General features: G+C 67.4%; 113 protein-coding genes and 1 riboswitch (2 of these 114 only partly in view). Of the genes, 60 read left to right on the top strand and 53 right to left on the bottom strand.

Annotation, left to right across the window (positions count from 1 at the left end):
• The 3 genes in view from G020_RS0103020 to G020_RS0103030 are tightly spaced (at most 22 nt apart) and all read right to left on the bottom strand, a layout consistent with a single transcriptional unit that may run on beyond the window.
• Positions 1-44 carry the start of a TonB-dependent siderophore receptor gene (locus G020_RS0103020; protein WP_231363036.1) on the bottom strand. Its footprint begins 2,041 nt before the window's first position, so 44 of the gene's 2,085 nt are visible here — the first part of the coding sequence; its start codon is at positions 42-44; its stop codon lies off the left edge, out of view.
• An 11-nt stretch (positions 45-55) separates the two neighbouring features.
• The gene (locus tag G020_RS0103025) at positions 56-619 is read right to left on the bottom strand and encodes a hypothetical protein (RefSeq protein WP_231363037.1); all 564 of its coding nucleotides are present in this window, start codon (positions 617-619) and stop codon (positions 56-58) included.
• A 22-nt stretch (positions 620-641) separates the two neighbouring features.
• Positions 642-3,635, bottom strand: coding sequence for a response regulator (locus G020_RS0103030; protein WP_024328607.1), 2,994 nt, complete (start codon positions 3,633-3,635; stop codon positions 642-644).
• Positions 3,636-3,866: 231 nt separating this feature from the next.
• Here G020_RS0103030 and G020_RS0103035 point away from each other — a divergent pair, with 231 nt between their 5' ends.
• Positions 3,867-4,553, top strand: coding sequence for a hypothetical protein (locus G020_RS0103035; protein WP_024328608.1), 687 nt, complete (start codon positions 3,867-3,869; stop codon positions 4,551-4,553).
• 11 nt (positions 4,554-4,564) lie between these two features.
• On the opposite strand, the gene G020_RS0103040 is transcribed toward G020_RS0103035, so the two are convergent.
• The 4 genes from G020_RS0103040 to thiC all read right to left on the bottom strand — a co-directional run bounded on the left by G020_RS0103040 (position 4,565) and on the right by thiC (position 10,201).
• Positions 4,565-6,682: a CHASE2 domain-containing protein gene (locus G020_RS0103040; protein ID WP_024328609.1), complete on the bottom strand. Its 2,118-nt coding sequence runs from the start codon at positions 6,680-6,682 to the stop codon at positions 4,565-4,567.
• Between the two features lie 57 nt (positions 6,683-6,739).
• Positions 6,740-7,645 carry a M48 family metalloprotease gene (locus G020_RS0103045; protein WP_018947297.1) on the bottom strand — a complete coding sequence of 302 codons (906 nt, stop codon included), beginning with the start codon at positions 7,643-7,645 and terminating at the stop codon, positions 6,740-6,742.
• Positions 7,645-8,142 carry an SH3 domain-containing protein gene (locus tag G020_RS0103050; protein ID WP_029681193.1) on the bottom strand — a complete coding sequence of 166 codons (498 nt, stop codon included), beginning with the start codon at positions 8,140-8,142 and terminating at the stop codon, positions 7,645-7,647. Before G020_RS0103050 ends, G020_RS0103045 begins: the two co-directional genes overlap by 1 nt.
• 169 nt (positions 8,143-8,311) lie before the next feature.
• Positions 8,312-10,201, bottom strand: coding sequence for a phosphomethylpyrimidine synthase ThiC (thiC, locus tag G020_RS0103055; protein ID WP_024328611.1), 1,890 nt, complete (start codon positions 10,199-10,201; stop codon positions 8,312-8,314).
• Positions 10,202-10,281: 80 nt separating this feature from the next.
• Positions 10,282-10,388: riboswitch (TPP riboswitch) on the bottom strand.
• Positions 10,389-10,470: 82 nt separating this feature from the next.
• Between thiC and G020_RS0103060 the strand changes: the two genes are divergently transcribed.
• Together G020_RS0103060 and G020_RS0103065 are read left to right on the top strand one after the other, a co-directional pair.
• Positions 10,471-11,151, top strand: coding sequence for a TIGR00153 family protein (locus tag G020_RS0103060; protein WP_019022583.1), 681 nt, complete (start codon positions 10,471-10,473; stop codon positions 11,149-11,151).
• Positions 11,152-11,184: 33 nt separating this feature from the next.
• Complete coding sequence (locus G020_RS0103065) at positions 11,185-12,441, top strand: inorganic phosphate transporter (RefSeq protein WP_024328612.1); 1,257 nt, start codon at positions 11,185-11,187, stop codon at positions 12,439-12,441.
• Between the two features lie 29 nt (positions 12,442-12,470).
• Here G020_RS0103065 and ubiB read toward each other — a convergent pair whose 3' ends face one another.
• From ubiB to G020_RS14870, 12 genes are all read right to left on the bottom strand, one after another.
• A complete protein-coding gene (gene ubiB, locus G020_RS0103070; RefSeq protein ID WP_018868849.1) occupies positions 12,471-14,147 on the bottom strand; it encodes a ubiquinone biosynthesis regulatory protein kinase UbiB in 1,677 nt (558 codons plus the stop codon).
• A gap of 5 nt (positions 14,148-14,152) precedes the next feature.
• Positions 14,153-14,752 (bottom strand): SCP2 domain-containing protein, encoded by a 600-nt coding sequence (locus tag G020_RS0103075; protein WP_024328613.1) that lies wholly within the window; start codon positions 14,750-14,752, stop codon positions 14,153-14,155.
• Between the two features lie 18 nt (positions 14,753-14,770).
• Positions 14,771-15,523: a bifunctional demethylmenaquinone methyltransferase/2-methoxy-6-polyprenyl-1,4-benzoquinol methylase UbiE gene (gene ubiE / locus G020_RS0103080; RefSeq protein WP_024328614.1), complete on the bottom strand. Its 753-nt coding sequence runs from the start codon at positions 15,521-15,523 to the stop codon at positions 14,771-14,773.
• Between the two features lie 13 nt (positions 15,524-15,536).
• Positions 15,537-15,902 carry a gamma-butyrobetaine hydroxylase-like domain-containing protein gene (locus G020_RS0103085; protein WP_018868852.1) on the bottom strand — a complete coding sequence of 122 codons (366 nt, stop codon included), beginning with the start codon at positions 15,900-15,902 and terminating at the stop codon, positions 15,537-15,539.
• Between the two features lie 149 nt (positions 15,903-16,051).
• Complete coding sequence (gene hslU / locus G020_RS0103090) at positions 16,052-17,383, bottom strand: ATP-dependent protease ATPase subunit HslU (protein ID WP_024328615.1); 1,332 nt, start codon at positions 17,381-17,383, stop codon at positions 16,052-16,054.
• A 55-nt stretch (positions 17,384-17,438) separates the two neighbouring features.
• Entirely contained in the window at positions 17,439-17,981 is a 543-nt protein-coding gene (gene hslV, locus G020_RS0103095) for an ATP-dependent protease subunit HslV (RefSeq protein ID WP_024328616.1), read from the bottom strand.
• Positions 17,982-18,040: 59 nt separating this feature from the next.
• Positions 18,041-19,018, bottom strand: a complete 978-nt coding sequence (locus G020_RS0103100) for a tyrosine recombinase XerC (RefSeq protein WP_024328617.1) — start codon at positions 19,016-19,018, stop codon at positions 18,041-18,043.
• Entirely contained in the window at positions 18,993-19,700 is a 708-nt protein-coding gene (locus G020_RS0103105; RefSeq protein ID WP_024328618.1) for a DUF484 family protein, read from the bottom strand. The genes G020_RS0103100 and G020_RS0103105 overlap by 26 nt, the downstream gene beginning before the upstream one ends.
• On the bottom strand, positions 19,697-20,536 hold the full coding sequence (gene dapF, locus G020_RS0103110; protein WP_024328619.1) for a diaminopimelate epimerase: 840 nt from the start codon (positions 20,534-20,536) through the stop codon (positions 19,697-19,699). The genes G020_RS0103105 and dapF overlap by 4 nt, the downstream gene beginning before the upstream one ends.
• Entirely contained in the window at positions 20,533-21,210 is a 678-nt protein-coding gene (locus tag G020_RS0103115; RefSeq protein WP_024328620.1) for a trans-aconitate 2-methyltransferase, read from the bottom strand. Before G020_RS0103115 ends, dapF begins: the two co-directional genes overlap by 4 nt.
• Positions 21,207-22,496 (bottom strand): diaminopimelate decarboxylase, encoded by a 1,290-nt coding sequence (lysA, locus tag G020_RS0103120; RefSeq protein ID WP_024328621.1) that lies wholly within the window; start codon positions 22,494-22,496, stop codon positions 21,207-21,209. Before lysA ends, G020_RS0103115 begins: the two co-directional genes overlap by 4 nt.
• A complete protein-coding gene (locus G020_RS14870) occupies positions 22,497-22,628 on the bottom strand; it encodes a lipoprotein (RefSeq protein ID WP_018947280.1) in 132 nt (43 codons plus the stop codon).
• Between the two features lie 314 nt (positions 22,629-22,942).
• Between G020_RS14870 and soxY the strand changes: the two genes are divergently transcribed.
• From soxY to gpmI, 11 genes are all read left to right on the top strand, one after another.
• Positions 22,943-23,416 (top strand): thiosulfate oxidation carrier protein SoxY, encoded by a 474-nt coding sequence (gene soxY / locus G020_RS0103130; RefSeq protein WP_018868861.1) that lies wholly within the window; start codon positions 22,943-22,945, stop codon positions 23,414-23,416.
• Positions 23,417-23,462: 46 nt separating this feature from the next.
• Positions 23,463-23,765, top strand: coding sequence for a thiosulfate oxidation carrier complex protein SoxZ (gene soxZ, locus G020_RS0103135; RefSeq protein ID WP_018947279.1), 303 nt, complete (start codon positions 23,463-23,465; stop codon positions 23,763-23,765).
• 183 nt (positions 23,766-23,948) lie between these two features.
• The gene (gene hisB / locus G020_RS0103140; protein WP_024328622.1) at positions 23,949-24,542 is read left to right on the top strand and encodes an imidazoleglycerol-phosphate dehydratase HisB; all 594 of its coding nucleotides are present in this window, start codon (positions 23,949-23,951) and stop codon (positions 24,540-24,542) included.
• A 24-nt stretch (positions 24,543-24,566) separates the two neighbouring features.
• Positions 24,567-25,232 (top strand): imidazole glycerol phosphate synthase subunit HisH, encoded by a 666-nt coding sequence (gene hisH, locus G020_RS0103145; protein WP_024328623.1) that lies wholly within the window; start codon positions 24,567-24,569, stop codon positions 25,230-25,232.
• Between the two features lie 15 nt (positions 25,233-25,247).
• The gene (hisA, locus tag G020_RS0103150) at positions 25,248-25,985 is read left to right on the top strand and encodes a 1-(5-phosphoribosyl)-5-[(5-phosphoribosylamino)methylideneamino]imidazole-4-carboxamide isomerase (protein WP_024328624.1); all 738 of its coding nucleotides are present in this window, start codon (positions 25,248-25,250) and stop codon (positions 25,983-25,985) included.
• Position 25,986: 1 nt separating this feature from the next.
• Positions 25,987-26,775 (top strand): imidazole glycerol phosphate synthase subunit HisF, encoded by a 789-nt coding sequence (hisF, locus tag G020_RS0103155; protein WP_024328625.1) that lies wholly within the window; start codon positions 25,987-25,989, stop codon positions 26,773-26,775.
• Positions 26,772-27,134, top strand: coding sequence for a phosphoribosyl-ATP diphosphatase (locus G020_RS0103160; protein WP_018947276.1), 363 nt, complete (start codon positions 26,772-26,774; stop codon positions 27,132-27,134). The genes hisF and G020_RS0103160 overlap by 4 nt, the downstream gene beginning before the upstream one ends.
• Positions 27,135-27,204: 70 nt before the next feature.
• The gene (tatA, locus tag G020_RS0103165; protein WP_024328626.1) at positions 27,205-27,510 is read left to right on the top strand and encodes a twin-arginine translocase TatA/TatE family subunit; all 306 of its coding nucleotides are present in this window, start codon (positions 27,205-27,207) and stop codon (positions 27,508-27,510) included.
• Positions 27,511-27,554: 44 nt separating this feature from the next.
• On the top strand, positions 27,555-28,322 hold the full coding sequence (tatB, locus tag G020_RS0103170; protein ID WP_024328627.1) for a Sec-independent protein translocase protein TatB: 768 nt from the start codon (positions 27,555-27,557) through the stop codon (positions 28,320-28,322).
• A complete protein-coding gene (tatC, locus tag G020_RS0103175; RefSeq protein WP_024328628.1) occupies positions 28,319-29,446 on the top strand; it encodes a twin-arginine translocase subunit TatC in 1,128 nt (375 codons plus the stop codon). Before tatB ends, tatC begins: the two co-directional genes overlap by 4 nt.
• 100 nt (positions 29,447-29,546) lie before the next feature.
• Complete coding sequence (gene gpmI / locus G020_RS0103180; protein ID WP_018947272.1) at positions 29,547-31,097, top strand: 2,3-bisphosphoglycerate-independent phosphoglycerate mutase; 1,551 nt, start codon at positions 29,547-29,549, stop codon at positions 31,095-31,097.
• 19 nt (positions 31,098-31,116) lie between these two features.
• On the opposite strand, the gene G020_RS0103185 is transcribed toward gpmI, so the two are convergent.
• Positions 31,117-32,640: a YdiU family protein gene (locus G020_RS0103185; RefSeq protein ID WP_024328629.1), complete on the bottom strand. Its 1,524-nt coding sequence runs from the start codon at positions 32,638-32,640 to the stop codon at positions 31,117-31,119.
• Between the two features lie 118 nt (positions 32,641-32,758).
• Here G020_RS0103185 and G020_RS0103190 point away from each other — a divergent pair, with 118 nt between their 5' ends.
• The gene (locus tag G020_RS0103190) at positions 32,759-33,283 is read left to right on the top strand and encodes a hypothetical protein (protein WP_024328630.1); all 525 of its coding nucleotides are present in this window, start codon (positions 32,759-32,761) and stop codon (positions 33,281-33,283) included.
• Here the strand turns inward: G020_RS0103190 and argH are convergent.
• Positions 33,268-34,701: an argininosuccinate lyase gene (gene argH, locus G020_RS0103195; RefSeq protein ID WP_024328631.1), complete on the bottom strand. Its 1,434-nt coding sequence runs from the start codon at positions 34,699-34,701 to the stop codon at positions 33,268-33,270. The genes G020_RS0103190 and argH overlap by 16 nt on opposite strands.
• A 57-nt stretch (positions 34,702-34,758) precedes the next feature.
• On the opposite strand from argH, the gene G020_RS0103200 reads away from it, so the two are divergent.
• The gene (locus G020_RS0103200; protein ID WP_024328632.1) at positions 34,759-35,844 is read left to right on the top strand and encodes a sensor histidine kinase; all 1,086 of its coding nucleotides are present in this window, start codon (positions 34,759-34,761) and stop codon (positions 35,842-35,844) included.
• Positions 35,845-35,847: 3 nt separating this feature from the next.
• Positions 35,848-36,564, top strand: coding sequence for a LytTR family DNA-binding domain-containing protein (locus tag G020_RS0103205; RefSeq protein WP_024328633.1), 717 nt, complete (start codon positions 35,848-35,850; stop codon positions 36,562-36,564).
• Between the two features lie 51 nt (positions 36,565-36,615).
• Here G020_RS0103205 and G020_RS0103210 read toward each other — a convergent pair whose 3' ends face one another.
• The gene (locus G020_RS0103210; protein WP_024328634.1) at positions 36,616-37,086 is read right to left on the bottom strand and encodes a thioredoxin fold domain-containing protein; all 471 of its coding nucleotides are present in this window, start codon (positions 37,084-37,086) and stop codon (positions 36,616-36,618) included.
• A gap of 90 nt (positions 37,087-37,176) precedes the next feature.
• Here G020_RS0103210 and hemC point away from each other — a divergent pair, with 90 nt between their 5' ends.
• Entirely contained in the window at positions 37,177-38,106 is a 930-nt protein-coding gene (gene hemC, locus G020_RS0103215; protein WP_081647380.1) for a hydroxymethylbilane synthase, read from the top strand.
• Positions 38,107-38,116: 10 nt separating this feature from the next.
• Entirely contained in the window at positions 38,117-38,938 is an 822-nt protein-coding gene (locus G020_RS0103220; protein ID WP_024328636.1) for a uroporphyrinogen-III synthase, read from the top strand.
• A gap of 71 nt (positions 38,939-39,009) precedes the next feature.
• On the opposite strand, the gene G020_RS0103225 is transcribed toward G020_RS0103220, so the two are convergent.
• Complete coding sequence (locus G020_RS0103225) at positions 39,010-40,035, bottom strand: CDP-6-deoxy-delta-3,4-glucoseen reductase (RefSeq protein WP_024328637.1); 1,026 nt, start codon at positions 40,033-40,035, stop codon at positions 39,010-39,012.
• 182 nt (positions 40,036-40,217) lie between these two features.
• Here G020_RS0103225 and G020_RS0103230 point away from each other — a divergent pair, with 182 nt between their 5' ends.
• Positions 40,218-40,784: a hypothetical protein gene (locus tag G020_RS0103230; protein ID WP_024328638.1), complete on the top strand. Its 567-nt coding sequence runs from the start codon at positions 40,218-40,220 to the stop codon at positions 40,782-40,784.
• A 107-nt stretch (positions 40,785-40,891) separates the two neighbouring features.
• On the opposite strand, the gene ubiD is transcribed toward G020_RS0103230, so the two are convergent.
• The 8 genes from ubiD to dnaA form a co-directional block, all read right to left on the bottom strand.
• A complete protein-coding gene (gene ubiD / locus G020_RS0103235) occupies positions 40,892-42,355 on the bottom strand; it encodes a 4-hydroxy-3-polyprenylbenzoate decarboxylase (RefSeq protein WP_024328639.1) in 1,464 nt (487 codons plus the stop codon).
• Positions 42,356-42,402: 47 nt separating this feature from the next.
• Positions 42,403-43,173: an exodeoxyribonuclease III gene (gene xth, locus G020_RS0103240; RefSeq protein ID WP_024328640.1), complete on the bottom strand. Its 771-nt coding sequence runs from the start codon at positions 43,171-43,173 to the stop codon at positions 42,403-42,405.
• Complete coding sequence (locus G020_RS0103245) at positions 43,170-45,224, bottom strand: M3 family metallopeptidase (protein ID WP_024328641.1); 2,055 nt, start codon at positions 45,222-45,224, stop codon at positions 43,170-43,172. Before G020_RS0103245 ends, xth begins: the two co-directional genes overlap by 4 nt.
• A 59-nt stretch (positions 45,225-45,283) precedes the next feature.
• Positions 45,284-45,799: a hypothetical protein gene (locus G020_RS0103250; RefSeq protein ID WP_018947258.1), complete on the bottom strand. Its 516-nt coding sequence runs from the start codon at positions 45,797-45,799 to the stop codon at positions 45,284-45,286.
• Between the two features lie 16 nt (positions 45,800-45,815).
• Complete coding sequence (gyrB, locus tag G020_RS0103255; RefSeq protein ID WP_024328642.1) at positions 45,816-48,248, bottom strand: DNA topoisomerase (ATP-hydrolyzing) subunit B; 2,433 nt, start codon at positions 48,246-48,248, stop codon at positions 45,816-45,818.
• Positions 48,249-48,360: 112 nt separating this feature from the next.
• A complete protein-coding gene (locus G020_RS0103260; protein WP_024328643.1) occupies positions 48,361-49,437 on the bottom strand; it encodes a DNA replication/repair protein RecF in 1,077 nt (358 codons plus the stop codon).
• Positions 49,438-49,451: 14 nt separating this feature from the next.
• Entirely contained in the window at positions 49,452-50,555 is a 1,104-nt protein-coding gene (gene dnaN / locus G020_RS0103265; RefSeq protein ID WP_024328644.1) for a DNA polymerase III subunit beta, read from the bottom strand.
• Positions 50,556-50,815: 260 nt separating this feature from the next.
• Positions 50,816-52,186, bottom strand: a complete 1,371-nt coding sequence (dnaA, locus tag G020_RS0103270) for a chromosomal replication initiator protein DnaA (protein WP_024328645.1) — start codon at positions 52,184-52,186, stop codon at positions 50,816-50,818.
• A gap of 150 nt (positions 52,187-52,336) precedes the next feature.
• On the opposite strand from dnaA, the gene rpmH reads away from it, so the two are divergent.
• The 22 genes from rpmH (at position 52,337) to G020_RS0103380 (ending at position 72,364) form a co-directional block, all read left to right on the top strand.
• A complete protein-coding gene (gene rpmH, locus G020_RS0103275; protein ID WP_018868890.1) occupies positions 52,337-52,471 on the top strand; it encodes a 50S ribosomal protein L34 in 135 nt (44 codons plus the stop codon).
• Between the two features lie 18 nt (positions 52,472-52,489).
• The gene (gene rnpA, locus G020_RS0103280) at positions 52,490-52,846 is read left to right on the top strand and encodes a ribonuclease P protein component (RefSeq protein WP_018947253.1); all 357 of its coding nucleotides are present in this window, start codon (positions 52,490-52,492) and stop codon (positions 52,844-52,846) included.
• Positions 52,843-53,100, top strand: coding sequence for a membrane protein insertion efficiency factor YidD (gene yidD / locus G020_RS0103285; protein ID WP_018868892.1), 258 nt, complete (start codon positions 52,843-52,845; stop codon positions 53,098-53,100). Before rnpA ends, yidD begins: the two co-directional genes overlap by 4 nt.
• Positions 53,101-53,108: 8 nt before the next feature.
• Positions 53,109-54,812, top strand: coding sequence for a membrane protein insertase YidC (gene yidC, locus G020_RS0103290; protein ID WP_018947252.1), 1,704 nt, complete (start codon positions 53,109-53,111; stop codon positions 54,810-54,812).
• A gap of 6 nt (positions 54,813-54,818) precedes the next feature.
• Positions 54,819-56,135, top strand: a complete 1,317-nt coding sequence (gene mnmE / locus G020_RS0103295) for a tRNA uridine-5-carboxymethylaminomethyl(34) synthesis GTPase MnmE (RefSeq protein WP_024328646.1) — start codon at positions 54,819-54,821, stop codon at positions 56,133-56,135.
• Between the two features lie 79 nt (positions 56,136-56,214).
• On the top strand, positions 56,215-57,375 hold the full coding sequence (locus tag G020_RS0103300) for a diguanylate cyclase (RefSeq protein ID WP_024328647.1): 1,161 nt from the start codon (positions 56,215-56,217) through the stop codon (positions 57,373-57,375).
• A gap of 110 nt (positions 57,376-57,485) precedes the next feature.
• Entirely contained in the window at positions 57,486-59,360 is a 1,875-nt protein-coding gene (gene mnmG / locus G020_RS0103305; RefSeq protein WP_024328648.1) for a tRNA uridine-5-carboxymethylaminomethyl(34) synthesis enzyme MnmG, read from the top strand.
• Positions 59,350-60,009 (top strand): 16S rRNA (guanine(527)-N(7))-methyltransferase RsmG, encoded by a 660-nt coding sequence (rsmG, locus tag G020_RS0103310; RefSeq protein WP_024328649.1) that lies wholly within the window; start codon positions 59,350-59,352, stop codon positions 60,007-60,009. Before mnmG ends, rsmG begins: the two co-directional genes overlap by 11 nt.
• Positions 60,006-60,761, top strand: coding sequence for a ParA family protein (locus G020_RS0103315; protein ID WP_018947247.1), 756 nt, complete (start codon positions 60,006-60,008; stop codon positions 60,759-60,761). Before rsmG ends, G020_RS0103315 begins: the two co-directional genes overlap by 4 nt.
• A 26-nt stretch (positions 60,762-60,787) precedes the next feature.
• A complete protein-coding gene (locus G020_RS0103320; RefSeq protein ID WP_018868899.1) occupies positions 60,788-61,639 on the top strand; it encodes a ParB/RepB/Spo0J family partition protein in 852 nt (283 codons plus the stop codon).
• An 82-nt stretch (positions 61,640-61,721) separates the two neighbouring features.
• Positions 61,722-62,123: an ATP synthase subunit I gene (locus G020_RS0103325; protein WP_081647381.1), complete on the top strand. Its 402-nt coding sequence runs from the start codon at positions 61,722-61,724 to the stop codon at positions 62,121-62,123.
• A 16-nt stretch (positions 62,124-62,139) separates the two neighbouring features.
• Positions 62,140-62,982: a F0F1 ATP synthase subunit A gene (gene atpB / locus G020_RS0103330; protein WP_019022541.1), complete on the top strand. Its 843-nt coding sequence runs from the start codon at positions 62,140-62,142 to the stop codon at positions 62,980-62,982.
• A 48-nt stretch (positions 62,983-63,030) separates the two neighbouring features.
• A complete protein-coding gene (atpE, locus tag G020_RS0103335; protein WP_018868902.1) occupies positions 63,031-63,267 on the top strand; it encodes a F0F1 ATP synthase subunit C in 237 nt (78 codons plus the stop codon).
• A 53-nt stretch (positions 63,268-63,320) separates the two neighbouring features.
• A complete protein-coding gene (locus G020_RS0103340; RefSeq protein WP_018947243.1) occupies positions 63,321-63,791 on the top strand; it encodes a F0F1 ATP synthase subunit B in 471 nt (156 codons plus the stop codon).
• A 9-nt stretch (positions 63,792-63,800) separates the two neighbouring features.
• Positions 63,801-64,337 carry a F0F1 ATP synthase subunit delta gene (locus tag G020_RS0103345; RefSeq protein ID WP_024328651.1) on the top strand — a complete coding sequence of 179 codons (537 nt, stop codon included), beginning with the start codon at positions 63,801-63,803 and terminating at the stop codon, positions 64,335-64,337.
• 12 nt (positions 64,338-64,349) lie between these two features.
• The gene (atpA, locus tag G020_RS0103350) at positions 64,350-65,891 is read left to right on the top strand and encodes a F0F1 ATP synthase subunit alpha (RefSeq protein ID WP_018947241.1); all 1,542 of its coding nucleotides are present in this window, start codon (positions 64,350-64,352) and stop codon (positions 65,889-65,891) included.
• Between the two features lie 12 nt (positions 65,892-65,903).
• Complete coding sequence (gene atpG, locus G020_RS0103355) at positions 65,904-66,764, top strand: F0F1 ATP synthase subunit gamma (protein WP_018947240.1); 861 nt, start codon at positions 65,904-65,906, stop codon at positions 66,762-66,764.
• 56 nt (positions 66,765-66,820) lie between these two features.
• Positions 66,821-68,197, top strand: coding sequence for a F0F1 ATP synthase subunit beta (gene atpD / locus G020_RS0103360; protein ID WP_018947239.1), 1,377 nt, complete (start codon positions 66,821-66,823; stop codon positions 68,195-68,197).
• Between the two features lie 12 nt (positions 68,198-68,209).
• Positions 68,210-68,632: a F0F1 ATP synthase subunit epsilon gene (locus G020_RS0103365; RefSeq protein WP_024328652.1), complete on the top strand. Its 423-nt coding sequence runs from the start codon at positions 68,210-68,212 to the stop codon at positions 68,630-68,632.
• Between the two features lie 97 nt (positions 68,633-68,729).
• Positions 68,730-70,139 carry a bifunctional UDP-N-acetylglucosamine diphosphorylase/glucosamine-1-phosphate N-acetyltransferase GlmU gene (gene glmU / locus G020_RS0103370; RefSeq protein ID WP_024328653.1) on the top strand — a complete coding sequence of 470 codons (1,410 nt, stop codon included), beginning with the start codon at positions 68,730-68,732 and terminating at the stop codon, positions 70,137-70,139.
• A gap of 3 nt (positions 70,140-70,142) precedes the next feature.
• Entirely contained in the window at positions 70,143-71,993 is a 1,851-nt protein-coding gene (gene glmS / locus G020_RS0103375; protein ID WP_024328654.1) for a glutamine--fructose-6-phosphate transaminase (isomerizing), read from the top strand.
• Between the two features lie 74 nt (positions 71,994-72,067).
• Positions 72,068-72,364 (top strand): hypothetical protein, encoded by a 297-nt coding sequence (locus G020_RS0103380; protein ID WP_018947236.1) that lies wholly within the window; start codon positions 72,068-72,070, stop codon positions 72,362-72,364.
• Positions 72,365-72,663: 299 nt separating this feature from the next.
• Here G020_RS0103380 and G020_RS0103385 read toward each other — a convergent pair whose 3' ends face one another.
• Genes G020_RS0103385 through G020_RS0103395 form a run of 3 tightly spaced genes read right to left on the bottom strand, consistent with a single transcriptional unit; the run spans position 72,664 to position 75,734 of the window.
• Positions 72,664-73,206, bottom strand: coding sequence for a DJ-1 family glyoxalase III (locus G020_RS0103385; protein WP_024328655.1), 543 nt, complete (start codon positions 73,204-73,206; stop codon positions 72,664-72,666).
• Between the two features lie 14 nt (positions 73,207-73,220).
• A complete protein-coding gene (locus tag G020_RS0103390) occupies positions 73,221-74,483 on the bottom strand; it encodes a S41 family peptidase (RefSeq protein WP_024328656.1) in 1,263 nt (420 codons plus the stop codon).
• A gap of 60 nt (positions 74,484-74,543) precedes the next feature.
• Positions 74,544-75,734: a murein hydrolase activator EnvC gene (locus G020_RS0103395; protein WP_024328657.1), complete on the bottom strand. Its 1,191-nt coding sequence runs from the start codon at positions 75,732-75,734 to the stop codon at positions 74,544-74,546.
• Between the two features lie 105 nt (positions 75,735-75,839).
• Here G020_RS0103395 and G020_RS0103400 point away from each other — a divergent pair, with 105 nt between their 5' ends.
• Genes G020_RS0103400 through G020_RS0103420 form a run of 5 tightly spaced genes read left to right on the top strand, consistent with a single transcriptional unit; the run spans position 75,840 to position 78,430 of the window.
• Complete coding sequence (locus G020_RS0103400; RefSeq protein WP_051073636.1) at positions 75,840-76,127, top strand: helix-turn-helix transcriptional regulator; 288 nt, start codon at positions 75,840-75,842, stop codon at positions 76,125-76,127.
• 19 nt (positions 76,128-76,146) lie between these two features.
• Positions 76,147-76,575 carry a rhodanese-like domain-containing protein gene (locus tag G020_RS0103405; RefSeq protein WP_018868916.1) on the top strand — a complete coding sequence of 143 codons (429 nt, stop codon included), beginning with the start codon at positions 76,147-76,149 and terminating at the stop codon, positions 76,573-76,575.
• Between the two features lies 1 nt (position 76,576).
• Positions 76,577-76,867 (top strand): glutaredoxin 3, encoded by a 291-nt coding sequence (gene grxC, locus G020_RS0103410; protein ID WP_018868917.1) that lies wholly within the window; start codon positions 76,577-76,579, stop codon positions 76,865-76,867.
• 17 nt (positions 76,868-76,884) lie between these two features.
• On the top strand, positions 76,885-77,421 hold the full coding sequence (gene secB, locus G020_RS0103415) for a protein-export chaperone SecB (protein ID WP_018868918.1): 537 nt from the start codon (positions 76,885-76,887) through the stop codon (positions 77,419-77,421).
• Positions 77,422-77,437: 16 nt separating this feature from the next.
• The gene (locus G020_RS0103420; protein WP_018947232.1) at positions 77,438-78,430 is read left to right on the top strand and encodes an NAD(P)H-dependent glycerol-3-phosphate dehydrogenase; all 993 of its coding nucleotides are present in this window, start codon (positions 77,438-77,440) and stop codon (positions 78,428-78,430) included.
• 9 nt (positions 78,431-78,439) lie between these two features.
• On the opposite strand, the gene G020_RS0103425 is transcribed toward G020_RS0103420, so the two are convergent.
• Entirely contained in the window at positions 78,440-78,904 is a 465-nt protein-coding gene (locus G020_RS0103425; protein WP_018947231.1) for a tRNA (cytidine(34)-2'-O)-methyltransferase, read from the bottom strand.
• Between G020_RS0103425 and G020_RS0103430 the strand changes: the two genes are divergently transcribed.
• Positions 78,903-79,871 (top strand): dihydroorotate dehydrogenase, encoded by a 969-nt coding sequence (locus tag G020_RS0103430; RefSeq protein WP_018947230.1) that lies wholly within the window; start codon positions 78,903-78,905, stop codon positions 79,869-79,871. The genes G020_RS0103425 and G020_RS0103430 overlap by 2 nt on opposite strands.
• 27 nt (positions 79,872-79,898) lie before the next feature.
• On the opposite strand, the gene ntrC is transcribed toward G020_RS0103430, so the two are convergent.
• From ntrC to G020_RS0103460, 6 genes are all read right to left on the bottom strand, one after another.
• A complete protein-coding gene (gene ntrC / locus G020_RS0103435; protein ID WP_024328659.1) occupies positions 79,899-81,353 on the bottom strand; it encodes a nitrogen regulation protein NR(I) in 1,455 nt (484 codons plus the stop codon).
• The gene (gene glnL / locus G020_RS0103440; RefSeq protein ID WP_024328660.1) at positions 81,350-82,456 is read right to left on the bottom strand and encodes a nitrogen regulation protein NR(II); all 1,107 of its coding nucleotides are present in this window, start codon (positions 82,454-82,456) and stop codon (positions 81,350-81,352) included. Before glnL ends, ntrC begins: the two co-directional genes overlap by 4 nt.
• A gap of 155 nt (positions 82,457-82,611) precedes the next feature.
• On the bottom strand, positions 82,612-82,989 hold the full coding sequence (locus tag G020_RS0103445) for a DUF4124 domain-containing protein (RefSeq protein ID WP_018947227.1): 378 nt from the start codon (positions 82,987-82,989) through the stop codon (positions 82,612-82,614).
• On the bottom strand, positions 82,968-83,756 hold the full coding sequence (locus tag G020_RS0103450; RefSeq protein ID WP_018947226.1) for a hypothetical protein: 789 nt from the start codon (positions 83,754-83,756) through the stop codon (positions 82,968-82,970). Before G020_RS0103450 ends, G020_RS0103445 begins: the two co-directional genes overlap by 22 nt.
• Positions 83,750-84,130 (bottom strand): DUF2782 domain-containing protein, encoded by a 381-nt coding sequence (locus tag G020_RS0103455; protein WP_018947225.1) that lies wholly within the window; start codon positions 84,128-84,130, stop codon positions 83,750-83,752. The genes G020_RS0103450 and G020_RS0103455 overlap by 7 nt, the downstream gene beginning before the upstream one ends.
• Entirely contained in the window at positions 84,130-84,855 is a 726-nt protein-coding gene (locus G020_RS0103460; RefSeq protein ID WP_024328661.1) for a TIGR00730 family Rossman fold protein, read from the bottom strand. Before G020_RS0103460 ends, G020_RS0103455 begins: the two co-directional genes overlap by 1 nt.
• A 137-nt stretch (positions 84,856-84,992) precedes the next feature.
• Between G020_RS0103460 and polA the strand changes: the two genes are divergently transcribed.
• Genes polA through G020_RS0103475 form a run of 3 tightly spaced genes read left to right on the top strand, consistent with a single transcriptional unit; the run spans position 84,993 to position 88,898 of the window.
• On the top strand, positions 84,993-87,704 hold the full coding sequence (gene polA / locus G020_RS0103465) for a DNA polymerase I (RefSeq protein ID WP_024328662.1): 2,712 nt from the start codon (positions 84,993-84,995) through the stop codon (positions 87,702-87,704).
• A gap of 21 nt (positions 87,705-87,725) precedes the next feature.
• Complete coding sequence (locus G020_RS0103470; RefSeq protein WP_024328663.1) at positions 87,726-88,232, top strand: hypothetical protein; 507 nt, start codon at positions 87,726-87,728, stop codon at positions 88,230-88,232.
• Between the two features lie 30 nt (positions 88,233-88,262).
• Positions 88,263-88,898 carry an SCO family protein gene (locus tag G020_RS0103475; protein ID WP_024328664.1) on the top strand — a complete coding sequence of 212 codons (636 nt, stop codon included), beginning with the start codon at positions 88,263-88,265 and terminating at the stop codon, positions 88,896-88,898.
• Between the two features lie 208 nt (positions 88,899-89,106).
• On the opposite strand, the gene yihA is transcribed toward G020_RS0103475, so the two are convergent.
• A complete protein-coding gene (yihA, locus tag G020_RS0103480) occupies positions 89,107-89,757 on the bottom strand; it encodes a ribosome biogenesis GTP-binding protein YihA/YsxC (RefSeq protein ID WP_024328665.1) in 651 nt (216 codons plus the stop codon).
• 160 nt (positions 89,758-89,917) lie between these two features.
• On the opposite strand from yihA, the gene G020_RS0103485 reads away from it, so the two are divergent.
• The 8 genes from G020_RS0103485 (at position 89,918) to G020_RS0103520 (ending at position 99,558) form a co-directional block, all read left to right on the top strand.
• Entirely contained in the window at positions 89,918-90,541 is a 624-nt protein-coding gene (locus tag G020_RS0103485; RefSeq protein ID WP_024328666.1) for a cytochrome c, read from the top strand.
• A gap of 264 nt (positions 90,542-90,805) precedes the next feature.
• On the top strand, positions 90,806-92,896 hold the full coding sequence (locus G020_RS0103490; RefSeq protein WP_024328667.1) for a cytochrome c biogenesis protein ResB: 2,091 nt from the start codon (positions 90,806-90,808) through the stop codon (positions 92,894-92,896).
• Between the two features lie 28 nt (positions 92,897-92,924).
• On the top strand, positions 92,925-94,097 hold the full coding sequence (ccsB, locus tag G020_RS0103495) for a c-type cytochrome biogenesis protein CcsB (RefSeq protein WP_024328668.1): 1,173 nt from the start codon (positions 92,925-92,927) through the stop codon (positions 94,095-94,097).
• Entirely contained in the window at positions 94,097-94,726 is a 630-nt protein-coding gene (locus G020_RS0103500; RefSeq protein ID WP_024328669.1) for a thiol:disulfide interchange protein DsbA/DsbL, read from the top strand. The genes ccsB and G020_RS0103500 overlap by 1 nt, the downstream gene beginning before the upstream one ends.
• Positions 94,727-94,755: 29 nt before the next feature.
• On the top strand, positions 94,756-96,402 hold the full coding sequence (locus tag G020_RS0103505; RefSeq protein ID WP_024328670.1) for an acetolactate synthase large subunit: 1,647 nt from the start codon (positions 94,756-94,758) through the stop codon (positions 96,400-96,402).
• Between the two features lie 41 nt (positions 96,403-96,443).
• Positions 96,444-97,292 carry an endonuclease/exonuclease/phosphatase family protein gene (locus G020_RS0103510; RefSeq protein WP_024328671.1) on the top strand — a complete coding sequence of 283 codons (849 nt, stop codon included), beginning with the start codon at positions 96,444-96,446 and terminating at the stop codon, positions 97,290-97,292.
• 77 nt (positions 97,293-97,369) lie between these two features.
• A complete protein-coding gene (locus G020_RS0103515) occupies positions 97,370-98,650 on the top strand; it encodes a GGDEF domain-containing protein (protein ID WP_024328672.1) in 1,281 nt (426 codons plus the stop codon).
• Between the two features lie 29 nt (positions 98,651-98,679).
• Entirely contained in the window at positions 98,680-99,558 is an 879-nt protein-coding gene (locus G020_RS0103520; protein ID WP_024328673.1) for a PfkB family carbohydrate kinase, read from the top strand.
• Positions 99,559-99,653: 95 nt separating this feature from the next.
• Here G020_RS0103520 and asnB read toward each other — a convergent pair whose 3' ends face one another.
• The 8 genes from asnB to G020_RS0103560 all read right to left on the bottom strand — a co-directional run bounded on the left by asnB (position 99,654) and on the right by G020_RS0103560 (position 107,438).
• A complete protein-coding gene (gene asnB, locus G020_RS0103525; RefSeq protein ID WP_024328674.1) occupies positions 99,654-101,675 on the bottom strand; it encodes an asparagine synthase (glutamine-hydrolyzing) in 2,022 nt (673 codons plus the stop codon).
• Between the two features lie 89 nt (positions 101,676-101,764).
• Positions 101,765-102,844: an aspartate carbamoyltransferase gene (locus G020_RS0103530; protein ID WP_024328675.1), complete on the bottom strand. Its 1,080-nt coding sequence runs from the start codon at positions 102,842-102,844 to the stop codon at positions 101,765-101,767.
• On the bottom strand, positions 102,832-102,954 hold the full coding sequence (locus tag G020_RS15585) for a hypothetical protein (RefSeq protein ID WP_018868948.1): 123 nt from the start codon (positions 102,952-102,954) through the stop codon (positions 102,832-102,834). Before G020_RS15585 ends, G020_RS0103530 begins: the two co-directional genes overlap by 13 nt.
• Positions 102,951-104,435: a sodium:solute symporter family protein gene (locus G020_RS0103540; protein ID WP_024328676.1), complete on the bottom strand. Its 1,485-nt coding sequence runs from the start codon at positions 104,433-104,435 to the stop codon at positions 102,951-102,953. Before G020_RS0103540 ends, G020_RS15585 begins: the two co-directional genes overlap by 4 nt.
• Entirely contained in the window at positions 104,432-105,172 is a 741-nt protein-coding gene (locus tag G020_RS0103545; protein WP_024328677.1) for a cysteine hydrolase family protein, read from the bottom strand. The genes G020_RS0103540 and G020_RS0103545 overlap by 4 nt, the downstream gene beginning before the upstream one ends.
• 31 nt (positions 105,173-105,203) lie before the next feature.
• Positions 105,204-106,445, bottom strand: a complete 1,242-nt coding sequence (locus G020_RS0103550) for a Zn-dependent hydrolase (protein WP_018947207.1) — start codon at positions 106,443-106,445, stop codon at positions 105,204-105,206.
• A 43-nt stretch (positions 106,446-106,488) separates the two neighbouring features.
• On the bottom strand, positions 106,489-106,917 hold the full coding sequence (locus G020_RS0103555; protein ID WP_018947206.1) for a hypothetical protein: 429 nt from the start codon (positions 106,915-106,917) through the stop codon (positions 106,489-106,491).
• Positions 106,918-106,922: 5 nt separating this feature from the next.
• Complete coding sequence (locus G020_RS0103560) at positions 106,923-107,438, bottom strand: MarR family winged helix-turn-helix transcriptional regulator (RefSeq protein ID WP_024328678.1); 516 nt, start codon at positions 107,436-107,438, stop codon at positions 106,923-106,925.
• Positions 107,439-107,808: 370 nt separating this feature from the next.
• On the opposite strand from G020_RS0103560, the gene G020_RS0103570 reads away from it, so the two are divergent.
• Entirely contained in the window at positions 107,809-108,846 is a 1,038-nt protein-coding gene (locus tag G020_RS0103570; RefSeq protein WP_024328679.1) for a porin, read from the top strand.
• A 114-nt stretch (positions 108,847-108,960) separates the two neighbouring features.
• On the opposite strand, the gene G020_RS0103575 is transcribed toward G020_RS0103570, so the two are convergent.
• From G020_RS0103575 to G020_RS0103585, 3 genes are all read right to left on the bottom strand, one after another.
• Complete coding sequence (locus tag G020_RS0103575; RefSeq protein WP_024328680.1) at positions 108,961-110,931, bottom strand: M48 family metalloprotease; 1,971 nt, start codon at positions 110,929-110,931, stop codon at positions 108,961-108,963.
• Positions 110,932-111,037: 106 nt separating this feature from the next.
• A complete protein-coding gene (locus G020_RS0103580) occupies positions 111,038-112,444 on the bottom strand; it encodes an AmpG family muropeptide MFS transporter (protein WP_024328681.1) in 1,407 nt (468 codons plus the stop codon).
• A gap of 39 nt (positions 112,445-112,483) precedes the next feature.
• Positions 112,484-112,669, bottom strand: partial view of an exodeoxyribonuclease III gene (locus G020_RS0103585; protein ID WP_255349428.1) — the end only. Its footprint extends 588 nt past the window's final position; 186 of the gene's 774 nt are visible here — the last part of the coding sequence; the start codon falls outside the window, past its right edge; the stop codon is at positions 112,484-112,486.

Here is a 112,669-nt window from a genome sequence, read left to right on the forward strand (position 1 = left end):
CGAACGCGAAAGTCGAAACCGGAAGGCAGGGGATTAAGGTTCATAACGGCGGCCATCATCGTTCGGTGATCATCATGCGGAAGGAGGATGCAAAGCCCACATCGCTTTCCCGGGCCGCCTCGCGGCTGACGACGATCTGGACCCGCGGCTGGCTCGCCACCGCCATCACGCAATGGCCCGCATCCACGCATGCCATGTCCGAAGCGATGGTGATCAGGCCGCGACGGCTCGCCGCACTGTAAACATCCGTGGCCTGGTCTCCGGCGAGTCCGTCGGCCAGCAGGACGGCTTCCTGGCGGTCCAGGGCCCCCAGCTCGTCGGCCGCCATCAGGGTCGGCACGAGACGGATCCGTCCCTGCGGACCACCGCCGCCCATGGCATCGGCCATGCGACGCGCATGAGCCTCGGAAGCGGAATCGCCGGCGGCGTAAACCACGGCTACGGGCATGTCACCCCTGGGTCGATGGTCCAGGAAGCTCAGGGCTCGGGTGGCCACGCGCAGGTCCCGTTCGGGATCGGCGACAGCAAGGGACGGATATCCGAGTGCCAGTATCACGCCGCAGCAACAGGCGGCGGCCGTCAGTGTCAGGCGCCTGGTGCGCGCGTCTCTTGCTGCCACGTGACCTCCCGAGAGCGAGTCTTCATTCGTCGATGCCGGCGGTTTCGGTTTCGGCGACGGCCGCACCCGCAGCGGCCTGCTCGCGGACCAGCCGGTTCTTGATCATCTCCAGCAGGGTCCGCCGGTCGTACTGCCCCTTGCGCAGGACCCGGAGCGTTCGTTCCTGAAGCTGACGCGCCTCGTCCGGCTCCAGGTCCTTGGCGGTGATGACGACCACCGGCACATCACGCAGCTCGGGGTCCCCCTGCATGGCCTCGAGGACGCCGAAGCCGTCCAGGTTCGGCATCATCAGATCCAGCAGGAGCATCGAGGGGCGTTTTTTCCCCATGGACTCCAGCGCCTCGATGCCATCCCCCGCCGGTGCGGTGGCGATTCCCTCGCGGTCCAGGAGCCGTTCCAGGACGGCCCGGGCGTCGGGGTCGTCATCCACAACCAGAACGTGGTCACCATCGCCCGGTTTGCCATGACGGTTGATGATCTGCATCAAGTGACGCGTATCCACCGGCTTTGTGACCACGTTGCCCAGGGGCAGTGCATGGGCGGAGTCGCCGTCCTCGCGCTGACCCACCATGATCAGCGGGATCTCCGAAGCCCCGGGCATCTGCTTGAGCGTGGTCACCAGTGTCCAGCCGTTGCCCTGCTCCATCTGGCAGCCCACCGCAATGAGGTCCGGGTGCACCTCCTCGACCTTTTTCAGCGCCTCGTCCACGGTGCTGGCGAACACCACCGAGTAGCCTTCCTCCTCCAGCCCGCCACCGATCATGCGGTAGAGGTTCTCGTCCTGATCGAACAGCAGGAGGGTACCGGTGCCCTCGCTCGGCTCCGGCGTCGACTCGCTGGAAACACGCGGCAGTTCCACGGTGAAGGTGGATCCCGCACCCAGCTCGCTGCTGACGGTGACGTCTCCGCCCATCATGCGGGCGAAGTGACGGGTGATGGCGAGCCCCAGACCGGTCCCCCCGTACTTGCGGGTAGTGGAGGCATCGGCCTGGGAAAACGAACGGAACAGCCGGGCCATCTGATCCTCGCTGAGGCCGATCCCGGTGTCGCTCACGTGAAAACACAACCGATCGGCCTCGGGGTCCGAGGCGTCCGGGTACGTCTCGATCTCCAGGCGAATCTCCCCGTTCTCGGTAAACTTGGCGGCGTTGGAGAGCAGGTTGAACAGGCACTGCCGCAACTTGGTGACATCGGTATGCATGGTGCCGGCACCCTCGGCGCCCTCGACAACCAGCCGGTTCCCGTTCTTGCCCACCAGCGGCGTGACCATCGCCTCGACCTCGGAGGCGATCTGGCTGACTTCCTGATCCTCCAGGTACAGCTGCATGCGGCCCGCCTCGATCTTGGAGATATCGAGGATGTCGTTGATGAGCATCAGCAGGTGGCGCCCCGCGGAGCGGATCTTCTCGAGGTCGTCATCGAAATCGCTGAAGCCCATGTCCTCGGCTTCCTCGAGCAGCATGTCGCTGTAGCCGATGATGGCGTTCAGCGGGGTGCGCAGTTCGTGGCTCATGTTGGCCAGGAATTCGGACTTCGCCCGCGTGGCATCTTCGGCGCGTTCCTTGGCCTCGCGCATCGCGGCTTCGGCCTGCTTGCGGGCCGAGATGTCCAGCGCACTGAGCAGCAGGAGTTCACGCTCGCCCAGGGTGATCCGGCGTGCGGAGATCAGGGCCCAGAACGGGCTGCCGTCGGCCCGCCGCAGCTGCAGCTCGTGATGATCCACGAAGGCCCCGCCGGCCAGGTTCTCCCGCAGCTCCTCCCAGTCCCGAGCGTTTTCGAACAGCATCCCGACATTCTCGATGTCGGGCCCGAACAGATCGGTCAGACGCCGATTGTGGCGCTCGATGACCCCCATGGCCGGTTCGCACAGCACCAGCGGGAGGGGTGTGGCATCGAACAGCTTCTCCAGCATCTCCTCGCGTCGGCGCACCGAATCGATGAAGTAGTTCGCGGCCCGTCCAATGTCGCCGATCTCGTCGTTGCCCTCGACCGGAACCGAGGTGTTTTCGCCCCCGACACATCCGTTCATGCCGTGGTGCAGGGACTGCAGCCGGCGGACGACCCGACGGTTAACGTAATGGATGATCATCCCTGCCAGCAGCAGGCCGACGGCCATGGTGGTGGCGAGGACCGTCATGCGCTGATCCGAGAGCTCCTGCACCTCCTCCTGCCGCGTGATCACGCTGGTTTCCAGCTCGAAGGTGAGCATCGACAGCTCGCTGACCAGACGGCCGGCGCGGGCTCGCACCGTACCGAGCTCGGCCTGCACCGCCTCCGCCTGACGCAGTTGGCCTTCGCGCGTGGCCAGCAGTCCCGTGTCGCCGTGGACCAGCCGGCGCAGATCCGCGGTCAGCTGCCGGGCCTGCGGGCGCAGTGCCGGCGGCAGGTCTTCCGTCGCGCGGACGAGGATCTCGACGCGGTCCCTGGCCTGTTCGCGCAGCGGGGCCAGGTCTTCACGCGAGTCCACCGTCGCGGCCATGGCCAGACTCATGATCACCATGCCGGCGCGCCCCAGCCAGCTCGCCGGATAATCCGGGTCATCGCGCAGACGGCCAAGCCCGGTGCGCGCCTCGCGCAGATCGGCCAGCACCGACCGCGTGCGCTCCTCGTGGGCGGCATGTTCGTCCATTACCGCCTCCAGGGCACGCACCGAGCCCATCATGTCTTCGCGCAGGAAATCGAGTTCCTCGAGGGTTGCCGGGTCCACCTGGTTGCGCGGCATCTCTTCCAGAAGGGCACCGATATCGGCGTTGTAACGCTCGATTTCGGCAAAACCGGAAGCCCGCTCGGCCGGGTCTCCGGCCGTGAGCAGGCCAACCGACGTGGAGACGATCGCCTCGCTGCGCTGGACCAAATTCCCGGTCCCCATGAGCACCGGCACCTGTTCCGCCGCCAGCTCGTCAAAACTGCTCGCGAAGCGTTCGAAGGAAACGAGGGAAACGATACTCGCAACGACCGTGACGAGAGCGAGCCCGATCAGGCCGCCACGCAGGCGACTGGCAACTCCGAAGCGCATTGAAGCATCCCTCTGGATATCCATATGGCCCGTCCGGAACCATTCCCTGATCCGGACCGGGTGCTAATGCTGGCATGCTCCGTGCGGGATTACACCCCCGAAGCGTGAGCCAGGCGTTAGCCAGGATCAGAAACTCCGTGAAAAAGAAACCGCGGAAGCCGGGAGCGGCAGGCCCGGCGCGGCGTGATAGGCTTCACAAAAACACGATGAAAGCGGCGGGAAGAGAAAGCGATGAGCGAAATCATCTATCGCCTGGAACGCAGTGACGGCAGCGAGTGGTGCTATCGGGTGGATATCCACCGCTCGCGGGACCCGGCGCGCCACAACGACGAGGCCCATCCGGACTGGACCCGCCTGGAATGCCGACAGTGCGAAAACTGTCCGCTGGACGCGCGCACCGTGGAATACTGCCCGGCGGCCATCGAGTTCGCCGATATCGCGCGGCATTTCGCCGACAGCCCGTCGGTGGAACGCATCCGGGGCCGCGTGGACGCCCCCGCACGCAGCTATCTGAAGGAATGCGACGTACAGGAATTCCTGCGCTCGCTGTTCGGGCTGATCATGGCCTCGGGCGCCTGCCCGATCCTGTCGCGGCTGCGCCCTCTGGCGGAATTCCACCTGCCGTTCGCCACCCTCGAAGAAACGCTGTACCGCATGGCGGGGACGTATCTGGTCCGTCAGTACCTCGACCGCCGGGAGGGCGAGGCACCGCCCGACTGGGACATGGAAGGCCTGCAGGAACTGCACCGGGAGCTGAACACGGTCAACCGTGCCCTGATGGAGCGGGTACGCCTGGCGTCGCGGCGCGACGCCAACATCAATGCCATGCAGAACTTTGTATCCATCACCACGATCGTCGAGATGGACATCGACGCGAGCCTGAACCAGCTCCTGGGTACCCTGCGCCAGGGGCTCTGAACGCGGCGCAGCTACTTCGCGTCGAGTTCCCAGACGCCGTCGCCGGCCTCGCCCCGTTCCAGCAATCGCGTGCAGCGTTCGACGTAGCGTGCCGCGGGCGGGTCCCGGTCGGCAATGCTCGCGAACAGCGCTCGCGCCTCCTCCACCCGACCCTCGCGCAGCGTCTGCAGCGCCCGGGCGAAGACCTGGTAGCGTTCGGGAGCCGCATCCAGGGCCAGCCGCGCGACCGGTTCGTAGACCCGCACCGGGCGCGCCCGTCCGACCACGCGGATCTCGCCCAGCTCGCGGCAATACAGCGTTTCGGGGAGCTTCCGTACGGTGCTTTCCGCTATCAGGGTGTACGTACCGAAGACCTTGTTTGCCCCCTCCAGCCGCGCGGCCAGATTCACCGCGTCACCGAGCATGGTGTAGTCGAAACGGGTACGCGACCCCATGTTGCCGACCACCGCCTCGCCGGTGTTCACGCCGATACGCATCGCGAGATCGCGTCCGGCCCGCCCGCGCAGGCGCGGCGCCATGGCCGCCAGCCGGCGCTGACATTCGAGCGCCGCCTCCACCGCCCGGCGCGGATGGTCGGGGACATCCACCGGCGCGTTCCAGAAGGCGATGATCGCATCGCCCTCGTACTTGTCGATGGTGGCTCCACAGGCCGTGAGGATGTCGGTCATCTCCGTCAGGTACTCGTTGAGCAGCCGCGTGAGATCATCCGGTGACAGCCGCTCGCTGAGGCTGGTGAAGCCCTCCAGATCACTGAAGAAGATGGTGAGTTCGCGGCGCTCGCCCCCCAGTTTCAGGCGGTCGGGCTCCTCCAGCAGGCGTTCGATCACCTGCGGGCTGAGATACTGCGCGAAGGCCGCCTTGATGAAGCGGCGTTCACGGCCCTCGCGGGCATAGTTGTAGACCGCGGCCCCCACGGTCCCCGTCAGCCCGGCCACCAGCGGCACGGCCAGCGGCAGCCAGACCCCGCCGGCATGCGCAAAGCCGGACAGCAGCACCGGCGCCACCAGGGCAAATGCAATGGCCAGGGCCGTACTCGCACTGCTGCGCCCCAGCCCGGCGAGGAACGCCGGCAGAAAGGCCAGCAGACCGACCAGCACCAGCGCCCGGGTGGCGTCGACCTCGCGCATGAAATTCCCCGTGGTCAGATTCTCCAGCATGGTCGCGTGGAACTCCACGCCGGGCGCACGCGGATCCAGCGGCAGCGGTCGCAGGTCGAACAGCCCGGCCGCCGACAGCCCCACCATCACATGCCGCCCTTCGAGTTCTGCAGGGTCGACCGGCGTGTCGGTGCCGGGGTCGGCCTCGGGGTCGGCCGCCAGCCGCAGTTCGCTCTGGATGACCGCGGCCGCCCGCAGCCGGGTACGTTCCGCGCCCGGCCGCTCGAAGCGCAGGATCAGGCGGCCATCCGGGTCCAGCGGCACATGCCGTTCACCCACCCGCAGCGCCCGGCCGTCGTCCTCCAGCCGCAAACCGGGCGGCTCCTCCGATCCCGCGAGAAAGGCCGCCAGCCCCAGCCCGGGTACCAGCTCCCCGTCGAAGCGAGTCACCGGCGGGAGCCGGCGGTAGACCCCGTCGGGATCCGGGGTAATGTGCACGTTGCCCATGCGCGCCGCCGACTGCGCAAGCTCGGTCACCGGGAAGGTCGCGCGGGAAAACGCGGGGAAGGGGTCGCCCCCGGTCCCTTCCACTTCCACCGTCGCGGACGACACGGGCGCGTCCTGCGGGAACCGGTCGTGGCGGGCAGCCTCCTCGCCGTACAGCGCGGCGAACACCGTCGGACCAAAATCCGCGGCGGCCCGCGCAAAGCGGCGATCGTCATGCACGCCGAAGCCGGAGTCGTCGGTATACAGCACATCAAAGGTCAGCGAGGCGGCCCCCGCCCGGCGGGCGAAATCAGCGATCACCGCCGGGTATTCACGCGGCCACGGCCAGCCCTGGCCCTGCGTGTCCAGCGCCCACTCGAGGCTCTGCTCGTCGACCAGGATCAGCACGACCTCGTCATCACCGCCCGGAGCCAGCAGGCCGGCCAGCAGACGCGCCTGCAGGTCGTAGGCCGCCCGCTCCGGCCCGTCCAGCCATCCCGACTGCTGCGCCACCAGGGCCAGCAGGACCGCCAGCAGCCCGGTCATCAGGGCCCGCCGGAAACGGCCTCCGGAGCGGGAGTTTGCGGACATCCGGGGGAGCGGTCAGAGGGCCGTGCGGAATCGCGAGAACCGCTTGGCCCGGGCTGTGCTGCGCGACTCCGCCGGCTCCAGCCCCAGCTCCGCGATGCGACTGGAGGGCGATGGATGGGTACGGGCGAATCCGGGGCCCTGCGGATTCCATTCGTCATCCATGCGCTCCAGCACGCGGCTCAGCGCCTCGGGGCGATAGCCGGTGCGCTCGAGGATGGCCACCGCCCCGTCGTCCGCCTCGCGCTCGAACTCGCGTGAATAGCCGTTCACGAACAGGGTCCGGGTGATGTCGTCGATGGAGTCCTCGAAGATGTCCGTCAGCTCGCGCAGATCATCGTCCCCCGCCAGCTGCGCCCCGGTCAGCGCCGCACTGGTGAGCGCCGCGGTCACGCGCGAGCTGCGGATCGCCTGCAGGCCGTGGCGCTCCTGCACGTGGGCGATCTCGTGCGCGAGTATGGCCGCCAGTTCGTCCTCGGTCTGCGCCAGCCGGGCCATGCCGCGAGTGATGAAGATATGCCCGCCCGGGGTGGCAAAGGCATTGAGCTCGTCGGAATCCAGCAGGCGGAAGGAATAGCCCTGGTAGAGAGTCGGGCGCTCCGAGTGCAGGGCCAGGACCCCGCCCAGGTTGTTCAGGTACGCCTGTGCGGCGGGGTCATCGAGGACCGCGTAGTCCTCCAGCACCCGGGCCGCCACGGCGCGGCCGATGAAATATTCCTGCTCCGGGGTGAAATCCTCCATGCTGCGCTCCGCCAGCTCGCCGGTCTGGCGCAGGCTTTCGGCCTGCCGCGCATCCAGCACGCCGGTCCGGGTCCCCAGCTCCGCACCCACCGAAGCGACCGTTCGGCAACCCGCCAGCAGCGCCAGCGACAGCACCAGGAACACCGGCAGCAGCAGGCAGGATCCATTGCGTACTCGCATCACTCACCCCCCGGCAGATGCAGCTCGCCCTGCTCGAGGAACGCCCTCAGATCCTCGGGATCCGCTCCCCCGGCTTCCATCCGGTCGACCGGGGCAAAGGACAGGCCGCGCTCACTGCGATAGCGCTCCTCCACCTCCTCGTTGAATCCGCGCCCGGCCAGCGCGATCTCGTCGCGGTCCGCGTCGCGTTCAACGTCGTCCCCGTCCTCCGTCAGGATCACCGGATCCCGGCTCAGCGCGGACAGGTGCAGCCAGCCCTCCTCGCCGGCCTCGCTGCGCACCCGCAGGAATCCCTCGCGGCGGTCACGCACCTCGACCCGGGTCCCGTAATCAAGATGCCCGCGTATCGCGGTCAGATGTCCGGGCGCCTCGCGCAGCTCGGCCGAGCGCACGGCCACGTCCCCGGGATCGCCGCGCTCAAAGGCCAGCGCGACGGAGCCGGCACCGGCAACGGCCAGGACGAGAAACAGCACCGGGAGGTTTCGGATACGCAGCATGGTGAGGACCTCGGCCGTGAGTGATCGCCCGCACCGGGAAAAGCCGACGGACAATGGACCCTCTTCCTACCGAAGCGGCCCCGCGGCGTCAAGCCGCCAGTACACGCCGGCAGGGGCGCCCGACGATGCCCCGGTACGGCGGTGCGGACGCGGTGGGGGGATCGGTGGCTCACACCTCGCGGTAGATCTTCGCGCCTTTGTCGACAAACTCGACGGCCTTCTCCTGCATGCCCTTTTCCAGCGCCTCCTGCTCCGACAGACCCTGGGCCGCGGCATAGTCGCGCACGTCCTGGGTGATCTTCATCGAGCAGAAGTTCGGGCCGCACATGGAGCAGAAGTGGGCGACCTTGTGCGCGTCCTTGGGCAGGGTCTCGTCGTGGAATTCGCGCGCGCGCTCCGGATCCAGCGCCAGGTTGAACTGGTCCTCCCAGCGGAACTCGAAGCGCGCCTTGGACAGCGCGTTGTCCTGCAGCTGCACGCCGGGAAAGCCCTTGGCGAGATCGGCCGCGTGGGCGGCGATCTTGTAGGTGATGATGCCGTCGCGCACGTCCTGCTTGTTGGGCAGGCCCAGATGCTCCTTGGGCGTCACGTAGCAGAGCATCGCGGTGCCGTACCAGCCGATATTGGCCGCGCCGATGCCGGAGGTGATGTGGTCGTAGGCCGGGGCGATGTCGGTGACCAGCGGGCCGAGGGTATAGAACGGCGCCTCGAAGCAGTCCTCCAGCTCCTTGTCGACGTTCTCCTTCACCTTCTGCAGCGGGACGTGGCCGGGGCCCTCGATCATCACCTGCACGTCGTGTTCCCAGGCCTTCTGGGTCAGCTCGCCCAGGGTCTCCAGCTCGCCGAACTGGGCGGCGTCGTTGGCATCGGCCAGGCAGCCGGGGCGCAGGCCGTCGCCCAGCGAGAACGAGACGTCGAAGGCCTGCATGATCTCGCAGATCTCGTCGAAACGGGTGTAGAGGAAGTTTTCCTGGTGATGCGCCAGGCACCACTTGGCCATGATCGAGCCACCGCGCGAGACGATGCCGGTCACGCGGTCGGCGGTTAGCGGCACGTACTGCAGACGTACGCCCGCATGGATGGTGAAGTAGTCCACGCCCTGTTCGGCCTGCTCGATCAGGGTGTCGCGGAACAGCTCCCAGGTCAGGTCCTCGGGCTTGCCGTCGACCTTCTCCAGCGCCTGGTAGATCGGCACGGTGCCGATCGGCACCGGCGAGTTGCGCAGGATCCACTCGCGGGTCTCGTGGATGTTCTTGCCGGTAGACAGGTCCATCAGGGTGTCGCCACCCCAGCGCGCGGACCATACGAGCTTCTCGACCTCCTCCTCGATCGAGGAGGAGACCGCGGAGTTGCCGATGTTGGTGTTGACCTTCACGCGGAAGTTGCGGCCGATGATCATCGGCTCCAGTTCCGGGTGGTTGATGTTCGCCGGGATGATCGCGCGGCCGCGGGCGATCTCGTCGCGCACGAACTCGGGGGTGATTTCTTCCGGAATCGAGGCACCAAAGGACTCGCCGGCGTGCTGCCGCAGCAGCTTCGTGTAGCGCGGGTCGGCGCGCATCTCCTGCAGGCGGTTGTTCTCGCGGATGGCGACGAACTCCATCTCCGGGGTGATGATCCCCTGGCGGGCGTAGTGCATCTGCGAGACGTTCGCCCCGGACTTCGCGCGGCGCGGCGGGCGGATGTGCTCGAAGCGCAGGCTGGCCAGTTCCGGATCGGCGGCGCGGGCGCGGCCGTACTCCGAGCTCGGGCCGTCCAGCCACTCGGTGTCCGCGCGCTCGTCGATCCACGCACCGCGCAGGTCCGCCAGCCCGCGGGTCAGGTCGATGCTCGCCTCGGGGTCGGTATAGGGGCCGGAGGTGTCGTAGACCGGGATCGGCGGGTTCTCCTCGGGCGTGCCGGAGGTCATCGTCGGCGTCTGCGCGACCTCGCGATACGGCACGCGGAGATCCGCGCGCGAACCCTGGACGTAACGTTTCTCGGAGTTCGGGAACGGACGGGTAACCTCGGCGGAGACCTCGGCGGTCTTGCGGGCAAACGACTCGGGGATGGCGCTCATGATCGGACCTCTGCTGCTGTCGCACGGGGCAGAGGGAGCGCGGGCAGGGCGATCGCGGGGACGGAACCCCCGGGTACAGCAGATCGTTGACCGAGCTTCCCTCCGCCGGTATCAACCGGTTCAGGTTCAAGGGGACTCTCTCAGCCCCCTCGTCGCTCGCGACAACGGGGCACCCCCAGCTCACATCCGAGTGTAACGCAGAGCCGCCCGGTAAGCACGGCGGGGCCGTTTGCGCTAGATTAAAGGTCTGTGACACTCTTCGCGCCGCCATGAGCCCCAAGAACTTTGTCTTCGAGCTGTTCGGCCGGTCCCCGGTGCGCCCGCTGCAGGCGCACATGGACAAGGTCCGTTCCTGTATCGCGGAACTGCCGCTGTTCATTCAGGCGGTGGATCGCGAAGACTGGGATGCGGCCCGCACCCATCAGGAGCGCATTGTCGAGCTCGAACACGATGCCGACCGCCTGAAGAAGGATCTGCGTCTGCACCTTCCCAAGGGGCTGATGCTCGCCATGTCGCGCCGCGACGTCCTCGACACCCTCCTCATCCAGGACCAGATCGCCAACAAGGCCAAGGACATCGCCGGGCTGATGCTGGGCCGCCAGATGCGTTTCCCCGACGACATGCAGGAGCCCGTGCAGCGGTTCCTGCAGCGCAGCGTGGACACCGTCGACCAGGCGGGGCGTGCGGTCAACGAACTGGACGAACTGGTGGAAGCGGGTTTCCGTGGCCACGAGGTCGAGGTCGTCAACCGCATCCTGCAGAAGCTCGACAGCCTCGAGCACGAGGCCGATGACGCCCAGCGCGAGGTCCGCGAAATGCTGTTTGCCCGGGAGACGGAGCTGCCGCCGGTGAACGTGATGTTCATGTATCGCGTGATCGACTCCATTGGCGATCTCGCCGACCTGGCACAGCGCGTGGGCAGCCGCCTGCAGCTGATGCTGGCCAAGTAACCACCCGACACAAAACGAGGCTCGGGAGACGGCATGGAATACGGCATTGTGCTGCTCGCCCTCGCGGTCATCTTCGGTCTGTTCATGGCCTGGGGCATCGGCGCCAACGACGTGGCCAATGCCATGGGCACCTCGGTGGGCTCGCGCGCCCTGACCATCCGCCAGGCGGTGGTGGTGGCCGGGATCTTCGTGTTCGCCGGTGCCTGGCTGGCCGGGGGCGAGGTGACCCAGACCATCCGCAGCGGAATGGTCGATTCCGAGCTGCTCGCGGACAGTCCGGACTTGCTGGTATTCGGGATGCTGGCGGCCCTGGCGGCCGCCGGAACCTGGCTGATGGTTGCGTCGTATTTCGGCTGGCCGGTTTCGACCACGCATTCCATCATCGGCGCCATCATCGGTTTTGCCGTGGTCGGCCTGGGCTTCGAGGTAGTGCGCTGGGAACGGGTGGGCACGATCGCGATGTCCTGGGTGCTGTCGCCGATGATCGGCGGCGCGATCGCCTTTGCCCTGTTTCGCAGCATCCAGCTGCTGATCCTGGATACCGCCAAGCCGCTGAAAAACGCCCGACGCTGGGCACCGCTGTACATCTTCCTGACGGCCTTCGTCACCGCCCTGGTGACCATGTTCAAGGGCCTCACCCATGTCGGCCTGAACCTGACCACGGTACAGAGCTACAGCCTGGCGATCCTGATCAGCCTGGGCGTGGTGGCGGCCGGCATGCTGGCCATCCGCCGGCTGCGCTTCGAAGAGACCCCGCCGGATGAAAACGGCTCGCACTTCAGTGACGTCGAGAAGGTCTTCGGCGTGCTGATGGTGGTCACCGGCTGCGCCATGGCCTTTGCCCTGGGCTCCAATGACGTCGCCAATGCGGTGGGGCCGCTGGCCGCGGTGGTCGACGTGATCCAGACCGGCGAGGTGGATCCGGAGACGCTGGTGCCGATGTGGGTGCTGCTGCTGGGCGGCTTCGGGATCGTGTTCGGCCTGTTCACCTACGGCCACAAGGTGATCGCCACGGTGGGCACCGGGATCACCCAGCTGACCCCCAGCCGCGGTTATGCCGCGACGGCGGCCGCGGCCGCCACCGTGGTGCTGGCCTCGGGCACCGGCCTGCCGATCTCCACCACCCATACCCTGGTGGGCGCGATCCTCGGCGTGGGCCTGGCCCGCGGGATCGCGGCGATCGACCTGCGCCTGGTACGCATGATCTTCATGTCGTGGATCGTGACCCTGCCGGCCGGCGCAATCCTGGCGATCCTGTTCTTCTACGTGCTGCGCGGCCTGCTGGGCTGAAATCCGGGCCAGGAACGGAGCCGGCCGGGTCAGTGCTGCGGCCGCGGCGGCAGCGGCCGCAGGCTGAACAGCAAGAGCCCCAGCCCCAGGATCCCCGCGGGCCAGGCCGGCCAGGCCAGCCCCAGCCACTCGGGCACGTCCAGCTGCAGGCTCAGGCCCGCCACCACCAGCAGCCCCAGCGCGGCCAGGCCCTCGCGCCGGCGCCGGTCCTGCTGACCGAGACCGTCCTCCAGCTCGCGGATCTGCTGGCGCAGCGCGGCATCGCGTTCGGCCCGCTGCTCCTCCACCGTCAGCGCCTTCTCCACATGCAGCGGCAGCTCCGGCAGATGGGCCAGCAGCCGCGGCAGGTGTTCGCGCGCGCTGCGGAAGAAGGCGCGCGTCCCCATGCGCTCGTGCATCCACTGCTCGATGAACGGCTTGGCGGTGGTCCACAGGTCCAGCTGCGGGTACAGCTGGCGCCCCAGGCCCTCGATGTTCAGCAGGGTCTTCTGCAACAGCACCAGCTGCGGCTGGACCTCCATGTCGAAGCGCCGCGCGGTCTGGAAGAGCCGCATCAGCACCTGGCCAAAGGAGATCTCGTCCAGCGGCTTCTGGAAGATCGGCTCGCACACCGACCGGATCGCCGCCTCGAACTCGTCGACCCGGGTGTCCTTCGGGACCCAGCCGGATTCCACGTGCAGCTCGGCCACGCGCCGGTAGTCACGGTTGAAGAAGGCGTAGAAGTTCTCCGCGAGGTAACGCTGGTCGGAGTCCAGCAGCGAGCCGACGATGCCGAAATCGACCGCGCGGTACGTCGGGTCGTCGGGATGGGTGGCATCGACGAAGATATTGCCCGGGTGCATGTCGGCGTGGAAGAAGTTGTGCTTGAACACCTGGGTGAAGAAGATCTCCACGCCGCGCTCCGCCAGCAGCCGCAGATCCACCCCGCGTTCACGCAGGGCGGCCACGTCGGCCACCGGAATGCCCTCGATGCGTTCCATCACCAGCACGCTCTGGCGGGTATAGTCCCAGATGATTTCCGGGATGTAGAGCAGGTGGCTGTCGGCGAAATTGCGATGGATGGCCGCCGCGTTGGCGCCCTCGCGGATCAGGTCCAGCTCGTCGGTGACGGTCTTCTCGTACTCGTCCACCACCTCGCGCGGGCGCAGCCGCCGAGCCTCGCTCCAGTAGCGATCCGCCAGCGCGGCGATGGTGTGCATCACCTCGAGGTCCGCGCGGATGGTCTTCAGGATGCCGGGCCGCACGACCTTCACCACCACCTCGCGGCCGTCCTGCAGCCGCGCCTCGTGGACCTGGGCGATGGAGGCCGAGGCCAGCGGGGTATCGGAAAACTCGGCAAAGGCGATGTCCACCGGGCGTTCCAGCTCGGCCTCGATCACCGCGCGCGCTCGGTCGGCGGGGAACGGCGGGACACGATCCTGCAGGCGCGCCAGCTCCACCGCGATGTCGTCCGGCAGGAGGTCGCGGCGGGTCGACAGCATCTGCCCGAACTTGATGAAGATCGGCCCGAGGTCCTCCAGCGCGCGGCGGATGCGTTCGCCCCGCGTGCCCCGGGTGCGGCGGAACCAGTTCCACGGCGCGAGATAGAGCAGGAAACTCAGCGGACGCAGCGGCTTGAGGGTGAACAGGATGACGTCCAGCCGGTAGCGCACCAGGACCCGGGCGATGGTCCACAGCCGCAGACCCTGGTAGAAGCTGCGTCGCATGGGTGTCAGGCGTCTCCGGATTCGAGACGCCGCAGGCGCGCCTCCAGCCGGGCGGTATCGTCGCGCAGGCGGGCCACGTCCTCGCTGAAGGCCTCGAAGGCCCCGGACGGCGGCAGCCAGCCCGCCTCGTCGCGGGCATAATCGGCCACATCCTCGGCGGAGCGGGTGGCCGCATGGCGCAGGCCGCCGGTCACACGCCGGAACAGGTCCTGCAGCGGACCGGCCGAACCGGCGCCGGCAACCCGCTCGAACAGCGCCGCCCAGTCATGCTCGGCCTCGCCCAGCGCGCGCTGCAGATCCGACAGTGCGGTGGCATCCCCGGTGATTTCCAGGCCGCTGCGGTCGTCGCGGGTCATGGCCGCCCCCAGCGACAATGGCGAGCCGGCCACGCGGGCATCCACGGGTTCGTCCACCCCGCCGATCACCTGCAGGCGGTCAGCGGCACCCACCAGACTGAACGCGACCCCCGGCGGCTCGACCACGATGGCCACCGCGCGTCCGGCCAGGCGTTCGCGCGCGTGGGGCGGGGCGGCCTCCAGGAGCTCGTTCAGCAGGGTCTCGACCAGAGCGGTGACGGGGCTCGGCAGGGCGGCGGGCTCGGACATCGGTGGCGGCTCCCGGGGTTACAGGCGGGTGGCACGGTGCAGCGCGACGATCCCGCCAGTGAGGTTGTCGTATTCGACGCGTTCCAGGCCGGCATCGCGCATCAGCCCGGCCAGGGTCTCCTGATCCGGGTGCATGCGGATGGATTCGGCCAGATAGCGATAGGAATCCGCATCATTGGCGACCAGACGCCCCATCAGCGGCAGGAGCCTGAAGGAATAGACATCGTAGGCCGGCCGCAGCGGCGCCACCGGCTGCGAAAACTCCAGGATCAGCACCCGACCGCCGGGCTTGAGCACCCGGCGCATCTCCGCCAGGGCGTTTTCCTTGCGGGTCACGTTGCGCAGGCCGAAGGCCATGGTGATGCGGTCGAAGGACTCGTCGGGATACGGCAGGACTTCGGCATCCGCCTGCACGTAGTCGATGTTGCCGACCCGGCCCTCGTCGATCAGCCGGTCGCGCCCGGCCTCCAGCATGGAGGCGTTGATGTCGCAGACCACGACCTGGCCCTTCGGTCCGACCCGCGGCGCGAACGCACTGGCGAGATCGCCGGTCCCGCCGGCCAGGTCGAGGATGCGCATGCCGGGCCGCACCCCGGCGCGTTCCACGGTGTAGCGCTTCCACACGCGGTGGATGCCCATGGACATCAGGTCGTTCATCACGTCGTAGCGGGAAGCCACGGAGTGGAACACCTGTCCGACCCGCTCGGTCTTCTCGGATTCGGAAACGGTCTGGTAGCCGAAGTGGGTCTTGCCGGGGTCGTCGTCGTTCATGAGTCTTCTTGCGTCAGTGGGTGCGGCGTTCGTGACCGGCCTGATGCAGCCGTTCCAAGTAATCCTGCCACAGACGCTCCTGTTCCGTACCCAGCTTGTAGAGGTAATCCCAGTCGTAGATGCCCGTATCGTGGCCGTCGGAGAACACCAGCTTGACTGCGTAATTGCCGACCGGCTCGATCGCGGTGATGTTCACGTCCTCCTTGCCGACCTGCAGCACCTCCTGTCCGGGGCCGTGCCCGCGCACCTCGGCCGACGGCGAATACACCCGCAGGAACTCGCAGGGCAGCTCGAAATGCGAGCCGTCGGCATAGCGCAGCTCGAGGATGCGCGACTTCTGGTGCAGCTGGATGTCCGTGGGTCGTTGCGTACTGCTCATGCGGCCTCCGACGTGCGGCGCCCGGATTGCCCGGGACGATGGGAACGCCCGGGACCGCCAGGGCGGCCCCGGAATCACTGCCGCCGGCGAGGATACCAGCCCGCGCACCCCGACGGGCATACCCCGGCACGGGCTCCGGGGTTGGGGCGCTACAGGATGTAGCGCGACAGGTCCTCGTCCTCGGCCAGGTCGCTCAGGCGTTCGTCGACGAACGCGCGGTCGATCACGACCGGTTCCGGGATGTCGGGGGCGCGGAACGCCACATCCTGCAGCAGGCGTTCGAGCACGGTGTGCAGCCGCCGGGCGCCAATGTTCTCGGTGCGCGCGTTGACGTCGTGGGCGATCTCGGCGAGACGCTGCACGCCCTCGTCGCGGAATTCCACGCTGACGCCTTCGGTCTTCATCAGCTCCACGTACTGCTCGGTCAGCGAGGCCGTGGGCTCGGTCAGGATGCGCACGAAGGCCTCCACCGACAGCGGCTCCAGTTCCACCCGGATCGGCAGCCGGCCCTGGAGCTCGGGGACCATGTCCGACGGCTTGCTCAGGTGGAACGCGCCGGAGGCAATGAACAGGATGTGGTCGGTGTGCACCATGCCCAGCTTGGTCGACACGGTAGTGCCCTCGATCAGCGGCAGCAGGTCGCGCTGCACGCCCTCGCGGGAGACATCCGAGCCGCTCTTTTCGCTGCCCTTGGCGACCTTGTCGATCTCGTCGAGGAACACGATGCCGCTCTGCTCGACCCGCTCGATCGCCTTGACCTTGAGTTCCTCCTCGTTGACCAGGCGCGCGGCTTCCTCGTCCACCAGCAGGCGCCGGGCATCGGCGATCTTAAGGCGCCGCTGCTGACTTTTCTGCCCGCCCATGTTCTGGAACATCGACTGCAGCTGACTGGCCATCTCTTCCATGCCGGGCGGTGTCATCAGTTCGACGTTCTGCCCCTGCTGCTGGAGCTCGATGTCGATCTCGCGCTCGTCCAGACTGCCCTCGCGCAGACGCTTGCGCAGCTTCTGCCGGGTCTCGTTGTTGGCCGCGTCGTCGCCGGACTCGGTGAAACCGGCGTTGCGCGGCCGCGGCAGCAGGGCATCGAGGATGCGCTCCTCGGCGGCGTCCTCGGCCTGACCACGATGCTGCTGCATCTCTTCCTCGCGCAGCTGCTTGATCGCATTTTCGGCCAGATCCCGGATGATCGATTCCACATCGCGCCCGACATAGCCCACCTCGGTGAACTTGGTCGCCTCGACCTTGATGAACGGCGCCTTCGCCAGCTTTGCCAGACGGCGGGCGATCTCGGTCTTGCCGACGCCGGTAGGGCCAATCATCAGGATGTTCTTGGGCGTGACCTCGGGCTGCAGGGCCTCGGGCAGCTGGCGCCGGCGCCAGCGGTTGCGCAGGGCGACGGCCACGGAACGCTTGGCGTCGTCCTGGCCGATGATATAGCGATCCAGTTCCTGGACGATCTCGCGGGGGGTCATGTCGCTCATGGCTTGCGGTCCTGAAGGGTCGCGGCCGGGGAGCCTTGCGGGCGACGCCGGGGCGTCACTCGGCGTCGAGGCTCTCCAGCGTAATGTTGTGATTGGTGTAGACGCAGATGTCGGCGGCGGTATGGAGGCTCTTCTCCACCACGTCGCGCGCCGGCAGGTCGGTGTTCTGCAGCAGGGCCTGGGCCGAGGCCTGGGCGTAGGGGCCGCCGGAGCCGATCGCGATCAGCGCGTTCTCGGGCTCGATCACGTCGCCATTGCCCGAGATCACGAACGAGTTCTCGCGATCGGACACCGCCAGCAGGGCCTCCAGCTTGCGCAGCGCGCGGTCGGTGCGCCAGTCCTTGGCCAGCTCGACCGCCGCACGGGTGACGTTGCCGGAGTGCTTCTCCAGCATGCCCTCGAAGCGCTCGAACAGGGTGAAAGCGTCGGCGGTACCGCCGGCGAATCCGGCGAGGATGCGGTCATGATAGACGCGGCGCACCTTGCGCGCGTTGCCCTTCATCACGGTGTTGCCCAGCGATACCTGGCCGTCGCCGCCCAGGGTCACGGCGCCATTGCGGCGCACACAGACGATGGTGGTGCCACGAAACTGCTCCACGGTGGTCTCCTGCAATCGGTGGTCGGATCCGGACCGGGATTGTACGCGGTTGCGGCCGCCTACGAACCCGTCTCGTCGGCCGGATCGTGACGCCGCGCGCGGGGATGGGCGGCATCGTAGACCTCGGCCAGGTGCTGATAGTCCAGATGGGTGTAGATCTGGGTAGTCGACAGATCGGCATGCCCCAGCAGTTCCTGCACCGCGCGCAGGTCGCCGCTGGATTCCAGCAGGTGGCTGGCGAAGGCGTGGCGCAGGCGATGCGGGTGCAGATGCACGTCGAGCCCGCCCCGGCGCCCCGCCTCGGCGACCCGTCGCTGGACCGAACGGTTGCTGATGCGCTGCCCGCGCCGGGTCACGAACAGCGCGGGTTCGTCGACATCCGCCCACTGGCCGCGCACCGCCAGCCAGTCGCGCAGGGCGGCCAGCGCCATGCGTCCGGCGGGCACCCGGCGCTCGCGGCGGCCCTTGCCGAGTACTCGCACCATGCCGGCGTCCCGGTCCACGTCCGGCAGATCCAGCCCGGTGAGTTCCGCCAGCCGCAGTCCGGAGCCGTACAGCAGCTCCAGCATCGCGCGGTCGCGGCGCGCCAGGGGCGAATCGGGATCGGCCGCTTCCCCGTCCGGCGCGGAGGCGGTGGCGGGCGGGGCATCCAGCGCCTGCTGCGCCTGATCGACATCCAGCCCGCGGGGCAGCGGACGGTCGGTCTTCGGGCCGCGCAGCCCGGCGGCCGGGTTGGCGGCGCGCTCGCCGCGCTCCACCTGAAAATCGAGGAAACCGCGCACTGCAGCGAGGAACCGGCGGACCGAGCGCGGATGCCGCCCGCCCCGGGCCAGGCCGGCCACGATGCGGCGCAGCGCGGCGGCATCCAGCTCCGTCCAGGGCGCGCCCCAGGCCCGGCGCAGTTCGCGCAGATCGCGACCGTACGCGGCCACGGTGTGCAACGACAGGCCGCGCACATCACGCAGATGGGCGAGATAGGCCTCGATGGCGGGATCGGGTTGCGACTCGGACTCAGGCGGCCTGTTTGCGGTCGGCATGGCAGCGGATGGACTCGGCCAGGAGCTCGCCGATATGGGTGACGAAGTAGGTCCCCATGTCCGGCTGGAAGCGATCCGGCGAGGCGCTGGCCAGACCCAGCACGCCTACGCGTTCGTCGTCGGCCAGAAGCGGCATCAGGATCGCCGAACCCACCGTGTGGTCCGCATCGTCGAACAGCACCTTCAGCATGTCAGGCGGCACGCGGCCGCACTGCGCCCGGCCGCGGGCGAACAGCGGTTCCAGCACGGCCAGCTGGGCGGTATCCAGGGCGTGCAGGTCCTGCACCTCGCGCTCCGCCAGACGGATGCTCACCCGCTCGGCGCCCAGTTCATCGCGCAGGGCATCCTGGGTCAGCGCCAGCACCGCATCCAGGTTCTCCGCACGCATCAGGGTTCGGGCCAGATCGTGCAGCTGGCGGCCGACCCGTTCGTTGTCGCGGGCGCGCTCCACCAGCTCGTGCATGCGCTGCTCCAGCTGGCGGTTCTGCTCGCGCAGGCGCTTGAGCTGGCGTTCGACCAGGGACTCGGCTCCACCGGCCGGATGCGGGATGCGCAGCACGTCCAGCAGGGCCTGGTGGTCGAGGAAGAAATCCGGGTGCTCGCGCAGCCAGGCCTCGACCTCGGCCGCCGAGAGTTCGGCGCCATCCCCCGCCGGGGAGACACTGGAGGGGTCTGTACTCATAGATCGATCCTGCCGTTGAATACCGTGGTTGCGGGGCCGGTCAGCCGCACCGGCGACTCCGCGCTGCCGTCCCAGCTTAGCACAAGGACCCCGCCCGGCAGCGAAACCCGTACACGCGCGTCGACCCGTCCCTGAAGGCGGGCCACGACCATGGCCGCGGCCGCGCCGGAGCCACAGGCGAGCGTCTCGCCGGCGCCGCGCTCGTACACCCGCAGATCCAGATGCCCGCGATCGCGCACCGCGGCAAAACCGGCGTTCACGCGGCGCGGAAAGCGGGGGTGTGCCTCGATCGCGGGCCCCAGGGTCTCCACCGGTGCGTGCGCCACGTCGTCGACAAAGGTCACGGCATGCGGGTTGCCCATGGACACCGCGCCGATCGTCAGGGCCGTGTCGCCGACCTCCAGGCGGTACTCCGGTGCCTCAAAGTCGGCCTCGAACGGGATGCGCGCCGGCTCCAGTACCGGGCGGCCCATGTCGACGGTCACCTGTTCGTCCGCCTCCACCCGCAGCACCAGCGGACCGCCCAGGGTCTCCACCGGGATCTCGCGGGCATCGGTCAGGCCCTGCTCGCGCACGAACCGGGCGAAACAGCGCGCGCCATTGCCGCACTGCTCCACCTCGCCACCGTCGGCGTTGAAGATGCGATAGCGAAACAGCGCGCTCGCCGGATCGGCGGGCGGCTCCACCAGCAGGATCTGGTCGCAGCCCACGCCGAAATGGCGATCGGCCAGCAGGCGCAGCTGATCCGTGCTCAGCGCGACCGCCTGACGCACGCCGTCGAACACCACGAAGTCGTTGCCCAGGCCATGCATCTTGGTGAAAGCCAGCTCGCTCATTCCGCGCGCTCCGGCAATCGCCCGTGGATGACCATGTGGCGGTCGCTGGTCACCCGCACGCGGAAACCTTCGAGACCGACGGCGGCCAGCTGGCCCTGGACCTCCTCGGGGGTAAACGCCGCATGCAGGGAATGTTCGAAGTCGCGCCGCAGGACCTCCGGGGCGTCGGCCGCGTGCTCCGCCACCAGGCGTTTCACTTCGGCCTCCGAGTCGGGACGGCGCAGGTCCATCACGAACACCCGCGCTCCCGGGGCGCCGTCACGACGGATCACCTGCCACAGCACTCCCGGATCATGCAGGTGATGCAGCAGCGAGTTGCAGATGATGGTGGCGTAGGGCGCGCGCGGACCCCGCGCATCGGGCAGGCAACCCTCGGCCAGATGGACACGCGCGGCGGCCGGATGGCCGACCCGCAGCGCATCCCCGGCCGCCAGCATGGCGGGGGCACCGTCCAGCCCGTCCACTTCGCATTCGGGATGGCGCGCGGCAAAGCGCAGGCTGACATCCCCCGGGCCGCAGCCCGGATCCAGCACGGGGCCGCGCACCGGCTCCGGGAACACCTCGGTGAAGGCGTCGACGAAACCCTCGTGGGGCTGCGCGAAATCCGCCTCGGCATAGGCCCGGGCCTGCCCGGGCTCCAGCATCAACTCGGGCTCGGGCCGCCGCGGGATCACGGATCGACCCTCCCGGGCGGATCCTCGTCGTCGGGATCGCGCGGCAGCATGCTCTCGCGCATCATCAGGTGATCGACCTGCTCGCGGCGGTTGACGATCTGATAATGATCACCGTCCACCATGACCTCGGGCGGGCGCGGGCGGCTGTTGTAATTGCCCGCCATCACGTAACCGTAGGCACCGGCGGAGCGCACCGCCAGCACGTCACCGGGGGCCAGCGCGAGATCGCGTTCGCGCCCGAGGAAATCCCCGGTCTCGCATACGGGTCCGACCACGTCGTAACTGCGGGTCTCGGTGTCCTCGCGCGGCACGATCGGGTCGATCGCCTGCCAGGCGCCATACAGCGCCGGACGCAGCAGGTCGTTCATTGCCCCGTCGACGATCGCGAAATCGCGGTGCTCCGAATGCTTGAGGTATTCCACCCGGGTCAGGAACACCCCGGCGTTAGCGGCGATCGCCCGACCCGGCTCCAGCAGCACCTTCAGCGGCCGCTCGCCCAGGGTTTCGCGCAGGGCGGCCGCCCAGACGTCCGGCTCCGGCGGGGTCTCGTCGCGGTAGCGCACGCCCAGCCCGCCGCCGACATCGATGTGCGACAGCTCGATGCCGTCTTCCGCCAGCCGGTCCACCAGCGCCAGCACCCGTTCCAGCGCGTCGACGAACGGCTCGGTGCTGGTCAGCTGGGAGCCGATGTGGAAATCCACGCCGATCGCGTCCAGGTGCCCGGACTCATGGATGCGGCGATACAGCGCCGGCGCGTCCTCGATCGCCACGCCGAACTTGTTGTCGCGCAGCCCGGTGGCAATGTAGGGATGGGTCTCGGCGTCGACGTCCGGGTTCACCCGCAGCGACACCGGGGCGACCTCCCCCCGCTCGGCCGCGACTGCTTCCAGGCGTTCCAGCTCGCCCTCCGATTCGAGGTTGAAGCAGTGGATGCCGACGTCCAGCGCGCGCCGCATCTCCGCCGCGGTCTTGCCGACCCCGGAGAACACCACCCGCGCGGGATCGCCGCCGGCACGCAGCACCCGCTCCAGCTCGCCGCCGGAGACGATGTCGAACCCGGAGCCCATGCGCGCCAGTACGTTCAGTACTGCCAGGCTGGAGTTGGCCTTGACCGCGAAGCAGACCTGATGCGGCATCCCGATCAGGGCCTCGGCGAACGCGCGATAGTGGCGCTCCAGGGTGGCGCGGGAGTAGACGTAGGCCGGGGTCCCCACCCGGCGGGCCAGGGCGTCGAGGTCCACGCTCTCGCAATGCAGCGTGCCCCCGCGGTAATCGAAATAGTCCATCTAGCGGGATTCCTCCTGCTCGTCCTCGGGGAGGTAGAGATCGCCCTTCTGCCCGCAACTGGCCAGCATCTGCGCGCCTCCGAGGACGATGACCACGATCAGCAGCAGCAGGTGGGCCTTGCAGAAGGACATGGGTGCGGTATCCGGAAATGATTGCATCGGGAGGGCATAGTGTGCCATTGATACGGGGCTGGCTTCACTCGGATCAGGGGCGATGCGGCCCGGAGCCGCTCGATAACGGATCCGTTCATGAAGCGTTCAGCCACATTCTGGGACTCTGGAGTTGCAGGATCAGCAAAGGGCCCGACACCAAAGGGGGCTGATCCGGGGACGGGGAATAGAACCGAACGGTACCTCGTCACAACGCACAGGCGCCTGCATCCACATGGATCGCTCGCGCCCCGGGAATGTCCGGATTTGATCCAAAAAGATGAGAGGAGATCTCCATGATTAGCACCAAGCGTCGTGTCTTCCTGAAAGGCACTCTCGCCGCCGGTACCGTGGGCGCCGCCGTGGGCGCCGGCCTGCTGGCCCCGAGCAAGCTGCTCGCCGCCTGGTCCGCCGACATGTTCGATACCGAGAGCATGGAAGATGCAATGAATGCGGTCGCCGGCACCACCGACATGCAGCAGTCCGACGACATCGACCTGAGCGCCCCGGAAATCGCCGAGAACGGTGCCGTGGTGCCGATCTCGGTCGAGGCCCACATGGACAACGTCGAGGAGATCGCGGTCTTCGCCGAAGCCAACAACCGCTCCCTGACCGGCCGTTATGTCTTCGCCTCCGGCGCGAAGCCCAAGGCGTCCATGCGCATCCGCCTGGGTGACACCTCGGACGTGATCGCCGCCGTCAAGGCCGACGGCAACTGGTACATGACGTCCCGCAACGTCGAAGTGACGGTGGGTGGCTGCGGCGGCTAAGCCGGCACCCTCACCGATCCGATCAACAGTCTGGAGGTAAAGAACTATGTCCATCCGTATTCGCGCCCAGGAACAGGACGGCATGATCAACGTCCGCGCCCTGCTGTCCCACCCGATGCACACGGGTGAGGAAGAGGATGATGCCGGCGAAATCATCCCCGAGCATTTCATTCAGACCGTCGAAGCCAAGCGCAACGGCGAAACCATGGTCACCGCCTACTGGAACGTGACCATCTCGCAGAACCCCTTCCTCGAGCTGGAATTCGAAGGTTCGTCCGGCGACACCGTCGAGGTCAGCTGGGAAGACAATCAGGGCGACACCGCTTCCGAGTCGGTTACCGTCCGGTAAATCCATCTCCCTTGATGGATGGGGAAAGGCCGGGGTTCGCCCCGGCCTTTTTTGTGGGCACCCGTATCCGGCGCACCGATGGGTGGAAAGACGTCGCGCTGCATGTCCCGGGCCGCGAGTACGGCATACCGGCCGGGCGCCAGCCTTGCTACACTGGAGCTTTCTGCGTCGAAGCCAGCCAAGATGAACCAGCGTACCGCCTCCGTCCGCCGCGACACCCTCGAGACCCGGATCGCCGTCGAACTGAACCTCGACGGCACCGGCCAGTGCCACACCGAGACCGGCATCCCGTTCCTCGACCACATGCTCGACCAGATCGCGCGTCACGGGATGGTCGATCTGGACGTGCGCGCCGAAGGCGACCTGCACATCGACGACCACCACACGGTGGAAGACATCGGCATCACCCTGGGCCAGGCACTGGCGCGGGCCATCGGCGACAAGAAGGGCATCCGCCGCTATGGCCATGCCTATGTTCCGCTGGACGAGGCCCTGTCACGGGTGGTGATCGACTTCTCCGGCCGCCCGGGCCTGGAGATGCACGCCGATTTCCGCCGTTCGCACATCGGCCAGTTCGATGTCGACCTGTTCCACGAATTCTTCCAGGGCCTGGTCAACCACGCGTGGATCACCCTGCACGTTGACTGCCTGCGCGGGGACAATGCCCATCACGTGGCGGAGACCATCTTCAAGGCCTTCGGCCGCGCACTGCGCGAAGCCGCGGAGGAAGACCCCCGCGGCGCCGGCATCACGCCCTCCACCAAGGGCAGCCTGTAAGGCCCGCCGCAACAGGGAAGCCACATGGAAACCGTCGCCGTCATCGATTACGGCATGGGCAACCTCCACTCGGTGGAGCGTGCCCTGACACACGAGGCCGCACCCGGCCAGCGCATCCTGCGTACCGACGACCCGGAGATCCTGCGCGAGGCCGATCGGCTGGTGTTTCCCGGCCAGGGAGCGGCCGGGGACGCGATGCAGGCCCTGGCCCGGCGCGGTCTGAACCGCATGCTCCCGGAACTGGCCGCCTCGCGCCCGTTCCTCGGGCTGTGCCTGGGGCAGCAGATCCTGATGGAGCACTCGGACGAAAGCGGCGGCGTTGACCTTCTGGGGGTGATCCCCGGCGGGGTCGCGCGCTTTCCGGAACGCAGCGATGCGCAGGGGCGCCGCCTCAAGGTGCCGCACATGGGCTGGAACCGCGTGCAGGCCACCGGCGAACACCCGCTGTGGCACGGCCTGCCGGAGACGCCGTGGTTCTATTTCGTCCACAGCTACCGGGTGCAGCCGCGCGACGCGGCCAGCGTGGCCGCGTACACCGATTATGGCGAAACCTTTGCCTCGGCCCTCGCCCGGGGCTCGCTGTTCACCATGCAGTGTCACCCGGAAAAGAGCGCGGCCTGCGGGTTGCGCCTGCTGCACAACTTTCTGCGCTGGGACGGCGACGCCCCGGACGCCCCGCAAACGCCGTAACTGGAGGCGGAGAAGATGCTGGTCATTCCCGCGATCGACCTGAAGGAAGGCAAGTGCGTGCGCCTGCGCCAGGGGCGCATGGAGGATTCGACGGTATTCGGCGAAGAACCGGTGGAAATGGCCCGACGCTGGGTCGAGGCCGGGGCCGAACGCCTGCACATCGTGGACCTTGACGGCGCGTTCGCCGGCCGCCCGCGCAACGCCGAGGCGATCCACGCGATCGTCGAGGCCTTCCCCGACCTGACCATCCAGATCGGCGGCGGCATCCGCGACGATGACACCGTGCAGGCCTATCTCGATGCCGGCGTGCAGTACGTGATCATCGGCACGCGGGCGGTCAGCGCGCCGCATTTCGTCAACGACCTGTGCCTGGAATTCCCGGGTCACATCATCGTCGGCCTGGACGCCCGCGATGGCAAGATCGCGGTGGACGGCTGGTCCAAGCTCTCGCGTCACGACGTAATCGACCTCGCCCAGCACTTCGAGTCCGACGGCGTCGCCGCGATCATCTATACCGACATCGCGCGCGACGGGATGATGGAAGGCCCCAACGTGGAGGCCACCGCGAAGCTCGCAGAGAACGTTCGCATACCGGTGATCGCCTCCGGCGGCGTCAGCTCGCTGGACGACATCCGCAGCCTCGCCCGCGGGGCCGACGCCGGCATCGACGGCGTGATCGTCGGCCGCGCCCTGTACGAGGACGCCTTCACCCTGGAGCAGGCGCGCGCGGCCGCCCGGGGCGAGGACACCTGAGATGCTGGCACGCCGCATCATCCCCTGCCTGGACGTGGACGCCGGCCGCGTGGTCAAGGGCGTGAACTTCGTCGGCATCCGCGACGCCGGTGACCCGGTGGAGATCGCGCGGCGCTACGACGCCCAGGGTGCCGACGAGCTGACGTTCCTCGACATCACCGCCTCCTCCGACGACCGCAGCACCATCCTGCACGTGGTCGAAGAAGTCGCCTCGCAGGTCTTCATCCCGCTGACCGTGGGCGGCGGCGTGCGCGCCGTGGACGACATCCGGCGCCTGCTGAACGCCGGGGCGGACAAGGTGTCCATCAACACTGCGGCGGTTCACCGGCCCGAACTGGTACGCGAAGCCGCGGACTGGGTCGGCTCGCAATGCATCGTGGTGGCCATCGACGCGCGCCGCACCAGCGCCGAGGGCGAACCCCCACGCTGGGAGATCTTCACCCACGGCGGGCGCCGCGAGACCGGCCTGGATGCGATCGAATGGGCGCAATACATGGCCGAACTGGGTGCCGGGGAGATCCTGCTGACCAGCATGGACCGCGACGGCACCCGCAGCGGCTTCGACCTGGAACTGACGCGTGCGGTGAGCGACGCGGTGAACATCCCGGTGATCGCCTCGGGCGGCGTGGGCACCCTCGAACACCTGGTCGAGGGCGTGACCACCGGGCACGCGGATGCCGTGCTGGCGGCCAGCATCTTCCATTTTGGCGAGCACACGGTGGGCGAGGCCAAGGCCGCGATGGAAGCCGCGGGGGTGCCCGTGCGTCCTCTGCAGGAGGTGACGGCGTGAACGATCCCTCCGCAACCCCGCGCGAGCACCTGCTGGCGGCGCTGGCCGAGGTCATCGACGAGCGACGCTCCGCGGACCCCGAACGCTCCTACGTCGCGAAGCTGCAGGCACGCGGCCTGGATGCCATGCTCAAGAAGGTGGGCGAAGAAGCCACCGAGGCGGTGCTGGCGGCCAAGGACGACGACGCCGATGCGCTGGTGTCGGAAATGGCCGACCTGTGGTTTCATACCCTCATTGTCCTGCGGGCGCGCGACCGGCACCCCGACGACGTCCTCGACGAACTGGCCCGGCGTTTCGGCCTGTCCGGCGTGGAGGAAAAGGCCGGCCGCGAAGTCGCAGGACAGCGTTCGGACAAATAGGCGGCCTGGTTGATTCGGGAACCCTCCCCGGTCAGGCTGTCCGGCAAGGAACTTATTTCGGAGACACTCCATGGGTATTGGTGGTATCAGCATCTGGCAGCTCCTGATCATCCTTCTGATCGTGGTCCTGCTGTTCGGCACGAAGAAACTGCGCAACATGGGCGGTGACGTCGGCTCCGCGCTGAAGAACTTCCGGCAGGCGGTCAAGGACCCCGACGGCGAGAACCAGAAGAAGGAAGGCGAAGAAGGCGCGGAAGGCGAAAAGCCGGGCGTCGAGAACCAGAGCGAGGACGACGAAGGTCGCGTGGTCGACGCCGAGGTGAAAAAGCGCAGCGAGAAGTCCGGCGACAACGACTCGTCGGACAAGAACGCCTGATCCGGTTCCGGTCCGCAACGACCGGCCGGCAGCGGCGCTAAACCATGTTCGACATCGGCTTCTGGGAAATCCTGATCATCGTCGTGGTGGCTCTCCTGGTCGTGGGACCGGAGCGCCTGCCCGGCCTTGCGCGCGAGATCGGCCGGTTCGTCGGCAAGACCCGACGTTTCGTCCAGAGCGTGCGCTCGGACGTGGAGCGGGAATTCCAGACCGAGGAGCTGCGCGAGATGGTCAAGAGCCAGGACCGCGAGATCCGCGAGCTCAAGCACATGGTCGAGGATACCGAGACCAGCCTGCGCGAGGATCTGGAGCAGACCGAGCGCGAGATCAACCGCGAGCTGCGCGACACCGACAACTCCCGGGCGGATGCGGATGCCGGCGAGTCGGGCGACGGGGACACGGAACCGGCGAAGCCGGCGCGCCCCGCGGTTCGCGAACGCCGCAGCCCTCCGGAACCGGCCGGACGCGAAACCGCCGCCTCCCGCACCGATTCGGTGGAAGATGCCGGCACGCAGGACGCCGAGGCGGGACCCGCGCCGGAGGGACCGGCCTGGGACGCGGACGGCGGCGACCTCGAACGCGTACCCGTCAGCCACGACATGGGCCCGGACCTGGCCACCGAAGATCCCGCACTGGCGGCCGAACGCGAACAGCGCAGCACGCGGGAAGAACGGCCCCGGCGGCGCACCGCCGGGCGCCGGCCGCAGCGCCCCGCCGGGCAGGCGCCGGAATCCCCGGAAGAACAGGGCGGCGACGGGCCGCAGGAAACCGACACCGATCACTCACCCCGCACGCCTGACGAACGCCCATGAGCAAGACCAGCCCGGGGGTCGAACCCACGGAAGAGGCCACCGAGACCCTGCTCTCCCACCTGATCGAGCTGCGTGACCGGGTCCTGCGGATGTTCATCGCCGTGCTGGTGGTGTTCCTGATCCTGTTCCCGTTCGCCAACCAGCTCTATACCTTCCTGGCCGATCCGCTGATGGCGCATCTGCCGGAAGGCACCAGCATGATCGCGATCGAGGTGGCCGCGCCGTTTCTGATCCCGTTCAAGCTCACCCTGCTGCTGGCGGTGGCGATCAGCATCCCGTACCTGCTCTATCAGCTGTGGGCGTTCATCGCGCCGGGGCTTTATCAGCACGAGAAGAGCCTGGCCGGGCCGCTGGTCGCGTCATCGACGATCCTGTTCTACCTCGGGATGGCGTTCGCCTATTTCGTGGTCTTTCCGCTGATCTTCGCGTTCTTCACCGCGGCCGCGCCCGAAGGCGTGGACGTGATGACGGACATCTCGCGCTACCTGGATTTCGTCATCCTGCTGTTCATCGCCTTCGGCATCGCCTTCGAGATGCCGGTGGCGACCATCCTCCTGGTGACCATGGGGGCCACTACCACCGAGAAGCTGGCCGCCAAGCGCCCGTACGTGATCGTCGGGGTGTTCCTGGTGGGCATGGTCCTGACCCCGCCGGACATTATTTCGCAGACCCTGCTGGCCCTGCCGATGTGGCTGCTGTTCGAGGTCGGTCTGATCCTTGCGCGCATCATGGAACGGCGCAAGGCCGAACGGGAGACCACGGCCGATGACGACCCGGACGGGCCCGATGACCCCGAGGGCGGACCGGGGGGCGGCCCGGGCGCGGGGCCGCAGAGCGGACCGGATTCCGGCCCCGCACCGCGATCCGGCACCGGCACCACCCGGCCCGAACCCGCGGGCAGGGCGCCGGCCGACACCTCCGGCGAAACGCGTCCGTCTCCCGCGGCCCGTACCGGCTACACCCCGCTTTCCGAGGCGGAGATGGATGCCGAACTCGATCGCATCGAGGCCGAAGACGCCCGACGCGGAACCGCATCCGCGGGCAACCGCACAGATGGGCCGGACGATGCGGCGGACGACGCGGTGGACGAATCCGGGGACCGCCCCGAGCGCGATCCCCGCTGATTCGCGACGGTCGCGGACCTCCAAACCGCGTGCGGAGCTGGTAAAATTCAGCCTTCACTGATGATTCGTCCCACCCACGCACCCAGGTACCGAGACCGCGATGGCTGATCCACGCACCACTCCTCGCCGCCCCGTCCTCCTCATCGTCATGGATGGGGTGGGCGTGAACCCCAGCAAGCTCAACAACGCCTACGCCGAGGCGGACACCCCCAACCTCGACCGTTATCTGTCGACCCGCACGCACACCACCCTGGATGCCTGCGGACGCGCGGTTGGCCTGCCCGACGGGCAGATGGGCAACTCGGAGGTCGGCCACCTGACGCTGGGAGCGGGGACGGTGGTCAATCAGGATCTCGTGCGCATCGACGATGCCATCGCCGATGGGAGTTTCTTCGAGAACGATGCCCTGGTGAGCGCGGCGCGGGCCGCGGCCTCCAAGGACCAGCCCCTGCACCTGATCGGACTGGTGTCCGACGGCGGCGTGCATTCGCATATCCGGCACCTGGTGGCCCTGATCGGCATCTGCCGCCAGGAAGGCGCCCGGCCGATCGTGCACATGATCACCGACGGCCGTGATACCGCGCCTCGCTCGGCGCTGAACTATCTCGAGGTCCTGGAACAGGAGCTGAAACAGGCCGGCGGATTTATCGCCACGGTCTGCGGCCGCTACTACGCCATGGACCGTGACAAGCGCTGGAACCGCACGGAGAAGGCCTTCCGCGCGATGGCCTATGCCGAGGGCGAGCCGGTTGGCAGCGCGCGCGAGGCGATCGAGGGTGCCTGGGCTGCGGGCGAGGATGACGAATTCATCAAGCCCCGCATCATCAATGGCGGGGCGCCGATGGGCACCGAGGCGGAATGCGTGCTGTTCAACTTCCGCAACGACCGCCCGCGCCAGCTCACCGCTGCCCTGGGCATGGATGATTTCGACGGGTTCGATCGCGGGGATTTCCACCCGGTCTCGGAGACCTGCCTGACCGAATACGACCCGCGCTTTCTGTCGCCGATCGCGTTTCCCCCGGAACGCCCGTCCACCACCCTGGGTTCCACCATCGCCTCCGCCGGGATCCCGCAGTTCCACTGCGCGGAGACCGAGAAGTACGCCCACGTGACCTTCTTCTTCAACGGCGGCAAGGAGGAACCCTATGCGGGCGAGAAGCGGGTGATGGTGCCCTCGCCCGCGGTGGACACCTATGACGAGCAGCCGGAGATGAGCGCGCGCGAGGTGGCCGACGAGACCATCAAGGCGATGGAAAGCGGGCGTTACGGCTTCATCCTGGTGAATTTCGCCAACGGCGACATGGTGGGCCATACCGCCCGTCGCGAGGCCCTGATCGAAGCCGTTCACACCCTCGACCGCGAGGTCGGGCGGGTGCTGGATGCGGCCGAGGCCCAGGAGTACTCGGTGATCGTCACCGCCGACCACGGCAACTGCGACGAATACGTCGACCCGGTCACCGGGGCACCGCACACCCAGCACACCATCTACCCGGTGATGTGCATGATCCTCGACAGCCAGCGCTGGCGCCTGCGTACCGGCGGCGGACTCGCCGACGTCGCCCCCACGGTGCTCGAACTGATGGGCGTGCCCAAGCCGAGTGCGATGGGCGGACGCAGCCTGCTGCTGGAAGAGGTCCCCGACTCGGCCTGAAGCCGGGCAGCGCCTCCCCTCAGGACGAGCAGCTGAGCTGGATGCCGCTGGCCCAGGCCGGCGGCAGCCCGGCGAGGTCCTCGTCCTCCGGCTGTTCGTCGAATGGCCGGCTCAGCACGCGCTGCAGTCGCTCGACCTCCGACAGGTCACCCTCCTCGGCGCGTTCGATGGCAGCCTGCGCCAGGTGGTTGCGCAGGATGTATTTCGGGTTGACCGCCCGCATCGCCACATGGCGCTCCGCGGTCGGGCGCGTCTCGTGGCCCAGACGGGCACGCCAGCGATCCTCCCAGGCCGCCCAGGCACGCGGGTCTTCCAGCTCCTCGATGAACCCCTGACGCGTCTCTCCGTCTTCCAGTTCCGGCAACTGACGGAAGAACCGGGTGTAGTCGACGCCTTCGGCCGCCATCCGGGCGAGCAGATCCTGGATCAGGGCCTCGTCCTCGTCGCGTTCGAGCTGCAGGCCCAGCTTGGCGCGCATGCGCCGCAACCAGGCCGCGCGGAACTGCTCCTGGTACGCCTCGAGAACGGGCTTCGCCTGCTCCACCGCGGTGTCGATGTCGGGGGCGCGGAACTGCCCCACCAGGGTCTCCGCCAGACGGATCAGGTTCCACTGAGCCACGCCCGGCTGGCGGCCGAAGGCGTAACGACCCCCCTGGTCGGTGTGGTTGCAGATGTAATCGGGGTCGTAGGCGTCCATGAACGCAAACGGGCCGTAATCGATGGTGAGTCCGGTCAGGCTCATGTTGTCGGTGTTCATCACCCCGTGGCTGAAGCCCACCGCCTGCCAGTCCGCCATCAGCTCGGCGGTGCGCGCGGTCACGGTCTCCAGCATCGCCCTCACCGGGTCCTCCGCGTCCCGGTGCTCGGGAAAGTCGTGATCCAGCGCGTACTCGATCAGCTGGCGCAGCCGCTCCGGATAACCGGCATAGTGGAAGTATTCGAAATGCCCGAAACGCAGGAAGCTGGGCGCCGCGCGCAGTACCACCGCGCCACTCTCGATGCGCTCACGGAACACCCGCAGCGAGGACCCGTAGAGGGCCACCGCGCGCGTGCTGGGGATGCCCAGCGCCGCCATGTGCTCGGAAACCAGGTATTCGCGGATCGACGAGCGCAGCACCGCGCGTCCATCGGCATGACGCGAGAACGCGGTCGGACCGGAGCCCTTGCTCTGCAGTTCCCAGTGCTCGCCGGCGGGCGTGCGCACCTCGCCCAGCAACTTGGCCCGGCCGTCGCCCAGCTGCGGCACGTAGACCCCGAACTGGTGACCCGCATACACGCTGGCGACCTGCGGCGTGCCCGCCACCGGCTCGCCGCGGGTAATCATGCCGAGCCACGGTTCCGCGGCGAGATCCTCGGGCGTCAGACCCAGACGCTCGCGCATCGCCGGACTGCTGGCGAGCAGCCGGGCCCCGGGGAACGGGGCCGGCTCCGGGCGGTGATGGAAGGCGTCCGGCAGCGCGGCGAAACGGTTGATCCATTCCAGCCCGGCGCCCGACGGCGGTGTCTCCGGAGGACGTTCGCGGTTCGGCTCGGCGGCGGACATGGGGCGGCACCTCGGCAGCGGGAACATTGCGGGTTATCATGCGCCACATGTCGAGGGTACGTCCCATGGGCCCACTCGGCCCGGGACTACCGCCCGCCCGCAACCGAGGAGAACCGCCGTGTCCCACGATGATGAAAACCGCAACCCCGAGACCGACAACGAGGATCCGGGTCGCCTGCGTACCCGTGAACGCCTGATGTGGCTGGGGCTGATGGCGTTCTTCGTCATCATCCTGGCGATCTATATCGCGCGCGCCGAAGGCCTGGAGCACGACGTCACCGAGGCCAACCGCGAGCTGCTGGAGGCCCAGATGCAGCTGGCCGAATACACCCGCGAGGAGGTGCCGCGCCCGGTGGAGATCGGCCTGCGCAACGCCGACATCCAGCAGCTGCAGCGTCTGGGGATGACCAACCCGGAGCGCCGGCTGTCCGAGGATCTGGTCGAGAATCCGCAACTGGTTCCCGAGGTCCTGCGCGACGGTGACACCGCCGAGTTCCGCGAAGACGGGATCTACGTACTCAACGCGCGCTGGGTGCTCGCCCATTTCGAGAGCGGCGACCGCTTCGGCCAGCTGCTACTGGAATACGAGGTGGTGCACGGCAACGTGATGTGGGACGTGGTCGACGGCTACGTCGAGGACTGATCACCGGCCGCGGCCAGACGCGCTCGCGCGGCCGCCACCTGGCGCCGGACCTGTTCCGGCGCCGTCCCGCCGGTCACCCGGCGAGCGGCCACCGAACCCTCGGCGGTCAGCACCCCGTGGACATCCTCGCCCACGGCGGCACTTAATTCCTGCAGTTCGCCAAGTGACAGGAGCGCCAGGTCCACGCCCCGCTCCTGCGCCAGGCGCACGGCGCGGCCCACCACCTCGTGGGCGTCGCGGAAGGCCACGCCCCGCGCCACCAGGTAGTCGGCGAGATCGGTGGCGGTGGCAAAACCGCGGGTAGTGGCCGCCAGGGTGTTCGCACGACGCACGGCCAGGTTGGGGACCATGTCGGCGAACGCCCGCAGGGAGCCCAGCAGGGTGTCCACGGTATCGAACAACGGTTCCTTGTCCTCCTGGTTGTCCTTGTTGTAGGCCAGCGGCTGGCTCTTCATCAGGGTCAGGAGGCTGGTCAGATGGCCATACACCCGGCCGGTCTTCCCGCGCACCAGCTCGGGCACGTCGGGGTTCTTCTTCTGCGGCATGATGGAGGATCCGGTGCAGTAACGATCCGGCAGCTCGATGAAGTCGAACTGGGCGCTGGTCCACAGCACCAGCTCCTCGGCCTGACGCGACAGATGCATCATCAGGGTCGAGGCCGCCGCGGTGAATTCGATCGCGAAATCGCGATCCGACACCGCATCCAGCGAGTTGCGCGTGACCCCGTCGAATCCGAGCTGTTCCGCCACGTATTCCCGGTCCAGGGGGTACGGGGTACCCGCCAGGGCAGCGGCGCCCAGCGGCAGGACGTTCACCCGGCGCCGGCAGTCGCGCAGCCGTTCGGCATCGCGCTCGAGCATCTCGTACCACGCCAGCATGTGGTGGCCGAAGGTCACCGGCTGCGCCGTCTGCAGATGGGTGAATCCGGGCATGATGGTGTCGGCCTCGCGCTCGGCCAGATCCACCAGGCCGCTCTGGTAGGAACGAATCAGTTCGAGGGTCGCGTCGATTGCGGCGCGCAGCCACAGGCGGATGTCGGTGGCGATCTGGTCGTTGCGCGAGCGGCCGGTGTGCAGCTTCTTGCCGACATCGCCGATGCGCTCGATCAGACGCGCCTCGATGTTCATGTGGACATCCTCGCGGCCCACCTGCCAGTCGAACTCCCCGGCGGCGATCTCGTCGCGGATGGCGTCCAGCCCGTCGACGATCCGGCGCGCCTCGTCCTCGCTCAGGACCCCCACCCTGGCCAGCATGCGCGCATGGGCCTGCGAGCCGAGGATATCCTCGCGGTACAGACGGCGATCGAAATCCACCGAAGCGGTAAATCGCTCCACGAAGGCATCCGTGGGCTCGGAGAAGCGGCCACCCCAGAGCTTGGCCTCGGCAGCCGGCTTGTCCTGCGGAGAATCCTGCGTCATGGTGCACTCGGAAAGGGGTTTTGAACGACAGGGAAGTATACAGGGAGAACGACTGCCATGCGCCCGGAACCAGGGTCGTCCAGCGGGAACGAGCGGGTTGACGAGGGCCGCGCGGACCGCGTCTCGCCGCTACCGGATTTCTGTGGCGCGGAGACCCTGCTGCGCGTGCTCATGCTGGCGGTACTTCTGGCCCTGGCGATTACCCTGCTGCGACCCGGCACCGGGGACTGGCTGGGGACCCTGGCACTTTATGCACTGTTCATCTTCTGGGTCGCACTCACCAGTCTGCTGATCCTGTGTCTGCTGCAACGCCTGCTGCGGCGTGGCCCGCTGACCCTGCAGATCGTGCTGCCGCCGCTGGTCCCCATCGTCAATACCGCGCTGGTGCAGCACGCCGCCGAGTCGGTGCAGCTGGCGGATCCCGAGCTGCGTCTGCCGGTGCTGGGCATCGCGGTGATCCTGAGCCTGGTCGCGATGCATTACCTCTACCTGCAGACCGCCTGGGAACGCGAGACCGGGGCCGTGGCGCGAGCCCGCGAGCAGGCCATGCGAGCACGGCTTCGGCCGCATTTCCTCTACAACAGCATGAACACCATCGCCGGGCTGTGCCGGACGGATCCCGCGCGCGCGGAAGAGGTCACCCTGGATCTTGCCGATCTGTTTCGCGCCGCGTTCAACGGCGCCGACCACCATAGCCTGCGCGAGGAGCTGGAACTGGTCGAGGGCTATCTGCGGGTGGAGCAGACGCGCCTGGGCGATCGCTTCCGGATTGAACGGGAGTGGCCCGAGGACCCGTCGCTGGAACAGGAAATGCCGTCACTGGTTCTGTTGCCGCTGGTGGAGAACGCTATCCAGCACGGCATCGCACCGGCCCGCGGGCGGGGCCATCTCGGAATCCGGATCCACCGGGGACGGGATACGCTGAGCGTCGAGATCCGCAACAGCCTGCCGGAGGTGGCCGCCCCGGCCGGTACCGGAACCGCCAGCGACGCGGTCCGGCTGCGCCTGCGCCACGCCTTTGGGGATCGGGCATCGCTTCACGCGCAACGTGACGGAGACGAATTCGTCGTCCGGCTGCAGATACCGCGCACGCTGCCGGATCGACCGGATTCGGAGAGAGGGAGAGGGAGAGGGAAACACTGATCCATGGAACTGCTGATTGCAGATGACGAACCGGTCGCGCGCGAGCGGCTACGCGACCTGGTGACCGAACTGGGCCACCGGGTGGTGGCGGAAGCCGCGGACGCTGGCGAGGTACGCACGGCCCTGCAGACCCACCGGCCCCGGGTGTTGCTGCTGGACATCGAGATGCCCGGCGAGCGGGGGATCGAACTGGCGGGCGAACTCGCGCGGAGCCACCCCGAAGTGGTCGTGATCCTGGTCACCGCACACGAGGATTTTGGGCTGCAGGCCTTCGAAGCGGGGGTTCGCGACTACGTGCTCAAGCCCGTACGCCGGGAGCGACTGGAGCAGGCACTGGAACGGGCCCGGCACTCAATGGATGGATCCGGGCAGCCGGACGAGCCGCCAGCCATACGCCTGCGCATCGGCCGCCGCGAAGAGTCGGTGCACCTGGATGCGATCGACTGTTTCGTCACCGAGGATGGCTGCGTAGTCGCACGCGGGCGGGAACTCGAGGGCTTCGTCGAGGCTCGGCTGCAGGATCTGGAGCGGGCGCTGGGGGACGAGGTGCTGCGCGTGCACCGCGGGGCCCTGGCGGTGGCCCGGAACGTGGCGGGCCTGGAGACCCGCAACGCCGGGGACCATCGTCTGCGGTTTCGTGACGGGCACGAACCGGTACCGGTCAGCCGGCGGCAGCTGGCCCGGGTGCGCGAGTTCCTGCGGCGGCACACCCGGGTCTGATTCGAGCGGGTCTGATCCGGGCGGGTCCGGTCCGGCGGGACGTGGCTCGGGTCAGCTGCCCTCGCGTGCGGCGTTGATGCGCATGCGCACCTGACTGCGGTAGAGCTCCTCGTTGGGAATGCCCACCAGCGGGCGCCCGACCGGATTGCCCTCGGCATCGAAGGCCACCAGGGTGGGGGTCACGCGGGCCCCGTACCGGTTCCCCAGCTCGGAGCCACGCATGGTATCGCCATCGAAATCACGGACTTCTTCGCCGTTCATCTCCACCATGAGGATATTGACGTCGGAATGGGCCTCGTCGCGGCTCATCGGACCCAGATGGGCCTCCTTCGCGAGCTCGCAGTAGGGGCAATTCTCGGCGGTGAACATCACCACGGTGGGTTTGCCTTCATCGGCGTTCTTCAGGGCCTGCAGGTCGGTCACCCGTTCCAGGTCCGCCTGAGCCGGACCGGCAAACAGCACGGCCGCGGCCAGGCCGAAGGCCGCGAGAATCGGGTTGCGTATCATCATGAACTTGTCCATCGGTTTTTCGGCTGCGGGTTGCGAGCCGTTATACTACGTCGTTTTTATGGACCCGGGACAAACCACCGGGTTCCCCGAACGGGACACTGCATGAAACCGCTACGCATCGCCACCCGCAAGAGTCCGCTGGCCATGTGGCAGGCCGAACACGTCGCCGAGCGCCTGCGCGCGGCACACCCGGACCGGCCGGTCGAACTGGTGGGCATGACCACTCAGGGCGACCGCGTGCTCGACTCGCCGCTGGCGAAAATCGGCGGCAAGGGCCTGTTCGTGAAGGAGCTGGAGAACGCGCTGCTGGAAGATCGCGCGGATATCGCGGTCCATTCGGTCAAGGATGTCCCGATGGAGCTTCCGGAAGGCCTGGCCCTGCCCGTCATCCTCGATCGCGAGGATCCTCTGGATGCGTTCGTGTCGAATCACTACGGGCACGTGGACGAGCTTCCGCAGGGCGCGCGGGTCGGCTCCTCCAGCCTGCGTCGCCAGTGCCAGCTGCGTGCCCGCCGGCCCGATCTGGAGGTCCATGACCTGCGCGGCAACGTGAACACGCGGCTGGGCAAGCTGGATGCCGGCGAATACGACGCGATCCTGCTGGCCGCGGCGGGACTCAAGCGCCTCGGCTTCGATGCGCGCATTCGCAACTGCCTGGAACCCGAGGTCAGCCTGCCCGCCGTCGGTCAGGGGGCCATCGCGATCGAATGCCGCGACGGGGACAACGAGGTGGAAGCACGGATCGCCAGCCTGAATGATCCGGATACCAGCGATCGGGTACGCGCGGAACGCGCGTTCAACCGCCGGCTCGAGGGGGGTTGTCAGGTACCGCTGGCCGCCCATGCGATCCTCGAGGCCGACGGTGGCCTGTGGCTGCGCGGGCTGGTGGGCGCGGTCGATGGCAGCCAGCTGCTGCAGCGCGAGGTACGCGGGCCACGTGCCGAGGCCGAGGCACTGGGCATCCGCCTGGCGGACGAGCTGCTGGAACTGGGCGCCGGGGAACTCCTGCGCGCCGCAATGAACGATCACTGAGGACTGCATCATGGCCGATGCCGAAACCGCCGCCCAGAGCCGGGCCCCGACCCTCGCCGACCGGGGCATTCTGGTGACCCGGCCCGCCGCTCAGGCGGAACCGTTCTGTGAGGCGCTGGAGAGTGAAGGGGCCCGGGTGATCCGCTTCCCGGTGCTGGAGATCCTCGCACCCAGCGATCCCACCAATCTGCGCGCGGTGCTGGACGAGCTGGATCAGTTCGATATTGCGGTGTTCATCAGCCCCAACGCCGTTCAGCGCGTGATGAACCTGGCGCTGGCGGATCGTGAGTGGCCCGCCGGGACCGCCATCGCCGCGATCGGCAACCGGACGGCCCAGGAATTGCGCAGTTTCGGCCACGCGCCCGACATCGCCCCGCCCCGCCGCTTTGACAGCGAGGCGCTGCTGGCGGAGCCGGCGATGCAGGAGGTGGGCGGCAAGCGGGTGGTGATCTTCCGCGGGGACGGCGGGCGCGAGCTGCTGGGAGATACTCTGCGCGAACGCGGCGCCACGGTGACCTTCGCCGAGGCCTACCGGCGCGGCCGCCCGGAGGGGGACACCGGGGATCTGATGTATGCGTTCTCGCGCGGGCAGATCGACATCATCACCATTACCTCGGGCGAGGGCCTGCGCAATCTCTACGAGATGGTCGGCAAGCTGGGACGCATGTGGCTGCGCAAGACCCCGCTGGTGGTCGGCAGCGAGCGCATCGCCGAAATCGCGCAGGAGCTCGGCTTTAAGGCCGCGGTGGAGACGGCCGAAGATCCCACCGACGCGTCCATGCTGGCGGCCGCACGCCGTCTCGCGGCGCGCCTGGACGGCAGCGACGGCTGAGACAGGGTCTGTCCCGCTCCCACGAAACCGGCAGGAGCCTGCTCGCAGGCGAACCGGGGCACGTGCCCCGGTCAGGATCCGCCCGCCGGCTCGAAGCTGTCGTAGTAGAGCTGCTCGGGGGGGAGACCCGCCGCACGGAAAGCCTCGCGGGCCGCATGCACCATGGGTGGCGGCCCCGCCATGTAGACATCGAAGCCGGACAGATCCGGATATTCGGCCAGCACCGCATCGTGGGGCAGTCCCGCCCGCGCGGCGAAGCCCGCCGCCTCGTCCTGCGGATGATCGGACAGCACCGGGGTAAAACGGAAGTGCTCCGGTTCCGCAGCCGCCATGGCCTGCAGCCACTCGGGAGCATAGATTCCCACCGCCTCCCGCGCGCCCCAGAACAGGTGGTGCCGCCGGTCCAGGCCCTCGTTCGCGAGGTGGTCCAGCATCCCCTTCAGCGGACCGAAACCGGTCCCCCCGCCCACGAACAGGCGCGGGCGCGGCGATTCCTCGTCCACGAAGAACTGCCCCAGCGGGCCCTCGATACGCAGCAGGGCCCTGGGCTGCATCTCTTCGAACACATGGGCCGAGAAGCGTCCGCCCTCGACGTATTTCACGTGCAGGATCAGCTGTTCGTCGTCGTGCGGAGCGTTGGCCAGGGAATAGCTGCGGCGTTCACCCCCCTTCAGCAACACGTCGAGGTACTGCCCGGCGAGGAACTGCAGGCGTTCCCGCGCGGGGAGCTGGATACGCAGTTCCATCACGTCATCGGCCAGGCGGTTGAGGGCCGCCACGCGGCACGGCAGCGTCTTGACCTCGATATCACGGGCGGCGCCGATCTCGCGCACCTCGATCTCCAGATCATCCACCGGGACCGCCTGGCAGAACAGCGCCAGGCCGTCGGCCAGCTCGGCCTCGGTAATGCCCGGTGGCAGTTTGGGACCATGATCCACCTCGCCCGACAGCACCCGACCCTTGCAGGAACCACAGGCACCGTTGCGGCACCCGTAAGGGAACGCGTATCCCTGACGCAGGCCGGCCTCGAGGACGGTCTCGTCGTCCTCGACTTCGAACTGGTGGCCGCTGGGCTGGATGGTGACGTCAAAGGCCATTGGGGAATGCTCCATGCAGGAAAGGCGTTCATTGTGGTCAGAGAACCGGGGAACGCAAGCAACCGCAAGGATTCAGCAACGACCGCCCGGATTCGCCGCGCCCCCCCCGATTCGGGGGGTGCATGAAGGGTGGGTTCTGGGGCAGACTTCGCGAGACCACAATGGGCAAAGGGGAGAAAGCCATGCAAAAGAAGCAATACCTGAGCGTGCTGGCCGCAGCGGGCGTCCTGGCACTGGGTGGCTGTGCCGCGAACGAGACCCGGGATTCGGGCGGGGAGGCACAGGCGGCGCCGGCGGTCAGTGATCCGGCGGTCACCATCGTGATGCCCGAGCGCTTCGCCTACAGCGATGATGCGGTGGTGACGCAGGCCATCCGCAATGAATGCGAGCTGGAAGAACGCTTTCCGGAGTTCGTGCAGGAGTTCGGTGCACGGCATGACATTCGCTTCGAGGAGCGCGGTGACGCGAATCCGGCGGACGGCGGCCAGGTCCTGATGGTGGAGATCACCCAGGCGCGCAACGACGGGAATGCGTGGTCCGGACACCGTGCCTTCAGCGAAGCCGAAGGGACCCTGTACGAGGACGGTGAAGCCGTCGCGGACTTCACTTCTCGTCGCATCTCCGGTGGCGGCGCCTTCGGCGGATTCAAGGGTACCTGTTCGGTAATGGGACGCACGATCCGCGCGATGGGCTCGGATATCGCGGCATGGTCGCGGGTGCCGGAAGACGGCGCCCATCTGGGCAACTGAGCCCCCGACCAACGGAGCGGGCCCGGATGTCCCCGGTCCCGCTCCCTTTCCTGCGGAGGGGATCGGCTGGAGCCCGGGGGGGGCAGCCCGACAGCCGGGTCGCGGGTTCAGAGCCCCAGTTCGTCCCAGATGGCGTCCACCCGTTCCTTCACGGCCGGATCCATGCTGATGGGTCGGCCCCATTCGCGGTCGGTCTCGCCGGGCCATTTGGATGTCGCATCCATCCCCATCTTGGATCCCAGACCGGATACCGGCGAGGCAAAATCCAGATAATCGATAGGAGTATTCTCGACCAGCGTGGTATCGCGCACCGGATCCATGCGGGTGGTGATCGCCCAGATCACGTCCTTCCAGTCGCGGGTGTTCACGTCTTCGTCGACCACGATGACGAACTTGGTGTACATGAACTGCCGCAGGAAACTCCAGACCCCCATCATCACCCGCTTGGCATGGCCGGGGTACTGCTTGCGCATGGAGACTACCGCGAGGCGGTAGGAACAGCCTTCCGGAGGAAGGTAGAAATCCACGATCTCCGGAAACTGCTTCTGCAGGATCGGGACAAAGACCTCGTTGAGCGCGACCCCGAGAATGGCCGGCTCGTCGGGCGGGCGGCCGGTGTAGGTCGAGTGATAGATCGGCTGGTCGCGGTGGGTAATCCGGTCGATGGTGAAGACCGGGAATTCGTCGACCTCGTTGTAGTAGCCGGTGTGATCGCCGAAGGGGCCTTCCGGCGCGTTGTCGCCCGGATGGATATGGCCCTCGAGGACGAATTCCGCGGAGGCGGGCACCTGCAGATCGGAGCCGATACAGGTGGCCAGTTCGGTCCGGCGCCCGCGCAGCAGGCCGGCGAAGGCATACTCCGACAGGGTATCCGGTACCGGGGTGACCGCCCCCAGGATCGTCGCCGGATCTGCACCCAGGGTCACGGCCAGCGGGAACGGCTCGCCCGGGTGAGCCCGGCACCATTCCTGATAATCCAGAGCGCCACCCCGGTGTGACAGCCAGCGCATGATCACGCGGTTGCGTCCGATGACCTGCTGGCGATAGATGCCCAGGTTCTGTCGGGTCTTCTCCGGGCCGCGGGTCACGACCAGGCCCCAGGTGATCAGGGGCCCGGCATCGCCCGGCCAGCAGGTCTGCACCGGCAGTTGGTTCAGGTCGACGTCATCACCCTCGAGCACGTGTCGCTGGCAGTCCGGACTGCGCACCTTCTTCGGCGCCATGTCGAGGACCTTGCGGAACACCGGGAGCTGCTCCCAGGCCGCCTTCAGACCCTTGGGCGGATCGGGCTGCTTGAGAAAGGCCAGCAGGCGGCCGACCTCGCGCAACGCCTCCACCGAATCCTCGCCCATGCCGAGGGCCACCCGTTCCGGCGTGCCGAACAGATTGGCCAGCACCGGGATGTCGGAACCGGTCGGGTTCTCGAACAGCAGGGCGGGACCGCCGGCACGCAGTACGCGGTCGCTGATCTCGGTCATCTCCAGATCGGGGCTGACCTCGCGCTGGATGCGGCGGAGCTCTCCCCGCTGTTCCAGGCCGTCGATGAAATCGCGCAGATCCTTGTACTGCATGGGTCCTCCCGTGACGGGTGGTGGTACCGGTGGCGGGTCAGACGGGGTCAGTCGTCGGTGAATTCCGCCCATACCGGGGCATGGTCGGAGGGGCGTTCCCAGGCGCGGGGTTCGCGGTCGATACCGGCCCCCGCCAGCCGGCTGGCGAGGGCCGCCGACGCGAGGATCAGATCGATGCGCAACCCGCGATTGCGGCGGTAGGACGCGGCTCGGTAGTCGAACCAGGAGAATTCACCTTCGGACTGATCAAACGCGCGGAACGTATCCGCCAGCCCCAGGGCCTGCAGGGACTGCAACGCTTCGCGTTCGGGTGCCGAACACAGGACCTTGCCCTCCCAGGCCGCCGGGTCGTGGACGTCGCGGTCGTCCGGCGCGATATTGAAATCGCCGAGGACCACGAGCCTCTCGTGGTGCCTGGCCTCTTCGTCCAGCCAGTTGCGGACCCGCGACAGCCAGTCGAGCTTGTAGGCGTATTTTTCCGAATCCACGGCCTCGCCATTGACAACATACAGGTTCACCACCCGCACGCCGGCGATGGTCGCGGCGAGGATGCGGCGCTGGGCGTCCTCGAGCCCGGGCGGATCGGTCACCACGTCGGTGGCCTCGGTGCGCGACAGGATGGCGACCCCGTTATAGGTCTTCTGGCCGGAATGGACCACCTGATAGCCGGCCTCGTGGATGGCGGCCACGGGGAAGGCTTCGTCCGTCAGTTTGGTCTCCTGCAGGGCGAGGATGTCGGTGTGCGACGTGCCCAGCCATGACAGTACCTGGGGCAGGCGCACCTTCAGGGAATTGACGTTCCAGCTGGCGATCTTCACGCGGCCTTCTCCTCCAGTCCACTGTGGCGCAGCAGCGCATCGATCTGCGGGTCGCGGCCGCGGAACGCGCGGAAGGAATCTGCGGCGGGGCGGGATGCCCCCGCCTCGAGGATCTCGTGCAGGTAATCGGCGCCGACCTCGCTCGAGAACAGGCCCTCCTCCTCGAACCGGGCAAAGGCATCCGCCGAGAGCACCTCGGCCCACTTGTAGGAGTAGTAACCCGCGGCGTAGCCCCCCGCGAAGATATGGGCAAAGCCGTGGGGAAAGCGGTTATACGGCGGCGGAATGAAGACCGCGACCTCCTGCCGCACCGCGTCCAGCAGGTGCTGGATCTCTGCGGGATCCGTCGGGGCCGGACGGTCGTGCAGGCGCATGTCGAACATGGAGAATTCCACCTGGCGCAGCAGCTGCAGGGCAGCATGAAAATGACGCGTGCCCTGCAGGCGTTCGTACAGGTCCTCCGGCATTGGTTCCCCGGTCTCGTGATGCCGGGCGAAGAGGTCCAGCGGTTCCCGCTCCCAGCACCAGTTTTCCATGAACTGGCTGGGCAGTTCGACCGCATCCCATTCCACCCCGTTGATGCCGGCGATCTCGGGCTCGTCGACCCGCGTCAGCATGTGGTGCAGGCCGTGGCCGAATTCATGAAAGAGCGTGATCACCTCGTCGTGGGTGAACAGCGCGGGCTGGTCGTCCACCGGCGGCGTGGAATTGCAGGTCATGTAGGCCACGGGCAGTTGCAACCCGTCGGCCCGCGCATAGCGCTGGCGGCAGACATCCATCCAGGCGCCTCCGCGCTTGTTGCGGCGAGCGTAGAGGTCCAGGTAGAAGCCGGCCCGCTCATCGCCCTCGGGGCCAAAGATGCGGTAGAAGGTCACGTCGTCGTGCCAGGTCTCGATCTCCGGATCGGCCTCGAAGCGGACGCCGAACAGGCGTTCGACCAGACGGAACAGACCGTCCACGGCCCGGGTGGCGGGGAAATACGGTTTCAGCATCTCCTGCGACAGTCCGAGCCGGCGCTCGCGCATCTTCTCCGCGGCCCAGGCCACATCCCAGGATTCGAGTTGCTCGAGGCCGAGTTCCTCGCGGGCAAAGCGCTCCAGCTCGGCACGGTCGCGTTCGGCCTGCGGACGGGCGCGGCGGGCGAGATCGGCGAGAAACTGCTCAACCTGCTCCGGGGTCTCGGCCATCTTGGTCGCCAGCGAACGATGGGCGTAACGGGGAAAACCGGTGAGTTCGGCCTTTTCCTGGCGCAGCTGCAGGATTTCGACCATGTTGGCGGAGTTGTCGTAGGCGAGGTCGTGCGGGCCGGTCTCCGAGGCACGGGTGACGAAGGCGTGATACACGCGTTCGCGCAGAGCGCGATCGTCGGCGTGAGTGAGTACGGCGTGCACGCTGGGGAAGTCGAGGGTGGCGGCCCAGGGTGCGTCCAGTTCGTGGTCACGGGCGTTCCGGGCCAGCAGGGCGCGGTCGGAATCGGACAGGCCGGCGAGTTCGCCCTCCTCGTGTAGCGGATGGGCCCAGGCCTGAGTGGCGTCCAGCACATTCTCCTCGAAGCTCGCGGTCAGCTCGGAGAGCCGCCCGTCGATCTGCCGCAGGCGGTCGCGCGCCTCGGCGGGGAGATCGACACCGCTCAGATGAAAGTCACGCAGGGCATCGTCGATGACCTTGCGCCGCTGCGGCGAAAGGCGCGGGTATTCATCGCCATCGGCCAGCGCGCGGAAAGCCTGGTACAGGCCCTGGTGCTGCGACAGCCAGGAGCCGTAATCCGACAGCCTGGGCAGGCAGGCATTGTAGGCCTCCCGCAGGGCCGGCGAATTCATCACCGAATTCAGATGGCTGACCGGGGACCAGGCGGTCTCCAGGCGATTTTCGAGGTGCTGGAGAGGGGCGACCAGGTTGTCCCAGGTGGGCCGGTCACCGGCGCGGGCGACGAGTTCATCGATCTCGCGGCGATTGTCGGCGAGCAACTGATCAATGGCCGGGATCACATGATCCGGCTCGATGGACCGGAACGCGGGCAGGGAATCCACGTTCAGCAACGGATTGGACACGACGGCTCCCGGGGTCGGTGTTTGGGAACAGGATTATGCCACTGTCAGGGAAACACGGATCAATGTGCACGCTCGCGCTGGTGGGACGGCTCCAGGGGGGCGTAGGGACCACGGACGGTCAGGCGCGCGATCAGTACGCCCGAAGGGGTTCGGCACAGCGAGCGATAGGCGCCAAGGGCCGCATTGTAACGACGAATGGCATCCGTGATGGCTACATCCAGGGCCTCGATGCGACGGACGCCGGAGTGATCGCGGGTGGATTCATCGAATTCCTCGGCGAGCAGGTCCCAGTTCTTGCGCAGGTCTCGCTCGGCCGCCGCAAGTTGCGGTGGATTGCCGTGGCGGCGTGCGGATTCATGTGCTTCCAGGGCGGTGTCCAGGCCGGCGCGGCGGGCCGGCGGGACCGCGAGTTCGGTCAGAGCCCGCGGCAAAAGCGCATTACGCTGGCACACCAGGACATCGAACTGTTCCCAGGCGCGGGTGACCTGGCGGTGACAGTGGGCGAGACGGGCCGCCGTCCGCCCCAGCCAGACGAGGCCGGTCACGGCGACAAGGGCCAGCAGCAGAGCGAGCACGGGCGACGCCCGCGGCTCAGATGTCGACGTTTTCGGCGCTCAGCGCACGGGTCTCGATGAAGTCGCGACGCGGTTCGACCTGGTCGCCCATCAGGGTGGTGAAGATCTCGTCCGCGCGAATCGCGTCCTCCACGCGGACCTGCAGGAGGCGACGGGATTCGGGATCCATGGTCGTCTCCCACAGCTGCTCGGCGTTCATTTCCCCGAGGCCCTTGTACCGCTGGACGGACAGCCCACGCCGGCCTTCGGCCAGCAGCCACTCCATGGCTTCGGAAAAACGGACGATTTCATGACGCCGCTCGCCGCGCTGAATGTAGGCGCCTTCGTCCAGCAGGCTCTGCAGGCGTTCGGACAGATCGAGGATCGCCTGGAAATCGCGCGAGGCCAGGGTGTCGTCGGTGAGGTGCTGCGACATCCGGGCGCCGTGCTCGAGACGATGGAGTGCGAGCCGGTCATGACCGTCGGCGTCGCGATCGGCCTCCAGGTCGTAGCGCGTGGCACCCGCCTTGTCACTCGACAGTCCGTCGAGAATCGCCTGGAACCATTGCTGAACCGCGGGTTCGGTCACCGAGCGCGGACGCGGCATGGGTGGCGCTTCCAGCATGCCCCACAGGACGCGGGGGTCATACAGACGTCCCAGACGCCCGACCGCCGCGGCGGCCGCCTGGTAGGCGCGGATCAGGTCCTCGAATGCTTCTCCGGTGATCGCGGGGGCCTCGGCGGCGGGGTGCAGCGCTGCCCCGTCCAGGGCCAGGGAGTGGATGATCTGCTGCATCTCCTGTTCGTCGCGGATGTACTGCTCGCGCTTGCCGCGCTTGATCTTGTAGAGCGGCGGCTGGGCGATGTAGACGTGGCCGCGCTCGATCAGCTCCGGCATCTGCCGGAAGAAGAAGGTCAGCAGAAGGGTGCGGATGTGCGAGCCGTCGACATCCGCGTCGGTCATGATGATGATGCGGTGATAGCGCAGCTTGTCGGGGTCGTATTCGTCCTTGCCGATTCCGCAGCCCAGGGCGGTGATCAGCGTACCGACCTCGGCAGAGCCAAGCATACGGTCAAAACGCGCGCGTTCCACGTTGAGGATCTTGCCCTTGAGCGGAAGGATCGCCTGGAAATGGCGGTCGCGGCCCTGCTTGGCCGAACCGCCGGCCGAGTCCCCCTCCACCAGGTAGAGTTCCGAGCGGGACGGGTCCTTTTCCTGGCAGTCGGCCAGCTTGCCGGGCAGGCCGGCAACGTCCAGTGCGCCCTTGCGACGGGTGACTTCGCGTGCCTTGCGCGCGGCCTCGCGGGCGCGGGCGGCGTCCAGCACCTTGTCGGTGATCGCCCTGGCCTCGGGCGGATTTTCCAGCAGGAAGGCGCCCAGCGCATCGGAGAGCACCGAATCGACGATCGGCTTCACCTCGGAGGAGACCAGCTTGTCCTTGGTCTGGGACGAGAATTTGGGGTCGGGAACCTTCACCGACAGGACCGCCGTCAGACCCTCCCGCATGTCATCGCCGGCCGTGGCGACCTTCGCCTTTTTGGTCAGGCCCTCGCGCTCGAGATACTGGTTGATCGTGCGGGTGAGCGCGGCGCGAAAACCGGCCATGTGGCTGCCGCCATCGCGCTGCGGAATGTTGTTGGTGTAGCAGAAGATGTTCTCCTGATACGAATCATTCCACTGCAGGGCGATCTCCACTGCGTAGTCGTCCCGCATCTGGTCGGCGTAGATGACCGTGGGATGCAGGGCGGTCTTTTTCTGGTTCAGGTGCTCGACAAAGGCACGGATACCGCCTTCGAACACGAAGGTCTCTTCGCGGTTGTCGCGCAGGTCTCGGAGCGTGATGCGCACCCCCGAGTTGAGGAACGAAAGCTCGCGCAGGCGTTTGGCGAGGATCTCGTAATGGAACTCGACGTCGGAGAAGATTTCGCTGCTGGGCCGGAACCAGATGCGAGTACCGTGCCGTTCGGTCGCCCCCGCCACGGTCAGATCGGTCTCCGGTACGCCGAGGTGGTAGATCTGTTCGTGCCGCTGGCCATCGCGATGGATCTCCAGGCGAAGCTCTTCCGACAGGGCGTTGACGACCGACACGCCTACCCCGTGGAGGCCACCCGAGACCTTGTAGGAATTGTTGTCGAACTTCCCGCCGGCGTGCAGGACGGTGAGGATGACTTCGGCCGCGGATTTCCCCTCTTCCTCATGGACATCCGTAGGAATCCCTCGGCCGTTATCGGCAACGCTGATGGCGTTGTCCTCGTGGATCACGACCTCGATGCTGTCACAGTGTCCGGCCAGGGCCTCATCGATGGAGTTGTCCACCACCTCGAAGACCATGTGGTGCAGACCGGTGCCGTCATCGGTATCGCCGATGTACATCCCCGGACGCTTGCGCACCGCGTCCAGGCCCTTGAGGACACGGATCTGGCTGGAATCATAGGCGGCGGGATCGGCGGGGATTTCGTGGTCGGCCATGGATGCGCTTCCGGCAGGTGACAATCCCGTCATTGTACCGCAAAGCCGGCCGAGTCTGGCGGTCGGCGGGTCGGGGGGGGGTGAAAGGAGGAGGGATGTTCCACGTGGAACATCAGTCGGGCGGAGTCACCTGCCCGTGTTCCACGTGAAACATCCGGGGCTCCCGAACCCGGTCCCCGACCACGCCGTGATCCACTGCGGTCAGCAGGACCTGCCAGCCCAGCGTATCCAAGCCGCCGAGCAGCCCGGCCGTCACCCCTCGATCCAGTTCCGACAGAACGTCGTCAAGCAACAGCAGCGGCGAGCGACCCGTACGCGCCTCCAGCATCAGACCCTGCCCCACCACCAGCGCCGTTACCAGCCGTTTCTGTTCCCCTCGCGATCCCTCCGTCGCGTCCCTCCCCGCCAGTTTCAGCACCAGATCGGCACGCTGCGGCCCGACCTGCGCAAACCCGCGTTCCGCATCCGTGCTACGACTGCGATCAACCGCCTCCGCCAGCGAGCGACGCTGCTCCCATCCCGGCCGAAGCCGAAGATCCAGGCCTTCAAGGTCCTCCTTGAAACCCAGCTTCCCCGCGGCCTCCAGCGTCCGAGCCCGCCATTCTCCGACATACTCTTCGCGCGCCCGGGTCACCCGTTCGCCCGCCCCCACCAGTGGCCCCTCGAATTCACGGGCCGCGCTCCCCTGTCCCTGCCGCAACGCCGCGTTTCGCTGCTCGTGGGCCCGCCGCCAGCGCTGCCATGCCTCGCGGTAGCCGGAAATTCCGTGAAAACAGCCCCAGTCCAGCAGCCGTCGCCGTTCCTCCGGCCCTTCCCGTACCAGGTCGAAACTGCCCGCGTGCAGCACCCGCGAGGGCAACCATTCCGCCACGCGCGCATGCCCCCGAAGCCACTCACCGTCCAGACGCGAGCGCCGGCTCCCCTGCCATTCCACACCGAGCCGGTGGCGCGTCCCGCTCACCGGGTCCAGCACCGTTCCTCCCACGCCGAGGTAATGTTCCCCCTCACGTACCACCCGGCGGAGTTGCTGCGTACGAAACGACCGGCCGACCGACAACAAATGACAGGCCTCCAGTACCGATGTCTTGCCAGCACCGTTGGCCCCGGCGAACACGTTGAATCCGCCGCTCAGCTTCAGCCGGGTCGCCTCCAGGTTACGCACGCCCTGGATACGCAGTTCTTCCAGCACCCCGGAGTCCGCAACTACAGACGCATCGGCATGACCACGTAGCGCGCGCCGCCAGGCGGTTCCGCCTGGATAAGGATCGAGGAGTTACCGTCCCGAAGCCCGATCCGCACTGAATCCGTTTCGATCACGTTCAGTACGTCCTGCAGGTACCCGAGGTTAAAGCCGATCTCCATTTCCGGCCCGTCATAGGATGCTTCCACCGCCTCCTGCGCTTCCTCGCGATCGGCGTTATGGGTCATCACCTGGCAGCCCGCCGGTCCCAGGACCATCCGCACCCCCCGGTACTTGTCACTCGCGACGATGGACACACGTGCCAGCGCCCTTTTGAGGACTTCCCGTTCCACCACCAGGGTCGCCGGAAGATCCGCGGGGATCACCCGTTCGTAATCCGGAAACCGCCCTTCAATGACCTTGGACCGCAGAACCGCCGACCCCAGCTCGAACACCATCTGATCCTCGGCGAACCCGATACGCACCGCCTGGTCATCGTCGGTGAGGTTGCGCTTCAGTTCGGCCACCGCCTTGCGTGGCACGATCCGTTCGATGCGGTTATCCACCGCCTGATCGAGCTCGATCTCGGCCAGAGCGAGACGGTGGCCATCGGTAGCAACAGCGCGCAGCGTATGCCCCGTCGCCACGAGCAAAAGCCCCTGGAGGTAGTAACGCACATCCTGCTGCGCCATGGAGAACATGGTCGCCTCCAGCAACCGTCGCAACCGGTTCTGCGGCACATCCACGGCGGCCACGATTCCGCCGGCCTCCCAGTCGGGGAAATCCGCACCCGGCAGGGTAGCGAGCGAAAACCGTGAACCGCCAAAACCGACACTCATGCGTTCCGCATCCAGGCTCGCCCGGATCTCGCTCTCGCCGGGTGCGGCCTTTACCACATCCAGCAGCTTGCGCACGGACACGGTGGTGTCGCATTCCGCCGGAATGTTCCCGGCTGCATGTGCACTCCAGGCCAGTTCCAGGTCCGTGGTCTCCAGCCGTATGCCCCCGGTATCGTCCGGCCGCACGCGGACGTTCCCGAGGATCGGCATGGTCAGCCTTTTCTCGGCCGCCCCCACGATCCGCTGCAGGGCCTCGGTCATCGCTTCCCGGTTGAATGAGAGTTCCATGGCTTGTCCTGTTGTAAGAGCTTTCTAAATGAATACTTGTAGTAATAACTGACGCGTCAGCGTGTGGAAAAAAGACTGTTTTTCCTTTCCAAACAGCAATTTAGTACTATAAATCTGTCCCGTCAGCCCTTGGGGATAGCTGTGCGTGGCCTGTGGACAGATTCCGCCTCCTCACTCACCCACGGTTTTTGCACCGCCACAGGGACAGCTTGTCCACCGTTTTATCCACAGCCCCGGGCGGGCGTTCTCCCATCCGCCGTTCAACTGCTCAGCGTGCGGAGCAGGTTGGAATAGTCCTCGTCGAGGCTCGCGTCCGACTCGCGCAGTTCCGCGATCTTGCGGCATGCATGCATGACCGTCGTGTGATCGCGCCCGCCAAAGGCCTGACCGATCTCCGGCAGGCTGTGCTGGGTCAGCTCCTTGGCCAGAGCCATCGCTACCTGACGTGGCCGCGCGATCGAGCGGCTGCGGCGCGTGGACAGCAGATCCGCGACCTTGATGCGGTAATAATCGGCCACCGTCTTCTGGATGTTCTCCAGCGTAATCAGCTTGTTCTGCACCGCCAGCAGGTCGCGCAGCGCCTCCTTGGCGAAGTCCACCGTGATCGGCTTGCCGGTGAAGTGGGCGTTTGCCAGGACCCGGCGCAGCGAACCCTCCAGTTCGCGGATGTTCGAGCGGATTCGCTTGCCCATGAAGAAGGCCACCTCGCTGGGGAGTTCGATCCCTGCCTGTTCCGCCTTGCGCTGCAGGATGGCGACACGGGTCTCCAGTTCCGGCGGTTCGATCGCGATGGTCAGTCCCCAGCCGAACCGGGACTTCAGGCGTTCCTCCAGCCCCTCGACTTCCTTGGGGTAACGGTCGGAGGTCAGGATGATCTGCTGCTGGCCTTCCAGGAGCGCGTTGAAGGTGTGGAAGAATTCCTCCTGCGAGCGTTCCTTTCCGGCAAAGAACTGGATGTCATCGATCAGCAGCGCATCCGCAGTCCGGTAGTGCTGTTTGAAGTCGTCGATCGCGTTGTGCTGCAGCGCCTTGATCATGTCCGCCACGAAGCGCTCGGAATGGAGATAGATGATCCGGCCTTCCGGCTGACGCGCCAGGATGCTGTTGCCGATCGCATGCATCAGATGGGTCTTGCCCAGGCCGACACCGCCGTAAATGAACAGCGGGTTGTAGCCCACCCCGGGGTTTTCCGCCACTTGCAGACTGGCGGCCTTGGCCAGCTGGTTGGACTTCCCCTCGACGAAGGTCTCGAAAGTGAACGCCGGATTCAGGTTGCTGACCGGTCCGGATGCCCGAGGCGGAGTGCCGGCCCCTTCGGCCGGCCGTGCCCCGGTGGCGCCTGCCCCGTCGCCTGCCGCTGCCGGCGCTGGTTCCTCGCCGCCGATCCCGAGCCGGACGGCCGGTGTCTCACCCCCGGAACCGGCGGGGGCGATCTCCACCACCGCCTCTTCGATCGTCCCGAGCAGATGGTCGCGCACGTGCTCGAACACGAACTGGTTCGGGGCCAGTAGGCGCAGGGTGTCGCCACTTTCATCCGCATGCAGGGGGCGCAGCCAGGTATTGAGCTGCTGTTCGGAGACCTTGTCCTGCAGGCGGTCCAGGCAGGCCCTCCAAAGGCTGTCGGAAGCCACGCGATATTCTCCGATGAGGGATACGAAACAGTCGTGCAGTCTACGCCCGCCGCGCCCGGTCACGCCAGCCGCATCCCCCGGGGACGATTGACTTGTGGCGCTACACGGGGTAGGTTCACCGGCCTTTCATCCAGTCATTCCGGAATCATCATGAAGCGCACCTTCCAGCCCAGCCGTCTCGTCCGCGCGCGAACCCACGGATTCCGTGCCCGCATGGCCACCCGTGGCGGTCGCAAGGTCATCAATGCCCGTCGGGCCAAGGGCCGCAAGCGCCTGACGCCGTAACGCCCGGCCTCGGCCCGAGTGCCCGCGCAGTCCTCGCCGGCCGGCTTTCCGCGCGCCGCGCGCCTGCTGACCGGCGGTGACTACCGCTACGTCTTCCAGGACGCACGGCGGGTGCGCGGGCGCCACCTGACCCTGCTTTACCGCCCGCGGAGCGAGGACGGCCCTGCGCGGCTGGGCCTGGCGATCGGCAAGCGCCATGTCCGACGCGCGGTACGACGCAACCGTATCAAGCGAATCGCCCGCGAGGCCTTTCGCCAGCGCCGTACCGAACTGCCGCCGGTGGATATCATCATCCTCGCGCGCGGCGGGGCGGGTGACGTGGAAGCCGAAGCCCTGCGGCGCGAGATCGACCATTTGCTGGACCGCATCCGATGAGCCGTCTGCTGCGCAAGATCGCCCTGTTGCCCGTGCGGGCCTATCAGTACGGCATCTCGCCGTTCATGGCGCCGCATTGCCGCCATTTCCCGACGTGTTCCGCCTACACGGTGGAAGCCGTGGAGACCCACGGCGTGCTGCGCGGATTCTGGCTGGGCCTGCGCCGCATCCTGCGCTGTCACCCCTGGTCACCGGGTGGCTATGATCCGGTCCCGCCGCGGGATCCCGACTCCCAATCTCCTTCCCGGAAGTAATCGCGCCCATGGATAACATCCGTCCCCTGCTGTGGCTGACCCTGGCCTTCATCCTGTTCCTGATGTGGATGGCCTGGAACGATGACTACGGCACCCGACCGGCCACCGAGACCGCGGCCGAACGCGAGCTGGAAGAAGATCCGGATGCGCGGCCGGAGGATGTTCCGGATACCCCGGAGGCGGCGGCCGAGCCCGAGGCCGACCCGGCCACGGATGCCCCGGAACCCATCGCGGCCCCGGAGCGGCGTCAGATCCAGGTGGTAACCGACAAGCATGACCTGCTGATCGATACCCGCGGTGGCACGATCCTGCGGGCCGACCTGCTGCAGTTCCCGCAGGATCTGCGCGACGACCCCCTGGTGCCGGTGCGCCTGCTGGATCACCGCATTCGCGGTTATGTCGCGCAGAGCGGCCTGACCCACGACCGCGTTGAGGGTGTCGACCCCGAAGGACGCGCGCCGTCGCATCACGCCGACTTCGAGGTCGACCAGGATCGTTTCGAGCTGGGCGAAGGCCAGGATCAGCTGCGCGTGCCGATGCGCTGGACCTCGGAAGACGGTGAGATCGAGGTCGTGAAGACCTACGTCTTCAACCGCGGCACCCACCTGATCGAGGTGGAATACGAGGTCCACAACCACAGTGCCGATCCCTGGATCGGGCGTCAGTATCGCCAGCTGCGTCATGGCGAGACCCCCGACCGTGAATCCTGGTGGCTGTACACCTTTACCGGAGCGGCCTGGTACGACGGCAGCTACGAGCGCGAGCGTTTCGAGTCGCTGGCGGACGATCCGGTCGAGGATCGCATCGAGGGTGGCTGGGTCTCGATGATCGAGCACTATTTCGTGTCGGCCTGGATCCCGGGCGCCGAGGAACTCAACGCCCTGTATGCCCGTGGGGTCCCCGGGGAAGTGGGCGAGGAGTACCTGATCGGCCTGCATTCGGCCGAGCCGTTGCGCGTGGCCTCGGGCGACAGCGGCCAGTTCCATACCCGCCTGTGGGTCGGCCCCAAGACCCAGGCGGAGCTGGCCGAAATCGCGGACGGCCTGCAATTGACGGTCGATTACGGGGTGTTCACCTTCCTCTCCAGCCCGCTGTTCTGGCTGCTGGACAAGATCCACGCGGTCGTCGGTAACTGGGGCTGGTCCATCGTCATCCTGACGATCCTGATCAAGCTGGCCTTCTTCAAGCTGTCGGCGACCAGTTACCGCTCCATGGCGCGCATGCGCAAGGTCGCGCCCAAGCTGCAGGAGCTGAAGGAGCGCTACAAGGACGACAAGCAGCGCATGAACCAGGCGCTGATGGACCTGTACAAGAAGGAGAAGATCAATCCGCTGGGTGGCTGTCTCCCGATCCTGGTGCAGATACCGGTGTTCATCGCCCTGTACTGGGTGCTGCTGGAGAGTGTCGAACTGCGTCAGGCCCCCTGGTGGCTGTGGATCCAGGATCTGTCGTCACGCGATCCGTTCTTCATCCTGCCGATCCTGATGGGCGTGTCCATGTTCGTGCAGTACAAGCTGAACCCGCCGCCGATGGATCCGGTGCAGCAGAAGATCTTCATGGCGCTGCCGTTCGTGTTCACCGTGTTCTTCGCCTTCTTCCCGGCGGGCCTGGTGCTGTACTGGTTCACCAACAACCTGTTCTCCATCGCGCAGCAGTGGTACATCACGCGCAAGATCGAGACCGGCGCGGACCCCGACAAGCAGAAGGAGTGACCCTTCGTGGACGGTGACACCATCGTCGCGGTCGCGACCCCTCCGGGGTCCGGCGGCATCGGGGTGGTGCGCCTTTCCGGTCCCGATGCCGCGGCACTGGCGCGGCGGATCGCCGGGCTTGATCCACGGCCGCGGCACGCCCATTACGTGCGCCTGCAGGATCCTGCCGATGATGCGCTGATCGACGACGGTCTGGTGCTGTTCTTCCCGGGCCCGCGTTCCTACACCGGAGAGGACGTGGTCGAATTCCAGGGCCACGGGAGCCCCGTACTCCTGGAGCGGCTGGTCGCGGCCTGCGTGGCCCTGGGCGCGCGCCGTGCGCGCCCGGGCGAATACACCGAACGCGCGTTCCTCAATGGCCGCATGGACCTGGCCCAGGCGGAGGCCGTCGCCGATCTCATCCACGCCCAGACCGAGCGCGCGGCGCGGCGCGCACGTTCCAGTCTGGACGGCGCCCTGGCGGCCGAGCTGCAGCCGGTCTCCCGCCGCATCCGCGACCTGCGGGTCCACATGGAGGCGGAACTGGACTTTGGCGAGACCGATCTCGAGTCGAATGTGGCCGGGACGCTGGCTCCGGCGGCGGCCGAACTCGCCGCGCAGATCCGCGCGCTGATCGAACGCCTGCGGCCCGGCCGCTACCTGGACCGCGGTCTGCGACTGGCGCTGCTCGGGCCACCCAACGCCGGCAAGTCCAGCCTGATGAACCGCCTTGCAGAGGATGAGGTTGCCATCGTCACCGACCGGCCCGGGACCACGCGCGACGTGCTGCGGGCACCGGTCGCGATCCATGGCATTCCCGTCGAGGTGGTGGATACGGCCGGCCTGCACGGGAGCGAGGATCCGGTGGAGCGGATCGGCATGGAACGGGCCCGCGAGGCCGGACGGACGGCCGACCTGGTGCTCGAGCTGCGTGACCTCACCGATCCCGACGCCGGGATACCACAGGACCTGCCGGCCGATCTGCCGCGCCTGGTGGTCTGGAACAAGAGCGATCTATCGAGTGCCCGTGAGCATGCCGTCCCGGCCGACGCGCCCGCGATCTCCGCGCGCACCGGCGAGGGACTGGATCCGCTGCGCGACGCGATTGCCGCGCGCCTGGGCCTGGCGCCCGAGACGGACGGCGGCTTCAGCGTGCGTGCGCGCCACCTCGACGGGCTGGTGGCGGCCGCGAGTGCCCTGGAACGCATCGACCCGGCACTGCCCGGCGATCTCGCCGCGGAAGAACTGCGCAGCGCCGAACAGGCTCTGGATGCCCTGCTCGGGCGCCAGGACCACGAGGCCCTGCTGGGCGAGATCTTCGCCGGATTCTGTATCGGCAAATAATCCGAGTGCCGTTCTGCGGCTTTTGCATTCGCCGCGATCCCGCCGCAGGCTTGCTGAATCCCGAGCGAAGGAATGCGGCATGGCGACCGAACCGGAAGTCCCGACCGAGGAATCCTCCCCTGCCTCCCTGCGTGAACGCCTGATCCGGATGAATCTTCCGGATCTGATCCATGGCGGCGGTCACGCGCCCGACTTCCGGGAAACCCGGGCGGATTACATCCGCCGACGGATCCGGCCGCTGGCGCTGTTGCTGGCCATCGGTCTGCCCCTGTGGCTGCCGCTCGAATTTTTCCTGCTGGATACCCCGGACGCCCTGCTCACGATGATCCTGCGGCTCACCGGTGCCGGCGCCGGACTGGTGCTGTGGTGGAGTTGCCGCCAGGATACCGGCTACCGCGGTACGCTGTGGCGCCTCGCCCTGCTGCTGGCGATACCGATGACGCTCTATGCCATGGCGCGGTTCATCATCAATTCCGACCTCGAGTCGGCGCTCGCCTCGGGTTACGCCTTCTTTCCGGCGCTCACGGTCGCGGCCCTGGCCATCTTCCCGCTGACCCTGCGCGAAGGCGCGTTCGGTTCGGTTGTCATCCTCGCCGCCTACATGGCCATCGAGGCGGCCATGGGCAATCTGGGTCGCTGGGACACCCTGGGCAATCTCTGGCTGCTGGTGCTGGTGGCCGGGGTAGCCGTATGGGCCGCTCTGAGTCAGCTGCACATGCTGCTGCGGCTCTACCGGCAGGCCACTCGCGATCCGCTGACCGGCCTTTTCAACCGCGGGGCCCTCGCGCGCCGGGTACGGAGTCAGCTGGAAGTTGGCGGCGGGGCGGATGCCGGCCTGTGCGTGCTGCTGTTCGATCTCGACTGGTTCAAGCGGATCAACGACACCCATGGCCATCGTGCCGGCGATCGGGTGCTGGAACATTTCGCTGCCCTGCTGCAGGACGAGTTGTGCGACGGCGGCACCCCCGGCCGCTGGGGCGGTGAAGAATTCCTCGCGGTCCTGCCGCACGGCGACCTCGAGCGCGCGCGAGCGCTGGCGGAACGGATTCGCGCGCGCCTGGGGGCGGAACCCGTCGATCTGTTTCCGGCGGATTCGCTGACCGTAACCGCCTCGGTGGGCGTGGCGTGTCGCCAGGGTGACGAATCGCTGGACGCGCTGGTGCAGCGCGCCGATGACGCACTGTACGCCGCCAAGACCGCCGGCCGCGACTGCGTGCGCAGCGCCCCCGTGCCGACCTGATCAACGCGAAAGCCCTTTACGGTACGGTCACTTCGGGACCGGCAGCGCTCCTGCTACACTGATCGCTTGCAACGCAGTGGCCCGACCCCCGGGCCGGGAAGTTCTCGAGCATGGCGGAATCCTTTGATGTCATCGTAGTGGGCGGCGGGCATGCCGGTACCGAGGCAGCCCTGGCGGCAGCGCGCACCGGTGCGCAAACCCTGCTGCTGACCCACAATCTCGAGACCGTCGGGCAGATGAGCTGCAACCCGGCGATCGGCGGCATTGGCAAGGGGCATCTGGTCAGGGAGATCGATGCACTGGGCGGGGTCATGGCGCGGGCCGCGGATGCCGCGGGTATCCATTTCCGCGTCCTGAACCGGCGCAAGGGGCCGGCGGTGCGCGCCACCCGTGCGCAGTCGGATCGCCAGCTCTATCGCCTGGCCGTACGCCGCGCCGTCGACCAGTGTCCCAACCTGCGGGTCTTTCAGCAGGGCGTGGCCGATGTCGTGCTCGACGGTGACCGCGCTGCGGCGGTCGTGACCGACGGCGGGATCCGCTTCGAGGCCCGCTCGGTGGTGCTGACCGTGGGCACCTTCCTCAACGGCCGGATGCATACCGGCGAGCAGAACCAGGCCGGCGGCCGCGCCGGCGACCCGCCGAGCGAACGCCTGGCGGCGCGCCTGCGCGAGATGGCGTTCGATGTCGGCCGGCTGAAGACCGGTACCCCGCCACGCATCGACGGCCGCAGCGTCGACTTTTCCGTGCTGGAACGTCAGCCTGGCGACGATCCGCGACCGGTCTTCTCGTTCGTCGGTTCGCGCGACGAGCATCCGCCGCAGCGTGCCTGTCATATCGCCCGGACCACCGAGCATACCCACGCGATCATCCGCGACAACCTCGAGCGCTCGCCGATGTATTCCGGGGCCATCGACAGCACCGGTCCGCGCTACTGTCCGTCGATCGAGGACAAGGTGGTGCGCTTCGCGGACAAGGACAGTCACCAGATCTTTGTGGAACCCGAAGGCCTGGATACCCACGAGCTGTATCCCAACGGCATCTCCACCAGCCTCCCCTGGGAGGTACAGGTCGACGTGGTCCGCAGCATCCCCGGTTTCGCGCACGCACACATCACCCGTCCGGGGTATGCGATCGAATACGATTTCTTCGACCCGCGCGGCCTGACCCCGGCGCTGGCGACCCGCGAAGTCGACAACCTGTTCCTCGCCGGCCAGATCAACGGTACGACCGGCTACGAGGAAGCGGCCGCCCAGGGGCTGGTGGCCGGCCTCAACGCCGCCCGCCACGTCGCCGGGCACGACCCGTGGGTCCCGCAGCGTTCCGAGGCCTATATCGGGGTGCTGATCGACGATCTGGTCACCCGCGGTACCCGCGAGCCCTACCGGATGTTCACCTCGCGCGCCGAACACCGCCTGCTGCTGCGCGAGGACAACGCCGATCTGCGCCTCACGCCGGCGGGTCGCGAAATGGGTCTGGTCGACGACGAACGCTGGACCGTGTTCAGTCGCCGGGCCGAACAGGTCGAAGCCGAACGCGTGCGCCTGGGTGCGACCCGACTGTCGCGCGAACAGCGGCGCAACGAGGCCCTGGTCGCCTACCTCGGCCAGACACCCGATCCCGAGGCGACCCTGGAAGACCTCCTGCGTCGCCCGAACGTGGATTATCCCGGTCTGATGGCCTGCCTGCCCGAACTGGCCGCGACCCTGCCCGCCGACGTCTGCGAGCAGGTCGAGATCCAGACCAAGTATGCCGGCTACATCGAACGTCAGCAGGCCGAGGTCCGGCGTCAGGAGCGCGCGGAAAACACGCCGCTGCCGGAAAACCTGGACTACGACCGCGTCCATGGGCTGTCCGCCGAACTGCGGCAGAAGCTCGCCGAGTTCCGTCCCCACACCCTGGCCCAGGCGGGGCGCATTCCCGGCGTGACCCCGGCCGCGCTGTCCGCTCTGGCCGTGCATCTGAAGCAGCGGGCCAGTGGCGAATGAGGACACCTGGCGTGCGGAGCTTGCGCGCCACGCCCCCGCCGCGGGTCTGACGGCGCCCGCCGTCGACGCGCTGGTGACCTGGCTGAGCCAGCTCGAGCGCTGGAACCGGGTGCACAACCTGAGCGCGGTGCGCGACCCGCAGCAGATGGTGTCGCGGCATGTCTTCGACAGTCTCAGCCTGCGCCCGTGGCTGCACGGGCAGCGCATCCTGGACGTGGGAACCGGCGCCGGACTGCCGGGACTGATCCTGGCCCTGGCCGACGCGTACGCCCCCGACGGCCATGCGGCCGCGAATCGGCGGTACTGCCTGCTGGACAGTGCCGCCAAGCGCGTTCGCTTCCTGCGTCACGTGATCGGCCTGCTGCGGACGGAAAACGTCGAGGCCCGTCATCTGCGGATCGAGCAGTTCGCGCCGCAGACCCCGTTCGATACCCTGGTCTCGCGCGCCTTCAAGGCCCCCGCCGAGACCCTGCAGCGCGCCGGCCATCTGGTCGCCCCGCAGGGGCGGGTACTGGCGATGCTGGGCCCGGCGGACCGCGCCCGCGAGGCGTTGCCGCCACCGTGGTCGTATCATGCGGTCGAGCCGGTTACCATTCCCGGCGAGCACGCCCCCCGTCACATCGCCATCATCGAGAGAACCGCGCCGTGACCGAAACCCTCGCGATCACCAACCAGAAGGGCGGCGTCGGCAAGACGACCACCTGCGTCAACCTGGCCGCATCGCTCGCCCGTCTGGGGCGTTCGGTGCTGGTGGTCGACATGGACCCGCAGGGCAATGCGACCACGGGATCCGGCGAAGACAAGCATGCCGACGTACGCACCACCTGCGACGTCCTGCTGGGTGATGCGCCCCTGGATGATGTCGTGCAGCGCGTCGAGGCCGGCTTCGATCTGCTGCCGGCCAACGGTGACCTGACCGTGGCCGAGGTGCGCCTGATGGAAGAAGAGGGCCGCGAATATCGCCTGCAACAGGCCCTGGCGGATGCCCGTGGCCGCTGGGACTACGTGCTGGTCGACTGCCCGCCGTCACTCAACCTGCTGACGGTCAACGGTCTGGTCGCTGCCGACGGCGTGGTTATCCCCATGCAGTGCGAGTACTACGCCCTCGAGGGTCTCACCGCGCTGATGCGCACCATCGAGAGCATCCAGCGCGGGCCCAATTCCCGCCTGCGCATCGCCGGGCTGCTGCGCACCATGTTCGACGCCCGCAACCGTCTCGCCGGCGACGTATCGGAGCAGCTGACCGGGTACTTTGGCGACCGGGTCTACAATACCGTGATCCCGCGCAACATCCGCCTGGCCGAAGCCCCCAGCTTCGGTCAGCCTGCTCTGTTGTATGATGCTTCATCGCGCGGCGCGGTCGCCTATCTCGCCCTGGCAGGCGAACTGCTGCGCCGCTGATTGCTCCTTTCGGCAGGATTCGACACATGGCCAGAAGAAACAGTGGACGACTCGGACGTGGTATCGACGCGCTGCTCAGCGGGGCCTCCGAGGAGCCCGGCGAAGAGGATCGCCTGGAGTCCGTGCCGGTCGAACGCATCCGCCGCGGCCGTTACCAGCCGCGCGGCCGGATTTCCGAAGAGGCGCTGGCCGAACTGACCGAATCCATCCGCTCGCAGGGCATCGTACAGCCGGTGGTCCTGCGGCCGGTGGACGATGGCTACGAGCTGATCGCCGGCGAGCGACGCTGGCGCGCCGCCCAGCAGGCAGGCCTCGAAACGGTCCCAGCAGTGATCCGCGAGATCCCCGACCAGGCGGCCGCCGCGATGGCCCTGATCGAGAACATCCAGCGGGAGAACCTCAACCCGCTGGAGGAGGCCAGTGCCATCCACCGGCTGATCGGCGAATTCGAACTGACCCACCAGGACGCGGCCACCGCCGTTGGCCGCTCCCGCACCGCGGTGACCAACCTCCTGCGGCTGCTGGAGCTCCACGATGCGGTCAAGGTTCACGTCGACGAGGGTCGCCTCGAGATGGGCCATGCCCGCTGCATCCTCGCCCTGCCGGTCGACGACCAGCCCGAGGTCGCCGAGCGCGTCGTCAAGCGCGGCCTCTCGGTACGCGCCACCGAACAGCTGGTGCGCCGCACCCTCGAGCAGAAGGATGCCGAGCCGGTCTCCACCGAGCCCCCGCCCGAGATCCGGCAGCTGGAGAGCCGCCTGGCCGACACCCTGGGTGCTCCCGTCCAGGTGCGTTACAACCGTCAGGGCAAGGGCCGCCTGGTGATCGAATACAACTCCCTGGACGAGCTCGACGGAATCCTGTCACATATTCAGTAACCCGGTCGGCTCCCGCGGGTCGCGTTGACCTCCCTTAAGGGCCCACTTATACTGCGCGCAATTTTCCGGAGAGGGGTGGGTTGTGCCCATCCACCAGATGACACCGCGACGCTTCAGCCCTGCCATCCAGTCGCTCGGTCTGCAGCTCGCAGTCACCCTTCTCCTGACGGTGCTCTTGCTGGTGCTGTCGTTACCGTCGGCCGCCATCTCGATGGCGCTCGGCGGCGGGATTGCCGCCCTCGGAAACGCCGTGATGGTATTTGCGGTCTTCGGGGCGTATCGTGCGTTGGCCGCCCGCAACCTGGCCGGGCGCATGATGCTGGCTCAGGTATTCCGGCTGCTGCTCATCGCAGCCGCATTTGCGGCGGTGTTCGCGGGTTACGAGAACCCCGACCTGCTCGCCCTGTTCGGTGGCTTTCTCGCGGTGCATCTTCTGCCCGTGTGGTGGGTCCACCGGGCATCCGCCCAAGCAATGAAGAGATAGCGACATGGCTTCAGAAATGGACGACCATATCAATCACCATCTCACGAACCTGACCTTCGGGTATCATCCGGAGGACGGGCTCGGCTTCGCGATGAGCGCATCGGAGGCCGCCGAGATGGGTTTCTGGGCCATCCACGTCGATTCGATGATCTGGTCCATTGGCCTCGGCCTGCTGTTCATCCTCAGCTTCCGTTACGCGGCAAAGCGGGTCACCGCCGGTGTTCCCGGTGGCTGGCAGAACTTCGTCGAATGGATCATGGACTTCGTCGACACCAACGTGCGCGGTTCGTTCAAGCACAAGAACGACCTCATCGCGCCGCTGGCACTGACCATCTTCATCTGGATCTTCCTGCTCAACCTGATGGACCTGGTGCCGGTGGATCTGATCCCGCACCTCGCCTATCTGCTGGGCATCCCGTACTTCAAGATCGTGCCCACGACCGACATCAACGTGACGATCGGTCTGGCGCTGGGCGTGTTCATTCTCATCATCTATTACTCGCTGAAGATCAAGGGTCCGGTGGGTTTCGTCAAGGAGCTGACCGGTGCGCCGTTCCAGACCTCCATCACCCCGCTGAAGCCCCTGACCTGGGTGGCCAACTTCGTGCTGGAAGTCGTCGACCTCCTGGCCAAGCCGGCTTCTCTCGCCCTGCGACTGTTCGGCAACCTGTACGCCGCCGAGATGATCTTTATCCTCATCGGCCTGATGTACTCCGCCGGGCTGATGTTCGGGCTTGCCGGGGGCGTGCTGCACGTCGGCTGGGCGATCTTCCACATCCTCGTGGTGCCGCTGCAGGCCTTCATCTTCATGGTGCTGACCATCGTCTATCTGGACATGGCTCACTCGGAAGACCACTGATAACCCTTAACTTCAACTGACCGTCTCAACTTCACTGGAGATATTACGATGGAAATGGCTAACGCTCTGGTTATTATCGCCGCCGCTCTGATGATGGGCATGGCCGCTATCGGCGCCGCGATTGGTGTCGCCACCCTCGGGGGTCGCTTCCTCGAAGGCGCCGCCCGTCAGCCGGAACTGATCCCGATGCTGCGCACCAACTTCTTCATCGTTGTGGGTCTGACCGACGCCGTCCCGATGATCTCGGTGGGTATCGGCCTGTACGTCCTGTTCGTTCTCGGCTAAAGGCTGATCGAGTCACGAGGATCCCTCACCACTCGTCAACCTGAGGTAGCAGGATGAATATCAATCTCACCATCATCGGGCAGCTGCTGGCCTTCAGCGTTTTCGTATGGTTCACCATGCGATTCGTATGGCCGCCGCTGACCCAGGCCCTGGAGGCACGGCGCAAGAAGATCGCCGACGGCCTCGCGGCCGCCGAACGCGGCGAGAAGGAACAGGAGCTGGCCCAGGAGCGAGCGACCGAGGTCATCAAGGAGGCCAAGCAGCAGGCCAACGACATCGTCGCCTCCGCTCAGAAGCGTGCCAACGAGCTCGTCGAGGAAGCCCGCACCACCGCCCGCGAGGAAGGGGAGCGAATCAAGGAATCGGCCCAGGCCGAATCCGAGCAGGAGCTCAACCGCGCGAAGGAAGAGCTGCGCAAGCAGGTCTCCGACCTGGCAGTTCAGGGTGCCGAGCAGATCCTGGCCAAGGAGATTGACGCCAAGGCCCACGGTGACCTTCTCAAGAAGCTCGCCGCAAAGCTGTAAGGAGAGGCTATGTCAGACCTGATTTCGGTAGCCCGACCCTACGCTCGCGCCGCCTTTGAGCGGGCCCGCGACGGCCAGGATCTTGCCGGCTGGGCCGAGCAGCTGGAGTTGCTGGCGGCCATCGCCCGCGATTCCCGCGTGCACGATCTCCTCACGAACCCCCGGGTCCCGCGTGCCCAGCGTGCCCAGCTCATGCTGGAGATCGCCGAGGGCAAGCTCGACGACGGCGTGGCGAACCTCGTCCGTCTCCTGGGCGAGAACGGTCGACTGCCGGCCCTGCCGGCGGTGAGCGAGGCGTTCAATGCGCTGAAGGCCGAGGCGGAAAGTCGCGTGGAGGCCGAGGTCATTGCCTCCCGCAAGCTCACGCAGGCGCAGGAGAAAGAGATCCACAAGGCCCTGTCCCAACGACTCGGTCGCGAGGTGGATCTGACCTCCTCGGTCGACAGCTCCCTTATTGGAGGGGCCATCATCCGCGCCGGCGACCTGGTCATCGACGGCTCCGTGCGAGGCCAGCTGGACCGCCTGGCTGCCAATTTGAGTCGCTAAGAGGAAATTATCATGCAACTGAATCCCTCCGAGATCAGTGATCTGATCAAACAGCGCATCGACCAGTTCGATGCGGGCTCCGAGGCCTCCAACGAAGGCACGGTGGTCAGCCTGCAGGATGGTATCGCCCGCGTACACGGCCTGGGCGACGTCATGCAGGGCGAAATGCTCGCCTTCCCCGGGGACGTCTACGGCATGGCGCTCAACCTCGAGCGCGATTCCGTGGGCGTCGTGATCCTCGGCGACTACCAGAACCTCAGCGAGGGCGACACCGTCAAGTGCACCGGCCGTATCCTCGAGGTGCCGGTCGGCGACCAGATGCTCGGCCGTGTCGTGAACTCGCTCGGTCAACCGCTGGACGGCAAGGGCCCGATCGAGACCGATCATACCAGCCCAATCGAGCGCATGGCCCCGGGCGTGATCGAGCGCCAGGGCGTCGACCAGCCGCTGCAGAGCGGCATCAAGGCGATTGACGCCATGGTCCCGGTCGGCCGCGGCCAGCGCGAGCTGATCATCGGCGACCGTCAGACCGGCAAGACCGCGGTGGCGATCGATGCGATCATCAACCAGAAGGACTCCGGCGTTAAGTGCATCTATGTCGCCGTGGGCCAGAAGGCCTCCTCGGTCGCCTCGGTGGTGAACAAGCTTGAAGAGGCCGGCGCGATGGACAACACCATCATCGTGGCCGCCAACGCCTCCGAATCGGCCGCGATGCAGTTCATCGCTCCGTACGCCGGCTGCGCCATGGGCGAATACTTCCGCGACAAGGGCGAAGACGCACTGATCGTTTATGACGACCTGACCAAACAGGCCTGGGCGTATCGTCAGGTGTCCCTGCTCCTGCGTCGCCCGCCTGGTCGCGAGGCCTATCCGGGTGACGTCTTCTACCTGCATTCCCGTCTGCTGGAGCGCGCCTCCCGCGTCAACGAGGATTACGTGGAGAAGGCCACCAACGGTGAAGTGAAGGGTAAGACCGGCTCGCTGACCGCGCTGCCGATCATCGAGACCCAGGCCGGCGACGTCTCCGCCTTTGTGCCGACCAACGTCATCTCCATCACCGATGGTCAGATCTTCCTTGAGACCGATCTGTTCAACTCGGGCATCCGTCCGGCGATCAACGCCGGTCTCTCGGTTTCGCGAGTGGGTGGTTCGGCTCAGACCAAGATCATCAAGAAGCTGGGTGGCAGCGTGCGTCTGGATCTGGCCCAGTACCGCGAACTGGCGGCCTTCTCGCAGTTCGCGTCCGATCTGGACGAGACGACCCGCAAGCAGCTGGATCGCGGCAAGCGCGTGACCGAGCTGATGAAGCAAGGTCAGTACAAGCCGATGTCCATTGGCGAAATGGCGTTCTCGCTGTACGCGGCGAACCAGGGTTACCTGGACGACGTCGACGAGGACAAGGTGGTCGACTTCGAACGTGAACTGCAGGCGTGGCTGCGCTCGAACCAGAAGTCCCTGCTCGACGAGATCAACAGCACCGGTGACTACAACGACTCCATCCAGGAACGCATGACCAGTGCCCTGGACGAGTTCAAGTCCAAGAACACCTGGTAACGGGAGCGCGCAATGGCGGGCACAAAGGAGATCCGGACGCAGATCAAGAGTATCCAGAATACTCAGAAGATCACCAAGGCCATGGAGATGGTGGCCGCGTCCAAGATGCGCAAGGCCCAGGACCGCATGCAGGAGTCCCGGCCCTACGCCGAGAAGATCCGCGACGTGATCGGTCACGTTGCCATGGCGAACGCCCAGTACCGGCATCCGTTCATGGTCGAGCGCGACGTCAAGCGTGTCGCCATGATCGTGGTGTCGACCGACCGGGGTCTGTGCGGCGGGTTGAACACCAATCTGTTCAAGCAGGCCGTGGCGGAGATGCGGCGTTACCGTGAGGAAGGGGTCGAGGTGGACCTCTGCGTCTTCGGTAACAAGGCACTGCAGTTTTTCCGGCGGCTTGGCGGCAATATCGTGGCTCAGGCCACGGATCTCGGTGACCGCCCGCACCTCTCTGACCTCATCGGAACCGTCAAGGTCCTGCTCGACGATTTCCGTGAGGAGAAAATCGACCGCGTGGTCCTGGTGGAGAACAAGTTCGTCAACACCATGACGCAGCAACCCCGGACCACGCAGCTGCTGCCGACGGCGCCGAGCTCCGACGACGAGCTCGAGTACCACTGGGACTACATCTACGAGCCGGAGCCCTACGAGGTCCTGGATACCCTCGTCGAGCGCTACGTGGAATCCCTGATCTATCAGGCCGTAGTCGAGAACGTGGCCTGCGAAATGGCTGCGCGGATGGTGGCGATGAAGGCGGCCTCCGACAACGCCGGAACGATGATCAAGGATCTCCAGCTGGTCTACAACAAGGCACGCCAGGCCGCGATCACGCAGGAGATTTCCGAGATCGTCAGCGGCGCCGCCGCGGTCTAGAGACCGGCTCCCGCAGGCCCGACGCGGCAAGAATTACGACTTAGAGGATTGAACGCATGAGCTCTGGAAAGATTGTCGAAATCATCGGCGCTGTCGTGGACGTGGAGTTTCCCCACGGCGAAGTGCCCAAGGTGTACGACGCCCTCACCCTGGAAAACGGCCTGACCCTCGAGGTCCAGCAGCAGCTGGGTGACGGGGTCGTGCGCACCATCGCCATGGGCAGCACCGACGGCCTCAAGCGTCAGACGGCCGTGACCAGCAGCGGCGGACCGATCTCCGTGCCGGTGGGTCAGGGGACCCTGGGCCGCGTGATGGACGTCCTCGGGCGGCCGGTCGACGAAGCCGGCGAGGTGGAAACCGAAGAAAAATGGTCCATTCATCGCAAGGCGCCCAGCTTTGACGAGCAGGCGGGTTCAACCGATCTGCTGGAAACCGGCATCAAGGTGATCGATCTGCTGTGCCCCTTTGCCAAGGGTGGCAAGGTTGGCCTGTTTGGCGGCGCCGGCGTGGGCAAGACCGTCAACATGATGGAGCTCATCCGTAACATCGCGATCGAGCACAGCGGTTATTCCGTGTTCGCCGGCGTCGGTGAGCGTACTCGCGAAGGGAACGACTTCTATCACGAGATGAAGGATTCCAACGTCCTCGACAAGGTGGCTCTGGTTTACGGCCAGATGAACGAGCCGCCGGGCAACCGTCTGCGTGTGGCGCTGACCGGTCTGACCATGGCGGAGTATTTCCGGGACGAAGGTCGCGACGTGCTGATGTTCATCGACAACATCTACCGTTATACGCTGGCCGGTACCGAGGTTTCGGCACTGCTGGGCCGCATGCCCTCCGCGGTTGGTTACCAGCCGACTCTGGCGGAAGAGATGGGTGTGCTGCAGGAACGCATCACGTCGACCAAGAAGGGCTCGATCACCTCGATCCAGGCGGTATACGTGCCCGCGGACGACCTGACCGACCCCTCGCCGGCCACCACGTTCGCGCACCTGGATGCCACGGTCGTGCTGTCCCGTCAGATCGCCGAGCTGGGCATCTACCCGGCGGTGGATCCGCTGGATTCGACTTCCCGCCAGCTGGATCCGCAGATCATCGGCCAGCAGCACTATGACACCGCGCGTGCGGTGCAGGGTACGCTGCAGCGCTACAAGGAACTGAAGGACATCATTGCGATCCTCGGCATGGACGAGCTGTCGGAAGATGACAAGCTGGTCGTGGCCCGGGCCCGCAAGATCCAGCGCTTCCTGTCGCAGCCGTTCTTTGTGGCGGAAGTGTTCACCGGTGCCCCCGGCAAGTACGTGTCGCTCAAGGACACCATCCGTGCCTTCCAGGCTATCGTGGACGGTGAGTACGATCACCTGCCCGAGCAGGCGTTCTACATGGTGGGTACCATCGAGGAAGCCGTCGAGAAGGCCGACAAACTCGGCTAAGGAGCACCTGTCATGCCAATGACAATGCATGTGGACGTGGTCAGTGCCGAAGAGTCGATTTACTCCGGCACGGCCGAGATGATTGCGGCTCCGGCCGAGGAAGGCGAGGTCGGCGTGTATGCCGGCCACCTGCAGATGCTGGTCCGCCTGAATCCGGGCGAACTGCGCATCCAGGAAAAGGAAGGGGCAGAGCCCCAGCCGGTGTTCGTCTCCGGGGGCGTGATGGAGGTGCAGCCGCGCCATGTTACGGTGCTCGCGGATACTGCGGTCCGCGCGAAGGACCTGGACGAGGCCGAGGCGCTCGAGGCCAAGAAGCGGGCGGAGGAAGCCCTGGCCGACAAGCAGGCCGACTTCGATTATGCCAAGGCGCAGGCCGAGCTTGCGGAAGCCGCGGCCCGGCTGCAGATGATCGAAAAGCTGCGTCGGCGCCGCTGAGGCGACGGACACGGCAGGGAAGCAGTGCAAGGCCGCCTGTTCTGGGCGGCCTTGTTGTTTGTGGCCCCGACCGGGCACTCGGGATGGAAGGTGAAACGTGGAAACACTGCATCTGATCATACTGGCGGCGGGCAAGGGGACGCGGATGCGTTCGGCCCTGCCGAAGGTGCTGCAACCGCTGGGTGGGCGTCCGATGCTTGCCCACGTGCTGGAACGGGCGGACGCGCTCCCCGCGGAAGCCAGGCATGTGGTGGTGAGTCACGGACGCCAGGCGGTGGAGGGTGAATTCGCGTCCCGACAGGACATCCACTGGGTGGATCAGGGACACCCTGGCGGGACCGGCCATGCGGTGGCCCGCGCCCTGGAGGCTGTTCCCGACGGGGCACGGGTCCTGGTGCTGTATGGCGACGTGCCGAGGATTCCGGTCGCAGATCTGGAGGGTTGTGCTCGCGCCCGTGAGAGTCTGGCGGTGCTCGGAACTCGGGTGGCCGATCCTCGTGGCTACGGGCGGCTGATCGAAGATGCGCAGGGCAACCTGGAGTGCATTGTCGAGGACAAGGAAGCCAGTGCGTCGGAAGCTGCCGTCACGCGGATCAATACCGGGGTGCTTGCCGGGGATGCGGTCGCGCTGAGGCGATGGCTGGGCGCATGCGAACCGGCGGCGGGTAGCGAACGCGAGTGGTACCTCACGGACGTGGTGGCAGTGGCTCGCGGCGAGGGTCAATCGGTGGCGCTGGTCGACAGCGAGGATCCCGATGCCGTTCTGGGCGTGAATGACCGGGCCCAGCTTGCGGTGCAGGAACGTCTGCTCCAGAGGGATATCGCCGAAAAATACATGCGCGAGGGTCTGGCACTGGCCGACCCGGCCCGATTCGATTGCCGCGGCACGCTGCAGTTCGGGCAGGACTGCGGTCTGGACGTGAACGTGGTCCTGGAGGGCACGGTGGTCCTCGGCGACGACGTGAAAATCGGCCCCGGCTGCGTGCTGCGTGACTGTCGTATCGCCTCCGGCGCACGGCTGCAGCCGTATACGGTGGTTGAGGGCGCGCGGCTCGGTGAGCGGGCCGAGGCGGGCCCGTTCGCGCGCCTGCGGCCGGGCGCCGATCTTGCCGAGGACGTTCGTGTCGGCAATTTCGTCGAGGTGAAGAACGCGCGCCTGGAGTCCGGCGCCAAGGCCAACCATCTCGCCTATGTCGGGGATGCCCGTGTGGGTGCCGGCGCCAATCTGGGCGCCGGCACCATCACCTGCAATTACGACGGCGCCAACAAGCATCACACCGAGATTGGTGCGGATGCGTTCATCGGCTCGAATACGGCGCTTGTCGCACCGGTCACCATTGGTGCAGGGGCGACCGTGGGTGCGGGCTCCACCATCAGCCGTGATGTCCCGGACGGGGCCCTGGCGCTCACGCGGGCACCGGTACGAACCGTAGAGGGCTGGCAGCGTCCGGCCAGGCAGCCTGAGTCAGGCGCAGCCGGCCCCAATCCAACCAAAAGCGGGGACTGAACCATGTGCGGACTGGTTGCCGGAATCACCGAACGCAATATCGTCCCGCTGTTGATCGAAGGCCTCCATCGCCTGGAGTACCGCGGCTATGACTCCGCCGGCATTGCGGTCACCGGAGCCGGCGGAATCGACATGGTGCGGACCGAGGGCAAGGTGGCGGCGCTGGAAGATCGCGTCGCCCGGACCGGTATCCACGGTCACGCTGGCCTCGCCCACACCCGGTGGGCGACCCATGGTCGGCCGTCCGAGGTGAATGCCCACCCCCACCTGTCGCGCGACCGGCGTGTCGCCATCGCGCACAACGGCATCATCGAGAACCACGCGGCCCTGCGCGATGCGCTGGCCAACGATGGCTGGACCTGTGCATCCGACACCGACAGCGAAGTCATCGCCCACCTGGTCGAACAGGCGCTGGAGGCGGGTCAGGAACCGGTGGCGGCAGTCCGGAGCACCTGCGCCCGGCTGCAGGGTGCATGGGCACTGGCGGTGAGTGTTTCCGACGCGCCCGATCGCATCATCGTCGCTCGCCACGGGTCCCCGCTCCTGCTCGGACTGGGAATCGGCGAAAATTTCGCCGCCTCGGACATGCAGGCCCTCCTTCCGGTCACCCAGCGGTTTATCGACCTGGAAGAAGGCGATATCGCTGTGCTCTACCGCGACCGGGTCGAGATCGAGGACGTGGCCGGACAGCCGGTCGTCCGCGAAGCTCGCGAAACCCGGTGCGAGGTGACGATCGCCGACCGCGGCGAATATCGCCATTTCATGCTCAAGGAAATCCACGAACAGCCCCGGGCACTGTACGACACGCTGGCGGGGCGTTTCGGGCACGATGGTGTTCTGCCCAATCTTCTGGGTCCGGACACCGACCGCCTGCTGCAGGAAGTGAGCTCGGTCCAGATCGTGGCCTGCGGCACGAGCTACCACGCGGGGATGGTCGCGCGGTACTGGATCGAGGATTATCTCGGCATGCCGGCACAGGTCGAGGTGGCGAGCGAATACCGTTATCGTCGGCATGTCGTGGCGCCGGGGACCCTGTTGCTGGTGCTGTCCCAGTCGGGAGAAACTGCTGATACTCTCGCGGTCCTGCGCCAGGCGCTGGAAGAGCCCTTCGCCGCGCGTCTCGCCATCTGCAACGTGCCCGAGAGCACCATGGCTCGTCTCGCCGATCTGGTCCTGATGACTCAGGCGGGCCCCGAAATCGGAGTGGCCTCAACCAAGGCCTTTACGACCCAGCTGGCCGCGCTGGCGGTGCTGGTGCTCCTCTTGGGCGATACGGCGCGGGCCGCCCGCCTTGCGGATGGTGATCGCCAGGACGGGATCCGGGCCCTGCAGTCCCTGCCCGCGATGGCGGAAGCCACGCTGCAGCTGGACGGCCGCCTGGCGCAGGTGGCGGAGCATCTCGTGGAACGCCACCACGCGCTGTTCCTGGGCCGCGGTGTGCACTATCCGATCGCCCTGGAAGGCGCCCTGAAGCTGAAGGAGATCTCCTACATCCATGCCGAGGCCTACCCGTCCGGCGAGCTCAAGCACGGTCCCCTGGCGCTCGTGGATGCCGAGATGCCGGTGATCGCGGTCGCGCCGGATGACGCCCAGCTGGAGAAGCTCGCCAGCAATCTCCAGGAGGTGCGTGCCCGGGGCGGCGAGCTCATCGTGATCGGGGAAGCGGCTGCTGCGCGTGCCCTGGGTCCGGATGACACCTGGATCGGGATGCCGCAGAGCGGTCCGCTGAATCCCTGGATCGCGCCGGTACTGTTCGCGATCCCGCTGCAGCTCCTCGCCTATCACACCGCGGTGCTCAAGGGCACGGACGTCGATCAGCCCCGCAATCTCGCCAAGTCCGTGACCGTGGAATAGCGTACATGGCTTGTATTGCCGCGCCGGCTTCGCTAGATTCCCCGGCGTCCTGAAAACCGTGACCGGAGTATCCGATGGATCAGCAACAGATCAATCAGCGCTGCGTCGAACTGTTCAACTCGCCGCGGGTGCAGACCAAGATGTGGAATCCGCGCATGTTCTGGGAGGTGGGGCGTCATCTGAACGTGACCTCCGACCAGCTGACCGATCCGAAGGTGGACGTGGCCGAGCTGGAAGTGATGCTGTCCGCCGCAGCCTACGAGCCGTCCCAGTGCGCGGATGAGGTCAACCAGCGTGAAGGCGGCCGTGCGGACTTCATCCGTCGCGCCGTGCAGTCCGGACAGCGGCCGTTCCTGCGTCGCGCCGACTGACGCGATTTCCGTGTTCGGCCTCCTTGCAGGAGGCGAGCCCCCTCGCCGACCCGGCGCAGGCGATTGGCCGGACGCAAAATCGGCCGGAGGGCCGGCCTCCTACCGGGGCCAGGGTTCGACCTGCCCGTAGGAGGCGAGCCCCCTCGCCGACCCGGCGCAGGTGATTGGCCGGACGCAAAATCGGCCGGAGGGCCGGCCTCCTGCCGGGGCCAGGGTTCGACCTCCCTGTAGGAGGCGAGCCCCCTCGCCGATTCGGCCCTCTCGCCGACCCGGCATCACGTCCGTTCCGGCGGCCCGCCTCAGGCCCGCAGGAGCGGCCCTTCCACCGCCTCGCGGGTTTCGCGGCCCGCCAGTTCCTCGATCACCGCCAGGGCGAAATCCATCGCCACGCCGGGCCCGCGCCCGGTAATGACGTTCCCGTCGATCTCCACGGCCGCCCCGCTCGACTCCACCCCGGTGCCATCGAGGGCGCCGGTAAAGCAGGTCGCCCGGCGATCCTGCAGCAACCCGGCCTGCGCCAGCACCTTGGGGGCCGCACAGATGGCCGCCACATGCCGGCCGGCCTCCGCCTGTTTCTGCAGTCGCGTGATCAGCCGCGGGTCATCGCGCAGGTGATTCGCGCCCGGAAGCCCCCCGGGAATGGCAATCAGATCGAAATCCTCCCCGAGCGCGGACTCGAGGTCGCTTTCCGGGTGGATCACCGTCGCGCGCGAGCAGGTGACCGGCCCGGTTTCCTGACCCGCGACCGTGACCTCGAACCCGGCCCGACGGAAGAGGTCGATCATGGTCACGGCCTCCAGCTCTTCCGAGCCGGAGGCCAGAGGTACGAGCACTCGCGTCATCGCGCTCCTCCCAGCTAGCGTCCGTTGTAGAAATTCAGGCCCTTGAGGAGATTGAGGGCCTCGTTAAGCCCGAAGTCGCGCTCGGCCAGGCTTTCTTCTTCCTCGTCTTCGACGTCTTCAGGCAGGTCGCGCCGCGCGGGTTCATCGTCTTCCGACCGCGACACCCGCAGTCTCTCGTCGAGCGCGATGTCCGGATTGATGCCTTCGTCCTGGATGGACCGGCCGTCCGGGGTGAAGTAGCGCGCGGTGGTCAGCTTGATCCCGGTCTGCTCGGACAGCGGCAGGATGGTCTGCACCGATCCCTTGCCGAAGCTGTTCTGTCCCATGATGATCGCGCGACCATGGTCCTGCAGGGCACCTGCGACGATCTCGGAAGCCGACGCCGAACCGCGGTTGACCAGCACCACCATCGGCACGCCATCGAGGACATCCCCCGGCGAGGCGTCATATTCGATCTGCGCCTCGTCCAGACGGCCCTCGGTGTAGACGATCCGTCCACCGTCCAGGAAGGCGTCGGACACGCCCACGGCGCCGTTGAGGATCCCGCCCGGGTTGTTGCGCAGGTCCAGGACCAGGCCCTTCAGTCCGTGGGCCTCCTTGAGTTCCTCGATCGCGCTGACCAGATCTCGCGCCGTGCGCGTCTGGAAGTTGCTGACGCGTACGTAGCCGTAGCCTTCTTCCAGCATCTCGGAGCGGACGGATTCCACCTGGATGATGTCGCGCGTGATCGTGATCTCCAGCGGCTGATCCTCGCCGTCGCGCACCACCGTCAGGGTGATGTCGGAACCCTGTTCGCCGCGCATCCGGCTGACGGCATCCGACAGGGTCATGCCGCGCACCGAGTCACCGTCCAGACGCACGATGAGGTCACCCGCCTGGATGCCCGCACGCTCCGCGGGCGTATCGTCGATCGGAGCGATGACCTTCACGAACCCGTCTTCCATCCCGACCTCGATCCCGAGGCCGCCGAACTCGCCCGAGGTTCCCGCTTCCATGTCACGGAAGTCGTCCTCGTCGAGGTAGGAAGAGTGCTCGTCGAGCCCCGTCAGCATGCCCTGAATGGCATTGTCCAGCAGCTCGCTGTCGTCGACTTCCTCGACGTAATTGCGCTTGATGCGCATGTAGACGTCGGTAAAGCGCTGCAGGTCCTCGACCGGCAGCGCCGACAGACCGGCGGCATCGTCGCGCCCGGCGTACACGCCAACGGACACGCTCAGCATGATGCCCAGAACGAGACCCGTGAGCAGGCCGTAGCCGGAGTGGAAAAGCTTGTTCATCAGAGTATCCCTTGTCCGAGGTCTTTCTGCGGATATGCGCCCAATTCTAGCATTCCGCCCTTATTGTGACGGCCACCATTCCTGCGGGTTCAATGTCCGTCCCTGACGGCGCACTTCGAAGTACAGGCCCGGAGCAATCGCGGGACTGCCTTCCCCGGCCCGCCCCACCGGTTCGCCCGCATCGGCCCGTTCCCCCGGCCCGGCGAGGATGTCTTCCAGGTTGCCGTACAGCGTCAGAAAATCGTCCCCGTGATCCAGGATCACCAGGAACCCGTAGCCCTGCATCCAGTCCGCATAGACCACACGACCCTGATGCACTGCCCGCACCGGCGCGCCGGAGGGCGCCTCCAGTACCACCCCGTTCCACTGGCTGCGCAGGTTACCCCGGCGTTCGCTGCCGAAATGACGAATAACCGGCGCATCCACCGGTCGCGGCAACTCCCCTTCCAGATCGGCGAACGGGACATCCGGATTGACCGCGGGGGGGCGAGCGGCCGTTTCCTCGCCCGATTCTTTTTCGCGGCTGGTGGCACGGCGTTGTTCTTCGATCTCCGCGATCACGCGATCCAGGGTCTCGGCGTTGCGTTCGAGGCGTTCCAGTTCGAGCGCCTCGTCTTCCATGGCCGCCTCGAGTTCCTCCAGTGCCGCCCGGCGGGCGGCGTCCTGGCGCTCCAGCTCGGCCATGGCTTCGCGGGTTTCCGTCTCGCGGCGAGCCAGCCGGTCGCGTTCCTTCGCCAGACCGGCCCGGGCCGTCTGCAGCTCCTCGATCCGTTCATGCAGGCCCGCCAGGGCCCGTTCCCGAGCTTGCTGAATGGCGGCGGCGTAAACGGGGTGGTGCCGCTGGCCGTCTTCCGTGGGCCGATCACCCTGCCCATGGCGCGCCTGCAGCCACTGGTCGTGTACCAGTCGGGCCGCGTCGCGTCGCTGCTCGTGCAGCCGTTCCTCGCGCCGGGCCACGCGGGCCTCGTGCTCGGCTATCACCTCCTCCTGGGCCTCGCGGCGGCGTTTCAGTTCATCCAGACGCTCGCGTTGTTCACCTGCGCCCCGTGCGGATGCGGCGATCCGGTCTTCCAGGTCGTCGACCGCCTCGCGGCGTTCCTCCAGCGAGCGTTCGACGTCCCGGATGGCCTCCAGGGTCTTTTCCAGCTCCGCCTCGGGTTCCAGCGCCGTGGCCGGCACGGCAACCAGCAGGCCCGCCAGCAGCAGGCCAACCCATGAAAGCGACAGGGACAAGATTGCGTGAATCCGCATATCGGGGTACGTTTGCGTTCTAATATTCTCACCCAGTGGCAGGGGTCTTGCCCCTCCGAACGAGAGGCTGCCGTGAGCGACGAACCGTGCATCGAAGACGAACTCATGTCGCAGGACGAGGATATCGAGAGGGCCTCGCGCTCGCTCAAGGCCATGTCCCATCCGCTGCGGCTCAAGATCCTGTGCATTCTGGGCGACCGGGAGGTCAGCGTACAGGAAATCGTGGATCAGGTCGGGACCTCGCAGAGCAATATTTCCCAGCACCTCGGAATCCTGCGTGACAAGGGCATCCTGGCCACGCGCAAGGACGCGAATCGGGTCTATTACCGCGTGGGGGACTCCCGCACCTTGCGCCTGATCGGTATGATGCAGGACGTCTTCTGCCGTTCCTGAATCCCGACCGGTCTCCCGCATGCTTGAACGACTGCCCGAATTCCTCGCCAACAACCCGATTCTGACGGGCGCCCTGATCGCGGTGCTTGCCCTGATCATCTACGCCGAGTTCCGGCGCCTGACGCGCAAGTACCGCGAGCTGGCGCCCACCGAAGCGGTGCGCGTGATGAACCAGGACGATGCCCTGGTGCTGGACGTGCGCGAGCACAACGAGGTCTCCGGCGGCCGCATCGGTGGCGCGAAGCATATCCCCCTCGGCGAACTGAAAAAGCGCATGCAGGACATCGAGGCGTGGAAATCCAGCCCAGTGGTGGTGTATTGCCGCAGCGGCAACCGGTCCTCCATGGCCGCGAACCAGCTGACGGCGGCTGGCTTCGAGGACGTGGTCAATCTTTCCGGTGGCATCCAGGCATGGGAAAATGCGGGCATGCCGCTGAAGAAGAAGTGACATGCGCTTCGAGGTCTACTCTACCGGGCACTGCCCGTTCTGCATCCTCGCCCGCCGCCTGCTGAACCAGCGCGACCTCGGCTTCGACGAATACCGCATCGACCGGGACTCCGGGCTGCGCCACGAGATGGAACAGCGGGCGGACGGACGCACCAGCGTCCCGCAGATCTTCCTGGGGGACACCCATATCGGCGGCTACGATGAACTCCAGGCCATGGAACGGTCCGGCGAGCTGGACCGCCTGATCGAGGCCTGCGGGGGTGTGGACGCCGGCGATTCCACGAACACCTGAAAGGATCCGAACGCACCATGGCTGAAGAAAACCAGACCGACGCGGCCGCACAGGGCGGCCAGGGCTCCGACGGCCCCGAATTCTCCATGCAGAAGGTCTTCATCAAGGACCTGTCCTTCGAGGCCCCCGGCGCCCCGGAGATCTTCCTCAAGGAATGGAAGGGCGAGACCGGCATTCAGCTCAACACCCAGGCGCGCCCGGTGGGCGAGCAGGAAGGGGTCTACGAGGTCGAGCTGGGCCTGACGGTCACCACCGAATCCAACGGCGAGACCGGCTACCTGGTCGAGATCAAGCAGGCCGGGGTGTTCATCGTGCGCGGTTTCTCCGAGGAGCAACGCAATCAGCTGCTGGGCGCCTACTGCCCCAATGCGCTGTTCCCCTTCGCCCGCGAGACGGTTGCCGACCTGGTCCTGAAGGGCGGTTTCCCGCAGCTGCTGCTGCAGCCGGTCAACTTCGACGCGCTGTATGCCAAGCACCTGAAGGAACAGCAGGAAGGTTCGGGTCAGGGCCAGGGAGGCAACGGCGCCGCCGTCACGGCCAGCGAAAACCCCTGAGCCGGCGGCCCGGCGCATGCGCATCGCGGTACTGGGGGCCGGCTCCTGGGGCACCGCGCTGGCGGTGCATGCCGCCCGCCTGCACGACGACGTGCGGCTGTGGGGACGTTCACCGGAGACTGCCGCGCGCCTTGAGCGGGAACGCGAAAACCCCCGTTACCTGCCCGGCCTGACCTTCCCGCGCAACCTCCGGGTCAGCGCCGACCCGGATCTCGTCGTCGGGGTGGATCTGGTGCTGGTGGTGGTGCCGTCCGGCGCGTTCCGCGAGACCCTGCGCTGGCTGCGGCCCCGGCTGGAACCGGGGCAGGTCGTGGCCTGGGCCACCAAGGGGCTGGAAACCGCGACCGGCGACTGGCTGCATGAGGTCGCGGAGGCCGAACTGGGGCCGGATCAGCCCGCCGCCCTGATTTCCGGTCCCTCGTTCGCGGCCGAGGTCGCGCGCGGTCAGCCCACTGCCCTCACCGCGGCCTCGGCCGACCCGGAGCGCCGGCGACGTCTGGCGGATGCCTTCCACGGCGGTTCCATGCGCATCTACGGCAACCCCGACGTGATCGGCGTGGAGCTCGGCGGGGCGTTCAAGAACGTCCTCGCGGTGGCCTCCGGCATCGCCGACGGGGCCGGGTTCGGCGCCAATGCCCGCGCCGCGCTGCTGACCCGCGGGCTGGCCGAGCTGCAGCGCCTGGGCGAGGCCCTGGGGGCGCGGCCGCAGACCCTGACCGGGCTGTCCGGACTCGGCGACCTGCTGCTCACCTGCACCGATGACCAGTCGCGTAACCGCCGTGTCGGTCTTTTGCTGGGCCAGGGTTACGACCTGGCGACCGCGCGCGAGCGGGTGGGCCAGTCGGTGGAAGGGGTCGAGACCGCGCGCGTGGCGGTGGAACGCGCGCATGCCGCCGGCGTGGAGATGCCGATCTGCGAGGAGGTGCACGCGGTGCTCTACCGTGGCCGGCGGGTGCACGACGCGGTGCGGCGCCTGCTGGAGCGCGACCCGGTCGCCGAGAATATCTGACCCATCGGCTCATTCGCCGCCGGCGAAGTCCAGCTGGCGCCAGGCCTCGTAGATCACCGCCGCGACCGAATTGCCGAGATTGAGGCTGCGGCTGCCGGGCTGCATCGGCAGCCGCAGGTGTCGCTCCTCCGGGATCGCGTCCAGTTCCTGCTGCGGCAGGCCGCGGCTCTCGGGGCCGAACAGGAAGGCATCGCCGGCGGCGAACGCCGGGGTATCAAAGCGGCAGGTGCCGCGCGTGGTGATCGCGAACACCCGCCGCGGGGCCACGGATTCCCGCCAGGCGGCCAGGCTGTCATACTCGCGGACCCGGGCCCATTCCCGGTAATCCAGCCCCGCGCGGCGCAGCCGGCTCTCGTCGAGGCTGAAGCCCAGCGGGTGGATCAGATGCAGGGCCGCCCCGGTGTTGGCGGCCAGACGAATGACGTTCCCGGTGTTCGGCGGGATCTCGGGCTGATACAGGACGATGTGAAACATGAGCGAAGCGCGCGACGATTCGCGGCTCTCCCTGGAATTCTGCGGGCTGCATTTCAACACGCCTCTGGTGCTGCTGTCCGGCTGTGTCGGGTTCGGCGAGGAATATACCCGGGTGGCCGGCTTTTCCAACCGGGATGCCGGTGCGGTGTGCCTCAAGGGCACCACCGGGGCCGCCCGGCCCGGCAACCCCCCGCACCGGGTGTACGAGACCCCGGAGGGCATGCTCAACGCCATCGGCCTGCAGAACCCCGGGGTCGAACAGGTGGTCGGCGGGATCCTGCCGGGGCTGGATTACGACGAGACGCGCTTCATCGCCAACGTTTCCGGCTCCACCATCGAGGAATACATCGCGGTCACGCGGGCCTTCGACGATTCCCCGGTGGACGCGATCGAGATCAACATCTCCTGCCCCAACGTGAAGGAAGGCGGGGTCGCCTTCGGCAATGACCCGGACATGTCCGCGCGGGTGGTCGAGGCCTGCCGCTCGGTCACGCAAAAGCCCCTGATCACCAAGCTCTCGCCCAACCAGACCGACATCGCGGAGAACGCCCGGCGCTGCATCGAGGCGGGCACCGACGGCTTTGCCGTGATCAACACCCTGATGGGCATGGCGGTGGATGCCGAGAGCGGCCGCGCGGTGATCGGCAACAACCAGGGCGGGTTGTCGGGCCCGGCGATCAAGCCGGTGGCGCTGCTGAAGGTCCACCAGGTCCACCAGGTAGCCAGGGCCCATGGCATCCCGATCATCGGCCAGGGCGGGGTCACCCGCGCCGAGGATGCCCTGGAGTTCCTGCTCGCGGGGGCCAGCACCGTGGGCGTGGGCACCGGTCTGTTCTACGATCCGCTGTGCCTGCCAAAGATCCTCGCGGGCATCAACGACTACATGGACCGCCACGGGATCGGCCACGTGAGCGAGCTGACCGGGCGGCTGCAGCTGAACGAGGGGTTCTCCGGCTGCGGCGCCTGACGCGCCGGCAGCGCCCGGGCCCGCCGGTTACGGTCGCTCCTCGTTCATACCCAGCTCCTGGATCTTGCGCGTCAGCGTGTTGCGGCCCCAGCCCAGCAGGGCCGCGGCCTGCTGGCGGTGTCCGCCCGAGGCCCGCAGCGCCTCGCGGATCAGCGTGCGTTCCATCGCCGGCTGCAGGCTTCCCAGCACGTCCCGGTCGCCGCGTTCCCAGTGCTCGCGGGCCACGCGCGCCAGTTCATCGGTCCACTCCCGGGGTTCGACCGGCACGGTCCGGGCCGGTCCCGGTTGCGGCGTATCCGTGGACCGGGGCGCGTCATCGCGGCGCAGTTCCGCCGGCAGGTCGTCCAGGTGCACCTCGCGTCCGGAGGCCATCACCGTCAGCCAGCGACAGGTGTTTTCCAGCTGGCGCACATTGCCCGGCCATGGCAGGCGCTGCATCTCCGCGACCACCTCGGGGCGCATCACCTTGGGCTCCACGCCCAGCTCGGTGGCCACCTCGCTCATGAAATGATTGACCAGCAGCGGGATATCTTCCGGCCGCTCGCGCAGCGACGGCACATGGATGCGGATCACGTTGAGGCGGTGGAAAAGGTCCTCGCGGAACTGCCCCGCGCGCACCCGCTCTTCCAGGTCCTGGTGGGTCGCGGCGATGATGCGCACATCGGTATGGATGGGGGTATGCCCGCCCACCCGGTAGAAGGTGCCGTCGGCCAGCACTCGCAGCAGGCGGGTTTGCAGATCGAACGGCATGTCGCCGATCTCGTCGAGGAACAGGGTCCCGCCGTCGGCCTGCTCGAAGCGGCCCTTGCGGGTCTGGCTGGCGCCGGTAAAGGCCCCCCGCTCGTGGCCGAACAGCTCGCTCTCGAGCAGGTCCTTGGGGATGGCCGCGGTGTTCAGGGCGATCAGCGGCTGCCCCGCCCGCGGACTGTGCTGATGCAGCGCGCGTGCGACCAGCTCCTTGCCGGTGCCCGATTCGCCGTTGATCAGCACCGTGATGTTGGAGCGTGACAGGCGGCCGATGGCGCGGAACATCTCCTGCATCGCCGGCGCCTCGCCGATGATCGGGGTTTCCTCGGCGCTGCCCTCGTCGGGCGTTGCGGCCGCCAGGCTGTCACGGCGAGCCTCCAGGGCACGCAGAACCAGGGCCACCGCCTCGTCCACGTCGAACGGCTTGGGCAGGTATTCGAACGCCCCGGTCTGGTAGGCGCCCACCGCGCTCTCCAGATCGGAGAATGCGGTCATGATGATCACCGGCGGCGCGTCACCCCGGCTCTGCATGCGCGCCAGGAAATCGAGCCCGTTGAGCCCCGGCATGCGAATGTCGGCGACGATGGTGTCCGGGGTGTCTTCCGTCTCCAGGGCCGCCCATGCCGCGTCGGCGGACTCGAACCCGCGCACCGCGATATCGGATCGGCTCAGGGCGCGTTCCAGCACCCAGCGGATGGAATCGTCGTCGTCGATGATCCAGACCGTCGGAGTCATGCGTCGGGGCTCTCGCTGGCGGGCGGTCCGGCCACGGGCAGGAGGATGTCGAAGCGCGTGGAGCCGGGCCGTGAATGGCATTCGATCAGGCCGTCATGCAGCTGCACCAGGCTCTGCGCGATCGGCAGCCCCAGGCCGGTGCCACTGGCGCGACCAGTGATCATGGGAAAGAAGATCCGTTCGCGGACCTCCTCGGGGATTCCGGGGCCATTGTCGCGCACGCTCAGGCGCGCCACCAGCCGGTGCCGTTTGCCGGAAACGGTGTACTGGCGCAGGATGCGCGAGCTCAGCACGATCTCGCCCTCGTCACCCAGAGCCTGCAGCGCGTTCTGCACCAGATTGAGCAGCGCCTGTACCAGCATGTCGCGATCCGCTTTGATCTCCGGGATCGACGGGTCGTAGTCGCCGCGGATCTTCACGCCCAGCGGCAGCTGCACACTGATCAGGCCGCGCACGTGCTCGAGGATCTCGTGCAGGTTGACCGATGTCCGTTGCGGCATGTTGTTGGGGCCCAGCATGCGGTCCACCAGGGCACGCAGGCGGTCGGCCTCGTGGATGATGATGCGTGTGTATTCGCGCAGGTCGGGATCATCCAGTTCCCCGGCCAGCAGCTGCGCGGCACCGCGCAGGCCGCCCAGCGGGTTCTTGATCTCGTGCGCCAGCCCGCGCGTGACTGCGCGCGAGATGGCCTGCTGCTTCTGTAGCTGCTCCTCGCGCGAGATCCGTTCGTGGCGGTCGATGGCGCTGAGCTCGAACAGCAGCCGCCCGGGTTCGTCGCCCTCGCCCTGCAGCGGGGTGATGATCACATCGGCGAGGAAGCTCTCCGCGCGCAGGGGTTCCATCTGGCGCGCCCGCAGGGTGATGGGCTGGTCCTGGACCAGCGCGCTGCGCAGGCGTGTGGACAGGTTGCGGTCCAGATGCAGCCAGTGGCCGAGCGGGTGCCCGAGGATGCGTTCGCGGCTGAGTCCCAGAAGGACCTCGGCGGAACCGTTCATGGCCTGCAGTCGCAGTTCTCCGTCGGTGACCATGACGGCCGTGGACAGGTCGTCCCACCACGGAGGGGTGGGCAGCGGAGGGGACGGACGGGGCGTATGCGGGCTCATCATCCGGCTTTAAGCATGAAGCGCGCCAGCATGGTCACGGGGGGGCCGGGGCGCTTCGTCCGGGGGCATTGCGCGGGTATGCGCCGATAAGGTGCAGTCATTGCCCCATTATAGGGCATTCCGTGCATTATTGTGGTGCGACGTTCGCGGGCGGTTCAGAAATCCACCAGTTCCACGGGCACCGGGACGTCCTCGATCGAATATTCGTCTTCTTCGTCGGCCTCTTCGTCCGCGGCCGCGTCTTCCTCCGGATCGTCGTCCGTCGGGTCTTCTCCCGGCCGCCGGATCGGACGTTCGAGGATCTCGCGGGCATTCTCCAGGGGGACGGCGCCCATCGGCTCCTGAACCTCGATGCGTTCGCTGCGCCCGTCGCCCGGCGCCTCGTCGGAGAAATGCACCACACCGTCTTCATCCACCCAGCGGTGGACCTCGGTGGAGGCCAGAACGCCGATGCCCGGCGCCCCGGCGATGGCCAGGGCCAAAAGCCCCGCGAGGGAGGCCCGCGGGGTCATCAGGCGGCGGGCCTTACCCATACCGACTGCACCCGGGTGCCGGCGTCCTGCAGGCCGGCCAGGCGCGGATCGGGGCCCGCGGGTGCGCGGCCGGCCTCGATGCGTTCCAGCCAGTCGTCGAGCGCGGCCATGCGCAGCAGGGTCGGGGCGGCGCCGCGTTCGATCGCGCTCAGCGGGCGCTCCTGGTGATAGCCGCCCAGCAGGGCCCGGTAACGTTCGCGGTCCAGTTCGCCCGCCTCGTTCACGCTCACCGCAAGTGCGATGCGCGCCAGCTGCCAGAACGCCGGCACGGGGGCCGGCGGGATCGTCAGATCCGCCAGTCCGGTGTGCTCGCCGTGCCGCCTGACCGAGTGCCAGAAGCTGCCGGCCACCGGCAGGTCCTCGAACCGGTACAGCCCCTGATGATGCAGCTCCCGGTTCAGTTGTTCGCGCGCCTGTTCGTCCAGGGTTGAGCTCAGGTCTTCGGTGCGTTCGCGCAGCTGCTGCTGCAGCACGCCGCGGCGCCAGACGCCGTCCTGCGGCAGGGCCTCCGCCGGATGCCAGGCCTGCCAGCGGGCCGCGAGGCGGCCCAGCGCCTCCGGCGTGCCGGGACCACTGGCGATCGCCCCGGGCTCCGCGGCGTTGCCGCGCTCCAGGGTCCAGTGCGCGCGATCCCCGTCAAGCTGCGGGGCATCGCCATCGGCCGGCAGCCCCAGCGGAGCGCCGGCCGCCCGGGCAGCGGCAAAGGCTGCTTCCAGCGCCGCGGCACCCGCGGCCGGCAGTTCCACGGTCGACTGCGTGCTTACCATTCCAGGATCCTCCAGCGGGGCGGGGTGAAATCGGGGGAAAGGTCGTCACGGCGCCGCAGGTCGCCTTCCCCGGTGACATCCACCAGGTAGTAGGTGGGTCCGGCGGCGGGGTTGACCTCAACGATCACCAGGTCGCCGTCCACGCGGTATTCGCGCCGGGTCTCGCCATCGCGCTCCATGATGATGACGTCGGCTTCCTCCAGCTCCTGCAGCTGGCGGGCGCGCTCGTCCAGTACCGGAGGCGGGGCGGCCTCGTCGGGCATGTCGGGCGGTGGCGGGGCGTCCTCGAAGTCCTGGGCCGCCAGCGGCCCGGCGGCGAGAAAAAGGCCCAGCAGGGCAGCGGCCAGCGCCGTGGCGCGGGTGCTCGTCATCATCAGAGCTCCATCAGTCGTTGTTTCTCTTCCGCCGAGGGCTCGAAGCTGCGGGCCTCGTAGTACTCGAAGATCACGTTCACGACCTCCTCGGGGGTGTCCACCACCGAGTATAGATTGAGGTCCTCGGCATCGATGGTGCCATGGGTGACCAGCGCGTCCTCGAACCACTGCAGCAGGCCTTCCCAGAACTTGCTGCCCACCAGCACCACCGGGATGCGGCGGGTCTTGCCGGTCTGCACCAGGGTCAGGATCTCGGCCAGCTCGTCCAGTGTGCCGAAGCCGCCCGGCAGCACCACGTAGGCGGAGGCGTACTTGACGAACATCACCTTGCGCGAAAAGAAGTGCCGGAACCCCAGCCCGATGTCCTGGTACGGGTTGGCGTGCTGTTCGTGCGGCAGCTGGATGTTGAGCCCGATGCTGGGCGAGTGACCGGCAAACGCCCCCTTGTTGGCCGCCTCCATGATGCCCGGCCCGCCGCCACTGACGACCGCGAAACCCGCGTCCGACAGCTGGCGCGAGATCTGCTCCGCGAGCAGATAATCCGGGTGGTCCGACGGGATGCGTGCCGACCCGAACACGCTGACCGAGGGCTTGATGTGCGCCAGGCGTTCGAAGCCCTCCACGAACTCCGCCATGATCTGGAAGATCTTCCAGCTCTCGCGGGTCAGCGAGGAATCGTCGATGGGCCGCAGCCCGGGGTGTTCCGCTCGATCTTGATCGTTCATCGGGGCGCATTCTTTGCACTCTGGGGCGCCTAGACTAACCGTGGCCCGACGGGCGTACAAATCGCGCCGGCGTTGCTCGGGCCGGGCCCCGCAGCCTGCTAGAATGCTTCCCTCGCAAGCCCAGCCGGATCCGCATGATGTCGCAAGCCCCGCTCGTCCTGGTCGACGGTTCCTCCTACCTGTTCCGGGCCTACCACGCCCTGCCCCCGCTGACCGCCCCCGACGGCCACCCCACCGGGGCGCTCTACGGCGTGGCCAACATGCTGCGCAAGCTGCGCGCGGACTATGCCCCCGAGCGCATGGGGGTGGTGTTCGACGCGAAGGGGCCCACCTTCCGCGACGAGATCTACCCTGAATACAAGGCCACCCGGCCGCCGATGCCGGAGGAGCTGGCGGCGCAGATCGAGCCGCTGCACGAGCTGGTGCAGCTGATGGGCTTCCCGCTGCTGTGCGTGGAAGGGGTGGAGGCGGATGACGTGATCGCCACCCTGGCCGACCGTGCCGCGGCCTCCGGGCAGGAGGTGGTCATCTCCACCGGCGACAAGGACCTGGCGCAGCTGGTGGATGGCCACGTGACCCTGGTCAACACCATGAGCGGGACGGTGCTGGATCCCGCCGGGGTGCGCGAGAAGTTCGGCGTGGAGCCGGGGCAGATCGTCGACTACCTCGCGCTGATGGGCGACAGCGTGGACAACATCCCGGGGGTCGAGAAGGTCGGGCCCAAGACCGCGGCCAAATGGATCGCGAAGTACGGCGACCTCGACACCATCCTCGAGCGGGCCGACGAGATCGGCGGCAAGATCGGCGAGAATCTGCGCGCCGCGGCCGATCGCCTGCCGACCTCGCGCGAGCTGATCACCGTGCGCCGGGATGTCGATCTCCCGCTGGGCCCCGACGACCTCGAGCTGCGCGAGCCCGATTCGCAGCAGCTGCTGGAGCGGGTGCGCCACCACGGGTTCTCCCGCTGGCGGGCGGAGCTGGAAGGCGGCGACGCTGGGGGCGATGCCTCCGGTAACGGCGGTGATGCCGATCCGGGGCAGGCGGCGCAATATCACACCGTGCGGGACGAGGCGGCATTCACGGAGCTGCTGGAACGCCTGCAGGGCGCCGCGCGGGTCGGGTTTGACACCGAGACCAGCAGCCTGGAGGCAATGCGGGCCGAGCTGATCGGCATGTCCTTCGCGTTCGAGGCGGGTACCGCCTATTACTTGCCGCTGGCCCACAGCGGTCCGGATGCCGATCCGCAGCTCCCGCGCGAGGCGACCCTGGAGCGCCTGCGGCCGTGGCTGGAATCGGCCGAACACGGCAAGCTCGGCCATAACCTCAAGTACGACCGCAACGTGCTGGGCAACCATGGCATCGTGCTGCGCGGCATCGTCGATGACACCATGCTGCAGTCGTTCTGCCTCGACGCCGGCGCCAACCGGCACGACCTGGATTCCCTGGCCGAGCGCCATCTGGATCACCGCACCACGAAATACGAAGACGTGGCCGGCAAGGGGGCGAAACAGATCCCGTTCGCCGAGGTGGACGTCGGCATCGCCACCGATTATGCCGGCGAGGACGCGGACATCTGCCTGCGTCTGGACGCCCTGTTCCGGCCGCGCCTGAACGAGGCCGAGGGCCCGGCCTTCGTCTACCGCGAGATCGAGATGCCGCTGGTGCCGGTGCTCGCGGACATCGAGCGCGCCGGCGTGAAGGTGGACCCGGACCTGCTCGGCGAGCAGAGCCAGGAGCTGCTGAGCGAGATGGAGCGCATCGAGCGCGAGGCCTTCGACGAGGCCGGTACCGAGTTCAATCTCGGCTCGCCCAAGCAGATCCAGGAGATCCTGTTCGAGCGCCTGGGCCTGCCGGTGCTGCGGCGCACGCCCAAGGGCCAGCCCTCCACCGCCGAGGACGTGCTGGAGCAGATGGCGGACGACTACGCCCTGCCCCGGCTGATCCTGGAGCACCGTGGCCTGTCCAAGCTGCGCAGTACCTATACCGAGACCCTGCCGCGGCGTATCCACCCGGAGACCGGGCGGGTGCATACCTCGTATCACCAGGCCGGCGCGGCCACCGGGCGCCTGTCGTCCTCCGAGCCCAACCTGCAGAACATTCCGGTGCGCACCGAGGCCGGCCGGCGCATCCGCCGGGCGTTCATTGCCGAGCCGGGGTACCGCCTGCTGGCGGCCGACTATTCGCAGATCGAGCTGCGGATCATGGCCCACCTGTCGCAGGACGCCGGGTTGCTGCAGGCCTTCGCCGACGGGCTGGACATCCATCGCGCTACCGCGGCCGAGGTCTTTGGCGCTGATCCGGAGGCAGTCAGCAGCGAGCAGCGGCGCGCGGCCAAGGCTATCAACTTCGGCCTGATCTACGGGATGTCGGCCTGGGGGCTGGCGCGCAACCTGGGGATCGAGCAGGCCGAGGCGCGGGAATACATTGACCGCTATTTCCACCGCTACCCCGGCGTGCACGACTACATGGAGCGGGCGCGCGAACGCGGGCGCGAGCAGGGCTACGTGGAAACCCTGTTCGGGCGCCGGCTGTACCTGCCCGAGATCAACAGCCGCAACGGGGCCCGCCGGCAGCAGGCCGAACGGGTGGCGATCAATGCCCCGATGCAGGGCACCGCGGCCGACATCATCAAGCGTGCGATGGTGCGCATGGCGCAGGACCTGGACGGTAACGGACTCGATGCCCGCATGATCATGCAGGTGCACGACGAGCTGGTGTTCGAGGTCGCCGACGATGCGGTGGAGGCCCTGGGCGAACGGGCCCGCGCCGCGATGGGCGGGGCGGCCGAGCTGGATGTCGAGCTGGTAGTGGACATCGGCGTCGGAGATAACTGGGACGATGCCCATTGAGGGCCATACCGGAGGCTGACCATGGCCGACCTCGAATCACTGGCGCGCGGATTCAACCGCCTGGCCCCCTGGCTGGTGGCCGGGTTGCTGCTGGCGGCCGGCTGGGTGGCGGCGGACCGCTACCTGGCCGGCGGTGGCGGCAGCGATGCTGTCGTGGTGGTGACCCCGGAGATCTGCGATCTCAATGAAGGGGCCTGTGCCGCACAACACCCCGAGGGTGGCCAGATGACCCTCGAGATCACCCCGCGCCCGGTCCCCATGCTGCGGGAGCTGGAGCTGCATCTGCACCATGTCGGGCACGACGGGCGCGATCCCGAGTGGGTCGAGCTGGATTTTGCCGGGGTGGAGATGTACATGGGCTTCCAGCGCCCGCGCCTGGAACGCGTGGGCCCGGGTGAATACGCTGGCACCACCACCCTGCCGATCTGCACCACCGAGGCGATGACCTGGGCGGCGACGGTACTTCCGGAAGGCGATGGTGACGCCGCGCGGGTACAGTATCGCTTCGTCACCGCCCGCGATCACTGACGTACTGGCTTCCACCGAGGATTGCGCGCGATGTCCCGACTTCCCCTGACCACCCTCCTGTGGGCCCTGGCCGCCGTCGCCGCGGCCGCGCTGTTGCTGTATGTCTGGCTCGTCCCGGGCCCCCCCCCAGCCGGCGAGGCCACCACTCACGAAGACATCCCGGTGGCCGACCGGGTGACCGGCGGCCCGTTCCAGCTGCCGGTCTCCACCGAGGGGGAGGCCTTCGATCTGCGCGATCTGGAGGGACAGTATGTGTGGCTCTATTTCGGCTACACCTCCTGCCCGGATGCCTGCCCGGTCAGTCTCGGATGGATCCGGATGGCGCTGGAGCAGCTCCCCGAATCGCTGGAGGACCGGGTCAGCGCGGTGTTTGTCAGCGTGGATCCCGAGCGTGACGACCGCGAGCACCTGGCGGAGTACACCGACCATTTCCATCCCCGGATCCAGGCGGCCACTGGCCCGCACGACGCGCTGGAGCCGGCGGTGGAGCAGTACGGGGTGTTCTACGAGAAGACCGACAGCCAGTCCGCGATGGGCTACGTGATCGATCACAGCTCGTCCACCTACCTGGTGGGGCCGGAGGGCGATCTGCTGGAAATCCATCCGCACGGGACTTCGGCGGATGAACTGGTGGCGACCCTGCAGGCCCGCGCGGAACGCGAGTGAGCCCCGCGGTTTCGCACGGCTTCGCGGGTTGTGACGAGTTTCCGTCCGGAACAGGAACGGCCGGGAACTTCACTGCCGGTGATGCGTCATAAAAGGTGAGCGCCATGGCCCGGCGCTCCCCGCTTCTCTCCCTGAGCGGGAAGACCTCGCCTCCCCCTGTCGAGGTCGCTGGTGCCCCGATCCTCCTCCCCGGGATCGGGGCACTTTTTTATGGGCCCTGTTCGGCCCCGCTGTCCCCGTCCCCGTCTTCCCCGGCGGTTTCTTCCTCCAGCCATTCCGCAAGGAGCCCGCGCAGGTCGTCGACGCCCTGGTTCTTGAGCGCGGAGAAGGTCTGCAGCGAAGCCTCGATTCCGGCCTCTTCCAGACGTGCGTGGGTGGCGTGCAGCTGGCGCTCGGCTTCCTGTCGCGAGATCTTGTCGGCCTTGGTCAGCACGCAATGCAGCCGCCGGTTGGCGCCGGTCCATTCGAGCATCTGCCAGTCCAGGTCGGTCAGCGGCCGGCGGATGTCCATGATCAGGACCAGGCCCGCCAGACACCGGCGATGGCGCAGGTAGCCGCCCAGCAGGCGATCCCAGTGCTCGCGCTGTTTCGCGGAGACCTTCGCGTAGCCGTAGCCGGGCAGGTCGATCAGGCGCCAGTCCTCCGCCGGCGGCAGCGTAAAGATGTTGATTTCCTGGGTGCGACCCGGAGTGCGTCCCACCCGTGCGAGGGCCTTGCGCCCGCACAGGCCGTTGAGCGCGCTGGACTTTCCGGCGTTGGAGCGCCCGGCGAAGGCGATCTCGACCCCCTGGTCCGCGGGGAGCTGGTCGAGGCGGGCGACGCCCCGGGAGAAGGCGGTTTCACGAAAACGTGGTTGCATGATCGAAATCATCCTGAGCTGAGCGGGACAGTGGGAAACTTTTGTGGGTTCCCTGGCGTTGTGCTATAAACTGCGCCCCAGATTTTGATCGCCCTTCTACACGGGGCACAAGGAACGGGTCGAGGCCCGGCACGCATATACAAGCAGGAGATTCTCCATCATGAACCACAAGCTTTCCGCTCTCTTTGCTGCCCTGTCCGTCTCCCTGATGCTCCCGCTGTCGGCGGCCCAGGCGGGCGATCCCCAGCGCGGTCAGGAGCTCTCGCAGTCCTGCGCCGCCTGCCACCAGGCTGACGGCAACAGCGTCAATCCGGAATGGCCCAAGCTGGCCGGGCAGCACCCGAAGTACACGGCCAAGCAGCTGCGCGACTTCCAGGAAGGCGAACTCCGCCACGATAACCTGATGGCCGGAGAGGTCGCCGACCTCAGCGAGCAGGACATGAAGGACCTGGCGGCCTATTACGCCGAGCAGAGCATCACCACCGAGACCGCCGACGAGGACGTGGTCGCCCGCGGCGAGCAGATCTATCGTGGTGGCATCCCGTCGGAAGGCGTGGCCGCCTGCATCGCCTGCCACGGCGCTCAGGGCCAGGGCAATCCGGAGGCCATGTTCCCCAAGGTCGCCGGTCAGCACGCGACCTACAGCCTGGACCAGCTCCAGCAGTTCCGTGACGGCGAACGTCGCAACGACAACGGCCAGATGATGCGCGGCATCGTCGGCAACATGTCGGACGAAGACATGGAGGCCGTGGCCCAGTACATGGCCGGCCTCCAGCCGAACTGAGCACGGTACGTACGGCCCGGGTGCGCAGGCGTGCTCCGGGTTCGTCCGGTTTACGAGGGGGCGGCCGTGGCCGCCCCCTCGTCGTTTCGGGGTCCGGAAAATGCACGGGCGGGAACCCGGACACCGGAATGAAGTCGGAAGCCGGGGCGTCTGGTCCCGCGTGCTCCACGCCCCGGCGGAACCCAGCGTCCGTGCGGAATGTCGTGGAAATTGAACTTCCGACCGCGCTCCGTCAGCTTCGGGGCATCCAACGCAGGTTTGAATATGGCAGATTCGCATCAGTCCACGGGTAACTCCGGGGGCCAGGGCTCGGCGAGTTCCACTTCCTCGCGCGGCCAGAACCGCACTCCGCGCCGCAGCCGGATCATCGTCGAATTCCTGGGGTCGATGAACCTCGCGATCACCCTGCTGGTGGCCCTGGCCATCGCCTCGGTGATCGGCACCGTGCTGGTGCAGAACGAGCCGTACACCGAATACCTGATCCAGTTCGGGCCCTTCTGGCACGAGATCTTCGCCGGGATGGGCCTCTACCAGGTCTATTCCGCAAGCTGGTTCCTGCTGGTGGTGACCTTCCTGGTGGTTTCCACCGCCTTCTGTGTCTACCGCCAGACGCCGGGTATCCTCAAGGACCTGCGCCGCTACAACCTGCAGGTGAAGGAAAAGTCCCTGCGTTCCTTCCCGGCCAGCTCCACCGGGGATCTGGGGCAGTCGCAGGAGGATTTCCTCGCCCATGCCCGCCGGGTGCTGAAGGCCCAGGGTTTCCGGGCGCGCGAAAAGACGCGAGACGGCGAGACGGTGGTCGCCGCGATGAAGGGGCGCTGGAACCGCCTCGGCTACATGCTGACGCACGTGGGGATCGTGGTGATCTGCGTGGGCGCGCTGCTCGACGGCCAGTTCCTGCTCAAGGTCAACGAGTGGATGGGCAACGTCGAGATCGAGACCCGCTCCATCCCCGAATCGCAGGTGCCCGAGATCTCGCGCGTCCCGGTGAGCAACCCGTCGTTCCGCGGCAGCGTGGAGATCCCCGAAGGGGCCTCGGCCAACGTGGTCTTCCTGCCGGTGCGCGAGGGGTATCTGGTGCAGGATCTGCCGTTCCGGGTCGAGCTGGAGGAGTTCCGGATCCAGCGCTTCTCCACCGGCGCGGAACAGTCCTACGAGAGCGATCTGGTCATCCATGATCCGGAACGCGACGAACCCTACCGCGCCACCATCAGCGTCAACGATCCGCTGATCTACGATGGCTATGCGATCTATCAGTCCAGCTTCGCTGACGGCGGTACGCGCGTCGAAATGGAGGCCATCCCGCTCGGCGCAGGCGCCCTGCGCGGCGTGGATTTTCCGGGCCGGATCTTTGATGAGATGGATATTCCGGCCCCCGGGGGCGAGGAGTTGACGATCGAGTTCATCGACTTTTCCGTGGTGAACACCCAGGCCCTGCTCAACGAGGAGGGCGAGGAAGAAAACGTGTTCCTCGGGCCGCGCGTGGATTTCCGCCTGGTGGACCGCACCGGCGCGGGACTCTATTACCGCAACTACCAGAATCCGATCCCGCAGGAAGGCGCGAAATATTTCCTCAGCGGTGTCCGCGAGAGTCCGGCCGAGGAATTTTCCTACCTGTTCATCCCGGCGGACGCGGATGACTCCCTGGATCGCTTCCGCACGTATCTGACCATGCTTCACGATGACGAGGTCCGCATGGCCGTCGCGCAGCAGGCCGCGCGGGGTTCGGAGGAAATGATGGGCGGAGAAGAAGGGCGCCAGGCGATCGCGCGCACCGTCAGCATGCTCATGCAGACCTTCGCCGAAGGCGGTTACCCCGCGGTGGACGCCGAGATCGAGCAGCGCATCCCCGAAGGTCAGCGCGAGCAGCTCGGCGGCCTGCTGTTCCAGGTCCTGAACTCCGGGCTCCAGGGCCTGTACATGGAGGTCCTGGAGGAAGAAGGCGTGGTGGCGATCACCGAGGAGGAACAGCGCTGGCTGGAAGACGCCGTCTCGGCGATCAATGCCCTCAACTTCTACGGTTCGCCGTATTTCTTCCGCCTGGATGACTTTGACCATCGCGAGGCCTCGGGCCTGCAGATCGCGAAGGCGCCGGGCGAGAGCACGGTGTACACCGGCAGCGTGATGCTGATCATCGGGATCTTCCTGATGTTCTATGTGTCCTATCAACGCCTGTGGATCGTGGCACGTCCGAACGAGGACGGCAGTGGCACCCACGTGGTGATGGCGGGCACCAGCAACCGCCACCGGGTGGAATTCGAGAAGCGCTTCGCGCATCTTGAACGGTGGATCATCGAGCAGAAGAACGTTGGCGACGATGACTCGCCGGATTCTGCAACCAACAAGAACGACTAAGTCGCACGCAGTCGGAGGAGAGCGCCCCATGTCTGTACCCCACGAGGCCCTGGATTTCGAACGGCCCGGATTCTTCCGGCAGCTGCTTCTGCGGGACTGGGCCTACATGGCCCTGGTCCTGGCGGTGGCGGTAACGGCCTATGCCATGTACGGCCACATGATGGACCGCTATGACACCGGCGGCCTGATCCTCGCGGCCGGCATGAGCGCCTGGCTGGGCTGGTTCTGGCGGCCCTGGCAGCTGTTCTCCGTCATCGTTGCCGCGCTGTCGCTGTTCGGTGTCTGGCTGTACGGGGATGACCTGGCGCGCGGCGAGAGCGTGTTCTGGCTCAACTACATCGGTTCCGGCCAGGCCGGGGTGATGTGGATGAGCGTGATGGTCTACCTCTCCACGGTCGCCTACGCCGTGGGGCTGTTCTCGCGTTCCGACTTCCCTTACCGCGTTGGCGGGGCCTTCGCCTGGATCGCGGCGGGCGCGGGCCTGATGGCCCTGATGGTGCGCTGGCGCGAGATCTATCTGCACGACCCGAGCTGGGGCTACATCCCGGTCGCCAACCTCTACGAGGTGTTCGTGCTGATGGTGGCCATGATCGCGCTGATGTACCTGTACTACGAACAGCGTACCGGCCAGCGGGGCATGGGTGCCTTCGTGATGCTGGTGGTCGCGGCCTCCACCACCTTCCTGCTGTGGTACATGTTCGATCGTGACGCCCACATGGTCGAACCGCTGGTTCCGGCGCTGGACAGCTGGTGGATGAAGATCCACGTGCCGACCAACTTCGTCGGTTACGGCGGATTCGCGATCGCGGCGATGCTGGGCGTGGCCTATCTGGTGCGCCATCGCATGGAACGCACCCGTCCGGACTCCCGTGTCCTGGCCCGCATCCCGAGCAAGGATGCGCTGGACGGGGTAATGTACAAGGCGATCGCCATCGGCTTCGCGTTCTTCACCATCGCCACCGTGCTGGGCGCCATGTGGGCGGCCGAGGCCTGGGGCGGCTACTGGACCTGGGACCCGAAGGAGACCTGGAGCCTGATCCTTTGGCTGACCTACGCGGCCTGGCTGCACATGCGCTTCACCAAGGGCTGGCGCGGTCCGGGCATGGCCTGGTGGGCGATCATCGGTCTGTTCGTGACCACCTTCACCTTCCTGGGCGTGAACATGTTCCTGTCCGGTCTTCATTCCTACGGAGAACTGTGATGAAGCGACGTCAGTTTCTCGGAACCCTGGCCGGTACGGGCGCCCTGCTGGCGTCCGGCCGCCTGCTTGCCGACTTTGCCGAAGGGCGTAACTTCATGCGCCTGGACTCGCCCGTCGATTACGGCCTGGAACAAGGCCGCATCAAGGTGGTCGAGGCCTTCTGGTACGGCTGTCCGCACTGCTACTCGTTCGAGCCGCTGGTGCAGGAGTGGAAGGCCACTCTGCCCGAGGACGTCGAGTTCGAGTACATGCCGGCACCGCTGAACGATGTCTGGGCATTGCATGCGCGCGTGTACTACGCCGCCGAGCAGCTCGATATCGTCGAGGCCATTCACCAGCCGTTCTACACCGCGATTCACGAGCAGGGGCGGCAGATGCGTTCGGAGAGCGCGATCCTGCGGTTCGTCAACCAGATGGGTGAGGACGCCGAAGCGTTCCGCGAGGCCATGCGCTCCGACGGAGTGGCGCGCAAGGTCGGCCGCTCCGCCGAGCGCGTCCGCGAGTACCGTCTGGAAGGCGTCCCGTCGATGGTGGTCAACGGCGAATCCGTGGTTTCGGCCAGCATGACCACCAGTCACGAGCAGATGCTGGAGATCGTCGATCACCTGATCGCCGAGGCCCGGGGCTGAGCGCCCCGGCCCGTCCCTCGAGGGAACGCATGTCCGATCCGTCGCCGACCACCGCACGGCGCCTGGTGCAGTGTCTGGAGCAGGAAGGGGTCGAACGGGTCTTCGGCCTGCCCGGCGAGGAGAACATGGCGGTCCTCGATGCCCTCGAGGATTCCCCCATCGAGTTCGTGACCACCCGGCACGAGCAGGGTGCGGCCTTCATGGCCGATGTCCACGGCCGCCTGTCCGGCCGGGCCGGGGTCTGCATGGCGACCCTCGGGCCGGGCGCGACCAACCTGATCACCGGCGTGGCGGATGCCAACATGGACCACGCGCCGCTGGTGGCCATCGCCGGTCAGGCCAGCACCCACCGGCTGCACAAGGAATCCCACCAGGTCCTGGACCTCAAGGGGCTGTTCGGCCCGGTCACCAAATACGCCTCCAGTGTGGTGGAGCCCGAGATCCTGCCCGAGGTCCTGCGCAAGGCCTTCAAGTGGGCCGAGGGCGGCAAGCCGGGGGCCAGTTTCATCGAGCTGCCGGAAAACGTGGCTTCCCAGCCCTGTCCGGTGGCCCCGCTTCCGGTCCATACCGGGGCACCGGCGGTGCCGGCCGAGGTGTCCCTGGCGGCTGCCGCCCGGCTGCTGGAGAATGCCCGCCATCCCCTGATCCTTGCCGGCAACGGCGTGATCCGTTCCGGGGCCAGCGAGGCCCTGGCGCACTTCGCGGGGACCCTGAACATCCCGGTGGCCAACACCTTCATGGCCAAGGGGGTGCTGCCGTTTCGCCACCCGCTGGCGCTGGGCAGCGTGGGCCTGCAGAGTCGCGACTATGTCCACTTCGGCTTCGACAAGGCCGACGTGGTCCTTTGTATCGGCTACGACCTGGTCGAATACCCGCCATCCCTGTGGCACCCGGAGGGCGACTGCACCCTGATCCACGTGGATGCCTCCCCGGCGGAGATCGACGGCCACTACGACATCCAGGCCGAGGTGATCGGCGATCTCGAAACCTGCCTGCATGATCTGGCCGAGCGGGTCACGCCACGCGAGGAGACCGTGCTGCGGCCCCTGCGGCAGTCGTTGATCGACGACATGAACGAGCACCGCGACGACACCGGGGTGCCGATGAAGCCGCAGAAGATCATCTGGGATCTCCGCACCGCCGCCGCCCTGGATGCCGTAGTGATCACCGACGTGGGCGCCCACAAGCTGTGGATGGCGCGCATGTTCCGCTGTGAGATGCCCAATACCTGTCTGATCTCCAACGGGTTCGCAAGCATGGGCATCGCCCTTCCGGGGGCCGTGGCTGCGGCCGCCCTGGATCCGGAGCGCCAGGTGGTGGCGGTCACCGGCGATGCGGGTTTCCTGATGAACCTGCAGGAGCTGGAGACCGCGGTGCGCCTGGGTCAGAGTTTCGTTGTGCTGGTGTGGAACGACAGCGCGTACGGCCTGATCGAGTGGAAACAAGTGCGGGAATACGGGCGCAAGGCCTCGGTGGATTTCGGCAACCCCGATTTCGTTGCCCTGGCCCGCTCGTTCGGCGCGGAAGGGGTCCGCATCGAACCCGGCGACAGCCTGGAGCAGGCGCTGCGTTCCGCGCTGACCCGGCCGGGCGTCACCGTCATCGACTGTCCGGTAGACTATTCCGAAAACCTGAAACTCACGGAACGACTGGGGGATCTCGTCTGTCCCTTCTGACAGGAGTCCCGTGAGGGATGACGGGAAGGAAGGATGGCACGATGACGGAGAACGGCTCGTCCGCCGTAACCGACGAACCCGCCCGCGGCCTGGTCTGGCAGCCGGAGGCTGCGGGCCAGCGACTGCGCCTGCTGAGTTTCAATGCCCAGGTGGGCATCCATTCCTCGCGTCTGCATCATTACGTCACCAACAGCTGGAAGCACGTGCTGCCCTACGGCGGGCGCATGACCAACCTGGAGCGCGTGGCCCGCTTCATCCGCGACTTCGACATCGTCGGCGTGCAGGAGCTGGATGGCGGCAGTCTGCGCTCGCGCTTCGTCGATCTGTCCAGCTGGCTGTCCGACCGTGCCGACTTCCCTCACACCTATACCCGCATCAACCGTGATCTCGGCCAGATTGCCAAGCATTCGCTGGCGCTGTTCTCACGGGTGGAGCCGGTGCATGTGCAGATGCACAGCCTGCCCGGGCCGCTGCCCGGGCGCGGGGCCGTGGAGGCGCGGTTTGCAATGGGCAATGGCGAGGAGCTGGTGCTGTTCCTGCTGCACCTCGCGCTGAGTCGGCGCGCGCGCCGGCAGCAGCTGGACTATGTTGCCGAACGCATCGAGGACCAGCCGCACGCGGTGGTGATGGGCGATCTCAACTGCCAGCAGGACAGCCCCGAGATCCGTCGTCTGGTCGCGCGTACCGGGCTGATGGAGCCCATGGCCTGCCCGGCCACCTATCCGGCCTGGGACCCGCAGCGGGTGTTCGATCACATCCTGCTGACCCCGGACCTGCACGTGTCCGATATGCGGGTCTACAACGTTGCGCTGTCCGATCATCTGCCGGTGGGGGTCGAGATCCAGTTGCCCGTGCGGGAGCGTCTGGATGTGCACCAGGCCCCGGCCTGACCTGAACTCCCGGCACCGCCGACGGTGGCGTTCGCAGCGCCCATCGGCTGTAATGGGCGGCCGATCGAGGGAGACCCATGGCCGAGAACGACCTGCGCAAGACCGTCATCGAGCTCGAAACCTCGCTCCAGAACGAGCGCGAACGCATGCGTTCACTGCGGCGGGTGGCCCTGCGCGCCCTGGCCGTGCTGTCGGCCCGCGAGCCCGACCTCGAGGGAGCGGTGCATGACCTGACGCGAACCATCGAGGAGGATCCCGACGATACCCAGTGTCTGGATCGCATGAGTGCGCGGCTGGCGGATACCATCCGCCAGCATGACCAGCGCGAGGCGATGGACGAGGGGGTCCTGTCCGCGCTGGAGAGCGGCCTGGGTGCCTTCCCGTTCCTGGCCGAGGACCTCGCCCGCGTCCGTCAGGCCGCGGAACGCAGCGACGCCGATCTGGTCCGTCGCAGCCTCGCCCGGGTGTTCTCCGCGCTGGAGGAGAACTGTGGTCAGGCCCTGGCCGAGCGCGAACAGCTGACCGAGGTCATGGGCGAGATCCGCTCGCGCCTGAACGACGTGGACTCGGCCCTGTCCGCCGACCAGGACCATTCCGAGCGCACCCAGGCCTCCATCCGCGAGCTGCACGAGAACATCACCGGCGATGTCAGTACCATCAAGGGCCGGGTGATCGACATCACCAATCTCGACACCATGCGCCGCGAGGTGATCGACGGCCTGGATCGGGTCGCGGACCGGGTGAAGGACTTCCGCGACACCCGCGAGGCCGAACTTCTCGCGGCGATGGAGCGCAACCGTGCACTGCGCACGCGCAGCCAGCAGCTGGCCCGCCAGGTCAACGATTTGCGCGAGCGCCTGTCGGAGGCCCGCGACGAGGCCAGTCGCGACAAGCTGACCGGTCTGCTCAACCGCCATGCATTCGATCAGCGCATGGCCGATCTGCGGGCCGATGCCGGCCCGGCATCCCTGATCGTCTGGGACATCGACCATTTCAAGCACGTCAACGACGAGTACGGCCACACCTCCGGCGACCGCATCCTGCGGGCCGTCGCCGAGGTCCTGGCCGAGGGTGTCCACGAACCCGACTTCGTCGCCCGCTACGGGGGCGAGGAATTCGTGATGGTGGTGCACCAGTCGCTGGAGGCCGCCCGCGAACTGGCCGACCGCCTGCGTCGCGAGGTGGCGTCCATCGTGGTCAAGGCCGGCAGCAAGCGCCTCAAGGTGACCATCTCCGGCGGGCTGGCCGACGTCCGCGCGGATGCCCCGGAGGGCAGTGCGTTCGAGCTGGCGGACAAGGCCCTGCTGGCAGCCAAGCGTCAGGGCCGGGATCGCATCGTCGCGGTCTCCTCCGGATAACCCATCACGAACGCATGGAGGGAAAGAGCATGGCCGATGCCCCCGACGTCGTCTTCGGCGAGGTGCTGTTCGATCGTTTCCCGGATGCTCGCGAGGTCCTGGGTGGTGCGCCCTTCAATGTCGCCTGGAATCTCCATCAGCTGGGCGAGCCGGTGCTGTTCGTCGGCGGTGTCGGAAACGACGCCGCCGGGGCGCGCGTGCGCAAGGCCATGCGCGAGGTCGGCCTGGCGGAAGACGCGCTGTATACGCACCCGCAGGCACCCACTGGCGCGGTGCAGGTGACGGTGGAGGACGGCGAGCCCGCCTATTACATCCTGCCCGACCAGGCCTATGACGACTTGCCCGCCACGGTCGATCCCGCGGTGCCCGCGCGCACCCCGCTCCTCTACCACGGCACGCTCGCCCTGCGCAGCGGCAACCGTGAGCTGCTGGCGGCCCTGCGCCGGCGCTGCGAACGCCGCTTCGTCGACGCCAACCTGCGCGAGCCCTGGTACGACCCGCAGGACGTGCGCGACCTGCTCCGGGGTGCCGATGTGGTCAAGCTGAACGCCGACGAGCTGGCCACGCTGTTCCCGAACGTCCCGGCCGAGAAGCGCGCCGAACGCTGCCTCCAGGCCTGCGACATCCAGTCCGCGCTGATCGTCACCCTGGGCGCCGACGGCGCCGAGATCCATCCGCGCGCCGGCCAGCCCGTGCGCGCCCGCGCCCCGGCGGTAGAGGGCATGCAGGACGCGGTAGGTGCCGGCGACGCCTTCGCCAGCGTCGCCATCCTGGGCCTGCGCCGCGGCTGGGGCTGGGAAGGCACCCTGCACCGTGCCCTCGAATTCGCCGCCCGCGTGTGCACCCTGCAGGGTGCGACCACCACCGACCCCGGGTTCTACCGCAGTGCGGTGGCGGCCTGGACTTAGCCCATGGCCGCCTGCGCCAGCTCGTGCGCCGTCCGGGAAACGGTTCCGCCTGACACGGACCGTTTCCGCTGTTTTCCGGGCCCGAAGGCCCGAAGTCAGGCGCTCCAGCCGAATTCGCGGGCCTTCTGTGCCGCCAGGGCGGGGATGTCGGTGGCCACGAACTGTTCGTGCAGCACCTGCACGCCGATCATGTGGTTGATCACCGCGTCCAGCTGCACCTGGGTCGCGGCCGGGGTGTCCGCCGACTCGTGGATCTCGAACACCTGGCGCACCCCCTCGGGGTCCAGCAGCCCGGCCTCGGCGACCTTCTCCTCCGACAGGTAGCGATCCGCCAGCGCCTTCATCGCTGCCCACTTGGTGGGATCGGTGTGGGCCGGCGGCGCCATGAACGGGAATTTCTCGCGCTCGTACAGCACCTTGGGCAGCAGGCCCTTCATCGACTCGCGCAGCACGTATTTCTCGTTGCGGCCCTTGATGCGCATGGTCGGCGGCAGCTGCGCGGCGAACTCGGCCAGGTGGTGGTCGAGGAACGGCGGGCGCGCCTCCATGGAGTTGGCCATGTCCATGCGGTCGCCGCCCCAGGTCAGGATCTGGCCCTCCAGCATGGTCTTGATCCACACGTACTGGGCCTTGTCCAGCGGGTGGCGGCCTTCCAGCATGTCATTGTCCAGGGCGTCGGCAATGGCCTTGCCCGGCTTGTAGTCCTTCATCCGCTTGCGGCGTTTCGGGTGCAGCAGTCCGGGCACGTGGTCGGCGGCGGCCAGCCAGGGCTGCAGGCAGGACGGGGTAAAGCCCATCATGCGGTTGAAGTCGGGGTCGGAGACCTCGTCCTCGGCCAGCATCGCCCCGGAGACCAGCTCGTTGGACTCGTTGAGCATCTGCTGCCAGGCGGCACGGTCGGCCTCCGGCAGGGTGTCCAGCCCGTGCAGGAACATGTCGCGGCGAAACGCCGGGTAGCCGCCGAACAGCTCGTCCGAGCCCTCGCCGGTCACCACCACCTTGTAGCCCGCGTGGTTCACGTGCCGGCTCATCAGCAGCTTGGCCACCGCCAGGGTGTTGTAGATGGTGCGCTCGGCGTGCCAGAGCGCCTCCTCGAAGTTGTCGTAGAGGTGGTCGGCGTCCAGCGACATGATGTCCTGGTCGGCGCCCACGCTCTCGGCCATCTCGCGGGCGATGGCGGTCTCGTCGTAGTCGTCGTTGTCGAAGCCGATGGTGAAGGCCTTCACCGGTGCCTGCTGACTCGCCGAGGCCAGGCCCAGGGTGATGCAGGAGTCGATGCCCCCGGAGAGGTAACAGGCGACCGGCACGTCGGCCTCCAGACGGAGCTGGGTGGCCTCCATCAGCTGTTCGCGTACCCCTTCGATCCAGTATTCCTCGTCGGTCTCGCTCTCCGGCGGGCGTTCCGAGGCCAGCGGGAAGTCCATGTCCCAGTACTTCTCCTGGCGGATCTTCAGCTTGCCGTGGGCGCGCTCGACGATGACGACGTGGCCGGGCTTGACCTGGTGGACGCCCTCGAAGGCCGTGGTGCCGGGGACCATGGTCTGCATCAGCTGGTGGTACAGGCCGTCGTCGGAGAAGCGGCGCTGCACGTCGGGGTTGGCGAACAGGACCTTCAGCTCTGAGCCGAACACGAAGCTGCCGCCGGCCGTCTCGGTGAAGTACAGCGGCTTGATGCCGAAGCGGTCGCGTGCCAGCACCAGGCGGTCGTGCTTGCGGTCATACAGCGAGATCGCGAACTCGCCGCGGAAGTATTGCAGCGCATCCTCCAGCCCCTCGCGCTGGTACAGGTGCATCACCATCTCGGAGTCGCTCTTGGTGCGGAACTTCACCCCGCGCGAGGTCAGATCGGTACGGATGCGCTTGTAGTCGTACAGCTCGCCGTTGACCGCGGTCATGATCTCGCCGTTGCTCATGGTGAACGGCTGGCGGCCGCGGTTCTCGTCGAGGTCGATGATCGACAGCCGCGCGTGGCTGAAGCCCACACCGCGATCATCCTGGATCTTGTAGCCAAAGCCGTCGGGGCCGCGGTGGTACTGGATCGCGGCCATGTTGACCAGGGTCTGTGCATCGACCTGACGGTTCGGGTCGGCGTGGAAGATGCCGCCAATGCCGCACATGGGTATTCTCCTTGGTTATCCATCGGGGGCGAGCGGGGCCGGGTCGCCGCGCCGCTCGCGGTCAGTCAGGCAATCGCATAACCGGGGGGTCAGCCCTCCGGGGTGTCCATCACCGCGCTGATCCGGCGCACCACCGTAGTCAGCAGGGCCATGCGCACGAACACCGCCCCGCGCGCCTGGGCGAAGTACCAGTTGTGCGGGGTGTCGTCGAGATCGGTCGACAGCTCCGCGCCGCGCGCCAGCGGATGCATGATGATGGCGCCCTCCTTCAGCGGCGACTGGCGGTTCAGGTTCAGGCCTTCGCCCATGGACTCGAAGGTGTCGCCGATCCAGGCGATGGCGTTGATGTAGACGACGTCCAGCTCCGGCAGCACCGGGTCCAGGTCGTTCACCACGCGCAGCTTCAGGCCCGCGCCCTCCAGCAGCTCGCGCTGTTCGGGGTCGAAGTTCTCCTCCTCGCGCGAGATCACCACGATCTCGTCGATCGCCTCGGGGAACAGGCTCAGCATGCTCAGCAGGCTGCGTACCGTGCGCATGCGCGAGGGTACGCCCACGATCCCCACCTTCACGTGCTTTTCCGGCGGGCAGTCGGGCAGGAACAGCTCCGGGCGCCACTTGGCCAGGGTGTAGACATCCGCCAGCGCCTGGGTGGGGTGCTCGTCGATCCCGTTGCCGGCGTTGACCAGCGGGATGCGCAGGTTCTCCAGCATGTTGTGCACGGCCTCGCCCTCGGAGGAGCGCAGTACCAGGACGTCGCCGTAGTTGTTGAACATCTCGGCGATGTCGGCCAGCGACTCCCCCTTGGCGATGCCGGTGCTCTTCGGATCGGTGATCGACATCACCGATCCGCCGAGCCGGTGCCAGGCGCTCTCGAATGACAGCCGGGTGCGGGTGGACGGCTCGTAGAAGGCGCTGATCAGGATCTTGCCGGCCAGCGGCAGATGCATCAGCGCCGGGGTCGTCTCGTACTGCGCGGCCAGGCGGAACAGCTGCAGCAGCTCCTCGCGGGTGAACTGGCGGCTGGATACCACGTGCGAGGCGGCCAGCTTCAGCAGTGGGTCGGGATTTTCCTCCACCGCTTCCAGCAGGGCGCGCGGCCGGTCGGTGCCGGCGGCACCGTCCCGCGGCTTGAGGGTGTTCAGCGGGTCATGGGGATTCACCAGAGGCATCCTCTCTTCCAGTCGCGGATGAACAGGGCAATCAGCAGGATCGGGGTCAGGGTCGCGACCGTGGTCGCGATGATCACGATGGTCGCCAGTGCGGTTACCGGGATCGTCATGTGGCCACCTCCGGGTTGCCACGGCCGGGTGAGGTGTCGCGGTCATCGTGCGCCAGCCGGTCCCAGTCGAAGGGCCGCGGGAACAGCCAGGTACCGGCGACCATCACCACCAGCGAGACCGCCGCACCCACCAGTGCGGCCACGTACCAGCCGATCATGAAGTAACTGGCCAGGCCCAGCCCGGAGCCCAGCAGCATCGCCCAGGCCGCCGCCTGCGGGTTGGCGCGGCGCCAGTACAGCCCGGCCACGATGGGCCAGATCGCGCTGGCCACGAAGGCCCCGGTGAAATACAGCAGGGCCGCCAGTGAACCCACCACCGGCACCTCGCCACGGTAGCTGGCGGCCAGCCAGGTCAGCAGGCCCAGCAGCACGACAATGATCTTCGTCGCCCGCAGCTGCGCCTGCTCCGAGGCCTGCGGCCGGATGTGCCCGCGGTAGATGTCGCGGGTGACCAGGTCGGAGGTCGCCGCCAGCAGCGAGTCGAGGCTGGAGGCCAGCGCGGCGAACACTACGATGAACACCACGATCGCGCCGGTCAGGCCGAGCACCTCGGCGGCCACCAGCGGGCCGACCATGTCCGCCGCCGGCACGTTGATGCCCAGCGCCGGGGTGGCCAGTGCCACGAACCCGGCCACGATCGGGATCGGCAGCCACAGCAGCCCGCCCAGCAGGTAGGCGCGGAAGCCCACGTTGCGGCCGAAGGCGAAGGCGCGCGACCACCACACGTTGGAATGGAAGATCTCGCCCACGCCGAACAGCAGGTTGTTGAACAGGAACATGATCGCGGCCGGGAACAGCAGGCTCAGCAGTTCCGGGCGCTCTTCCATCAGGTCGAAATGGATCGCCTCGAAGCCCACCCGGTCGATGGTCATCCAGGCGAGGAAGGCGGCGCCGGCGATGATGATCACGGTCTGGATGAAGTCGGTGCCGATCACCGCGCGCAGCCCGCCCAGCAGGGTGTAGATCACGCACACCGTCAGGATCACGGTCATGCCCACGCGGTAGTCGATCCCGGCCAGGGCGTTGATCAGCACCCCGCCGGCCATCGCCATGGAGATCAGCCAGCCGAACGCGTAGATCAGGGAGACGCCGAGGAATACCCGCCAGGTGAAGGTCCCGTAGCGCAGGCGGATGAAGTCCCCGGAGGTAAAGCCGTGCGGCATCAGCTCGCGGATCCGGCGGGCCATGGGGGCGAACAGGATCAGGCCCAGCGCCCCCAGCGAGTAGCCCAGCATGCCCCACACACCCAGCTCCAGCGCGAGCTGCGGGGCGGTCATGGTGGTGTTGGCGGTGACCCAGGTGGCCATCGCGGTGGCGCTGGCCAGGGCCAGCCCCACGTTGCGCCCGGCCAGCATGTGGTCGGCGGCGGTGTAGTTGCGGCGTCCCAGCCAGGCGCCCAGCGCGACCCACAGGACGCTGAAGGCCGCCAGCAGCCCCCAGGCGACGGAAGTCGGGAGGATGGGCTCCTCGAGGGCGGTCACGACGCCTCCTGCACCCTCGTGATCTCGCGGATCGCTTCGTCCGTGCTCATCACGCGGGCGTAGCGGTCCTTGATGGTGGTGATGGTGGCGCGTTGCATCTCGGGGGTCACCGTCGCACAGCAGTCCTCGATGAGCGTCACGTAGAAGCCCAGGTCACAGGCGTCGCGCACCGCGGTGGAGACGCATTCGTTGCTGTACACGCCAACGATGAACAGGGAGGAGATCTCCAGGTTCCGCAGGATGTAGTGCAGATTGGTCGAGTTGAACACGCCACTCGCGGTCTTGTCGAGGACGATCTCGTCGCCCTTTGGTGCGACCTCGTCGACGAATTCGGCATCCTTGCTGTCGGGGGCCGCATGCAGTCCGAGACGCTTGTGGCCCGGGCTGCGGTCGCGCCCGTCGCGGGTCAGCGAACGGATGCGGGTGTGGATGACCTCCATCTCCTCGGCGCGGAAGGCATCCTGCAGGCGGCGCACGTTGGGCAGGACGGTCTCCTCCAGGCGATGGAAATAGTACTCCTGGGCCTCCAGCGGGATGCCGGATTCGGCCGAATCCGCGAACACCCCGTGGCCGCGCGCGGCGTCCAGGTACTGCAGGTCGATGCACAGCAGGGCGACATGGTGCTCGCGCAGCTCGCGCCGCAGTACCGGCTTGCTGATCAGGCTCTCCTGGTACTGCTCGCGCAGCGGATCCAGGGAGTCGTAGTCGGTCAGGCGGGAAACGTTGTCGTCGGCCATGCCGCGGGCTCCTTGAACGGTTGGGGTGGCGCTACTGCGGGGCCGCCAGTGCCAGCGCACTGTGCAGGGCCAGGTTGGCGCCGGTCTCGATGTCCTCCCAGTTTGTCCATTCCGCGGCCGAATGGGAACGCCCCTGCAGGCTGGGCACGAAGATCATCCCGGTGCGGGTGATCGCACTCATGCTCTGGGTGTCGTGCGCCGCGCCGCTGGGCATGGTGATGTATTCCAGTCCCATGCGTTCGGCCTGGCCCTCGATGGTCTGCACGATCCCGGTGTCGCAGCGCACCGGATCGATCTCCGAGAGCACGTCGAACTCGAACATCAGGTCGCGCCGCCGGGCCAGGCTGGAGAGCGTGCGCCGAGCCGCATGCGCCAGGGCGGTCAGGACCTTCTCGTCGGTGTCCCGCACCTCGAACGAAAAGGTCGCCATGCCGGGCACGGTGTTCGGTGCCCCCGGGGACAGTTCGACGCGGCCGATGGTTGCGCGCGAGTTGGGGCTGCCGTGTTCCTCCAGCAGACGGTCGATCTCGCCGCCGAACTCGGCCAGGCCCTGGAACGCGTCCGCGCGCATGTCCATGGGCGTGGTGCCCGCATGGTTGGGCTGGCCCTTCAGGCGCACCTCCCACTTGAACAGCCCGGTGATGGCCTCCACCACCCCCACGCTCAGGCCGCGCCGGTCCAGCACCGGCCCCTGTTCGATGTGGGTCTCGATGAAGGCGTGCAGGGTGTTCGGATCGCGCCGCGCGGCCAGCGCGTCGTCGGCGTTCAGGCCCCAGGCCGCCATCGCGTCCACCAGGCTCACGCCCTCCAGGTCGCGCGCATGGCTGATGCTCTCCGGGGTCAGCTTGCCGGCCATCGCCTGGGAGCCGAACATCCCGCCGAAGCGGCCCTCCTCGTCGGTGAAGTCGATCACCTCCAGCGGGTACTGCAGCTCGATGCCCTGCTCCTGCGTGGTGCGCAGCACCTCCAGCCCGATCAGCACGCCCAGCGCGCCGTCCAGCGGACCGCCGCCGGGCACCGTGTCGAGGTGCGAGCCCATCGCCACCACCGGGCGCCGGCCGTCGTACTGCAGACGGCCGTGCAGGTTGGCGGCCCCGTCCTGCCACACGTCCAGCCCTGCGGCCTCCAGGCGGTGGCGGAACCACTCGCGACCGGCCCGATCGCCGTCGGAGAACGCGCGGCGGTGCAGGCCGCGGTCGGCGTCGCGGCCGATCTGCGCGAGGTCGTTAATGTCCTGCTGCAGGCGCTGCATGTTGATGGCGAAATCGGGCATGAAGGTCTCCGGTTGGCCGGGCCAACGGCCCGGGGCATGGGGGTCAGCCGCGCGGGCGGCCCCGCAGCAGCACGACGATCAGCACCAGGAACACCGCGCCGCCGACAGCGAAGAAACCAAAGGCGCGCGCCAGGCCGTGATGCTCGACCACGACCGTGATGCGGTCGCTCCAGGCATCCTCGTCGGCGTCGGCCGCGCGCAGCCGGAAACGGTATTCACCGTCCGGCAGGCCGCTGATCACGCGGCTGGTGTCGCCGCCTTCGTAGATCACGCCGGCATCGTCGAAATCGGGGCCGCTGGCGCGTTCCAGCACCACCGCCCCGGGCGCCTCCCAGTGCAGGGTGAACCCGCCATCGGCGGAGTGCTCGGGGGGATCGTCGAAGCGGGGTTCGGCCAGGGCCGGGGCGGCCAGCAGGACGAGCGCCAGCGCCAGCACCGGAAGGCGGCCGAAGCTGGCGGCGAGGCGGAGCATCCCGCTCAGGCTCCACCCTCGAACGGCTTGAGGCCGGCGCGCTGCTCGGTGGACTGCATGGTTTCCACCAGCATCGCCAGGTTCTGGTCCAGATCGGCCAGTTCGTCCGGCGGCATGGATTCCAGCGCCCGGTTCAGTTCGCCCTGGGGGGCGGCCGGGGCGCGTTCCAGCAGTTCCTGTCCGGTCTCGGTCACGTACAGACGCACGATGCGCTGGTCGCGCTCCGGGCGGCGACGTTCGACCAGGCCCTGCTGCTCCAGCTTGTCCAGCAGGTTGGAGGTGGTGGAGGCATGCACCGACAGCCGCCGCGACAGGTCGCTCACGTTCAGGCCCGGCGTGCGCTGGAGCTCCCACAGCGCCCACAGCTGCGAGGCGCTGATCCCGCAGGCCCGCTCCACCGCGCGCGAATGCCCCTGCAGCGCCCGGATGATCACCCGCAGCTGGCGGATGACCGAGCGTGCGGGGTCCTCGCCCCCGGACGGGGCTGCGGACGTTTGGGTGGCGGCGCTGGCGGATGACATGCGGTTCTCGGCGGTGATGGTCAACGAACATTATTTTTGCGCAAAAATACCTCCGGCGCAAACCGTGCCACCAAAACACGGCCCGGTGGCCTCTACCCGGTGCGACCGCACCATGCCGCCGTGCGTTCGGCGGTACTTCGGTACCCGCAGCCGGTCTTCCTGTCTGTTGTGCACAACAGACGCACCACGTACGTGCATGTGGGCCCTTTACAACGAATTAGACTTCGTTTATATAACCACACTGGTGTGCAGTGGAATGGATCGTCCGCGATGTTCCGCGCGCAGCTGTTGCAAGAGCCGCACACCGACCGGACGGCGGAGCCGGTTCCGGACATCCCGAAAAGTTTCAATTGAGCGCGAGGACAGGAAGATGATGAACAGGAAGATGCTTGCCGCGGCCGTGGCCGCGACCCTGGCCGCTCCCGGCATGGCCATGGCCCAGGAAGAAGGCGCCGGTCCGATCGACTGGGATTTCTACGGCTCCCTGCGGCTTCAGTATGAAGCTGCCGACCCGGCTGAAGAAGATAGCTACGACGGTTTCCGCGATGCCTACTCGCGCGTGGGCTTCACCGGCAGCCTGCCGCTCAACGAAGGCCTGAACGCCTTCGCTCAGCTGGAAATGCCGCTGGATCTGGCCAATGGCAAGGTGCAGGATCCGTTCAATACGGCCGATGAAGACATTCGCATCGGCAAGATCGGCCTCGAGTCGGATGTGGCCGGCACGTTTGCCTACGGCCGCGACTGGATGCCCTACTACAACGCGATCGCGTTCCCGGTCGACATGTTCAGCTCCTTCCAGTCGGGCTTCGCGACCTATACCACGTTCCGCGAAAGCGACAGCGTGATGTACTACTCCCCCGACTTCAACGGCTTCTCCTTCGGGGCGGCCTACAGCGCCAACTCGGGATATGCCGACAGCTCCGGTTCTCCGGACGACCGTTACCAGCTGACCGGTTCCTACTCGTTCCAGGACACCACGCTCTCGCTGGGCGTTGACGACGTCGATGGCGCCCAGAACACCCGTATCTGGGGCTTCTCCGCGATGCACAGCATGGGTGACCTGTCCCTGTCCGCCAAGGTCGAATACATCGACAGCGATCAGGACGCGGACGTGTTCGGTGATGACGGAGACATCGCCGCCAACGTGTACGCCGCGTACGACTGGGGTCAGCATACCTTCAAGGGCACGCTCGCCAACGTCGACAACTACGGTGAAGACGTCGTGCATCTGGGTTACGACTTCAACGTCAACGATGCCCTGAAGTTCTTCGCCGAGTACTATTACGAGGAAGAGCCGACCGGTGCGATTCCGGCCGAGCGTGCGCGTGATACCGGCACGGATCCGATCCCGTTCCCCGAAGACGGCTCCAACAAGGTCTTCATGGTCGGCATGCACTACAGCTTCTGATCGCGCATCGCGCGAGTTTCAGCAAGCGGCTGTAACGGGAAGGCCCGCATCGCGAGATGCGGGCCTTCTTTCGTTGGAGGCAGGGCCGGTGGCGCAGTGTGCCCCGAAGCCCCTTCAGTGGCCGGCGTCGAACAGTTCGCCGGCATCCGGCAGCGGCACGTTCAGGTGCAGCGAGGCGGCCATCATCCGCACGAGTTCGCGCTGTTCCGCGGTGGGGTCGCCGCGTTGCTGCACGGTGTGGTCCATGGCCTGCAGCAGCCGCTGGCGGTCGTGGCGCGGCATGCGCGCCAGGCGCTCCAGCGCGCGGTCGAGGATGCGTGCCCAGGCCGCGGACTGGCTGGCCTGACGCAGTTCCTCGGGGATGGGGGCGCTGAACGGCAGGCTGCCGGTGAAGCGGCCCAGGCCGGCGATCAGCGCGGCCTCGGCCGCCTCGAGGTCGTCGGGGTGGCCGTGCAGCGCGAGGGTCGCCAGCAGGTAGCGTGCCGCGTTTTCGCGATGCCGGGCGTTCTTCTCGGCGGGATCCTTGCGCCCGTGCGTCCTTTCGCCCCTGTGCCCGTGACGCCGGTCGAGGTGTTCGATCAACATGCGGCCGAGGGCGTACTCGGTGGCGGACAGGCGGCCGTCGGCATGGATCAGGCGTTCCACGAGTCCGGCCAGGGTCCGTTGTTCGTCGCGGCTCAGCCGAGCCAGCGCAGGGAAAGCCATCTCGGTCAGCGGAAGACGGTGTTCGGCCGCGGGTTCGGGGACCATCGCACGGAGCTGCCGCACGCGTTCTTCGCTCTCCGGGCCGCGGGTCTCCAGGATCATGCGGAGCTGCTGTTCGCGGATCTCCGGATCCGGATGCAGGATCAGGTAGAGCACCAGATCCGCGACCCAGTGCGGATTGCGGGCGGAACGTGCCAGCTCGCCCGGCAGTGCGGCCAGCAGGGCGGCGGCCAGCGAGCCGGGGACGGCCCCGAAGGCCTCGCCCAGGGGGCCGTTCTCCTCCTCTTCCCGTTGCTGCTCGGCGGCAGCCTCCTGCTCGCGGCGTCGGCGCTCGCGTTCGGTCACCGCACGGCGTACCCGGTCGGTGGCCTCGCGGCCCAGGCGTTCCAGACCCTCCTCGTCGAGTGGCTGGCCCAGCCGCTCCAGGCGTTTCTCCAGCGGCGGATGGGTATCGAGCAGCTGGTCAATGGCGCCGTTGGCGAACAGCATGTGTCCGACCATTGCCGGGCTGGCGTTGAGACCGGCGTAGCGCGCGGCTACCTTGCGCAGGGCGCCGGCCATGCCGTCCCCATTGCGGGTGAACTGCACCGCGTGGGCATCCGCGCGGTACTCCTGTTCGCGCGCGATGGCTGCGCGGATCAGGCGCCCGCCGAGCAGCCCCGCCCCACCGGCGGCCACCAGCGCGAAGTTGAACCACACCGGCCCCCGCATCTCTCCCGGGTCGCTGCGCGCGCGCCGTCCGGGCAGCATGCCCAGGCCCAGCAGCGCGATCATCTCGATGCCGAACAGGATGCCGACCAGCTGGGTGTTCAGGCGCATGTCGCCGGCACGGATATGGCCGAATTCGTGGGCGACCACCGCTTTCAGTTCCTGGCGGTTGAGGCTCTCGATGGCCCCGCGCGTCACCGCGATGGCCGCGTCATGCGGTGTGAAGCCGGCGGCGAAGGCGTTGATGCCCAGCTCGCGTTCCAGCACGAAGATCGCCGGCACCGGCAGCCCGGAGGCGATCGCCATCTCCTCGACGATGTTGCGCAGCCGCCGGTTCTTCGGGTCCTCGGGCTCGGCGTCCACCGGATCGCCGCCCATCTCGCGGGCGATGCCGCGCCCGCCGCCGGCACGCCGCAGCTGGTACAGGCGCCACAGGCTGGCCCCGGCGATGACCGCGATCGCCAGGCCGGTGGTCCACAGCAGGAAGCCACGGTGCTCCGCGAGCATCTCGGCGGTGGGCATGAGCTGCCGGAGCTCCTGCCAGGGTTCGATCAGGGTATACAGCAGCAGGAGGTTGAGCAGCGCCACCATCAGCACTACCACCAGGGCGAACAGCCCCAGCAGCAGCGTCAGCCGCCGGCGTGCCCGGTCCTGGTATTCAAAGAAGCGCATTCCTTCGCCGTCCCCGGTTGTCTCCCCGTTACCCCGTATACAACCGGGTTTTGTGCGCGGGGGCAAGGCCGCTGCCCGCATCGGGTGCGAGCACGCTCCCACGGGGTCAGTCGGTCCGTTCGGCGGGGGCCTCTTCGCGCCCGGGCTGGGGTAAGCGGTCGGGGTTGGCGACGCGCGCGATCCACAGCGCCAGCAGGACCGCGGGGATGCCGATCGCGGCCGAACTGACGAAGAACCAGAACCAGCCCATGAACTCGGCCATCACCCCGGTGAAACCGGCGAGGAACTGCCCGGGCAGGGTCATCAGGGAGCTGAACAGGGCGTACTGGGTGGCGGTGTAGGCGCTGTTGGTGAGACTGGAGAGGTAGGCGATGAACACCGAGATCGCCATGCCGCCGGTCACGTTGTCGGCCATGATGGCGAATACCAGCCCGTAGAGCTCCGGACCCAGCAGGGCCAGCCAGGAGAAGGTCAGGTTGGTGATCGGCGCCAGCAGCGCGGTGGCGATCAGCATGCGCATGATGCCGAAGCGCGCGACCAGCAGTCCGCCCACGGCGGCCCCGCCCAGGGTCATCGCCAGGCCGAAGGCCGCGGCGATATTGGCGATCTGATCCTTGGTGAAGCCGATGTCCAGGTAGAACGGGTTGGCCATCACGCCCATGAAGATGTCGCTGATGCGGAAGATCGCGATGAACGCGATGAGCAGCAGGGCGATGCGGCCGAAGCGCTTCCAGAACTCCACGAACGGGCAGACGAAGGCGCCGATCAACCAGGCCTTGAAGGCGCGCCAGTAGCCGGTGTCCGAGGTGTTGTTGATGTAGTCGAGCACGCGCTGCTCGATCTGCGCGGTCTTGCGGTCGCGCTCGGCCACCTCGGGCTCGCGCACGATCAGGGTGCAGATCACGCCCACCAGCATGAGTGCGGCCATGGTGCCGTAGGCCAGGCCCCAGGTCCCCACCGCGGCGATGTGCAGTGCCCCGGCCCCGGCGGTCAGCAGAGCCACGCGGTAGCCGGTCACGTAGGCCGCGGCCATTGCCCCCTGGCGTTCCTTGCTCACCGCCTCGATTCGGTAGGCGTCGATGGCGATGTCCTGGGTCGCCGCCGCGAACGCCGTGATCACCGCCCACACCGCGACCAGCCATAGCTGCTCGGTGGGGTCGGTGAGCGCGATGCCCGTGAGCGAGATGATGATCAGCCCCTGCGCCAGCAGCATCCACGCGCGACGCCGGCCGAACAGCCGCGTCAGCACCGGCAGCGCCAGGCGGTCCACGATCGGCGCCCACAGCACCTTGATGCTGTAGGCCATGCCCACCCAGCTGAGGAAGCCGATCGACGACAGCTCCACCCCGAGGTCGCGCAGCCAGGCGGTAAACGTCCCGCCGGTGAGCAGCAGCGGCAGCCCGGCGGCAAAGCCGAGGAACAGCATGCCGATGACACGCGGGTGGCGGTACACCGCCAGTGCCGCGCGCCAGTCACGGCGCGGTGCGGCCTGCGCGTCGTCGGCGGCGCTCATCGACGGGGCATGTGCCGGACCGGGAGCCCGGTGCGGCTGTCAGGGCGCGTAGTCATAATCGATCCAGAACGGCGCGTGATCGGAGAAGCGCTGCTCGGTATAGATGAACGGGTCGCGCGCGGTGGCGGCGATGCCCGGCGTGGCGATCTGGTAGTCGATGCGCCAGCCCACGTTCTTCGCCCAGGCCTGACCGCGGTTGGACCACCAGGTGTACTGCCCGGGGCG

The organism is Thioalkalivibrio sp. ALR17-21, assembly GCF_000420185.1.
Taxonomy (GTDB): Bacteria; Pseudomonadota; Gammaproteobacteria; order Ectothiorhodospirales; family Ectothiorhodospiraceae; genus Thioalkalivibrio; species Thioalkalivibrio halophilus.

Coding starts and splice junctions, on each gene's coding strand:
- G020_RS0103030 (WP_024328607.1), bottom strand. CDS start 3,635: ATGCGCTTCGGAGTTGCCAGTCGCCTGCGTGGCGGCCTGATCGGGCTC.
- G020_RS0103035 (WP_024328608.1), top strand. CDS start 3,867: ATGAGCGAAATCATCTATCGCCTGGAACGCAGTGACGGCAGCGAGTGG.
- G020_RS0103040 (WP_024328609.1), bottom strand. CDS start 6,682: ATGACCGGGCTGCTGGCGGTCCTGCTGGCCCTGGTGGCGCAGCAGTCG.
- G020_RS0103045 (WP_018947297.1), bottom strand. CDS start 7,645: ATGCGAGTACGCAATGGATCCTGCCTGCTGCTGCCGGTGTTCCTGGTG.
- G020_RS0103050 (WP_029681193.1), bottom strand. CDS start 8,142: ATGCTGCGTATCCGAAACCTCCCGGTGCTGTTTCTCGTCCTGGCCGTT.
- thiC (WP_024328611.1), bottom strand. CDS start 10,201: ATGAGCGCCATCCCCGAGTCGTTTGCCCGCAAGACCGCCGAGGTCTCC.
- G020_RS0103060 (WP_019022583.1), top strand. CDS start 10,471: ATGAGCCCCAAGAACTTTGTCTTCGAGCTGTTCGGCCGGTCCCCGGTG.
- G020_RS0103065 (WP_024328612.1), top strand. CDS start 11,185: ATGGAATACGGCATTGTGCTGCTCGCCCTCGCGGTCATCTTCGGTCTG.
- ubiB (WP_018868849.1), bottom strand. CDS start 14,147: ATGCGACGCAGCTTCTACCAGGGTCTGCGGCTGTGGACCATCGCCCGG.
- G020_RS0103075 (WP_024328613.1), bottom strand. CDS start 14,752: ATGTCCGAGCCCGCCGCCCTGCCGAGCCCCGTCACCGCTCTGGTCGAG.
- ubiE (WP_024328614.1), bottom strand. CDS start 15,523: ATGAACGACGACGACCCCGGCAAGACCCACTTCGGCTACCAGACCGTT.
- G020_RS0103085 (WP_018868852.1), bottom strand. CDS start 15,902: ATGAGCAGTACGCAACGACCCACGGACATCCAGCTGCACCAGAAGTCG.
- hslU (WP_024328615.1), bottom strand. CDS start 17,383: ATGAGCGACATGACCCCCCGCGAGATCGTCCAGGAACTGGATCGCTAT.
- G020_RS0103100 (WP_024328617.1), bottom strand. CDS start 19,018: ATGCCGACCGCAAACAGGCCGCCTGAGTCCGAGTCGCAACCCGATCCC.
- G020_RS0103105 (WP_024328618.1), bottom strand. CDS start 19,700: ATGAGTACAGACCCCTCCAGTGTCTCCCCGGCGGGGGATGGCGCCGAA.
- dapF (WP_024328619.1), bottom strand. CDS start 20,536: ATGAGCGAGCTGGCTTTCACCAAGATGCATGGCCTGGGCAACGACTTC.
- lysA (WP_024328621.1), bottom strand. CDS start 22,496: ATGGACTATTTCGATTACCGCGGGGGCACGCTGCATTGCGAGAGCGTG.
- G020_RS14870 (WP_018947280.1), bottom strand. CDS start 22,628: ATGTCCTTCTGCAAGGCCCACCTGCTGCTGCTGATCGTGGTCATCGTC.
- soxY (WP_018868861.1), top strand. CDS start 22,943: ATGATTAGCACCAAGCGTCGTGTCTTCCTGAAAGGCACTCTCGCCGCC.
- soxZ (WP_018947279.1), top strand. CDS start 23,463: ATGTCCATCCGTATTCGCGCCCAGGAACAGGACGGCATGATCAACGTC.
- hisB (WP_024328622.1), top strand. CDS start 23,949: ATGAACCAGCGTACCGCCTCCGTCCGCCGCGACACCCTCGAGACCCGG.
- hisH (WP_024328623.1), top strand. CDS start 24,567: ATGGAAACCGTCGCCGTCATCGATTACGGCATGGGCAACCTCCACTCG.
- hisA (WP_024328624.1), top strand. CDS start 25,248: ATGCTGGTCATTCCCGCGATCGACCTGAAGGAAGGCAAGTGCGTGCGC.
- hisF (WP_024328625.1), top strand. CDS start 25,987: ATGCTGGCACGCCGCATCATCCCCTGCCTGGACGTGGACGCCGGCCGC.
- tatA (WP_024328626.1), top strand. CDS start 27,205: ATGGGTATTGGTGGTATCAGCATCTGGCAGCTCCTGATCATCCTTCTG.
- tatB (WP_024328627.1), top strand. CDS start 27,555: ATGTTCGACATCGGCTTCTGGGAAATCCTGATCATCGTCGTGGTGGCT.
- tatC (WP_024328628.1), top strand. CDS start 28,319: ATGAGCAAGACCAGCCCGGGGGTCGAACCCACGGAAGAGGCCACCGAG.
- gpmI (WP_018947272.1), top strand. CDS start 29,547: ATGGCTGATCCACGCACCACTCCTCGCCGCCCCGTCCTCCTCATCGTC.
- G020_RS0103185 (WP_024328629.1), bottom strand. CDS start 32,640: ATGTCCGCCGCCGAGCCGAACCGCGAACGTCCTCCGGAGACACCGCCG.
- argH (WP_024328631.1), bottom strand. CDS start 34,701: ATGACGCAGGATTCTCCGCAGGACAAGCCGGCTGCCGAGGCCAAGCTC.
- G020_RS0103200 (WP_024328632.1), top strand. CDS start 34,759: ATGCGCCCGGAACCAGGGTCGTCCAGCGGGAACGAGCGGGTTGACGAG.
- G020_RS0103205 (WP_024328633.1), top strand. CDS start 35,848: ATGGAACTGCTGATTGCAGATGACGAACCGGTCGCGCGCGAGCGGCTA.
- G020_RS0103210 (WP_024328634.1), bottom strand. CDS start 37,086: ATGGACAAGTTCATGATGATACGCAACCCGATTCTCGCGGCCTTCGGC.
- hemC (WP_081647380.1), top strand. CDS start 37,177: ATGAAACCGCTACGCATCGCCACCCGCAAGAGTCCGCTGGCCATGTGG.
- G020_RS0103220 (WP_024328636.1), top strand. CDS start 38,117: ATGGCCGATGCCGAAACCGCCGCCCAGAGCCGGGCCCCGACCCTCGCC.
- G020_RS0103225 (WP_024328637.1), bottom strand. CDS start 40,035: ATGGCCTTTGACGTCACCATCCAGCCCAGCGGCCACCAGTTCGAAGTC.
- G020_RS0103230 (WP_024328638.1), top strand. CDS start 40,218: ATGCAAAAGAAGCAATACCTGAGCGTGCTGGCCGCAGCGGGCGTCCTG.
- ubiD (WP_024328639.1), bottom strand. CDS start 42,355: ATGCAGTACAAGGATCTGCGCGATTTCATCGACGGCCTGGAACAGCGG.
- gyrB (WP_024328642.1), bottom strand. CDS start 48,248: ATGGCCGACCACGAAATCCCCGCCGATCCCGCCGCCTATGATTCCAGC.
- dnaN (WP_024328644.1), bottom strand. CDS start 50,555: ATGGAACTCTCATTCAACCGGGAAGCGATGACCGAGGCCCTGCAGCGG.
- rpmH (WP_018868890.1), top strand. CDS start 52,337: ATGAAGCGCACCTTCCAGCCCAGCCGTCTCGTCCGCGCGCGAACCCAC.
- yidD (WP_018868892.1), top strand. CDS start 52,843: ATGAGCCGTCTGCTGCGCAAGATCGCCCTGTTGCCCGTGCGGGCCTAT.
- yidC (WP_018947252.1), top strand. CDS start 53,109: ATGGATAACATCCGTCCCCTGCTGTGGCTGACCCTGGCCTTCATCCTG.
- G020_RS0103300 (WP_024328647.1), top strand. CDS start 56,215: ATGGCGACCGAACCGGAAGTCCCGACCGAGGAATCCTCCCCTGCCTCC.
- mnmG (WP_024328648.1), top strand. CDS start 57,486: ATGGCGGAATCCTTTGATGTCATCGTAGTGGGCGGCGGGCATGCCGGT.
- G020_RS0103320 (WP_018868899.1), top strand. CDS start 60,788: ATGGCCAGAAGAAACAGTGGACGACTCGGACGTGGTATCGACGCGCTG.
- atpB (WP_019022541.1), top strand. CDS start 62,140: ATGGACGACCATATCAATCACCATCTCACGAACCTGACCTTCGGGTAT.
- atpE (WP_018868902.1), top strand. CDS start 63,031: ATGGAAATGGCTAACGCTCTGGTTATTATCGCCGCCGCTCTGATGATG.
- G020_RS0103340 (WP_018947243.1), top strand. CDS start 63,321: ATGAATATCAATCTCACCATCATCGGGCAGCTGCTGGCCTTCAGCGTT.
- G020_RS0103345 (WP_024328651.1), top strand. CDS start 63,801: ATGTCAGACCTGATTTCGGTAGCCCGACCCTACGCTCGCGCCGCCTTT.
- atpA (WP_018947241.1), top strand. CDS start 64,350: ATGCAACTGAATCCCTCCGAGATCAGTGATCTGATCAAACAGCGCATC.
- atpG (WP_018947240.1), top strand. CDS start 65,904: ATGGCGGGCACAAAGGAGATCCGGACGCAGATCAAGAGTATCCAGAAT.
- atpD (WP_018947239.1), top strand. CDS start 66,821: ATGAGCTCTGGAAAGATTGTCGAAATCATCGGCGCTGTCGTGGACGTG.
- G020_RS0103365 (WP_024328652.1), top strand. CDS start 68,210: ATGCCAATGACAATGCATGTGGACGTGGTCAGTGCCGAAGAGTCGATT.
- glmS (WP_024328654.1), top strand. CDS start 70,143: ATGTGCGGACTGGTTGCCGGAATCACCGAACGCAATATCGTCCCGCTG.
- G020_RS0103380 (WP_018947236.1), top strand. CDS start 72,068: ATGGATCAGCAACAGATCAATCAGCGCTGCGTCGAACTGTTCAACTCG.
- G020_RS0103385 (WP_024328655.1), bottom strand. CDS start 73,206: ATGACGCGAGTGCTCGTACCTCTGGCCTCCGGCTCGGAAGAGCTGGAG.
- G020_RS0103390 (WP_024328656.1), bottom strand. CDS start 74,483: ATGAACAAGCTTTTCCACTCCGGCTACGGCCTGCTCACGGGTCTCGTT.
- G020_RS0103395 (WP_024328657.1), bottom strand. CDS start 75,734: ATGCGGATTCACGCAATCTTGTCCCTGTCGCTTTCATGGGTTGGCCTG.
- G020_RS0103400 (WP_051073636.1), top strand. CDS start 75,840: ATGTCGCAGGACGAGGATATCGAGAGGGCCTCGCGCTCGCTCAAGGCC.
- G020_RS0103405 (WP_018868916.1), top strand. CDS start 76,147: ATGCTTGAACGACTGCCCGAATTCCTCGCCAACAACCCGATTCTGACG.
- grxC (WP_018868917.1), top strand. CDS start 76,577: ATGCGCTTCGAGGTCTACTCTACCGGGCACTGCCCGTTCTGCATCCTC.
- secB (WP_018868918.1), top strand. CDS start 76,885: ATGGCTGAAGAAAACCAGACCGACGCGGCCGCACAGGGCGGCCAGGGC.
- G020_RS0103420 (WP_018947232.1), top strand. CDS start 77,438: ATGCGCATCGCGGTACTGGGGGCCGGCTCCTGGGGCACCGCGCTGGCG.
- G020_RS0103430 (WP_018947230.1), top strand. CDS start 78,903: ATGAGCGAAGCGCGCGACGATTCGCGGCTCTCCCTGGAATTCTGCGGG.
- G020_RS0103425 (WP_018947231.1), bottom strand. CDS start 78,904: ATGTTTCACATCGTCCTGTATCAGCCCGAGATCCCGCCGAACACCGGG.
- ntrC (WP_024328659.1), bottom strand. CDS start 81,353: ATGACTCCGACGGTCTGGATCATCGACGACGACGATTCCATCCGCTGG.
- glnL (WP_024328660.1), bottom strand. CDS start 82,456: ATGAGCCCGCATACGCCCCGTCCGTCCCCTCCGCTGCCCACCCCTCCG.
- G020_RS0103445 (WP_018947227.1), bottom strand. CDS start 82,989: ATGGGTAAGGCCCGCCGCCTGATGACCCCGCGGGCCTCCCTCGCGGGG.
- G020_RS0103450 (WP_018947226.1), bottom strand. CDS start 83,756: ATGGTAAGCACGCAGTCGACCGTGGAACTGCCGGCCGCGGGTGCCGCG.
- G020_RS0103455 (WP_018947225.1), bottom strand. CDS start 84,130: ATGATGACGAGCACCCGCGCCACGGCGCTGGCCGCTGCCCTGCTGGGC.
- G020_RS0103460 (WP_024328661.1), bottom strand. CDS start 84,855: ATGAACGATCAAGATCGAGCGGAACACCCCGGGCTGCGGCCCATCGAC.
- polA (WP_024328662.1), top strand. CDS start 84,993: ATGTCGCAAGCCCCGCTCGTCCTGGTCGACGGTTCCTCCTACCTGTTC.
- G020_RS0103470 (WP_024328663.1), top strand. CDS start 87,726: ATGGCCGACCTCGAATCACTGGCGCGCGGATTCAACCGCCTGGCCCCC.
- G020_RS0103475 (WP_024328664.1), top strand. CDS start 88,263: ATGTCCCGACTTCCCCTGACCACCCTCCTGTGGGCCCTGGCCGCCGTC.
- yihA (WP_024328665.1), bottom strand. CDS start 89,757: ATGCAACCACGTTTTCGTGAAACCGCCTTCTCCCGGGGCGTCGCCCGC.
- G020_RS0103485 (WP_024328666.1), top strand. CDS start 89,918: ATGAACCACAAGCTTTCCGCTCTCTTTGCTGCCCTGTCCGTCTCCCTG.
- G020_RS0103490 (WP_024328667.1), top strand. CDS start 90,806: ATGGCAGATTCGCATCAGTCCACGGGTAACTCCGGGGGCCAGGGCTCG.
- ccsB (WP_024328668.1), top strand. CDS start 92,925: ATGTCTGTACCCCACGAGGCCCTGGATTTCGAACGGCCCGGATTCTTC.
- G020_RS0103500 (WP_024328669.1), top strand. CDS start 94,097: ATGAAGCGACGTCAGTTTCTCGGAACCCTGGCCGGTACGGGCGCCCTG.
- G020_RS0103505 (WP_024328670.1), top strand. CDS start 94,756: ATGTCCGATCCGTCGCCGACCACCGCACGGCGCCTGGTGCAGTGTCTG.
- G020_RS0103510 (WP_024328671.1), top strand. CDS start 96,444: ATGACGGAGAACGGCTCGTCCGCCGTAACCGACGAACCCGCCCGCGGC.
- G020_RS0103515 (WP_024328672.1), top strand. CDS start 97,370: ATGGCCGAGAACGACCTGCGCAAGACCGTCATCGAGCTCGAAACCTCG.
- G020_RS0103520 (WP_024328673.1), top strand. CDS start 98,680: ATGGCCGATGCCCCCGACGTCGTCTTCGGCGAGGTGCTGTTCGATCGT.
- asnB (WP_024328674.1), bottom strand. CDS start 101,675: ATGTGCGGCATTGGCGGCATCTTCCACGCCGACCCGAACCGTCAGGTC.
- G020_RS0103530 (WP_024328675.1), bottom strand. CDS start 102,844: ATGCCTCTGGTGAATCCCCATGACCCGCTGAACACCCTCAAGCCGCGG.
- G020_RS15585 (WP_018868948.1), bottom strand. CDS start 102,954: ATGACGATCCCGGTAACCGCACTGGCGACCATCGTGATCATCGCGACC.
- G020_RS0103545 (WP_024328677.1), bottom strand. CDS start 105,172: ATGGCCGACGACAACGTTTCCCGCCTGACCGACTACGACTCCCTGGAT.
- G020_RS0103550 (WP_018947207.1), bottom strand. CDS start 106,445: ATGCCCGATTTCGCCATCAACATGCAGCGCCTGCAGCAGGACATTAAC.
- G020_RS0103555 (WP_018947206.1), bottom strand. CDS start 106,917: ATGCTCCGCCTCGCCGCCAGCTTCGGCCGCCTTCCGGTGCTGGCGCTG.
- G020_RS0103560 (WP_024328678.1), bottom strand. CDS start 107,438: ATGTCATCCGCCAGCGCCGCCACCCAAACGTCCGCAGCCCCGTCCGGG.
- G020_RS0103570 (WP_024328679.1), top strand. CDS start 107,809: ATGATGAACAGGAAGATGCTTGCCGCGGCCGTGGCCGCGACCCTGGCC.
- G020_RS0103575 (WP_024328680.1), bottom strand. CDS start 110,931: ATGCGCTTCTTTGAATACCAGGACCGGGCACGCCGGCGGCTGACGCTG.
- G020_RS0103580 (WP_024328681.1), bottom strand. CDS start 112,444: ATGAGCGCCGCCGACGACGCGCAGGCCGCACCGCGCCGTGACTGGCGC.